This window comes from Serratia proteamaculans, from assembly GCF_008830365.1.
Taxonomy (GTDB): Bacteria; Pseudomonadota; Gammaproteobacteria; order Enterobacterales; family Enterobacteriaceae; genus Serratia; species Serratia proteamaculans.
Map to the genome: position 1 here is coordinate 115,344 of NZ_WBKI01000005.1, position 115,343 is coordinate 230,686.

Consider the following 115,343-nt stretch of genomic DNA (forward strand, 5'->3'; position numbering starts at 1 on the left):
TTTGACATCGCAGAAAATGCCATTGGCAAAGGTGAATTCGGTCGGGTCGAAGTCACCTTGCGAAGACAGTTTGCTGGCGACTTTCTTGCCGAGATACTTTTCGGTCAATGGGCGGGAAATGCCATCGGTACCATTCGCACAAACATAACGGTCGCACAACACGCCTGATGCCGGTGACTTGAGGGATGAGTTTTGCTTCGCCTGTGCAGGCATCACGGATGCGGCAAGCAGCAGGGTCAGTGAGAACGAAAGTGCTATTTTATTCAATGAGTCAGCCTCGTTTAATGGCAGAGCGCCCGTTATTTGGAGCACTATACTGCCATGAAAAACAGGCCTTTGACGATGTGCAATTTTAAGCAATCTTCGCAATGCCCCCCGGGTGATGTATAGTCCGCGTTTTACGGGGACACCATGCCAACTCAATCATCCATTCGCCTGAATAAATACATTAGCGACAGCGGTATCTGTTCCCGCCGTCAGGCCGATCGCTATATCAAACTGGGTAAGGTTTTTATCAACGATAACCTGGCCGAGGTGGGTGCGCCGGTATTTATTGGGGATGTTGTGAGTGTTAACGGGCAACGGATAGAGCCGCGTAATGATGCAGATTTGGTGCTGATCGCGCTGAATAAGCCTGTGGGCATCATCACCAGCATGGGCAAACACGTGCCGAACAACATCGGTGATTTCGTTAACCACAGCCAGCGCACCTTCCCCGTCGGCCGCCTGGATAAAGATTCTCAGGGGCTGATTTTTCTGACCAACCGCGGTGAACTGGTCAATAAGATCCTGCGCGCCGGCAATAATCACCAAAAAGAGTACCTGGTCACCGTCGACAAACCGCTGACCGATGAGTTCATTCAGGGCATGGGGGCGGGCGTGCCGATATTAGGCAAAGTGACCCATAAATGTCAGGTGGAGCAAGAAGCTCCGCAGGTGTTTCGCATTACGCTGGTGCAGGGACTTAACCGCCAAATCCGCCGCATGTGTAAATACTTCGGTTATCAAGTCACCCGACTTGAGCGCGTGCGCATCATGAACATCAGTCTGGAAGGGTTAGCGCTGGGCGAATGGCGGGACTTGAGCGAGGATGAACGAACCGCGTTATTTAAACTGCTTGAGCACTCTTCGTCTGAGGACCCAGACCTGCCGCAAAGAATCGAGATACCGCCAGGCAACAATAATCTGTTGCCCAACGATACCCCGTTATAACAAAACCGAATTTATCAAGAAATCAGAATGACCATCGGATGTTGGCATTAACGGCATTAACCTGGGTATCAGAACCGTATTGCCCCTGATAGCCGAGATCCAGGCTAGTGGATCGCGACAGCTTCACGCTCACCCCAACGTCCGCCACCATCAGGTTGTCATCGACCGCGGTGCCCTGCGTGGTAAACGCATCGCTGCCGGCAAAGGCCATACGTGAAGAGGTGGTTTTATCACCGTAGGCATGTTGCCAACCCAATGAGCCGTAAAGACTGACGTTCTGCGGCAGTTCAACCGTACCGCGCACGCCCAACGTGGAATAGAAGGTATTCATCGTTTCATTGCGTACGCTAAGCGCTGCGGCACCGCCATTTTCCTGGAAATTATCGGTATGCAGGCGGATGTAGCTCAGATTGACAAAGGGCTCAACGTTCGCGTCCGTCTGCCCAAAACGGTAGCCCGCTTCGGTGAACGCCAGCAGCGAATCGGCATCATAGTCTGCCTTAAGCCGATCCGAGTAATTACCGAAATTAACGTTGCGCTCATTTTCCAACCGGTGCCAGGTGTAACCCAACGCGCCACGTAACGAGAAGGCGCCTTGCTGCCCTGCGGCATACAGACCGAGGTGATAATTATCGCTGTCGGACTTGGAGCGGCGGCTATCGACATCATAATCACCGCGGCTATAACCAAAATATCCCCCAACGCGAACACTGCTATCCGCTAATTTATGGTCTCCCCCCAGCAGGAAACCGCTGGTGTTGCCATCGAGTTTTCCGACGTTGTCGTTACCGCTGTTTCTTGCCCATGAGCCAAACGTCTGCCCCCACACGCCACTGTTTTCGGCCTGCGCCGGTTGAACCAGCGTCATCGCCAATGGCGGAATGGGCAACGTATCGTTATCAAAAGCGCGCAACATACGCTGATTGAGCACATTGAACAGCATGGTGCTGCCGGCAATCAGGTTAGATTGCATGGAGGGATAGACCTCACCAGAAAGCTGATTGAACGCCTCGCGTGCCTCCGGCGCACTCAATAACAACAGTGAGTTGTACAGGGCCAATGAAGGGCCGCCTTGCGCCAGAGTCGAGAGCGCACCCGCGGTATTCCATTGGTTGTCGGTTTGTGTCACCGTCTGGAAAATACCTGGTTTACCGCTGCCTTCTCCCGGATTCTCGCCGCCTGGGTTCTCACCACCCGGATTTTCACCGCCTGGGTTCTCACCACCCGGATTTTCGCCGCCCGGATTCTCACCACCCGGATTTTCACCGCCGCCTTTCTGCGCAATCGTCAAATCCACGGCGTTAGCATCGTGTTTAAGCGCAACATCCAGGAACGCAGATTTTGAGACCGCTTCGGCGAACTGCCCGTCAATTCCCCCTTCCGAGGTTAAAATACGATAGCTTTGGCCGGTCTGATAGCTGGTTTGCGGGTCCAGCGCAGTCACCTGTACCTTCGCTTGATCGCTGATGGTGGTTTTACCCGTAACCACCAGTTTGTCACTACTGCCATCACCGGCGATATCGACGTCGTAGAAAGATTCACCAATGAAATTCAGATAGCGTTTCAGCGTCAGAGTGCCAATATTTCCGTCGCCGGGTGAAATATGACCACCGGACTGAATCTCTGTCTGACCTAAAGTGCCATTGCCGCCCAGCGTGCCGCCGGATTTGATTGACGCAGCACTGCTGTAACCCAGACCATTGCTGACGTCAGAACCGGCTGTCGCATTAAGAATCAACGTACCGCCATTCTCGGCACTCAGGGTCTGCACGTCGAAAGGACTGTCTTCTGGCTGCGTATTAATATCGCTGTTAATGATGATTTTACCGCCACGGGCGGTTACGTTCGCCTTAAGCTGGGTAAGATCCCCGCTCAGCGTCGTCTGCCCAGCGGTGTTGATCACCTCACCTTCGCCAACCATCTTATTGCGGAAATCGTAGTTGTCGGAGGTATGGTTAAAGTACACATAGCTACCGAATAACCCACCGCGCAGATTGACCACCGTTTGGGCATCGAGAGTACCCGCGCCGCCCGCCGCACCGAGCGTGGGTTCAGTCAGGCCGGTACCGGTATCCATGTTGCCGCGGCTGCCGATGATTAGCGCGCCCCTGTTCGAACCGGAACCGGTATCGCCCAACCGCAGCTCGTTAGCCCCGGCGGAGAATGTTCCGCCGTCCACCACCGATAACACGCCGTTGCCATAATCTCCCACGTTGACGCTGCCGGCACTGGTAAAGCGCGAACCTTCACCAGCGATATAAAGCTCGGCAGTTTTGCGCGAGCCAGAAACGCCGGCAATTTCCGCGCTGCCGACGTTAACCACGCCGCCATTGAGCACGTCCACATCGCCGTTGGCCGTGAGCATTTGGCTGATGTTCCACTGCGAGTTTTTACCCGTCACCGTGGCTTTGGGATTCAGCTTGTCGGCCTCATCAGGCTTGAATCCGCTGTCTATTCTGGCGGCGGCCGTGGTTGTCACCACCCCACCATCTTCAATCAACAAGGTGGAACGCGCACCCTGCCCAAAACCGATGCCAAGCCTGTCGCTGGTAACCCTGGAACCGGCACCTTTAACATTCAAATGGCTGTCGTAACCTCCGGTAGTGCCGACGATAATTTCTTTCGCACTGGCCAGCCCGCCATCTTCAACCCGCAATGTCCCCTGGCCGAGGTTTAAACTGCCACGCAGAACATTTTGATCGTTTATGGCACTCAATACCGCATTAGGTCCTCTGACCGTGACCAGGCTTTCATAAATTTTGCCATCTGAGCGGGTGCCGATATTGATGTTATAGCCGCCGACCTGGCCATTATCTATCAACAGGTTTCCACTTTGATTGCGACCGACGTAAACATTCCCGCTGTAGGCTAACGGTTCTGTCACTTTGGATTCACCATCGAATATAACATCGGCGGCCCGAGCCATATCGGCAGACCCCATCAATAGCAATGGCGCGGAAAAAAGTGCGAGGTAAATTTTGGAAAGCGGTTTTCTTACCGCTAAATGATGCGATATTTTATCTTTCATGTTTTCTCTCCGGCCTAATTAACTTAGTGCCATCAAAATTATTATTTATATGAAAAATTCAATGTATTAGAGGGTATAGAGTGCGTAATGCCGCAAACACAAACTGATTGCCATCGAGACGCAAGCTTATTGCCCCCCAGCGCTAACGCCTCGATGCCAAACTTATTGGGCTTGCGGATCAATACTGATTTCCCCCTCGGCTCACGCCCACAGGAGATTATTTATGCGTGACAACCGGGGTACAGCTCGGGGCGGTCAGCGATGGCGCAGATCCTAAAAACCCTGGCATCATCATCGAAGAGCAGTCGAAAATTCGCCCTTTTTCAGTGGTGGCGCGGTAAGTGAGTTTTTGTCCACCCAGTGCGTCGGGCTGGGCGCCGTTAACATTGGTCACGGTAATTTCGTCTGATGAGCCCAGACCCAGCATTTTAGCCGTTTCCGCCTGCAGCAAAGGTATTGCCTGATCGGTTTTCAACGTTGAACAACCGGCGACCAGTAAAGTAACGGCCAGAGCGATAAATGGTTTCTTCATAAATTATCCTTTTCAACCAAACAGATCCAAATGCTGAATGGCTCTATGTTTTACCTTATCCAAATCCCCGCATAATATATTTCTCTTTCCTAAACGAAAAAACCCTCCTAAAGTAGGGAGGGTGGATAATAAAAGATTACCGGAACCATCCGATACGTTTATACGAAGGAGATAGCTTTGGGACAGGAGTATGCACTGGTCGTTGATGACCATCCTTTGGTGGCAAGCGGCATCGCCAATTTTCTTAATACGCATTGCCGATTTAAACATGTCCACATGGCGACCAACGAAGAACATTGCTATCGCCACATTATGCTAAATGGCCCTCCTCGTTTAATGGTCATAGATTTTTGGCTATCCAATGGCACGGCTCTTAAATTACTCAAAGAGGTGAATGAACGTTATGCGCAAATTCGCTTACTGGTGGTCAGTGGCGACGACAACAATGAAATATGGCAAAAGGTTCGAGCAGCCGGTGGTCACGGCTTCGTGCTTAAAAATGAATCTCCTGAATTATTTGCCAAAGCCGTAGCCACACTCACAGAAAATCGACTATGGTTTCCTCAGGATAATGCGATGGGTGTAACTCCCGTCCAAAACCATTTGCAACATTTAAATTTAACACCGCGACAGGTTGAAGTGCTTGCCATGATGCTGCGTGGTTTTCCTAATAAAAGAATAGCCTCGCAACTTTCAATTTCAGAACCCACAGTTAAAGAGCACATCAGTAATATTCTGAAAAAAATAGGTGTGAATAGTCGGGTGGAAGCAATCACTCTGCTCCACGGCAGATCGGGGCCATTACAATGAAGTTACTTCAATCTTTACAAGATGATGGTATTTCTCCCCGTGCGCAAATCCGTCTGTTGGACAATACATTTATACGTTTGGTATTTAGCTTCAGCGCAGTGCCCTTTGTTGGTATTCCTTTCGCTATTTGGATTTATTTACTGGGGGAAAACTTATGGCCGATTACCCTCTGGATAGTCTTATATTTATTCTGCGCCGTCGCCATCAGGTTATGGCATCACAGCTATAAGAAAGAAACAATAAAAAAAGATGCAGACGTTATTCTTCGCCGCTGGCTACCCCATATCAATAAAGTTGCCTTCGTTCATGGGTTGGGTATTTCTTCGTTATATATAATCACGCCACAGATAAACAATTTTGACTTTTTCTTATTATTGAACATCAGTATCGCGGCTATCGTTGCGGCCAACGCAACACATTTAACGCCAGTCATTAGCACCTTTACCCTGTTTTTCTTTTCCTGCTGGAGCATACTGAATATTGGCATCATCTGGCGATTAAACGATGTCATGCTTATTGTGCTGATGCTTAACCTGCTTTATGGGTTCGCCATCTACCGCCACGCATTGAGTTCCCATAAATTCTTTATCCAGCAAGCCCGCCTCGAAGAGGAAAGCTCCCGTCTTGCGGAGCAATTCAGGCAGGCCAAAGAGGAAGCAGAGCAGGCATTATTGGATAAAAACCAATTTCTTACTACCGCCAGTCATGATTTGCGGCAACCGGTGCACGCCATGGGTTTTTTGATCGAAGCCATCATCCATAAAAACCGCGATGTCACGCTCATCCCCCAGCTATTGGATCTGCAGCAAAGCGTAAGATCCGTGCATCTTATGTTTAATTCCTTACTTGATCTCAGCAAGATTGAATCCGGCAACGTCAGCACGGCAACGACCCATGTGGACATTGGAATGTTGCTCGACTCGGTGATGACCCTGTTTCGCGAAGAGGCGAACAGCCGGGCATTATCATTACGGGCATGGCGGCCCAAGCGCCGAGTTTATGTGATGGGCGATCAATTACTCATCAGGCAATCACTGATTAACCTGATACAAAATGCACTGCGTTATACGCAAAAAGGGGGCGCGCTGATAGCCATTCGCCCTCAGGGAGCGGAATGCTTAATTGAAGTTTGGGACACCGGCGTTGGCATCGCTGACGAAGAGAAAGGCAAAGTTTTTTCCCCCTATTATCGCCCTGAGCTGGCGTGGAAAATCGATAGTGCCGGCCACGGATTAGGGCTGGCGGTAGTGGCACGCTGCGCCAAACTGATGAAGGTGAAATACGGCATGCAATCCGTTGAAGGCAAGGGTTCCCGTTTCTGGATGCGCTTTGCCCTTTACAACGGCGAATGCGAGCTACCAGAAAGCGCAAACAGTTACTCAAATACCCTCACTCCCATCCGCTATGCACCGCTGTACGGTTCCTGCCTGGTGGTGGACGATGACCCACTGGTGACTTCCGCCTGGTCGAGTTTGATGAGCACCTGGGGCCTTACAGTACGCTGTGCGGCCTGCGCAGAGGAGGCATTTGCGATTATCGATGAAGGCTTCAGCCCCTTTGCCGTACTCTGCGATCAACGGCTCCGCTCTGGCGAAAGCGGGTTCGATATATTGAAAGCGCTGTTTGAACGCCTGCCGGATACCAGCGGTGCCATGGTCAGCGGGGAATTTAACTCACCCACTTTGCAAGAGGCCGAGCAGGAAGGTTATCTGGTACTGCGAAAACCGCTGGAACCCGCGAAACTCTATGCATTGCTGTCGCAATGGGCAGCCGCCAGTTAGCCGGTAGGCTTTATACCGGTAAACCCATGCCGGAATTTCGTTTCCACATGGGTCCGATTTCAGGAGTGGCATTCCTTTAGATCTCGAGGCCGCGCAGCAGACCCTCAAGGTTGCGCTCGCCAACCCGGGTCTGAGCACCTGCCTTAAGCCCACCCCGAATGAGTTTTTCTGCTGCGGGCCGTGCGAACAGCCCAGCCCAGGCATCGTGCTCACGATAAAAGCCTTCTCGCAGATCTGGTGCAGGCATCGCCTGTTTGGCAGCAGCAATAACGCCCTCGGGCAATGCCGCAATGTTGCGAGCCAACCGATCGACGAAATCATCGAGTTCGGCAGCAGGTAATGCGCGATTGATCCATCCGTAACGTTCCGCCGTAGCGGCGTCGATCAAATCAGCCCCCAGGATCACTTCAAGCGCACGACCGCGCGTCATCCGGCTGGCCAGATACTGGGTAGCGCCACCGCCGGGCGTGATACCCATTAAGGCCTCACACTGGGCAAGCCCCGCCAGGCCTTCTGCGGCAAATGCCATGTCGGCCGCCGCAACAAACTCGGCACCCCCGCCGCGTGCCAGCCCGGCAAGCTTGACGATCGTGACCTGCGGCTGCTCCCGCAGAAGCTCACCGAATGCCTGGAACGGATTAAGGTCTTCAGGAGCATGGCGTGCAAGCTCATCGAAAGCGTGCGGCTCATCGATTAAGGTCATGTCGACATGAGCAATAAAAAATTCGGGATTCGCGCTCTGGAATACCAACACTCGCGTGTTCAGATCGTCACGAACAGCAACAAGAAAGCGGCTGATCTCCGACATCAAAGACACATCAAGCACGTTGACCGGAGGATTGTCGATCGTGATCGTCGATACGCCATGGTCATGGGAAATACTCAGCCTGCCGAAATCTGTATCTGTCATGTCAATTTCCTGGGTGGTGGGGAAGAAAGTGGCACCGGGTTTGGGTGCTGTTCACCGAATGGTATACTTTGCATACCTAGGGTCAATTACGCACTTTAAGCATCCCAGGGATGCTGGAGGATACCTATGAACGAGACAGATCCTATCTACCGGGCCGACTGCCCAAGCCGAATCATTCTCGACCAGATCGCGGATAAATGGTCGATGATGGTGCTGGAAGTGCTGCGTGAGCCACGGCGCTTCAATGCAATCAAGCGTCGCCTCGATGGCGTCACTCAACGCGTACTGACCCAGACACTGCGCAAGCTTGAACGCAACGGCATGGTAAAACGCAGGGTGTTGGATGGGCGAGTGCTCGGCGTCGAATATTCACTGACGCCGCTCGGCCAATCGTTACAGGAGCCGTTTGCAATCCTGTTTAATTGGACGCTGGGGAATATGGAGACGATACAGGACTGCCAGAGAAAATATGATGAACAAAGCCAACAGGATGAAAATTGAGGTTGGCAGCCTCAATTCCCTGTGCGATTAATGGCCGCGTACATCCAATAATCTCGGGCCTGCCCGCGCACGCGGCGGTATTGCCTGATTAAGCCTTCGCGCTGCATGCCCACCCGCTCCAGGACGGCAATGGACAATATGTTGCTATCAAGAACCGTAGCCTGAACACGCTGAAGGCCCAGAACGGTGTGCGCCCAATGAATAACGGCACGCGTCGCCTCCGTCGCCAAGCCCCGGCCACAGTGGCTCGGGTCAAGATCGTAGGCAATTTCAGCCCGGCCATGATCGCGGGATATTTCGTTCAACCCCACCGTGCCGAGCAAACTGTCACTCGGATCCACAATGGCCCAACGAAGCGAGTCTTTGCCTTCGGCATAGTCAGCAACCAGCTTTTCGAGGTTGCTCGGGCCGACATCCCCCCAACTGGTATGTTCAATGACGCCAGGTTTACTCAAATATGCCGACCACGCATCAACATCATCTGGTCCCAGCGGCCTTAAAGACGCGTAAAGCTCGTCGGGTAGCGGTATTCGTATTGGCAATGTCGTCATAGCACCTCCGTCAAACCAGTCACTGATGCAAAGATATAAGGTACTGTGGTTTAGATGCGTTGTGAACTTACGCCAGGTAATTCCATAAAATACTTTTACTTCATAAAAATCCCGCAGTTACGCGGGATTAGATGTGATTGCTGTTATTTAGCGCCAGCCTAGACCGGCCACTAAATCATTCCCACTCGATTATCAATCGACCGTATTAATCCATTAAAATATGGGTATAAATGCAATCACTCCAGCTCAATACCATGATAAGTACCATGCTTCGATTTCCACCGACCTGCCGGTAAATGGAGCAAGAGAAAGTACTAGCCATCAGCCCGCGACTGACTGCGTAAAGACTCGACTGCAGCCTCAAGTAGTTTTTCGTCAGGCATAAGCATACCCCACTCCCTCCAGAAGTCTCGCGTCGCGCTATCAGGCTTCACTTGAGGTTGATCCAGTTTGATCCGCGTCGGGAGAAGTACAGCATCACCCAGCAGGAGGGCTTCGCCCGTGTCGAGCAGAGGAAGCATAGCCGTCAAGCCAACTAGAGAATCTGGCATAAGCCTCTTGATGACATTCTGATCGCTGTCGTTCGTCAACCTGAGAGCTAGGAAATTATTGCACTGAGACAGAATCGTGCGACTGACATCAGATGGCCTCTGGCTCACTACAAGTAAAGAGAAGCCATACTTCCGACCTTCCTTAGCGATGCGCTCAAATGACCATAGAGCCTGTCGTTGAACGGCGTCAGCGTCATCCTTAACTGGTAGATAGAGGTGCGCCTCATCACAAAGCAATGTGATCGGTGTGCGGGCATCCGCGCTCATCCAAAACTGGACGTCATAAAGCAGACGGGCAAGTGTCCCGGTGACAACCGGAAGCACATCAGCCGGTACCTCGGAGAAATCAATGATCTTAATGCCGTTATTTGAGTCGGCACGAAGCAATTTCACGATCTGCTTGGCGAGCCATCCGTAATCCAACGACTCCGGTGGAGGCGAAAACATAAAACCGTATCGGCGATCATCAAGCTTTGCCTCGAGCCGGGAGATGAAACGCGTCAGTTTATCTTCCCATTCGCCTTTTACAGCGGCACCTTTAGCCCCAACCCCTTTCGCCGTATTGTCGACCTTCAAACGAGCGACTAAGTCCTCTACGGCATAAGGGATCGGCGAATCGACGGTGAAGGTCTCTTTAACCTTGGCCTTACCCGAATCATCGAGGGTGATTCCCTTTAGTTCACGCACGTGGCGGGTAAAGCGAGAAGCTTGGTTGGGAGCATTCTGATCACTACGGTCCAAAACCATCGACAGCATTTCGTCGCGGTTTAGCAGCCAGTATGGGAGGAACAACGCATCATCCTTAGGCGTAGCTAAGTCACTAGGTCCCGCGATGCGAAACCGCTGTGCAAATCCGCCTTTGCTTTTATCCGCAAGCGGCTGGTATTCGCCATGCATGTCGAACACGACTATGTTGGGAAACTTGAGTTTGGCTGCCCTCTCAAGAATAAGCGCAACTGCCCAACTCTTGCCCGACCCGGTACTGCCGAGAATTGCAGCATGTCGTTGAAAAAATTTGTCACCGCTTGCGATCGCTTCAGCGCTCCGGTCGGCAACGAACGTACCGAGTTTCAAACGCTCGTCGTCCGAGAGACCTGCACCCAGGATGCCCATAAAACGTTGCAGATTGGCTCCTTCAATGACGAAGCATTCCCTATCAATTTGAGGGAAACTATCAGCTCCACGCTTAAAAGCATCGGGTTTATCGCCATCAACCGTCCGATAGGTGCCGATAACAAAAGCCTGCATGTGATCAGATGGCGAGACTGTCAGTGTTCCAAACTCACCATCTGCGGGATCAGGAAGCTCTTCGCGAAGGGAGCGTGTAACTCGGTCTGTCATTCCAATTAAGAATTCCGCTTGGGTCGCCCCCTTGATAGCGATAAGCTGGCCGATGCCTACACGTGTCAGCATCTCAGAATTCGTGACGTCGATAGCCACGCGGCTGGTATCAACACCAGCTACACGGCCAATTTGATCATTGTCTATAAACACGAGCGCCGGGCTTGTCATACTGATAAAACTCCCTTCACAAATCCATCGAGATCCCAGTAATCAACACCGGGGTAGAATATCTCTGCTCCACCAACGATGAAGCATGCACCTGAGCTTCCAGCCTCTTCGCAAAACTCAGCAGCTATCACGTTCTTATTCTTTACGGCTATCTCTCGTGCTTTAGGAGAGAGCGCGAAAGTTAAAATTACCGTTTTCACACCTGATTTGATACGGGGTGTAAGATGGGTTTCCAAATGATCATCATTGAAACCGTAACCGATAATGAGGAAGCGGCGTGCCTTGTCGATCGCGTCATTTGCCTTTTCTCGATGTTTGTCGAAAGGACTCTCATATCCGCTCCGGAATTTGTTCAATCCCGGGGTGATGATAAGGCGAGGAAGCGGCAATGCCCCAGCGTAGCGGACCGGATTGCCCTCACGATGATACCAATCAAGGCTGCCATGCGGCTTAAAGATGTTCGCCTTCTTCGCGAAATTGTAGCGCACGTTCTTACCCACCAATTTCACACTGCGGCAAAAACTCCAATAGCTATCCTGTGGCTCAAGCCGCGCTGCAAAATGGCCACAGAACATGGTGTCAACGCCTAAACCGGCTTCCTCACATGCGAGTTCGGCAAGACGATCATAGTTTGTCGTCACAATTGGTATGCCCGCATCTGGCTTTAGTAAATGCGGAATCAATTTGGTTAGTCGAAGCATCCTGGATTTATTAAAAACCTCTGAGATAATATCGGCTTCAGCGGTGGCAATGAACTCACCAGTGCTCTGCACAATGGCCGCTTCGAGGGATGGTGAGGGGGCATACTTCAGCAAAGCCGCCTCTAGACCATCTCTCTCAATAAGCGGGTAAATCTCTTCCCAAAGCTTATTGTCGTCAGGCGAAAGGCTAGCAGGAATATGGGTGACTAGGTGGTGCCCAAGTGCCCCCATCCCGGGCACGCCCTCTGCACAGGACAACCCAGAACCGATAATTAAAACGAGCCCATCTCCAAGGTGTTCTTGCAACAGTTTTTTTAACGCACTTAGTTCCACTAACTCCTACCTTCGTCGCTGCGCTTATGCAAAAGAAGATTGCTTCAACGCCTCCATAGACATCAACGAAATCATGCCCGCCAAATCTTCCAGCTCGGCACAATACCCATACTTCTAATTGCCGACACCAAACCGGCCGGTAATCATACTGGTGTAGCTTAACTTTCGCGGCTAGCCTGTTTGAGCCAATGTTCTAAGTCCGCGACTCGGTAAGAATGAAAATGGCTTCGCATTACGAACGCAAGTACGGAAACTGCCCCAACTACCGCTTGACCTTGCGGCCATTGTCGCGACTGGAACACTCTATCGAGTCCCACAATAAGCTGCACCTTGGTATACATCGCTTCGGCGTAGGGGAACTCAAGATCGGTATAGACATTGCTTCTACCATTGTGAATCTCAATGGTCAGGCCTTTTACTTCTGAGCTGGTGGCCGAGCCTGCCCTACACAAGTAGATATTTCCTGTCGTCACAAAGAGGTCAATTCCAAGGCTCGAAGGATGATGCCAATATTTACGCTTGAGCCGAAGCAATTACCAGATCCTGTGTTAGTAAGGTAAATTGCAGATCCAGCAACGCTTCTCCGCCTGCAGTCAGTTGCCCATGCAACAAAGCAACCCCCCCCTTAGCTATATCCATCCGTCCAGCAATACACTCTTCATTTAATTGTCGGAGCAACATTCGAACTGGCGTACCTTCTGCCACCTGTTCAAACTCCAGTAAGGCAGTCATCAGTGCTTTCTCATCCTCCTGACGTACAGACTGTTCCAGATGAGGGCGACTTTCTGTTCCAAGATTGAAATGGCGTAATCCGTCAAGTTCAGTGATAAGCGACAATGCAGGCTGTGCCGCCTGAACCAGCTTATCGTTAAGCCGATATAAATCTAATTCATCAAGCCAGTCATCAACCGCGTATGGGGATGCAAAAAGACTAAATGTCGCGCTGACGGTGAGCCGGGATACTACAATCCCTGCAATACGAGGAATAATCCAAAGACGGCGATGCTCACCAATTGCGCTCTGGACATGCGTTCCATTTTCTTCAAGCCATAGCAGCCAATCTTCTGGATATTCAAGTTCCACGATCGCCAGCACCTCTGATGTTGGCCACGGTAAAAGTTGCTCCCAGTCAGGGCGGGCATGGAGTTCAGTTTCAATCCCTAGATTTTTCAGCCTACCCTCTATCTCCAACAGATAGCCAGACATTAGCTTATTGAACTGACGCATTACCACTCTGACAGCGCTGCTCAATGCCCCTCCACGTAAAGCCGATTTAACCTCAGTTAGCCATAACAGCGTCGGTTTTATTCCCTGAGTACCTGCTTCTGCTGACAGAAGACACAGCGACGTGATCAGCTCCTTTAATCGCATAAAAGATTTTTCCGGGTACCCACCCACGAGATCCCAAGGATAATCCTTACCTCTCTCTATGTCTTTCAACAGATCTTTCAGCCACGCAATATAGGGTGCATATCCCTCAGGCAGAGATATAAATCGCAGGATCATATCCGCTGAACAACAAAATAATATGTTCTGAACAGGAGTGGCATGCAGTTCTGTATTTATCCCAATTAACTCCCCTCCTTTTGGTGGAGTAAGTTCCCGGGTGGCCTCATGCACGGCCCCAAGTTGTTCCAGAAGCTTAGATGAAGGAGCTTTGCTCCGTAAGATTCCGTCCAGAATCTTCTCGACTAACGGAACGAGTTTATTTAATAGTACGAGCGCCCTCTGTAAATAATCCGTATAGCTTTCTGTACCGACTAGCCCGGCAGCAGTCGTTATCCATCGTTTATTCCATTCAGGTAATGCTGATGGTGGCAGGTTTTCTCTTGAGATGCGCTTTGTTGCAACAGGATAATCAGGAATACCAGAGAGAAAACCACCCGCAGCAACAGCATCGACAGCAGCCACTACTGCTGTTGGGTCCAATCCAATCAGGATGGTGCAAAGTTGTACAACGTCTTTATGAATGTCTGTCTGGACCGAATGTGCGATATGGAAGATCGAACTTCGCAACAGCCGACCTTCTGGCGCCGCTTCAACACTGACTTTCCCAGCCCAAGGGATCTCAAATGGAATACGCGCAATTAATCGCTCTGGTGTATTACTACTTGCCCATGCCATAGCAATATCTGGATCGATAAGGCGGACCGCACTCAGTAGATCGGCAATTAGCATTAGGTCCAGCCCATCAAAGCAAGGTCTGATATCAGCAATAATCTGTTGAATATTTGCCGGGATATCTATACCCAATATAGCTCCCAAGAGTCCCCGAAGATTTGGAACCGCAGACGCAGAAATTATCTGCTTAACCGCAACTAATGAAAGCTGACTGAATAAAGCCAAACGGGGATCGTCAGTGGAGCGAGTTTGCAGCAACCGTATTGAATCTTTTATACGTTTTGGGAAAATATCAGAGGAAAGATCCGCATCAGCGACAGCGAACATAACAACACCAGTAACTTGAGTTGGTTCCAGCCCCAGAGCTCGCACTTCTGGGAGCCAGTCTCGTAAAGTCATCTCGATATGTGCCTGTCCTAGTCCTGAAAGCGCAGCAACTAATGTAGCAGGTTCGCACTCATGTTCGATTCGGGTCGCAATCGCCTTAATCAAAGCGTCTTTAGCTTCTGGATAATGGATGAGGACATAAACCGCCAGGATATCCAGATTCGCGTGGTGAACGACAAACACTGTTTCTGTAATGGTGTGCAAAAGTGTTGGTGGGGGATACTTATGGCAGAGACGGAGAATAGTCGCAGAACGTAACTGATGTAGCCCTCCCAACTGCCCATTCAGGGATTCGGAAATGAGATGCTCATCAATTAGCCGCCGTAGTGCTCTGGAAAGGTTGCTCTGAGGGAGGTCTAAAACTTCAGATAATCGGCCAATATCAACCATAGCCCCTGCCGCCCCAGCTAGTGCGGTAATGCGAAGAATAGCTAGTTCAGTATCCCTTGCCTCCCGAAGGCGACAATCTATCTGTTCCTCAAGAACAATTTCAAGCCGTTCGCCACGAGTAAGAATATGCGTATACTCAAGCAAAAGCCCATTACTTTGTGCCCAAGGCTCTCGCCAACCAGCCCATGTGGTTTGTCCCTGATGAGAAAGCTGTTGCCAAATTCGTTCAGCGACAGCTTCTTCCGCAGTTGGGCGAACCTCTCCGGCGAGAGACCGGGTTGTCAGCATGAAAACGTCTTCTTCTCTGATTGAACCGAGCAGAAGAATGCCGCTTCCGGCTCTTGCTTCACGTAGCAAGCCATCCCAAAGACCCGCTTTCCCTTTACCCACATCATCGAAAATAAAACCAACGGGCGCTGAAGAAGCAGCTCTCAATGAACGGGCAAAACGGATAAGTAAATGAGCGTCAAAACTGTCACCACGCGTAATTTCAAACCAACGCACTGTATGTCGGCTGATACGGGCTGTTTCCCACATGAGCGCTGATTTCCCAGTGCCCGACTGCCCAACGATCAGAGCGGCTCTTTGGGTTGCCAGTATAGCTAAAACAGCACTGCGCGCTTCAGGTCTTTCCACGACGAGGCCTGCTGCAAGATGGGCTGGTCGTGTATCCATTCCCAGATAAAATGCAGGTTCGTCTACAATAGTAAGAAAATCAACAGAATCGCAATATCCTTCACGAAGGGCCATTTCCATGCCTGCCACATCAAGAACAGGCTCCATTCGACGAAAAATCGCTTCGACATCAGATATAGCCAATCCTTCGTGCCTTCCGTTCTTAACCATCCCATTAGAATCTGCCAAACCACCAATGTGGTTTAGCAATTCGCCGTAGTAAACTTGTGCGGCCACTGGTACGCAGGGAAGTGTATCGCTGATAATTTCAATTGCTTGTTCCGCAGGTCCAGCAACAATCCAGATGTAGGTACGAGACGATAGTAATTTCCAGCGCGGGTCTACCCGCAGAGCGTCAACTAAACCCGGATGCTCAGTTAGGACATAATCTGTTTTTAGCCCCTGTGTCACAGAGCGTTCAAGGATCAGATTCAGATCTTTGTCAGGATCAGGATATGCTTCATACCGGTTCCAGAGCGCCCTTACAAAACCCACAACCTCACTAATCGGAAATGACCCCATGTGATCACGACGAGACTTAACTTGAACAAGTGAAGAAGCTGTGATGCCATGTAATTCGTAATCATCTCGTCCCTCAGGAATAACAAGACCATAGGGAAGATCCTGTCTCCAACAGCGTAACGCCAACCATACTCCTACCGCATCCTGATATCGAAACCCTCGTCCCGCGTGTGATCCAGCACCTGATTGATTACGTTTCTTGTTTTCCATGGCATTTTTTCTTCTAGATTCAGGAATTCCCATATGAGAGGTATGCCGTTATGAGGCCTTTTTCATTAAGAAATTCATGATAATAAGGACAGTTATTATACTTGCGAAATTTCCCTTCTGTTTGACCTACTTCCAATAATTAACACAACGTGATGTCTGTAATTTTCACTTCTAGCATTGAGCTGATTTTCAAACCAAATTTTTCACTCGTTAACAAAGATGTCAGCTAAAAGATGAGATAACACAATCAAAGATAAATACCCGCAGAAATTATAGCAGCTAAAATTATTGTTCTATCGCACAAGCAAGGCGCTTACTTATGTAACACAATTCTTATTTAATTTATTTAGCCACCCACTCATCAATGATATCTGCCCAGCCCTGCAGCATCGTAGCTCTTCGCTCTCGATATTCAGCCTTGTTGTAGACCGCCCGCCCTCACTCCCTTCTGTTCATGCGCGAGAAACTTATCGATCCAATCAGTGTTATAACTACGCCATAAAAAAATGATGCTTGACGATGCTGATACTTGCCAACCCTTACCAGATACGAAAACAAAAAAGCCCACAATTACGTGGGCTTAGATATTTTTATACCTGTCAGTGCCAGCACATGCCAGACGTCAAATCATTCCCACTCAATGGTAGCCGGTGGCTTGCCGCTGATGTCATAAACTACGCGGGAAATACCGTTCACTTCGTTGATGATACGGTTGGAGACGCGGCCGAGGAAATCATACGGCAGGTGCGCCCAATGCGCGGTCATAAAGTCGATGGTTTCCACAGCGCGCAGTGAAACAACCCAGTCGTATTTACGGCCATCGCCCATCACACCAACGGAACGTACCGGCAGGAATACGGTGAATGCCTGGCTGACCTTGTTGTACAGATCGGCCTTGTGCAGTTCTTCAATGAAGATGGCATCGGCGCGGCGCAGCAGGTCGCAATACTCTTTCTTCACTTCGCCTAATACGCGCACGCCCAGACCTGGCCCCGGGAACGGGTGGCGGAACAGCATGTCGTACGGCAGGCCCAGTTCCAGGCCAATTTTGCGCACTTCGTCTTTGAACAGCTCTTTCAGCGGTTCGACCAGGCCCAGCTTCATCTCTTTCGGCAGGCCACCCACGTTGTGGTGCGACTTGATCACGTGCGCTTTGCCGGTGGCAGAAGCGGCGGATTCGATCACGTCCGGGTAGATGGTGCCTTGCGCCAGCCATTTAACTTCAGATTGCTTGCAGGCTTCTTCGTCGAACAGCTCAACGAACACGCGACCAATGATCTTGCGCTTGGCTTCTGGCTCGTCAACACCGGCCAGTGCGCTCAGGAAGCGATCTTCTGCCGCCACGTGAACAATGTTCAGGCCGAAGTGGTCACCAAACATTTCCAGTACCTGTTCGGCTTCGTTCAGGCGCAGCAGGCCGTTGTCGACAAACACACAGGTCAGGCGTTTGCCGATGGCGCGGTGCAGCAACATAGCGGTAACGGAAGAGTCTACGCCGCCGGACAGGCCGAGGATCACGTGATCTTCGCCTACCTGCTGACGAATGCGCTCTACCGCATCTTCAATGATGGTGGCCGGGGTCCACAGGGCTTCACACTGGCAGATATCCAGCACGAAACGCTCCAGCATACGCTGGCCCTGACGGGTGTGGGTTACTTCCGGGTGGAACTGCACGCCGTAGAAGCGTTTTTCTTCGTTGGCCATAATGGCAAACGGGCAGGTATCGGTGCTGGCGACGGTCACGAAGTCAGCCGGGATAGCGGTCACTTTGTCGCCGTGGCTCATCCACACGTCCAGCAGCGGTTTGCCGGCCGGGCTCAGGGCGTCTTCGATGTCGCGCACCAATGCGCTTTCGGTGGTGATTTCCACCTGGGCATAACCGAACTCACGCTCGTTGGACCCTTCTACCTGGCCACCCAACTGCATCGCCATGGTCTGCATGCCGTAGCATACGCCCAGTACCGGGACACCGGCGGTGAACACGTATTCTGGCGCGCGCGGGCTATTGGCTTCGGTGGTGCTTTCCGGGCCGCCGGAAAGGATGATGCCGCTTGGATTGAATTCGCGGATTTGCTCTTCGCTAACGTCCCAGGCCCACAGCTCACAGTAAACGCCGATTTCGCGCACGCGGCGTGCTACCAGTTGAGTGTATTGCGAACCAAAATCCAGAATAAGGATGCGATGCTTATGGATATTTTTTGTCATGTGAGGCGAATTCCAGCAACAGAGAAAAAGAGCGAAAATAGTGTTTTCGGGGTGAAGCGTTACGCCCCACCCCGGCTTCTCACGCAGGAGAAGTTAAAGCATTAACCCATGCGATAGTTCGGTGACTCTTTGGTGATGGTCACGTCATGCACGTGGCTTTCCTGAATGCCGGCGCCGCTGATGCGCACAAATTCAGCCTTGGTGCGCAGCTCGTCGATGGTGCCGCAACCTGTCAGGCCCATGCAAGAGCGCAGACCGCCCATTTGCTGGTGAACAATGGCTTTCAGCATGCCTTTGTAAGCCACGCGGCCTTCGATACCTTCAGGCACCAGTTTGTCGGCGGCGTTATCGGTCTGGAAGTAACGGTCGGAAGAGCCTTTGGACATCGCGCCCAGTGAGCCCATACCGCGATAGGATTTGAACGAACGGCCCTGATACAGCTCGATTTCGCCCGGAGATTCTTCGGTACCCGCCAGCATGGAGCCGACCATCACACAGGATGCGCCAGCCGCGATAGCTTTGGCGATGTCACCGGAGAATCGGATGCCGCCGTCGGCGATAACCGGAATACCGGTGCCTTCCAACGCTTCAACCGCGTCGGCGATCGCGGTGATCTGCGGTACACCAACGCCGGTAACGATACGAGTGGTACAGATGGAGCCAGGGCCGATACCCACTTTCACTGCGCTAACACCGGCATCAGCCAGCGCTTTGGCGCCTGAAGCGGTCGCGACGTTGCCGCCAACGATCTGCAGGTCCGGGTATTTGGCGCGGGTTTCACGAATGCGCTGCAATACGCCTTCGGAATGGCCGTGGGAGGAGTCAATCAGCAGGACGTCAACGCCGGCAGCGACCAGCGCATCAACACGCTCTTCGTTACCTGCACCGGCGCCAACCGCAGCACCTACGCGCAGACGGCCATGCTCGTCTTTACAGGCGTTTGGCTTGCGTTCCGCTTTTTGGAAGTCTTTGACGGTGATCATGCCCAGCAGATGGAACTGGTCGTCTACCACCAGCGCTTTCTCTACGCGTTTTTCGTGCATTTTCTGCAGCACGACTTCACGCGCTTCACCTTCTTTCACCGTAACCAGGCGCTCTTTCGGCGTCATCACGGCGGTAACAGGCTGGTTCAGATCGGTAACGAAGCGAACGTCACGGCCGGTGATGATGCCGACCAGTTCGTTTTCTTCGGTCACTACCGGGTAGCCGGCAAAGCCGTTACGCGCGGTCAGTTCTTTCACTTCTTTCAGGGTGGTGGTCGGAGTCACGGCCTGTGGATCGGTGACCACGCCGCTTTCATGTTTTTTCACGCGGCGGACTTCTTCAGCCTGACGCTCGATGGACATGTTTTTGTGGATGAAGCCTAAACCGCCTTCCTGCGCCAGCGCGATAGCCAGATTGGCTTCGGTAACGGTGTCCATGGCTGCGGACAGCATAGGGATATTCAGGTGGATGGTTTTGGTCAATTGGGTGCCGAGCTCAGCGGTATTAGGCAGAACCGTAGAGTGAGCTGGAACCAGGAGAACGTCGTCGAATGTCAGTGCTTCTTTTGCGATGCGTAGCATGGGCAATATCTCACCAGAGTGGGCTGTGAAAAAGATAAAATATTGCCGCGGCATTATACAGAGCGTAATCGGTTGCCTCCAGTACTTTCGCACAAAAACTCTTGATTACCTTTTTCAGCCATGTAGTATCGACCAATTAAGTGCTTGTTTTGAAATTTGATCTGGGTCACATGTCGCTACCTGTTTCGCCGTCTATTTTTACCGTAAGCCGCCTGAATCAGACGGTTCGACAGCTGCTGGAAATGGAAATGGGCCAGATTTGGCTCTCCGCCGAGATTTCCAACTTCTCCCAACCCTCTTCCGGCCACTGGTATTTCACGCTGAAAGACGATCGTGCACAGGTGCGTTGCGCGATGTTCCGCAACACCAACCGCCGCACCACTTTCCGTCCGCAGAATGGCCAACAGGTACTGGTTCGCGCCAGCATTACGCTGTATGAGCCCCGCGGCGACTACCAACTGATTGCCGAAAGCATGCAGCCTGCCGGTGACGGTCTGTTGCAACAGCAGTTCGACCAGTTAAAACAACGCCTGAGCGCCGAAGGCCTATTCGACCAACAGTTCAAGCAACCCTTGCCCAGCCCGGCCAAACGCGTCGGGGTTATTACCTCCGCCAGCGGTGCGGCGCTGCACGATGTGCTGCAGGTACTACAACGACGTGATCCTTCACTGCCTATCGTTATCTATCCCACTTCGGTGCAGGGCGCAGAAGCGCCGTTGCAGATTGTGCGCGCCATCGAAACAGCTAACCGCCGGGACGAGTGTGACGTGCTGATCGTCGGCCGTGGCGGGGGCTCGCTGGAAGACCTGTGGAGCTTCAACGATGAACGCGTAGCGCGAGCGATATTCGCCAGCCGCATTCCGATCGTCAGCGCCGTCGGCCATGAAACCGACGTCACCATTGCCGATTTTGTCGCCGATCTGCGGGCGCCAACCCCTTCCGCCGCTGCCGAACTGGTCAGTCGCAATCAGTTGGAGCTGCTGCGTCAGTTGCAGTCCCAGCAACAGCGGATGGAAATGGCGATGGATTACTATCTGGCTCAGCGCCAGCAACAGTTCACCCGCATCAACCACCGTTTGCAGCAACAGCATCCGCACCTGCGCCTGGCGCGTCAGCAGACGCTGTTGTTCAAACTGCAACGGCGGTTGGAAGACGGCATGCAGAACCAACTGCGTGTGTCCTCACGCCGCAGCGAGCGGGCGCAACAGCGCTTGGCGCAGATGCAGCCGCAGCCACGCATTCATCGCTACCAGCAACGTGTGCAACAGCAGGAATACCGTTTGCAACAGGCGCTGGAACGTCAGCTCAACGCCTGGCGTCAGCGCTTCGGCGTCGCCTGTAGCCAGCTCGAGGCGGTCAGCCCGCTGGCAACGCTGGCGCGCGGCTACAGCGTGACGCAAACCCCTCGCGGCGAACTGCTGAAAACCACCAAGCAGGCTCAGGTGGGTGAAATGCTGAAAACCCGTCTGCAGGATGGCTGGGTGGAAAGCGAGGTGAAAACCATTACCCTGGCCAAAAAGCCGCGCAAAAAGCGCGCGGCTGAATAATTCCGCTTATTCCAGCGTAAAACTGCTGCCCGGCGCGCCGTTGATCCACAGCTCGCGCGTTTCTCCGGCAGGCAAGCTGAAGGTCAACGTTTGCCATGCCGGTTTAAAGCGGCCTTCGGTGGTAATGTTCAGCGTGATGCGCTGATTGTCACTGAGCATCTCCCAGCGCAGCCACAGCGCGTCGCCCTGCTGCCAGCCATAACTTTCCCCGTCGTCTTCAAATAACAGCCCAGAAGCGCTGCCACAGCCTTTTAGCGGATAGAGTTTAAGCTCGCGCCGATTGTCGGCCGCCGCATCAACATGAGCCAAACGGGATGACAGCGGCAACCCTGCACCAGCACGTACCAGTAACGGCAAGCGCTCCAGCGGGGCCTCCAGCACCACCGTCTGGCCACCGCTGAACCACTGGCCGCTGTAGAAGCAGTACCAGCCATCCCCGTTATCCGGCAGATACACCGGCCGCTGGCGCAGCCCCTGCTCCACCACGCTGGCCACCAGCAGATCGCGGCCAATCATAAAATCATCGGTTTCTTTCAGGGTGTGCTCGTCATGCTCATGGTCGAGGAAGGTCGGGCGCAGCATCGGCTCGTCGTCGGCACTGGCCTGCCACAGCAGGGTGTAAAAATACGGCATCAGCCGATAGCGCAGATTAATCGCCTCGCGTACCGCCGGGGTAGCGGCCGGATACATCCAGGGTTCGTTAACCGTAGCGTCGTCGTTCCAGGAGTGAATGGTGAAACGCGGATGCATCACGCCGTTTTGCACCCAACGCACCAGGAGTTCGGCGTCCGGCTTGTCACCGGAGAAACCGCCGACGTCATGCCCCAGGTTATACAGCCCCGACAGGCTCATGCCCAACCCCATACGGATGTTGTAGCGCAGGGTCTGCCAACTGGTGCGATTGTCGCCGCTCCAGGTCTGCACATAACGCTGCATACCGGCACACCCGGAGCGCGAAATCAGATAGGGCCGCAGCTCGGGAGCAAAGCGTTGCTGAGCCTCCATTGAAGCGCGCATCATCAGTAACGGCATCACCGGGCGGATATGCTTGATGGCGATAGGTGTGCCGAAACCGTGGCAACGTGCCTCCCCGTCCCATACTTCGTATTCGTTATTGTCATTCCAGGTGGAATCGATACCCATCTCTAGCAGTTGCTGCGTCACGCCCTGCTGCCACCAGCCGACAGCCGCCGGATTGGTGAAGTCGAGGTGCGAGCCTTCGTCGTCCCAAAAGCTGGAGCGCTCCGGTCGGTCGCTTTCAGAATCACGGATAAACAGCCCCTGATCCGCCGCCTGCTGATACTGCGGGTGATCCTGCAACAGACAGGGTTTGATGTTGGCCGCCAGCTTCAGTCCGGCGTCGTGAAACGCCTGGCTCAGTAGCTTGGGCTGCGGCACCTTGTCGTAATTCCAGTTGAACACATAGCGCTTGTTGGCAATCGAGGTGTAACCCGATGACAGTTGGAACGAGTCGCAGGGAATATCATGCTGGCGACAGAGCTGAATAAACTGCTGTAGCTGCTGCTGGGCGTCCGGCGCGTCGGTGTAATGCATGGTGGAACCGCTGTAGCCCAGGCTCCATTTCGGGCCGAAGTGGGTCTTGCCGGTCAGGCGCACGAACGCCTTAGTCACATCCAGCACCTTGGGGCCAAGGAACAGATAATAATCCAGATCCCCCGCCTCCGCCTGATAGCGGCGATAGGCCAGATGGTAGTTATCGATCTCATTGCCCAGATCCAGCCAGCAACTGCTCAGGTTGTCGTAAAACAGCCCGAAACTGGCCTCTTCACCGCGGGTGATGGTAAACGGAATATGTTTGTACAGCGGGTCGGTGCTGGCGGCGTTGTAGCCCATCGCGTCCAGATTACGCATTTCAAAGCGACGGCCACTGCGTTCCAAATCCCCGGCCTTCTCACCCAGGCCATAGTAACGCTCGGCAGTCTGGCGGCGCTGATAATGGGCCACGCCGTCACCGTGCGGATTAAGCAGGTAAGCGCTGGTGGGCCGATCGGCTGCCAGTGGACGCCATTCCCCGGCGGCGTTGCAGTGCTCCCACTCCAGCCACAGCGGCTGATGCACGGTCACGCGCAGCGCAGGCGTCGCCACCACCAGCCGATCGCCATGTTGCTGCAGCTGATAGCCCGGCAGGCCGAACCCGGCCGCGCTCAGCCGATCACGTCCTTCCCAGGGCACGTCACTTTCCGGCGCAATGCTCCAGGTGCGATCCAACGCCAACTCGCCGTTGCGTTTGATCAACACGCGGAACAGGTCGTTTTCCAGTACGTACAGGCAAAACAGGTGACGTTCGTCGACCAACAGTTCAATGCGATCGGCATACTGACCGGCCAACGTCCAATTTTTCAAGGTTTTCATAGGAATCCAACTTAACTATTAAGTGTTTTTTTACCGCCGCGTTCGGCGATCAAGGCAATCAGGAACAGGGCGCCGATCAGGTCGAAGAAGCCCATGGCGATAAACAACGGATTGAAACCGACGGTATCGGAGACCGCGCCGATCAGCAGCGTAAACAGGAAGCTGGCGATCCAGGCGCTGGAGCCGCGCATGCCGTTGACCGTCGCTACCTGGTTTTTATCGAACGATTCCACCACTAGCGCGCTGAGCATGCAGGAGATCACCTGATGGCCAAATCCGCCGATCGAGATCAGAGCGATCGCCAGGTAGGGATCTTTAGTGATCGCCACAAACGCCAGCGAGACCATCATGAATGCGCCGGTGACCGAACTGGCAACCACCGAGTTGACGCGGCTGCAGCCAAACCATTTGCGATACAGCGTGGTGAGATAGCCGCTGGCAACGCTGCCGATGTCCGCCGCCAAAAACGGCAGCCAGGCAAACATGGCGATGTGTTTTAAATCCATGCCGCGCTCGGTGGCCAGGTACAGCGGCACCCAGAAACTGAATACCGCCCAGGCCGGTTCGGCAAGAAATGCCGGAATGGCTATGCCATAAAACTTTTTATTGCGGCACAGGATCGCCAGCGACTTGAAGAAGGGCAGCCGGGGCAACTCGGGCTCGTTGTCTTCGCGGATCAAATCCAGCTCCTGCTGGCTCAGATTGGGGTGCTGCAGCGGCGAGTGGTAGAACCGCCACCACAGCACGACCCAGACCAGCGCCAGTGCGCCGGAGAACAGGAAAGCGCCCTGCCAGCCAAAGGAGACATGGGCGATGACAATGATCGGCGGTGCCAGCATGGCACCAATAGAAAACCCCACCCCCGCCCAGCCGGCAGCGATCGGCCGTTCCTTTTTCGGGAACCAGTCGGAAATGGCCTTGGCGTTGGCCGGTGTCGCCGCCGCTTCTGCCCCGCCCATGAAGAAGCGCAGGATCGCCAACTGCACCCAGGTGCCTGCCCCGGCGTGCATCATGCAGACTACCGCCCAGATGCTGGCGCAGATCAGGAACCCCATCTTCAGGCCGATCACGTCTATCAGCCAGCCACAGATCGGCTGAAACACCGTATAGGCCAGTTGAAACGACGCCACCACCCAGGAGTACTGTTCAGTAGTCATGTTCAGGCTGGTTTTCAGCTCCGGCGCCAGAATGCCCAGCGAATTACGAGTGATGTAGTTGACCGTCACGCCCAGTAAAAACAGCGCCAGCATCCACCAGCGCAGCGATTTAAATTTACGCCGGCCGCTGTCAACGACCGTCTGATTAATTTCAACACTCATCTGTCTTCTCTCCACGACAGCTGCCCGGTGACACAGCGCGCTTTTTGGTAGGGTACGTTTGGTTAGTGAAGGTATGGAACCCGTGAAATTGAGATGTGCTTCACACAAGCAGGCATATCACCTTCACAACCAACTGATTTATTTTCATTTTATTTATAATTCAGCCCACCAATTGGACTGATAAATCTATAAAATTGGCATACCAATTCAGACTATCCAGCCGGAAGCGTGAGCGAAACGTGGTTTTTTGCAAAAATTTTCATACGTAGGATAAAAGGTCGCCATAATGGCGACCAAAGCCTGACAGTACGCCGAAAAAATACCGTGAAAATATTTTCATTATCAAATTTGAAGGAGATCACAGAATGAACGGAAAGCTGAAAATACAGGAAATCGCCCGCCAAACCGGGCTGTCGATCAGCACCGTTTCACGTGTATTAGCAGGCAAGGCCAACACCAGCGCCGAGGCACGTCAGAAGGTGCTGACCTGCGCCCAACAAAAGGGGATCCTGCAGGGGATTTCCAGCGGCCGACTGATGTTGAACAACGTGATGGTCTTCGCCCCGCAACGGGCCTTTGACGTGCGCACCGATATCTTTTACTACAAGGTGATCCAGGGCATCACCGCTGCGCTGGCAGAGCACGAAGTACGTATTCGCTATTGCGGGCTTGAAGAATTACACAGCGATGGCGCGCTGTTTCTGGAAAAGATGAGCGATCCGCAGACCCAGGCGGCACTGATTATCGGCATCGATGACGAACATATTCACCAGTTAGCCGCCGACCTGAACAAACCCTGCGTACTGATTAACTGCAGCGACCGTCAGATGCGGCTCGATAGCGTGTCGCCCGACCATCAACTGATTGGCGAGTTCTCCGCCAACTATCTGTTCCAGCAGGGCCATAGCCATATTCTGAACCTGCAATGCCTGCGTCGGCACACCATGGAATTGCGGCTGGCAGGCATTAAACAAGCCTATGCGCGACACAATATCGCCTTTGATGAAGGTCGCCATCTGGTCACCACCTCCGGCTTCGGCAGCGAAGAGGCCGAACAGGCACTCACCACCTTTATCAATCGGGTCAGCCACCGCTCACAGTTGCCCACGGCCATTCTCGCCGGTGGCGACTATATGGCGGTCGGCGCGGTCAAGGCGCTCAACAAACTGCAGTTGAACGTGCCGGGCGATATCTCAGTGATGAGCACCGACGGTTTTAATCTGGCGGAAATTCATGACGTGCCGCTCACCTCGGTACATGTGCCGCGCGACGAACTGGGCTATGAGGCCATTCAACTATTGCAGCGCCGCATGCTGCGCGCCGATGCGCCCCCGTGCAACCTGCTGCTGCATGGCAAGCTGGCGGTTCGCACCTCGGTCAAACGCATCAGCTCCCATAAAACCAACCCGGCGGTCAGTACCCACGATCATCGTCTTTACGATGTCTGAGCTACACTTAGTGTCAAAATATTTATAGATACCCTATAGCTTGAAAGATGACGGGTAACTTTTTTGCCTAAGGAGAGCCACTATGCCGACCCTAACAGCACGATCGGTCATCCCCCCTTATATGCTGCGCCGGATCATTGAGCACGGCAGCCTGCCACAGCGCGACTGTGCGTTGCACACCCTGAATCATGTTCAGAGCCTGCTCGGTAACAAGCCACTGCGGGCTCCCGGGGCGAAAACCTCGACCGGTGGTGAAGTCATCCGCGATATTTTTGATGCCGAAAACGGCACTCAACTGCCCGGCAAACAGGTGCGTAATGAGGGCCAGGCCAGCAACCACGACGTGGCGGTGGATGAAGCCTATGACTATCTCGGCGTCACCTACGATTTCTTCTGGCAGGCGTTCAAACGCAACTCGCTGGACAACCTGGGCCTGCCGCTGACCGGCAGCGTGCATTACGGCAAGGAATACCAGAACGCCTTTTGGAATGGCCAGCAAATGGTCTTCGGCGACGGGGATGGCGAAATCTTTAACCGTTTTACCATCGCCATAGACGTAGTCGGCCATGAACTGGCGCACGGCGTTACCGAAAGCGAAGCCGGGTTAATTTACTTCCAGCAAGCCGGGGCGCTGAATGAATCGCTGTCTGACGTGTTTGGTTCTTTGGTCAAGCAGTTCCACCTTAAGCAAACTGCTGATAAAGCCGACTGGCTGATTGGCGAGGGACTGTTGGCGAAAGGCATCAACGGCAAGGGCCTGCGTTCGATGTCGGCTCCCGGCACCGCCTACGACGATCTGCTGCTGGGGAAAGATCCCCAGCCGGCCAGCATGAAAGACTACATTCAGACCAAAGAAGACAACGGCGGCGTCCACCTCAACTCCGGTATCCCCAATCGCGCCTTTTATCTGGCGGCCACTGCACTGGGCGGCTATGCCTGGGAGAAAGCCGGTTACATCTGGTACGACACCCTGTGTGATAAGGGACTGCCGCAGGACGCTGATTTCGTCACCTTTGCCCGTACCACGGTTAAGCATGCAGAACAGCGCTTCGACAGCAAGGTAGCGCAAAAGGTACAGCAGGCCTGGCATCAGGTGGGAGTGGAGTAATGAAACCTTTGCCGGTACTCAATCAGGACACGGTCATTGAGCTGGCACGTGAAGGCGGCTTCGCCTTTATTCCCAAACTGGCGGGCCAGCGGCGCATTGCGCTGGCCGACATTACGCCAGAGCAACGGCAGCGCCTGAACCAACTGTTGAACCAGACGCTGCCTTACGCCCAGGAAGAGGGTCAGCCGGACTCCCCCGGCTGCGGTGACCAACGCTATTTTCGCGTGCAGATCAGCTATTACAGCCAAAACCTGCGCAGTGAAATCGTGCTGTTGATCCCGGAAACCAGCGCTCCACAGGCGTTAGTCGACCTGTGGAAAACCGGCCAGGTAGATGAGTGAATACTTACAACGGCTGATAACTGAATATCACGCGCTTTTTGGAGATCAGCCCGTGGCCGTTCTGGCACAGGTAGTCCACCGCGCCGCAGGCCTTCAGCTCTTGCAACGGTTGCCCGCAATCCGGGCAGTGAGCCAACTGTTGATAATCGCTGTTACAGGCGGCGCAATGGTAGTGACCATTCACCCACGCCATCTTTTGATCGCATTGCGGACACTGCGCTTCCATAGTTTCTCCCAGGTTAAATCACGCCCCATGAGCGTAAGAAATAGATGCCTAACGCGGTAGTGAAAAATGAGCCGACGGTGGTGATGGCGATAATATTCGCCGCCAGCGTGGCGTTCCCTCCCATGGCGCGCGTCATCACATAGCTGCCAGACGCCGTTGGCGTAGCCGAGAACAGGAAGATAATCCCCAATGCCGCACCGTGAAAACCGCATAACCAGCCACCCAGCGTCATTATCACTGGCACGATAAACAACTTGGCCGAAGAGGACAGCGCCGCCACGTTGGACGAACGGAACATGGCGCGCAGATCCAAACTGGCGCCGGTGCACAGCAATGCCAGCGGTAGCGACAGTGCAGAGATGTAGCTGCCCGTCTGCCGGATCACCTGAGGTATTCCCAGACCGGTCTGCGCATAGACCAAGCCGCACACCAGACCAATAATCAGCGGATTGGTGACGATGCTGCGCAACAGCGACAGGCGGCTGATCCTCTTGCCCTGTCCCCCCTGCAGGCTACGCGTCAGGGTAATCACCGACAGCACGTTAAACAAGATCACCGTCACCGTCAGGTACAGCGACCCTAACGCCACGCCCTCACTGCCGTAAGCGGTCATGGCATAGGCCAGGCCGACAATGGCGGTATTGGCACGGAAGCCCCCCTGCACAAAGACACCGCGCTCACGTGGCTCTTTAACCAGCCAGATAGCCGCCACTTCCAGCAGCAGGAAGGTGACCACGGTGCCAATAGCGCCAAAGATTACCAGCGGCAGGTTGCCCAGCAACTGCGGGTGGTTGGTGGCGATGCTGAAGAACAACAAACAGGGCAGCGCCAGGTTAAACACCAGCTTGGTGGCGCCATCAATAAAACGGTCGTCCATCAAGCGCCAGTGGCGCAGCAATATGCCCAGCAACATCATTAACAGATTGGGGACGGTGACGTTGAATGCAAAACTCCAGGTTTCCCAGGACATGATGTTCCTTCAGGCTAACGACGGTAATAGTCAGATAATAAAACGATTTCGATCCAATAAAAAAGGGGCGCGGTAGTGATACCGCGCCCCTCATTCTTATGATTAGCCTTTCTTCAGGTGGCTCATCAGGCGTTTACGCTTGCGCATCTGGTTCGGCGTCAGCAGGTTGCGCTTGCCGGCGAACGGGTTCTCACCCTCTTTGAACTGGATGCGGATTGGCGTACCCATCACCTTCAGAGAACGACGGAAGTAGTTCATCAGGTAGCGTTTGTACGAATCGGACAGATCGGTCACCTGGTTGCCGTGGATCACCACAATCGGCGGGTTATACCCACCGGCGTGCGCATATTTCAGCTTCACGCGGCGGCCACGTACCAACGGCGGTTGGTGATCGTCGGCAGCCATCTGCATAATTTTGGTCAGCATTGAGGTGTTCACACGGCGGGTCGCACACTCGTAAGCTTCCAGTACCGACACGAACAAGTTGCCAACGCCGCTACCATGCAGGGCTGAGATAAAGTGAATACGGGCGAAATCGACAAAGCCCAGACGCAGATCGAGCATCTCTTTCACGTGATCGCGATCTTCCTCGCTCATGCCGTCCCACTTGTTGACCACAATCACCAGTGAGCGCCCACTATTGAGGATAAAGCCGAGCAGCGAGAGGTCCTGATCGGAAATGCCTTCGCGTGCATCCACTACCAGCAACACCACGTTAGCGTCTTCGATCGCCTGCAGGGTTTTGATTACCGAGAACTTCTCTACGGTTTCCGTCACCTTGCCGCGCTTACGCACCCCAGCGGTATCGATCAGCACATATTCGCGCTCGTCACGAACCATCGGGATATAAATGCTGTCACGGGTGGTGCCCGGCATGTCGTAAACCACAACACGATCTTCGCCGAGGATACGGTTAGTCAGTGTGGACTTACCTACGTTAGGACGACCGACGATAGCCAGCTTGATTGGCAGATCCTGCGGGTTGAAGTCGTCTTCCGGCTCTTCTTCTGCGCCTTCGAGGGTTTCACCCTCTTGCTCGGCCCAATAAGCGGCGTTAGCCTCTTCTTCGGTCAGCTCGACTTCTTCCGGCTTTTCACCAACAAACGGCACCAGCACGTGTTCGATCAACTGCGCCACGCCACGACCGTGGGAAGCAGCAATCGCATGCACGTCGCCCAGACCCAGCGAGTAGAAATCGGCGGTGGCCATGTCGGGATCCATACCGTCGGTTTTGTTGGCAACCAGGAAGGTGGCTTTCTGACGGTTGCGCAGATGCTGGGCAATACCCAGATCGGCTGGCATCAGACCGGCGCGAGCATCGACCATAAACAGCACGATGTCTGCTTCTTCGATCGCCAGCAGCGACTGACCGGCCATGCGGGTTTCAACGCCGTCTTCGGTGCCGTCAATGCCCCCGGTATCGACGATAATAAATTCATTACCCTCAACCTCAGCACGACCATACTTGCGGTCTCGCGTTAGCCCGGGGAAATCCGCCACCAGCGCATCGCGCGTATGGGTTAAACGGTTAAACAAGGTGGATTTACCCACATTCGGGCGCCCTACTAGCGCGACGACAGGTATCATTGTGAAGCCTCATTACTTAATAATCAAAGCGTTACTACACCATGGGTAGACACCAGGAGTGCAGCTTATAAAAATACGAAACGGCCCCTGAACACTCAGGAGCCGTTTTCCCCTTCATCTTTCGCGCCGCAGCGGCGTTGACTTCGTGCCCTCACCCCAGTCACTTAGTTCACTAAGCTCCTGGGGATTTGTGCACTTGTCGCCTGGCTGCCCCCCGAAATCCTTTGGGTACTGAATAGGTTGCGACGATCGGCGTTAGCGGGTGAAAGCGTAAACTTTTCCGCCCTTCGCCTGGATGACCAGCTTATCGCCAGCGACCATTGGCGCAGACAGGAAGCCGGAGCTATCCACTTCTTGCTGAGCAACAAAACGGCCGTCCGTGGTGTTGATCCAGTGCAGGTAACCTTCTGAGTCACCGGTCACCAGGAAACCATTGTACATTACCGGCGGGGTCAGGTTGCGGTGCAGCAGATCGCTCTGCGTCCATACGGTCACGCCACCTTCGGTGCTCAATGCCACCACGCGATCGTTCTGATCGATAAGGTAGATGCGGCCGGCATCAACGATAAAGTCGTTCACCGAGCCCAGTTCACGCTTCCACATGATCTGGCCGGAACGCAGATCCAACGCCGTCAGGTTGCCATTGTAACCTAATGCGTAGACAACGCCCTCAACAATCACCGGCGTAGTGTCGACATCGTTCAAACGATCGATTTCGGTCGCGCCGCTAGGCTGGGAAATACGTTGCTGCCAAATCAACTGACCTTGCTGCATCAGCACAGCATTTACGCGACCGTTATCACCGCCGACAATGGCTGCGCCAAAGGCAACGGCCGGTGCGGATTCACCGCGCAACGACAGTGAAGGCATGTCCAGGTTAACCGTCCACTTCACCGCGCCGTCAGATTCGTTCAGCGCCTGCAGCAGGCCGTTAGTGGTGTGGATCAGCACCATACCGTCGCTGATCACCGGACGTGAAATCGCTTCGCCGGCCACTTTGGTCTGCCATGCGACGGTACCGTCTGCAGTATTCAGCGCGTAAACCACCGCTTTCTCACTGCCAACGTAAGCCTTGTCACCCGCGACAGCCATACCACCCGACAGCAGTGCCGGCAGGTTGCTGGAGAAGAAGCCGGTTTTCTCAGAGAGATCAACCTTCCACTTTTCGTTACCGTTATCGGCATCCAGCGCTTTCACGATACCGTGACGATCGGCGGCATAAATCGTGTTGTCCTGGAAGGCGGGACGCAGGTGAGAATAGAACTCACCGACACCGTCACCTACCGAGGTACTCCACGCCTTGCTTGGCGTGAACTGATTTTCAACTTTCGGCAGCGGCGACATGGTAACCACGTCTTCTTCACTGTTGAACAGTGAGCAACCACTCAGCAAGGCAACGGAAACCAGTCCGACCAAGAGTGTTTTACGCAATTGCATGGGAATTCCCCTTAGCTGGACAAGTTATTCAATTTCATGCGCAGCAGAACCTGCAGCGCCTGAGAAGCGTTAGACTCAATGCCTTTACTGTAAGCCTCACGCGCACCTTTGGTGTCGCCTTTGGCCAACAGCACGTCGCCGCGCGTATCTTGCGCCATCGCCGCCCAGCCTTCGCCTTTCACGCCATCCAGCGTTTTCAGCGCGTCATCCAGCTTTTTCTCCTGCACCTGAACACGAGCCAGACGCAGGTTAATCATCGAAAGCAGGTTTTCATCTTTGGTCTGGCCCTGAGCCAGCACCAGTTGTTGGCTCGCTTTGGCAAACTCATTCTGCTCAACAAAATGCTTCGCCAGCTCCAGCGAGGCCATCACGCCGTAGCTGTTGCTGTTGGCCTGTGCAAACCTCTCTGCAGCGGCGACATCGTCCGGTTTACCGAGAGCCAGACGATCGCTGGCTTCCTGGTAAGATTGGGACGCAACCATCATGTTGGAGTTTTCGTGGCTCTGCCAGTAACGCCAGCCGACCAGGGCACCAATTCCGAGCACCACGCCCACTGCCAGCGCTTTGCCGTTTTCAGCAAAGAACCGACGCACGGCGTCGACTTGTTCGTTTTCAGTGGTATAGACTTCCACGGTGTCCTTCTCCTTAACCTAACATCGTTGCCAGACGCACTGCGACTTCGCTTTGCGCCAGCGTTTCTTGTTCACCACTGCGCAGGTCTTTGACCACGACCTGCTGGGCTGCGACTTCGTTCTCACCCAGGATCAAGGCGACGCGTGCGCCCCACTTATCCGCACGGGTGATCTGCTTCTTAAAGTTACCGCCGCCGTAGTTGGTCATCAGTTTGAGCTGTGGCGCCGCATCACGCACGCGCTCCGCCAACTGCATGGCCGCACTCTGAGTCCCGGCACCGGAGGAGATCACGTATACGTCAATGGTCGCAGCGGCTTTGAACTCTGGGTTAACGGCCTGAACCAGTAACACCAAGCGCTCCAGGCCCATGGCGAAACCGACTGCCGGCGTTGCACGCCCGCCCAGTTGCTCGACCAGACCGTCATAACGACCGCCGGCACACACCGTACCCTGAGCGCCCAGACTGGTGGTTACCCATTCGAATACCGTACGGTTGTAGTAGTCCAGACCGCGCACCAGGCGTTCATTGATGGTATATGGGATGCCTGCCTGCGCCAAAAGTTCACACAGACCTTCGAAGTGGGCTTTGGATTCTTCATCCAGATACTCGGACAACCGTGGCGCGTCGTTCAACAACGCCTGCACTTCCGGGTTTTTCGAGTCCAGTACGCGCAGCGGGTTGCTGTACATGCGGCGTTTGCAATCTTCGTCCAGCTTGTCTTGATGCTGCTCCAGGAATGCCACCAGCGCATCGCGGTAATTGGCGCGTGCTTCCAGTGAACCAATGGAGTTCAGCTCCAGCTTGACGTGCTCGGAGATCCCCAGCGCTTTCCACCAGCGGGCGCTCAGCAGGATCAGCTCGGCGTCGATATCCGGGCCTTGCAGGCCAAACACTTCGGCCCCCAGTTGATGGAACTGGCGATAGCGGCCTTTTTGCGGGCGCTCGTAGCGGAACATCGGACCGACGTACCACAGACGCTGCTCCTGATTGTACAGCAGACCATGTTCGATGCCGGCACGAACGCAGCCAGCCGTCCCTTCCGGACGCAGCGTCAGGCTTTCGCCATTGCGGTCGTCGAAGGTATACATCTCTTTTTCCACGACGTCGGTCACTTCGCCGATCGCGCGTTTGAATAACGGGGTCTGCTCTACAATCGGCAAGCGGATTTCGCTGTAACCGTAGCCGCTAAGCACCTGCTTGAGGATGCCTTCAATACGCTGCCATAATGCCGTTTCTTCCGGCAGGTAGTCGTTCATGCCGCGAATGGCTTGAATGTTCTTTGCCACGTGAGTTCTCTGTCCGTTGTCTATAAAAATGAACCCGATTATAGGGACTTTGCCGTCCCGTATTCAACGCGAATGCAGAGTTCTGCTCCCGGGTTCATAAACAAGCGGGCTAAAAAGCCCGCCGTATCGGTATAATGCTTATTTTTCCAGCAGGTTGACCGCGATGCGATTGCTTTCATCCATCATCGACGCCTTGGCGCGGATTTTGGCTTCCAGTTGGTCAATCATCTGCTCGTTGTCAAAACGTTCTCTCTGGCGCACGCCATCTTCGTAGAAACCGCTCTTTTTGTGGCCACCGGTCACGCCCAGCGTGGAAACCAGGGCTTCGCCCGGGCCATTGACCACACAGCCGATAATCGAAATGTCCATCGGCGTGATGATGTCTTCCAGACGCTGTTCCAGCGCGTTCACCGTACCGATAACGTCAAATTCCTGACGTGAACAGGTCGGGCACGCGATAAAGTTAATACCGCGGGCGCGGATGCGCAGCGATTTCAGAATGTCGAAACCGACCTTCACCTCTTCCACCGGATCGGCTGCCAACGAGATGCGCAGGGTATCGCCGATGCCTTCCGACAGCAGCAGTCCCAAACCAATCGCCGACTTCACTGAGCCACTGCGTGCGCCACCGGCTTCGGTGATGCCCAGATGCAACGGCTGATCGATACGTGCAGCCAGCAGACGATAGGATTGCACCGCCAGGAACACATCGGAGGCCTTAACGCTGACTTTAAACTGGTCGAAGTTGAGGCGATCGAGGATATCAACGTGGCGCATGGCAGATTCGAGCAGCGCTTCCGGCGTAGGTTCGCCGTATTTTTCCTGGATGTCTTTTTCCAGCGAACCGCCATTCACCCCGATACGGATTGGGATGTTTTTATCGCGTGCGCAGTCTACCACTGAACGGATACGCGACTCGTTACCGATATTGCCCGGGTTGATGCGCAAGCAATCTACGCCATATTCAGCAACCTGCAGCGCGATACGGTAATCGAAGTGGATATCGGCGACCAGCGGCACGTTGACCTGCTGCTTGATCAGCCTGAATGCCTCGGCGGCATCCATGGTGGGGACTGAAACGCGGACGATATCGACACCCACGCGCTCCAGTGCTTTGATCTGATTAACCGTGGCTTCAACATCAGTGGTACGGGTGTTAGTCATCGACTGCACGGCAATCGGCGCACCATCACCAATAGGCACATTGCCGACGTAAATTCGCGTTGATTTTCGACGGATGATGGGCGATTGGTTATGCATTACTTACTCTCCATTGTTGCCCTGACTCAACGACAATGGCCGCGCAATTACTGCGCGGCAACGGTCAGACGAGCAACACGGTTTGACTTAACAAACCGGCTTAAATCAACCGGCTTACCTTGATATTGAATCTGTACTGCTGCCGGTGCACCAATGGTCAGTTTGTACGGCGCGGTACCCGCCAGGCTCAGCTTGCCGCCGCTTTTCTGGCTGCCGCTGTACAACGTTTTACCGTTGGCATCACTCACCTGCAGCCAACAGTCGGCGGAGAACTCCATGACCAGCGCGTTAGGATCAACCGCCGTTGCAGCCACACCCGCGTCAGCGGTTGGCAACGGTGCGGCAGGTGCCACAGGCGTTGTCTCTGGCAGCGTTGTCTGGCTTGGTGAAACCACCGCAGGTTGCTGTGCGGTTGCACTGCCGGTAACGGCCGGAGTCTGCGACTGCAGTGGAGCAACGCCGGTATCAACCGGCGTTGCTCCATTGTCAGCCAAAGGTGCACTGTTGTCGGCATTGCTGTCGGTCAACGGCACAGATTGGCCTTCATTGTTATTCTGTGAAAGCTGGGCAGAGGATTGATCGGCCATAGTGGCGATTTCTTCCTGCTGGGCCTTGTGGTTTTGCCACCACCAGGCACCGGTCAGGCCAACCACCACGAAAACGATCAGCCAGGTGAAGCTCATCAGCCAGCCGTCGCGTTTTTTGCGGCGCTTGCCCAATGAGAAACTCTGCATGGGGGCAACTTTCGCCACCTTCAGCGGAGCCTGCTTGGCCAGCATCGGCAGCAGTTCATCCTCTGGTACACGCACCAGCTTGGCGTAGGAACGGATATAACCCCGCACGAAGGTTGAAGCCAAATCTGCGGACAGATTGTCTTCTTCGATATCGCGCACGGTAGACATTTTGAGGCACAGGCGTTCTGCAACGGCCTGTTGACTCAACCCGAGTTGTTCACGGGCTTGACGCAGACGCTCGCCTGTCGTCATTGATACGGTTTTATCTTGGGAGGCTTCAGTATTCATTAGCTAAGAACTGCTGGTACTGTTTGGATTGTGGAAAACTTCGCGATAACTGCTTGCCATAACGTTGCACGCTATCTTGGCGCCCGGCTAACGCGGCGAAACGAATCTGTAACCATAAGCTGTCGGCGCTAGCCGGCAGAACATGTTGATAACTATCGAGTAAAAGTTGCGACTGCGCGCGCTTCCCTTCTCCAAATTGCTTTTCTGCCTCCACTAACAGTGGAGTGCCTTTGTCCGGATCGATCTTCATCGCACGCGTTAACAAGGTACGTGCTTCATCGTTCTGTCCGGCCTTGAGAAAACAGTAACCTGCGTTTTCCAGGCTGTCGGCAACCTGACCGTAATCCGGTGCTACTGCCGCAGCGCTAAACTGCTGTTGTGCCGGTACATACTGCCCTAAACTGCAAAGAAACGCACCGTAATTATTCAGCACGGTGCCATTGCCAGGTGCAAGTTTGAGCGCTTGCTGATAACGCTGTTCGGCCGCGCTATTTTCACCCATCCGCTGCTCATAGAGTGCCATGCCCAATTGGGTACGGTAATCCTGTGGGGCAGCTTCCGCCGCCTTCTCCAGATTCTGTCGCGCGGCAGGTAAATCGCCCTGCTTCAGATATTCCAGACCCAGTTGCAAACGCGTTTGGCCCGCTTGTGACTGCGCGTCTTTTTCTTCCGGTGTTGAACCGGAACAGCCCGCCAGTAAACCGGCTGCCAGCAACATCCCCCACAGAGTCAGCTTCATGCCTGCATTCATTTCCTTGTCTGATGTCACCTTACAATCTGTTGATATAACAGATTGTAAGATAACGAAAAAATCATGCTATAGGGTTCAGACCGCACGTACGGAGATAGGTTCCCCGGCCATTTTCTTTTTCAGGGTACGCTTGGTACGGTCGATCACTTCACCCGCGAGTTGCCCGCAGGCGGCATCGATATCATCACCACGGGTTTTACGAACAATAGTCGTAAAGCCGTATTCCATCAACACTTTGGAAAAACGATCCACCCGGCTGTTGGAACTGCGGCCGTAAGGTGCCCCCGGGAACGGGTTCCATGGGATCAGGTTGATCTTGCATGGCGTATCTTTCAGGACTTCAGCCAACTGGTGCGCATCGTCGGTGCTGTCATTGATATGGTCCAGCATCACGTACTCGACCGTGACCCGCCCCTGGTTGGCATTGGATTTTGCCAGGTAGCGGCGCACCGCAGCCAGGAAGGTTTCGATGTTGTATTTACGGTTGATCGGCACGATATCATCACGGATCTTGTCGTTCGGCGCATGCAGCGAAATTGCCAGCGCAACGTCGATCATATCGCCCAACTTGTCCAGCGCCGGCACCACACCGGAGGTAGACAGGGTCACACGACGCTTGGACAGGCCAAAACCGAAGTCGTCCAGCATGATTTCCATCGCCGGTACCACATTGCTCAGGTTGAGCAGCGGCTCACCCATGCCCATCATCACCACGTTGGTGATCGGGCGTTCGCCGGTGACTTTCAGTGCACCGATGATTTTCGCCGCACGCCACACCTGGCCAATGATTTCCGACACGCGCAGGTTGCGGTTAAAGCCTTGCTGGGCGGTCGAACAGAATTTGCATTCCAGTGCACAACCCACCTGGGAAGAAACACACAGGGTCGCACGGTCGCCGTCCGGGATATACACGGTTTCGACCTGCTGATCGCCCACTTTGATCGCCCATTTAATGGTGCCATCGGCTGAGCGTTGTTCTTCCGCCACTTCTGGCGCACGGATCTCGGCGACGCTCTGCAATTTATTGCGCAGGACCTTGTTGATGTCGGTCATCTGCTCAAAATCATCGCAGCAATAGTGGTACATCCACTTCATCACCTGATCGGCACGGAAGGGTTTCTCGCCCATTTTGGCGAAGAACTCACGTAATTGCTGACGGTTTAAATCCAGCAGGTTAATTTTGGCCACAGCCGGTTGTTCCGCGTTAACGGATTGAGTAGTCAGCGAATTATTTTCAGACACGATGTGCTCGGACGTGATGGGTTCTAACATAATTGATCTCTGGCCTCGTTGTTACACGTTACGGCGCGAAAGAGTGGAAAGTAAGTGCGTCGTTCAACCCGCATCAATTGCGGTGACGGCGCTAAAAAGCGCGCCCCTGACAAGAAGCCTTATCAGGGGCGCGGCATTGTACAAATTTTAGTAGCAGCTTTCCACGTCTGAAAGGCATTCAGGGCATTTTTATTGTTTCAGCCGGTGAATGCCGTGTTCGGACGGGTATATTAACGTGAGCAGATTTCGCTTTCGTTAAAGAAATACGCGATTTCGCGCTGTGCAGATTCTACTGCATCAGAACCGTGAACGGCGTTGGCAGTGAAGCTGTCCGCGTAGTCAGCACGCAGGGTGCCGGCCAGTGCGTTATCTGGGTTGGTCGCGCCCATGATGTCACGGTTGCGCTGTACTGCGTTTTCCGCTTCCAGAACCTGAACCACGATCGGGCCAGAGGTCATGAACTCAACCAGGCCATCGAAGAATGGGCGGCCTTTGTGCTCAGCGTAGAAGCCTTCAGCTTGTTCGCGAGTCAGACGCAGCATTTTGGATGCGATGATTTTGAAACCGGCACGCTCAAAGCGAGCATAGATTGCGCCGATGTCGTTGTTAGCTACAGCGTTTGGTTTAATGATGGAAAAGGTACGTTCTACGGTCATGATGGCCTCTGTATAGCTTCCAAAACAGGCCGGTCTGTAAACAGGGTGCCGGCCTTCTCAAGTGGCGCAGATTATATGTGCGCCGGTAACGCTTGCCTACGGGAAAAACAACATTTCATTAAAAAATCATTATCTTTATTCTTCACTTTGCGGCCCAGAGCACAGGTTATGAAAACTTAACTTAATCGAGGCTAAATTCGCGCACGGCCACCTGACCGCTCTCATCCAGCACGCTGAGCTGATAGCGACCAGGTTGGGTCAGCGTCTGCAACAGCGACTCCCCTTCCCCCACCAGTTGGCCGTTGAGGAACCACCAGCGCTGTCCGCCGCCGCCCTGGGCGCTGACCCGCAAATCAAGCGCATTGTTGCCAGGCAGGCGACGCAGTATCGCGCCGTCACGCACGCCCAACATCAACAACGGCGGAGCTTCTTGTTGCTGCAACGGCGGGCACTGTGGATCGATAGCCGGCAAGCGCTGAGCACGGCGCTCCGCCGCAGGCAACCAGGGCTCCAGCGGCGTTGGCCACAGTGCCAGCCGACGCGGCGCCGCCCCCGGACAATCCGCCGCCACCCGCAATCCACGCGCGTTCAACCACGTCAGCGGTTGACTACCCAGCAGGCTTTCCTGGCCCGGCGCGGACAGCGTCGGCGGGATAGTCCCGTCGAGGATCCAGCTCAGACGCCGTTGGCGGCAATTGCTGTCCCCCGCCGGAAGCGGCTGACCGCCCGGCCAGCAAATCACTGCACGGCTGACGCCAGCGGGGCGCGGATCGGCCGGAATGCCTTCCCCACGCTGGCGTAAAGAGGTCAGCAACAGGTTGTTGACCTGATTCAGCAGAGGCACCGCCGTGGCGAAGCCGAACTGGCCGGCCACCGGCGTGCCGTCTGGTCGGCCCACCCAAATCCCCATCGTGTAGCGGGCATTAACGCCAATCGCCCAGGCGTCGCGGTAACCGTAACTGGTGCCCGTCTTCCACGCCAACGGCACGCTGGCGGGCAATGCATCATCCGGTAGCGGGCGCGCCTCTCCCGCCAATATTCGCCGCACAATCCAGGCGGCACCCGGCGACATGAACTGGCGATCGTAAATCCCTTGCTGAGGCGTAAAGCGCAGCGGTGCCACCCGGCCCTGACGAGCCAGCGCGCTGAATCCGGCCACCAACTGATCCAACCGGGCTCCGGCCCCGCCCAGGATCAGCGCCAGGCTGGGTTCGGCGTGCGCCGGCAGCCGCAGTTCAACCCCCACGTTACGGAGATTGGCGGCAAAGCGCTTCGGCCCGTAGGCCTCCAGCAACTGTACTGCCGGCAGGTTAAGCGAACGCGACAACGCTTCACTGGCGCTGACCGGGCCGTGGAAACCGGTATCGAAATTGCCGGGCCGATAATCCCCAAAACGGCGCGGTACGTCTTGCAACAGCGATTCGGCGTGGATCAGGCCATCGTCCAGCGCCAGCCCATACAAGAAGGGTTTTAGCGTCGAGCCCGGCGATCGCCAGGCGGCTACCATGTCGACATGGCCAAAACGGCTGTTATCGTTCAAATCCAACGATCCCAGATAGGCGCGTACCTTCATATTGGTGTGATCAACCACCAATACGCCAACCGAGGTTTTTTCCGGCAGTTGACTCTTCCAGCCGCGAGCCAGTTCTTCCAGCCGCCGCTGCAAGGTAGCGTCCAGCGTGGTGGTCACCACCTGGCTACGATTGCCCTGTGTCATGCGCCTTGCCAGTAACGGGGCCAACTGCGGTACCTGGCGCGGGGCCAACCACAACGCTTCCTGCCGGATTTCGGCCACCTGTGGTGCCGGCCAAACCTGATAATACGCCAGGCGTTCCAGCACCTTGTCACGCGCAGCCTGCGCCCGTTCCGGGTAGCGGTCCGGCCGCAAACGGCTGGGAGCCTGCGGCAACACGGCCAGCAACGCCGCCTCACCACGCGTCAGCGCAGAAGGCGGTTTGCCCAGATAAGTCCAGCTGGCCGCGCCAATCCCCTGTAGCGTGCCGCCGTAAGGTGCCCGGTTAAGGTAGATTTCAAGGATTTGATCCTTCGACAGATGCCATTCCAACTGGGCGGTACGCCACACCTGGCGCAATTTCCCCCCCAGCGTGCGGGGATGGGGATCTATCAGGCGCGCCACCTGCATCGACAGCGTGCTGCCGCCGGAAACAATCTGCCCGTTACGCAGGTCTTGCCAGGCGGCGCGGGCCAGCGACAATGGATTGATGCCGGGGTGCCGATAAAACCAACGGTCTTCATAGGTCAGCAGCGCCTGCAAATAATAGGGCGAGACCTGCTGCAGACTGACCGGATAGCGCCATACGCCGTCACTGTCCGCATAGCGCCACAGCGGGGTACCGTCTTCCGCCACCACCACGCGCGCCATCTCGGCATCTTTCAGCGGCAACGGCCACAGCCGGTCCGCCAACCACAGTAAAACGGGCGGCAGCAAAATAGCCAGCAGCCAGATGGCTGCCCGGCGACGTAAATGAGTAAGAAGTCGATTCATCAGGAAGGTATCACCCCTTTGCCCCGCCACCGGCTAAATCACCGGTGCGGGGCAAAGAGGATCATTTGGCGATTTCAAGCCGTTGCGGTGTCGCACCCAGCGCACGCCAGGCTGGCACATACATTGACTCAACCTGCGGCGCAGGCACCAAATAGGTACCCGGAGTGACTGCGCGCGCCAGATACAGCAGCGTGGTATGACGGTAGCCGTCGATATTCACCGCCGCCACGTAGCGATCGTCACGGAACTCCTGATGTTTGATGTCAGCCTGCTGCATGTCTTGCAGCAATTCGGTCACGCTACTGGCGCTTTCGCCCAGGCTGGCACTGCTGTCCCCCAGGTTCTGGTTTTCCAGCTCCAGCCCGGCCGGCAGCAGATCCACCACCAGCGCGTCCGGTACCTGATTGTCGGCCCAGACATCCAGGTGCACCAGGATCAGCTGGCCGCTTTTCAGTTGGGTCAGATCCACCGGCTTACCATCCAGCCCCAGGAATTCACGGCGGATGTTCAGCACGTTGCTCTGCGGCTGCGGTGCCTGTTGCGGATAGCCCACCAGATCAACCCGGCTGTACAGCGTGCCGCTGCCGGTATTGGTGAGCTGCAACCCAGCCGCCAACTGTTCAGCGGATAGGTTTTGCGTCAACGCCTGACTACCGGACAGCGTCTTGCCCTGCGCCGTTTGCGCCTGCCATGGTGTTTCAGCACTGCCGATCAGGTTACGCGCAGCCAGGAACAGGGCATTGCTCTCCTGCGTAGACAGATAACGTTCGCCGTTGAGACGCTCAGACAGCGTCAGCAAGCGCTGGTCACGCTCGGCCGGCAGCAGATTATTTTCGGTCAACAGCGCCAGGATCATCGCGTCATCACGCAGCGGGCTGCCGTAATCTTCCAGCCAGTAATCTTTGGCATTGCGCTGTGTCGTCAGCCCTTGCTCAATCGCCTGATTGGCACGCGGCATATCCCCCATCAACTTCAACGCCACCCCAAGCTGCACCAACGGCAAGCCTGAACGGGCATCGGCACGACGCTCAAACAGCTGTCGCAATGCCCCAAGCGGTGCCTGCTGCTGACGTGCCAGCACCAACCCTGCATAGGCCTGCACGGCAAAACGGGTGTGGTCCGGGTACTGGGTGGAGGCAACGTCGATCTGACTGCGATCCTGCAAATAACGCTGCAGACGGTTGTTGGCAGCCGTCAGGGCATCCGCCGGTACGCTGTAGTTCTGCTCACTGGCACGGAACAGGAAGTCCGTGGCATAGGCCGTTAACCAGAACTCTTCCTGACTGTCGCGATTCCACAAGCCAAAACCGCCGTTATAGCGCTGCATGCTGAGCAGGTGCTCAATGCCAACGTCGATACTGTTGCGGCGGCTTGCATCGCTGCCGGATTTGATCCCCAGCGCGCTAAGCTGCGCCCGGTTGGTGTACAGCGACGGGTAAAGCCCGCTGGTGGTCTGTTCCAGACAGCCGTAAGGATAGGCGTACAGCTCGCTGATATAGCGCGCCAGGTTGATTGGCGGACGGCTGGTCAACAGCAGTTGCCCTTCGGTCGTCGTCTGCACCAGCCCGGCGGCGGCATCTGCCGGCAAACCCCAGCTTTCACCGGCGTGGATCACGCTGGCAAACTGGCGGGTCTGCGCCGGATAAGCCGGTCGCACGCCAATCTTCCAACTGTTCTGATAGTCTTTGAGCGTTTCCCCCGGCAGCACCAGGCCGCTGACGGTCAGCGCAACTTCACCCTGACCAAAGCCCGCCAGCGCCTGCACCGGGATCTGCAGCATGGTGCGCTCGCCGTTGGCCAGGCTGACCTGTTGTTCAGCAGCGCCCTGCAGCGCCACTAACCCGCTGGAAGCCAGTTTCACCGTTAATGTCTGCGGCTGTCCCGACAGGTTGCTGACATCCAGCGCCAATTGGGTACTGTCGCCCCCAGCCAGGAAGCGCGGTGTCGCCAACTCCGCGACTACCGGTGCGGCAACAACGGTCTTGCCCTCCGCCTTGCCGAAGTCTTCATTACTCCACGCCTGCGCCATCAGTCGCAGTTCGCCGTTGAAGTCCGGAATGGCAATCTGAATTTCGCCTTCGCCATTGGCATCCAACTTAACCGGCTGCGCTTGCTGGGCCACAATAGTGACTGCGGTGATCGGTTTTTTACCGCCGCGCGACAAGGCATCTTCGTCATCGCCGTCACCGCCGTAACGCAGGTTAGCCAAACGTCCTTTGCCTTCAATCAATTGACCGTACACATCGTACTGATCGGCACTGTAGCGTTTGCGGCCAAAGAAGGCCTGATACGGATCCGGCGTTGCGTAGTCGGTGATATTGAGGATGCCGCTGTCCACCGCGGAAAGCAGCACGTTGATTTGCTGTGGCGGTTTACCACTGCTGTGGGCGGCCTTCACTTTCACCGTCAGCATTTGGTTCGGCCGCATACGCTGCGGCGCGTCCAGCGACAGTGCCAGTTTGCGCCCTTCATCCACCAGCGGCAGATGCAACAGCCCTACCGCCCGTTTCGGCGTCGACTGCTGTTGCTTATCTCCCGGCCGGATCACCAATGCGCTGAGGTACAGATCGTGGCGTTTCCACTCCTGATTGATCGGCACCTCGACATCAACGCCCTTGGCCGGCACGTCCAGTTCCTGCCACCACAGCGGGCCATCGCTGGACTCCACCAGCAGATAGCCCTTGCCGGCGGCCGGTGCTTCGATATGCAGTTTCACTTTTTCGCCCGGTTGGTAGGCCGGTTTGTCCAGCTTCAGCTTCACCTGGTCCGGACGCACGGCGCCGCTGCCATTGGTGTTGTCCTGCCAACTGTAACCCGCCCAGAAACGCAGGCTGCTGATCAGATTGCTCTGTGGATCCACCACCTCAATGCGGTATGCGCCCCACTCCACCGGGAAACTGACCTTGGCACTGCCGTCGGCGGCGATATCGATAGTCTGTTCCGCCAGTGGCAGATCTTTTTTGTCGTACAACGACTGCCAGCCTTCGCCTTCTGACCACTGCCAGTAGTAGTCGCGGCGCTCACGCACCAGACGGGCCTTCAGCCCGCTGACCGCCAATTTCTCACCGGCGGCATTGGCGTAGACAATATCAAACCCGGCCTGGGTGTTTTCATCCACCACCGGCTGGGCCTGATAACTGTCGCTGCGGTAATCATAAATCTGTTGTTTGCTGAACAATGGCCGAATGCCGGGCAGTGCATCGGCTGGCCAGATCGCCTGTTCGGCGCGGCGCGTCACCGGGCGGCCACCGGACTCCAGCAGGCTGGCCTGCAGAATGGCCTTCAACGGGGACTTCACTTCAGCCCAACTGCTGTCTACTGCCACCTGCGCCTTACCGGCGTTATCCAGTGCCTGATCGAATTCATCCATATTGCGCGACAGGCTTTCTTCCGTCACCGAACCGAACTCATAGCCCGGCAGGCTGCTGACCGCCTCACGCTGTGGTCGCAGGAACACCTGTCCCTGAAGACGGTTACCCGAGGCAGGAGCACCGTAGAGATAGCGACCGCTGACGTCGAACACCAGCTGTGCGTCAGGGCGCTGCGGGGTTTTCTCAGCGGTGATGTCGAGCGCCATACGTTCCGGTAAAAAGTCTTCGACCTTGAAGCTGTACAACCGTGGCTGGTTATCGCCCAGGTTGAAACGCAGTGACCAGTTACCGGTCGGCCCGCCTTCGGGAATGGAATACTGATATTGATACAGGCCGTCCTGTGGCTGCCAGACAAAGCTGCGCGCCACCTGATCGTCCGGCTTGACGATATCTACCTTCACCGGCTGGGCCGGTAACGGCTTGCCGTCGGCGTCACGCAGCAGACCGTTAACGATCAGCGTTTCGCCAGGACGGTACAAATCACGTGGGCCGAAGGCGAAAAATTGCTTGCTGTAGCCTTCCGGCCCGGCAATATCGAACTCAGCCAAATCCAGCGCCGGCGTCGCGAGGTCGATCATGCTGGTCTGACCCTGCTGGGTAGCCAGCAACAACCGTGCCTTGGCGCTTTTCGCTAACTGGGCATGGCCCTGCTTATCGGTGGTGCCCTGGGTCAGCGTTTGGCCTTTTTCATCCAGCAGGCGCAGTTCCACCGCGCCCAATGCCGCGCCGCCATCCAGCGCCTGGGTAAACACATCCAGACGATCGTGATAGCTGTGCAGTGAAACTCCGATATCACTGAGGGTGAACAGGGTCGCCGGGTTGGTGTAGCCGTAATGCCCGGCCTGTTGCATCACCGCCAGGTAAACCCCCGGCTGCTGCAGTGCCTCGATGCTACTCAACGGCAGCAGCAGGCGTTCGCGGGTATTGCGTTGCGGATTGAGATCAAAACGGCCGCTGTAGACCAGGTCGGCCATTTTCAGCAGTTCTTCCGATTCCCAACTGGAAAGCGAATTGCGGTACTCCCAGTTGGCCAGGAATGCCGGTAAGGCATCGATCTTCACCCGGAAGAAGTTAACGTCGACGTTATCGACGTTGAGCGCCATCACCGGTAACCCCTGCGCCAGCTTGGTTGGCAGCAGTGAGCCTTTGCCGGCAAAGCCGACGCTCGGTTTGATGTCGCGGGTGGTAATTGTCTGTTGTTGCTGTTTACCCAGTTCGGCACCGTTGACCGCTTTCAGGCCACTCTCAAGGGTCAGTACCACTTTGCGGTTAGGCTGCAGATGGCGTAACCGCAACTCCATCAAATTATCTGACAGCTCCCAGGCACCGTCGATTTTACCGCTGACGCTGTCGACCAGATGGGCTCGCGCGGCGAAATCCTGATTCGGATCCAGCGGCAAAGAAAACGTCAGCACCATGGCACTGGCGCCGTCGAGTTGCAGTTCGGCGGCATCAAGCAGCGTTAAGGGTTTCCCAGCGTCGCGTTTTGCCAACGCTGCCAGCGCGGCGGCATCCGGCCGCTTGGCCTGCGTGACGCTGCTGGCCTGAGCATCGGCTTGCGCCGCGGTTGAGGTTTGACCGTTGTCATCACAGGCAGCCAGCAGTAGCAGGCCCCCCACCAATACGATCCCCTGACAAAGCTTCTTGCCTGATGCAAATGCCCCTGAACGGCATGGTTTCATCGTTTAACTCCCTGGCAGCCTTTACGCAACGACACCCGTCGGCGCAATATCCGAATATGGATGAATGATAGCAGCGCTGTTAGCATCAGACCCAGCTCAATTTTTCCCCGTCAACAGAAAGGGCAACCGAAGCCTGAGCAGGAGATGATATGGCCACAATGAAAGATGTTGCCCGACGGGCCGGTGTATCGACGGCCACCGTCAGCCGGGTGATCAACAGTACCGCCTATGTTGAACCGGTCACCCGTGAACGTGTTGAAAAGGCCATGCGCGAGTTTAACTATCACCGCAATGCTGCCGCGCTGGCCCTGGCGAAAAGAAGCGGCAATATGCTGGGGTTATTGACCGGCAATCTTGACGATCCCTTTTTCTCGCGACTGGCGCGAGGCGTCGAAGATATCACGCGCAAAGGCGGCGTAAAATTGATGGTCTGCAGTGGCGGCCATCAGGCCGAACTGGAGAAAAATGGGCTCGATTTTCTGATCAACCAGGGCTGCGAAGCCATCGTGGCACACGTGACCCGGATGAGCGATGCCGACGTATTACGCTACGCCGCCCACACCCCGGCAATGGTGGTGATCAATCGCTATTTGCCCGCCATCGCCAATCGCTGCATTTGGCTGGATAACGTCAGCGCCTCTCAGGCCGCCACCCAGATGCTGATTCAACACGGGCACCGGAATATCGCCTGTATCACGACAGACTTGCCGATCGATGACAGAAAACAGCGTCTCGAAGGCTATCGCAGTGCCATGGCTCACGCCGGGATCTCGGTACCGGGTAGCTGGATCATCAGCGTCCCTTTCAATGAACAAGGGGGCGAATTAGCGGCAGAAAGGATCCTGGCCAGCGGCCACCATTTTACCGCCGCACTGACGTTCAATGACGTGATGGCTGCCGGTATGATGCGAACCTTTCGCCAACGTCAGATGAGCCTGCCGGAGGATATCTCGATTGTCGGGTTTGATGACGTGGCCCTGGCAAAATATCTCCATCCGGCATTAACCACCGTGCATTATCCGGTTGAGAAAATGGCAAGATGCGCGGCTAATTTGGCGCTACAGCTCAATTCTGCGGTTGCTGTGGCACCGCAGAATAATATGTTTTCCGCTGAATTGATCCTGCGAGACTCGGTCGCCTCCCTCGAGAAAAATACCTCAAATCAAGAAAACAAGGCCATAAAGTGAGAGGTACTTCACACAACAGCAGTCCATGAAACCGATTACATGGACAGTTGCCCGCGCTCACACCCCAATCAAAACGAATTCATTAGGCTTGCGTCACACCCTCATCCTTAACCGGAGTTGTTAATGAATAACAAAAAGAAACTCAACCTGGGGCTAGCGATGCTGCCCATTGTGGCGATGCTATTACTGCTGATCATCGGCTACGGCCAGCTTGGGCTGCGGATCGAGCCGTTGCTGCTGGTCTCAGCCGCCATTGCCGCCGCACTGGCCTGGTGGCAAGGTTACTGCTGGGAAGACATTATCGACTCGATCGTGGCCAAGCTGGCCAAAGCAATGCCGGTGATTATGATCCTGATCTGCGTCGGCGGGTTGATCGGCACCTGGATGTTCAGCGGTACCATTCCCTACATGGTGTACTGGGGCTTAAAACTGATCAGCCCGCAATATATCCTGATCGCCGCGTTTTTCATTACCAGCGTGATCTCCGTTTGTACCGGCACCTCCTGGGGCGCAGCCGGTACCGTCGGCGTGGCATTGATGGGCGTGGCCGCCGGGCTGGATGTCCCTTTGGCCGCCGCCGCCGGTGCCGTGGTTTCCGGGGCCTACTTTGGCGACAAAATCTCTCCGTTGTCTGACTCCACCAATTTCGCCGCCATCGTCGCGGATACCGACCTTTACAGCCATATCCAGCACCTGATGTACACGACATTACCAAGCTTCGTTTTAGCCGCGGTAGTGTATCTGATTGCCGGGCACACCAGCGCCGTCGGCAGCGTAGCTACGCCGGAAAAAGTCACCGAGATCGTGACCGCGCTGGAGGGGCTGTATCACTTTAACCTGCTGCTGATCCTGCCGCCGGTGTTGGTGCTTTGGGGTGCCGTCACTAAACGACCGGTGATCCCCGTGATGCTGGCGGCCTGTACTCTGGCCATCGCCATTGGGGTACTGATCCAGGGCTTTAACCTGCAGCAGGGTTTAAATGCGTTGATGGACGGTTTTAACCTTTCGATGTTTACCACTCAGGGGCACAGCATTACCGGCATCGTCGACGATGTTCCACGCCTGCTCAACCGCGGCGGCATGTTCTCGATGATGAGCACTATCCTGCTGGTGTTCTGCGCGTTTTCCTTTGCCGGGGCCTTAACGTTGACCGGCGCGCTGACCGTTATCATCAACCGACTGCTGAAAGTGGTTCATACCACCGGCCAGTTGATTGCCGCAACGGTCGCAACCACCATTCTGGTGACCGGCGCCACCAGCGACGGCAAGCTGGCGCTGTTGATCCCCGCAGAACTGTTTAAGGGCGCCTACCGCCGCATGGGATTAGACAATAAAAACCTGTCACGGACCGTGGAGGACGCGGGCACCGTCATAGAACCTTTAATTCCGTGGACCGCCGCAGGCATTTATATGGCAACCACCCTGGGTGTCAGCACGCTGGATTTATTGCCTTGGGCCATCCAATGCTACGCCGCCGTATTCTTCGCCCTGATTTATGGGTTTACCGGATTCGGGATTGCCAGAATACAGCCAGAAAACGATTTACAGCGTAAGGAAGCCTGACGTGAAACCAACCGATTTTAACCAGATAGTTAACCGCCACAACACCGGCTCGGTGAAATGGGACTTTATCGACCGCTATCTGCAACTCGATGAAACCGACCTTTTGCCGATGTGGGTCTCTGATTTTGACTTCCAGTGTCCAGAGGAAGTCCGGCAGGCACTGCATCAGCGGGTGGATCACGGCATATTTGGCTATAGCGAACGCGATGACTCATATTACCAGGCGGTAATAGAGTGGTTCTCAAGCAGGCATAATCTGCCTTTGCAGCGCGAGTGGTTCACGTCCATCGAAGGGGTGGTGCCCGGATTGGCGCTCCTGATCCAGTTGCTTAGCCAGCCTGGCGATCCGGTGGTGATCCAGGGGCCATACTATGGATCTTTCGCCAAGATCATCACCATGAATGGCCGAGAGGTCCTCGAAAATCCGCTGAAGGAAAGCCCACAAGGCTATCAATTCGATTTCGAGCATCTGGAGGCCTGTTTTGAGCAGCGGAAACCGCCATTGTTGTTGCTGTGTAACCCCCATAATCCAACCGGACGATGCTGGAGCCACAGCGAACTGACGCAGTTGATGGTGCTGTGCAGCCGCCATGACGTGACGGTGATTTCCGATGAAATCTGGGCCGACCTGACGCTACCCGGCGAAACCTTCACCTCGGTGCTGCACCTGGATGAAGCCTGGCATGACCACCTGATTTCAGCGACCTCTGCCAGCAAGAGCTTTGGCTTGTCGTCGCTGAGGATCTCAAATTTCCTGATCCCCAATGTTCGCACCCGCAATGCCTTTATCGAACGCCTTAATGCCCATGGGTTGGATGTCTTCAATGCGCTGTCGATGACTGCCGCAACGGCAGCTTATCAACAGGGGGAAGCCTGGCTTGATGATTTACAAGGTTATCTGGCCGACAACCGGCGTTGGTTTGAACAGGCATTAGCCTATGCCGCACCCTGGTGCAAAATAACCCGGGCCGAGGGCACCTATCTTGCCTGGCTGGATTGTCGCGCTTTAGGCCTGGATGATAACGCTTTACAGCAGGCGTTGATCCACCAGTCAAGGATTGCCGCCTCGATGGGCATCAGCTTTGGCGAGCAGGGAAAAGGCTTTATACGCATCAACCTTGGCTGCCCTCGTCAATATCTTGAACAGGCCATCGCGGGGCTCGCCCGGTTAAAACCCTGAGCAACAATCACCGGTATATGAAAGGCTCCTGTCGGGGTCTTTTTTTGAACGATATCTGGCGGGAATGGTTGAACGAATTTACCGCGGCCTGACGGTATAGCTTTGAAATTAAAGCTTCTGTTAGACTGCGGATGGGCGCTTGAAGCTTTCTGTTTCAGGCCCTGGGTGAGAAGCAGAAAGAAGAAAGCCCCAAACTGACTCTTAATCAGAATGAGGCTTCACCCTACTGCATCAACACCAGCATGGTAGCTCTTAACCGCAGAAATGCAACGGAGGGCTGACATGTCGCGAAAACTATTTTTACCAGGATTTACAGCAGATTGCGTAACATTTTTGGTCTTCACCCAACCTATACCCTATGAGTTTCAAGTTGCAGCCAGGCGCCCATTGTTGTATCCGGCCAGCCTTTCGAGGCTGGCCGCTCTCCTTAGCTTTGATACAGAGAACAGCAGCAAAAACAGGATTACTGGGTTTTATCCGTCGAAGGAATAATATTACGCAACCAACTGCCCCAGCGACGCTGGTAGAAGGGTTGGGTATGGGTGATCAAATAATGGCTGACGCCACGTTCCTCTTCCGATACCAGGCAAAAGTCCACCGGTTCATCATTAGGCGCGGTTTCGCTGGCCACGCTGCCCGCCTCGTTGATCAATGCCTCAATGTCGCCTTGCTCGCCATCCACTTCCAGCCCAACCAGCAGGTTAGGTTTTTCGTCGACCGCCTGATCGTGCATCAGAGCCAGAAATGCGCGACGCACCGGTTTGCGCTGACTGAACAGCGTGGTCAAGGCATCGACCATTGCCGACGGGTATTCTTCCGGCTGCCCCAGCAGGATCTGGGTATCCTTATCGATATAGCGTTCCGCCGGTTTGCTCACACCGCCGGTCGCCAACAACATTGCCACTTCTTCAGGATAAAACTCTTTGCCGTACTCGGCCTTCGGGTTGAGGAACAGATCCGCCCCCTGAGTAATCTCGAATAAGACGCGTGCCGGCATGGCAATGAACGGCTGTTCATCCTCAACGGCCTTTTGCAACGCTTCTACCGAGGTAAAGAATGGGATGATGCTGCCGCCGTCCTGCTTTTCCCAGTGCTGGATATTCACCGGTGTATCGGCGTTCAGCGTGATGTCACCGCCGAGTTGCACCTGCTCGCTGTCACCGAGGATCAACACCGTAGCGTCGAGCAGTTCACGGAAGAATGCCGGACGATGGGCCGGCTCCGTCACCGCCAGTTTCAACAGGCGTTCAAGTTCATTTTCGCCTGTGGCGACTTCGTGATGGTGAGAACTCATGGCAAACTCCAGCAATCAAATAACGGGGCCCAGCATGCTGGGCCCCGAGGGTAAACGACATTCTAGCGCCCACCAAGGTGGGCGTTCAATTATTTGGCTTTGCTCAGCAACAGGTTGGCCAGAGCACGTACGCCCAGACCGGTCGCGCCGGCAGCCCATTGATCCACGGCACCTTTACGGTAGGTGGCGGAACAGTCGATGTGCACCCAACCCTGCTGGTAGTTGGTCACAAAATGCGACAGGAATGCGGCCGCGGTGCTGGCACCCGCCGTGTAAGCCGGACCGGCTACGTTGTTCAGTTCGGCAAAGTTGGACGGCAGTTGGCTACGGTGGAATTCAGCCAGCGGCAGACGCCAGAATGGCTCTTGCTCCGCCTCCGCACTGGCCAGCAGCTCTTGCGCCAGGGCGTCATCGAAGCTGAACAGCGCATGGTAGTCGTTACCCACCGCCGTTTTCGCCGCACCGGTCAGGGTGGCGCAGTCGATAATCAACTGAGGGTTCTGCGCGGACGCATCGATCAGGCCATCGGCCAGCACCAGACGCCCTTCCGCATCGGTATTCATCACCTCAACGGTTTTGCCGTTGCGGTAACGGATGATGTCGCCCAATTTGAAAGCATTGCCGCTGACCATGTTGTCGGCACAGCACAGGTACAGTTTCACACGCTGCTTCAGACCGCGAGCTGCCGCCAGCGCCAGTGCGCCGGTAATGGTGGCTGCACCGCCCATATCCGCTTTCATGGAGTCCATAAAGGCGCTTTGTTTCAGGCTGTAGCCACCGGTATCAAAGGTGATACCTTTGCCCACCAGGCAGGCAAACACCGGCGCTTCCGGGTTGCCGGTCGGGTTGAAATCCAGTGCCAACAACACCGGCGAACGATCCGAGCCGCGCCCCACGGTATGAATACCCGCATAGTTTTGCTCACGCAGATCTTCACCCTTGGTAATGCGGTAGCTGACGGCTTCACAACCGACATCACACATCAGATCCACCGCGCGGGTAGCCAGTTGCTCCGGCCCCAACTCTTCCGCCGACATGTTGATGGTGTCACGCACCCAGTCAACAATCTTCAGGCGCTGTTCCAGCTCTTTGCTTTCCGCTTCCGGCAATTCTGCCCATTCGACGCTTCGCTTGCCCTTCGGCCCACGGAAACCCTGCCAGAACGCCCAGCAGTTTTCCAAATCCCAGCCATCGCCGGCCAGTTTGACGTTCTTGATGCCCTGACCGTCGATCTTACGGGCAGCACGTTGAATACCGCCCAGTTTGTCGTTGCCAGTCAGGTGGATAGTCATCCCTTCTGTACCTGTGCTCAGCAGCGCTTTCTCGCCCCAGCGAGCATCAGCAGGTTGGTTCGACAGCGTTACCAGCATGAATTCAGTTGTCATAGCCTTCTTACTCCGGATTATTCTTTTATTAATCGTGTCGGATACAAAATAAACGGGCCGCCAATGGCAGCCCGTTACGCTATTTACTCCGCTTCATCTAACCAGACCAGCAGGATCGCTTCCAGTATTTTTTCGTTGGAAGCCTGTGGATCGTCGTCAAAATCTTCCAGATCGCAAATCCACTGATGCAGGTCGGTAAAACGTACGGTTTTCGGATCGGTATCCGGATATTGGTCGTACAGGGCTTCGCCGATTTCACGGCTGTCGGTCCACTTCAGTCCCATTCCTATAATCCTCTTACCCTTCACGCGCATGGTTGACGGTATAACGCGGCATTTCAACCACCAAATCTTCGTCGGCCACCAGCGCCTGACAGCTCAGACGGCTTTCCGGCTCCAGACCCCAGGCCTTGTCCAGCATGTCGTCTTCCAGTTCGCTGCTCTCTTCAAGAGAGTCAAAACCTTCGCGTACGATGCAGTGACAAGTGGTGCAGGCGCAGGATTTCTCACAGGCATGCTCAATCTCGATACCATTGCGCAGCGCCACATTGAGGATTGACTCCCCGTGTTCAGCTTCCAGTACTGCCCCCTCCGGGCATAAATCTTGATGGGGCAGGAAAACAATTTTAGGCATGATTAAACCTCATCCACAGAATGGCCAGCCAGCGCACGGCGAATGGAAGCATCCATGCGGCGCGCGGCAAAGTCTTGCGTTTGTGCATCTAATGTTTTAATTGCGGCTTCAATGGCGGCAGGATCAGTGCCCTGCGTCGCCAGTTGTAAAGCTTCCACCGCCGCGGGGATCGCAGTACTTTCTGCTTCACTCAGCAATACTGCATCGCTGGCCAGTGCGCCCTGCAGGCTTTCCAGCACCCGTGACGCCTCAACCCTCTGTTCCGCCAGCATGCGTGCGCCAACATCGCTCTGCGCATTGGCCATCGAATCTTTGATCATGCCGGCGATTTCGGCGTCGGACAGACCGTACGACGGTTTAACCTGAATTGAAGCCTCTACGCCGGTGGATTTCTCCATCGCGGTGACACTCAACAGGCCATCGGCATCCACCTGGAAGGTAACGCGAATATGTGCGCCGCCGGCCGGCAGTGGCGGTAAGCCACGCAGCGAAAAACGTGCCAGCGAACGGCAATCCTGCACCAGCTCACGTTCACCCTGCAGCACATGGATCATCATCGCGCTTTGACCGTCTTTAAACGTAGTGAACTCCTGCGCACGCGCCACCGGAATGGTGGTGTTACGCGGGATCACTTTCTCTACCAGACCACCCATGGTTTCCAGACCGAGCGACAGTGGGATCACGTCCAGCAGCAGCATGTCACTGTCCGGCTTGTTACCCACCAAAATGTCAGCCTGGATCGCAGCACCGATAGCGACCACTTTGTCTGGATCGATCGAGGTCAACGGCGTGCGGCCGAAGAACGTACCGACCTGCTCACGCACCAAGGGCACGCGGGTGGAACCGCCAACCATGACCACTTCCAGCACTTCTTCAGCACTCACGCCAGCATCTTTCAGCGCACGGCGGCAAGCCATCAGAGTACGTTTCACCAGAGTCGCGATCAACGCATCAAACTGTGCGCGGGTCACTTCGCCCTGCCAGCCAGCAATCTCAACGACAGTGCTGTCGGCATCGCTCAGCGCAATTTTGGCCGCGATGGCCGCATCCAGCAGTTGGCGCTGTACGCCGTGATCGCTGCGGTCGGCCACACCGGCCTGCTCACGCAACCAGTCGGCCAGCAGATGGTCAAAGTCGTCGCCCCCCAACGCGGAATCCCCGCCGGTGGCCAACACTTCGAACACCCCACGGCTCAGCCGCAGAATGGAAATATCAAAGGTACCGCCGCCCAGATCGTACACCGCGATAATGCCTTCCTGCCCGGAATCCAGACCATAGGCAATCGCCGCCGCTGTCGGTTCGTTCAGCAGGCGTAGCACGTGCAGCCCGGCCAGACGTGCGGCGTCTTTGGTGCCCTGGCGTTGTGCATCATCAAAATAGGCCGGAACGGTGATCACCACACCGTCGAGTTCCCCTTCCAGCGCAGTTTTCGCCCGTTCGGCCAGTGCCCTGAGAATATCGGCGGAAACCCCTACCGGGTTAACAGCACCGGCGGCAGTGACGATCATCGGCAAGCCATTGTCACTGGCCTGGAACTGATACGGCAGGTTCGGGTAACGTTGTTGCACGTCGGCCAATGAACGGCCCATCATGCGTTTGATTGAGCTGATGGTATTGGCGGGATCCTGCGCTGCCTGCTGGCGCGCATCCCAACCGACACGCAAGGTGTCAGCCTGATAGTGCACCACCGAGGGCAGTAAATCGCGACCCTGGGCATCGGCCAGCGTTTCCGCCTGCCCACTGCGCACCGTGGCGACCAGAGAGTTGGTGGTGCCTAAATCAATACCGGCAGCCAGACGGCGCTGGTGCGGCGCAGCGCTGAGGCCGGGCTCACTAATTTGTAATAAGGCCATATTGAAGCTTCCACAATCAAAAATGTGTTACTCAAAACCCAGCAGTTTTTCTTCGAGTTGTTCAACCTGTTGCTGGAGTTTGTCCAAAAAGCGCAGCTTACGCACGGTGTCGGCGGCATCAACCCACTGTTGACTATCCAGCTGTTGCACCATCAGCGCGCTGCGCTGTTTGACCGTCTCGTTCACCCGCGCGCCAAAGCTGGCCAGCAGGGTTTCTGCATCCGCTTTGCGTTCAATGGCGTCGAGCTCTTCGCGCAGTTCCAGCTGTTCCATCAGGAACGCGGTATCACGCAGGGTATGCTGCTCGTTGCCCAAATCAAAGCCGTGCAAAGATAGCATATACTCTGCGCGTTTTAATGGGTGCTTCAGCGTTTGGTAGGCTTCATTGATAGTCGCAGCCTGTTGCAACGCCATCAGGCGTTCGCGTTCTGGCTGACTGGCAAAACGATCGGGATGGAATTGGCGCTGCAGATCCTGATAGCGAGATGCAAGCAGGCTGCCGTCCACGGGATAGCGAACTGGCAGCCCGAATAAAGTAAAGTAATCCATAGCGTGCTCTGGGCGTTATCGAATGAAGTTCCCCCGCGGCTGGCGGGGGAGCACGATGGACTGTCAGACGTTGAAACTTTCGCCGCAGCCGCACTCGCTTGAGACATTGGGGTTGTTGAACTTGAAGCCTTCGTTCAGGCCTTCCTTAACGAAATCAAGCTCGGTGCCGTCAAGGTAGACCAGGCTCTTGCCGTCAATGATCACCTTAACGCCTTTGTTTTCAAAAACGATGTCGTCATCGTTCATATCGTCAACAAATTCCAGCACGTACGCCATCCCGGAGCAGCCAGAGGTTCTCACCCCCAGACGCAGGCCAAGGCCTTTGCCGCGGTTATCCATAAATGCCTGAACACGCTGCGCAGCGCTGTCGCTCATGGTAATTGACATCACAACCTCACACTTCAAAGCCCAACCAAGGTCGGGCTAAATGACTCAGAAATAATTACTTGGCGCTATGTTTGCTCTTGTAGTCGGCAATCGCTGCTTTAATGGCGTCTTCGGCCAGGATAGAGCAGTGAATTTTTACCGGCGGTAATTCCAATTCTTCAGCGATCTGGGTGTTTTTGATCGCTTCGGCCTGATCAAGAGACTTGCCTTTCATCCATTCTGTCACCAGCGAGCTGGAGGCGATGGCGGAACCGCAGCCGTAAGTCTTGAAACGGGCGTCTTCAATGATACCTTCATTGTTGACTTTGATCTGCAGCTTCATCACGTCGCCACAGGCCGGTGCACCCACCATGCCGCTGCCAACGCTCGGATCTTCGTTGTCGAAAGAACCCACGTTACGCGGGTTTTCATAGTGATCGATTACTTTTTCGCTGTAAGCCATGACCTTGCTCCTGAATCCTGAGAATTAATGATGTGCCCATTCGATGCTGTTGATATCCACGCCCTGTTTGAACATGTCCCACAGTGGAGACAGGTCACGCAGACGGCCGATGGATTTACGCACCAGTTGAATGGTGTAATCGATCTCTTCTTCTGTGGTAAAACGCCCCAGAGAGAAACGGATCGAGCTATGCGCCAATTCATCAGTCATGCCCAACGCGCGCAGCACGTAAGATGGCTCAAGGCTGGCGGAGGTACAGGCTGAACCCGAGGATACGGCCAGGTCTTTCAGCGCCATAATCAACGATTCACCTTCAACATAGTTGAAGCTGACGTTCAGAATGTTAGGAACACCGTGCTCCAGATCGCCGTTCAGATACACTTCTTCCATATCTTTCACGCCGTTCCACAGACGATCACGCAGCGTGCGCAAGCGTGCCATTTCCGTCGCCATTTCTTCTTTGGCAATACGGTAGGCTTCGCCCATACCGGCGATCTGATGGACTGGCAGAGTACCGGAACGCATACCGCGCTCATGGCCACCGCCGTGGATCTGGGCTTCGATACGGATACGTGGCTTACGACGCACGTACAGTGCACCAATACCTTTCGGGCCATAAATTTTGTGGCCGGAGAACGACATCAGATCGACTTTCAGCTTGCTCAGGTCGATAGGCAGTTTGCCCACGCTCTGGGTCGCATCGACGTGATAAATGATACCGCGCGCACGACACATTTCGCCGATAGCTTCGATATCCTGCACCACGCCAATTTCGTTGTTCACGTGCATGATCGAAACCAGAATGGTGTCTTCACGCATCGCGGCTTCGAGGGCCTGCAGACTGATAATACCGTTGCTCTGCGGTGCCAGATAGGTCACTTCAAAGCCTTCACGCTCGAGCTGACGACAGGTGTCCAGCACGGCTTTGTGTTCGGTTTTGCTGGTGATGATGTGCTTGCCTTTCTTTTGATAGAAATTGGCAGCACCTTTGATCGCCAGGTTATCGGATTCGGTGGCTCCGGAAGTGAACACGATTTCGCGCGGGTCAGCGCCAACCAGTTCAGCAATTTGGTTACGGGCGATATCTACCGCTTCTTCCGCCTGCCACCCGAAACGGTGGGAACGGGAAGCCGGGTTACCAAAGGTCCCGTCCAGAGTCAAAAACTGCATCATTTTCTCAGCAACGCGCGGATCAACCGGCGTCGTTGCTGAGTAATCCAAATAAATCGGTAATTTCATTGCTCTTGTGCTCCGTACATCACTTCCAAAAACTAAAAAAATATCGCCAGCTGCTTATGCGCGCAGATTAACGTTGATAGTTTCTTGCTGACGACCGTTGGCCGTGCGACGGGTATCGTTGTTTTGACGGTCCGCCACCACCAGCACGTCCTGGTTGTTTACCAGTTCAGCCAGCGTAATGTTGTTCAGGAACCCGCTGATGCGCTCGCTCAGATCGCGCCACAGGGTATGAGTCAGACAGCGATCGCCACCCTGACAGCCTTCTTTACCCTGGCAACGGGTTGCATCTACCGACTCATCAACAGCCGTGATAACTGCACCTACGGCAATCTCACTTGCGTCTTTGCCCAGCAGATAACCACCGCCCGGCCCACGTACGCTGGCCACCAGGCCATTCTTACGCAGACGGGAGAATAATTGTTCCAGATAAGAGAGCGAAATACCCTGGCGTTCAGAAATATCCGCCAGAGGTACGGGCCCTTCCTGGGAGTGCAATGCCACATCAAGCATAGCGGTTACGGCATAACGGCCTTTGGATGTCAGTCTCATAGCTAAGTGGTTACCTGTTGGTCAAACATGGCCGAAAGTCTGACATTCCTGAGTAAATCAGTCAACTATTTAACCTAGTAATTCACTCAAGTATTAGCACATTTTGGACTAAGCCAGATAATATGCATATAAAATACACATTATAACCGTTAGATAACTAATACTATTACCGCCAGTCGTCATTCCACATCAAATTAATTACCTTGATGTTTATCCTGTTTCTCGATCGACGTCAGCATGCCGCGCAAGATATTCAGCTCTTGAGCTTCCGGCCGCGCGCGGGTGAACAAACGGCGTAAACGGCTCATCACCTGCCCCGGATGGGACGGACGAATGAAGCCACTATGCTGCAGCGTTTGTTCCAGATGTTGATAGAAACGTTCGAGGTCATCCACCAACGGATAAGGGGTTTCTTCCAGCTGCGGCGCCCCCACCTGTTGACGATCGAGGTAAGCCACACGCACTTCATACGCCAGGATCTGCACGGCCATCGCCAGATTCAGCGAGCTGTAATCCGGGTTGGCAGGAATGGCGACATGATAATGGCACTTTTGCAGCTCATCATTGGTCAGGCCGACACGTTCACGGCCGAACACCAGCGCGACCGGAGCATGTTCACCTTCGTGTACGGCGCGTATGCCGCATTCACGCGGTTCCAGCATCGGCCACGGCAAGGTGCGTGAACGCGCACTGGTACCCACGACCAGACTGCAGCCGGCAATGGCGTCATCCAGGGTGTCAACAATGGTGGCATTGCCGATCACGTCGCTGGCGCCTGCGGCCAAGGCAATCGCCTGAGAATCAGGTTTTATCAGCGGATTAACCAAATAAAGGTTGGTTAACCCCATGGTTTTCATGGCTCTGGCGGTCGAGCCCATGTTACCGGTATGAGAGGTTTCTACCAGAACAATGCGGATGTTATGCAGCATACAAACTCTGAGCGTAGCGGAAAATCACAGCAGCTTAACACAGCCGTAGGCATTTTGCCGAACACCTGCTATACTTCGCGCCGTTTCCTGTTCTTTAACATCCTAGTTGGAAGATACCCATGCATCCGATGCTGACGATCGCCGTGCGCGCTGCGCGCAAGGCCGGTAACCTGATTGCCAAAAACTACGAAACCCCGGACGCTGTAGAAGCGAGCCAGAAAGGGACCAATGACTTTGTCACTAACGTCGATCGCGATGCAGAGCATCTGATCATCGACGTCATTCGCAAGTCCTATCCGCAACATTCTATTGTTACCGAAGAACGCGGCGAATTAGTCGGCGAAGATAAAGATGTACAATGGGTGATCGATCCACTGGATGGCACATCAAACTTCATCAAACGTTTCCCACACTTCTCAGTTTCCATCGCCGTACGCATCAAAGGCCGTACTGAAGTGGCTGTGGTTTACGATCCAATGCGTAACGAACTGTTCACCGCGGCTCGCGGCCAGGGCGCACAGCTCAACGGTTATCGTCTGCGCGGCACCAATGCCAAAGACCTGGATGGCACCATCCTGGCAACCGGCTTCCCGTTCAAGGTGAAGCAGCACGCAACCCCTTACATCAACATCGTTGGCAAACTGTTCACTCAGTGTGCCGACTTCCGTCGCACCGGTTCTGCCGCGCTGGATCTGGCCTATGTGGCCGCCGGCCGCGTTGACGGTTTCTTCGAAATTGGCCTGAAGCCATGGGATTTTGCCGCGGGTGAACTGCTGGTGCGCGAATCTGGCGGCCTGGTGACCGACTTTGTTGGCGGCCACAACCACTTCAGCTCCGGCAACGTGGTAGCCGGTAACCCGCGCGTAGTGAAAGCCATGCTTTCCACCATGCGGGAAGAACTGAGCGAAGCGCTGAAGCGTTAATATCGCGAAGTGAATGAATAAAGAAAAAGCGCTGCAATATTTGCAGCGCTTTTTTTATGTCGGTCAGCGGGAGAAAGGCCGGATGCCACCGATAAACTCCGACTGGGCAGTGACATAAAGCAACACCCCGGCGAACAACAGTATCAGGCCACCGGCCAGCGCCAGCGAACCCCAGGCGACTGCGCTCCAGGCTGCGGGCGCGCGTGAACGGCTAAGACGCACCGCCAACCGGCGGCTGTAATGTACCAGCAGCGCCAGCAATGAAATGGTCAATGAGGTGCCCAGCGCCATGGCCAGCGCCGAGAAAACGCCCCAGATAAACACGCCAATCACCTTGGAAAACAGCAATACCAGTATTGCGCCTGAACACGGCCGCATCCCCATCGCCAGCACGATGGCAGTCTGCGTACGCCAGTCGCTTCCCGCCTGCAGTTCGCTGTCGCTCGGCATATGGCGGTGACCACAGCCGCAATGATCGCTGTGAACATGATCCGCCGGTAGCGGTTGCAGACTATTGATGCGCAGAGCCGGAGAGGGACGCATGGCTTCCACCGCGTGATACAAACGCTTCAGCGCTCGCCAGCTCAGCAACACCCCGAGCAACATCACCAGAATAAAACTGCCCTTCTCCATCCAGAAACTACTCTGATGCAGTTGCCGGGACGACAACTGCAGTACCACCAGCATCAGCGTCACCAGGACGATCGCCACCAAGCCCTGAACCAGTGAAGCGGCAAAGGTCAGTTTCAGGCTGCTTTTCAGCCGCGCCGGATGAGTGGCCAGATAAGTGGCGATCACTACTTTACCGTGGCCGGGACCGAGGGCATGCAACACGCCATAGCTCAGGCTGAACAGCATCAACGCCAGCCCGGCTTGCTGTGGCGCCGCTTTTACCTGCTGCAACAGGCCAGCCAACTGCTGGTGCAGACTTTTTTGCCACACCACGCTTTGCATCAACAACTGCGGCCAATAGTGCCACACCAACTGAGCGCCCAGCGCCAGCAACAACGCAAACAGCAACAACGGCCACAGGCTGAAAGCCCAGTGTCGCTTACGCGTGCCGCGTTGGATGAGGTTTATTGACATTGCAGGCTGACCCGCTGGGCAAACTGTTGTCCCAGCGCCATATCTTCGCCAGGTGAATCATTCTTATCGAGGGATAACGCATAGGCCTGCAGGGAGCTGTCTGGTTTTGGCGTCATCAGTTTGAACTTGCACTGCGCCGCCATATCCGGCGGCAAATGCAGTGCCGTTTTATCTTTATAAGTCATATCGACAAAATAGGTGGGATCGTAAGTTGAAATCTCAAACGGCTTGCCCGCTAGCGGCTGCGGCTCGGCCAGCGGCAGGACAAATTCCAGCACCGCCTGGTGCCCCAGGCGCGAAAGGTGATATTCCGTTGGCAGGTTCAGGTATTTCACCGGCTTGCCGTCGCGATAGACATCGGTGAAATAATGTTGCCCCAAGACATTGGCCATCACTTGTGCCGCCAGTTTTTTCCACACTTCCGAGTCGTTTTTGGCATTTTCCGCATCGTACAGCAGATCCGCCGAGGTGATTTCATCCATAACCCAAACCATTTTCAAGCCAACCAGCTGTTGATCCTTAGCCACAAAGGTGGTGTTCATATCAATAAAGCTGTGCGGGTGAGCGACAGCGCCGGTGCAGAATAGCGTTAAAAACCCGGCAAAAATAAAACGTAACTTCATCATAAAAAGATACTCATTATTGTTATAAAGTAACACAAGCCGTTCTTCAACCACCGCAATTCCGCCCAATAATTGTGACGAAAGTTGTAAGCCGAAGTAAAACCGGGTGCCGTTGCCACGCCGCGCAGCGCCATTTGCTATGCTTATTCATAATTTAAACGTGACCTGCCTGAAGGTGATATGAGCCTGGACACTGGCCCCGTGCCTGAGCTCTCCGGTCAACAACGACGCTGCCATCTGTTATTGATGCTGTATGCGCCGGTGCCCGCAGTACAACTGGAGACTATCAGCCAAATTAATGGCGTCGCCCCCCCCATCACCCGGCAAGATATAGCCGAGGTTGCCAGTGAAATCCAGCGTTTCCACCATCTGGAGATCGACGGCAACCCCGACGAAGGTTACCGGATCAGGGGCAGTGCGCTCAACCAACGCCTCTGCCTGCTCCACTGGTTGCGAAGAGCCTTGCGCTGCAGCCCGGAATTTATCGATCACCATTTTTCCCACTGGCTACAGCAGGCTCTGGGGCTGAGCACCGATCTGACCCCGCAGTTGGAGCAGTGTATCAGTGAGTGTGAAACGTTGATCGACCGCAGCTTTGATCGGCGCGATCGTCAGTTCCTGCAGCACTACCTGCGCTATTGCGCATGGGAAACCCAACGTCAGCGGCACCCGACATTCAGCCCCACCCAGCGCGACTGGCTGCATCAGAAACCGGAGCATCAGGCCGCCGGCTGGCTGCATCAAGCGCTGAATCAGCTTTTTGTCCTGCCCCCCGAGGCCAGCGAAAGCGACTTTCTGGTGTTAATGTTCACCATGCTGAAAAACCACAGCTACCACAGCAACGACTCAGCGGAAGATCTGCGATTGATGGCGGCGATTGAAAATATGGTTGAACGCTTCCAACAGATTTCCGGCATGACCTTCAGCAGTAAAGAGGATTTGATCAGTCAACTGTTTGCCCACCTGGCACCGGCGGTAGAACGCTGTCGTTTTGAGATCGGCATCGATAACTCGCTGCTGGAAGAAGTGCAGCGCAAATATCCACGCCTGATGCGCACCGCTCAGGAGGCACTGGCACCGCTCGAACAGGAGTACAGCATTCATTTCTCCAGCGAGGAAGCTGGACTGGTTGCCATCAGTTTCGGTGCCTGGTTGATGCAGGGCAATGCGTTGCAGGAAAAGCAGGTGTTATTGCTGACGCTGGACAACCCCAAATTGGAAGAGGAAGTGGAATATCAGATCCGTGAATTAACGCTACTGCCGTTGAACATCAAATATTTGCCGCTGCGCGACTATCTGCACTCCGGTGCACCGCAAGGTGTCACATTGGTGATCACCCCTTATGCCACGGAGCGCGCTGAACCGCAACCGCCGCTGATTTATACCGAATTGCCGTTAGAGCGCCAGCAGCGCAAAGCCATCCGTGCGCTGCTGGAAACCTCTTAACGACTGTCGCTGACTGCAGCCGCCGGCGGGCGGATAAACAGCGCCGGCACCACCACTGCCGCCATCACCCAGAACACCCCACCCTGCAGATGCTCGAACAGGAAGCCGGCGATCACCGTCATAATCGCAATGCCACCGCCCATCGCCAGCGCCGAGTAGACCGCCTGCAGTCGGATCACTTCCGGCCCCTTGCGCGCGGCGATAAAGCGCATCGCTGCCAGATGGCAAACGGTAAAGGTGCCACAGTGCAGAATTTGGATCACCAGCAACCACCCCAGTTCGGTACTACTGGCCATCAGGCCCCAGCGCAGGATCCCGCAGCAGGCGGAGAGCAGCAGCAGATTGCGTGCATTCCAGCGACGGAACAGGAAATTGCTGCTGGCGAAAATAATCACTTCCGCCACCACGCCCAGCGACCACAAGTAGCCAATAGTCGAAGCCGAATAGCCCGCCTCCTGCCAATAGATAGAACCGAAACTGTAATAACCGGCATGTGCGCCCTGCAACAGGGTTACGCACAACAGGAAGCGCCAGACTGGCCCTTCCTTAAGCATCTCCCACAGTGAACGATCGGCCTCGCTATGGGTCCGCGCCTCGCCCTGTGGCATCACGCTCGGTTTCAGCATCATGCCCAACAGCATTGCCAGTATGCTGATGATCAGGCTGTAGAGAATGGCGTTATGGCCCCAGACGGAAACCATTTGCCCGGTCAGCGCCGAACCAATCACAAACGCCAGCGAGCCCCATAGCCTGACCCGGCCGTAATCCAGGGTAATTTGTTTTTGCCAGGTGCCGGCCAGCGCATCGGTCAGCGGTACCAGCGGCGAAAAGAACAGGTTGAAACCGGCGATCACCAACATCAACCAGCCCCAGCCGTTGCCAAAGCAGAACCCAATGGCAAAAGCCAGCGTCAGTAACGCCAACAGGCGTAATGCCGTCACCAGATGAGAGGGATCTTTTACCCGAGGGGCAATCAACAAACTACCGAGGAAACGCGCAACCAGACCGGCGCCGAGCAGAATACCGATGGTTTCAGGCGGTATGCCTTCACCTTTTAACCAAACGCCCCAAAAAGGTAAGAAGATGCCGTAAGAAAAGAAATAGGTGAAATAACTGAGAGCTAGCCAACGCGTAGATTGCAGAACCATGATCCCTCCGGTGTGAGAGCGATACTTTGACAGAGGTCACATTGGCTAGCAATGTTCATTCACCTTCAAAGGGATAGAGTGCAATGCAGTTCACAGTTTATGCCCGGAATCAGGGCGCAACTTGCAGCGCCCCTACGACGGAGGGTCGGCTATTTACCCTAATAAATGGTCCGGACCGAACCCAAAGGGGAAAAGCTCCTAGATGTCGCTCTTGGTCATCAATGCCGCACCCACGGTAAAACTAGAATAAGAGGCAAAGGAAAACGCCCTGGCCCGGGAGGCCGCAGCAATCATTTCTTGTATCTTGGCTTTATCATCCATTTCAATTTCTCCTTTTGATTGAATTCATTAAATTGCACCAGAAGGCGGTATAATTTTCCCACTGCATAAATTGCGGTCCGCCCCAATGTGGGGAACAGTCACTGGAAAAGCAGGCAACATGCCCCTTCTGATACTTACCAACCACCAGCAAGGGGTCACCGTTAATCTCGGCTAATGTTTCGCTGCCAGGTTTGGCAATAAATTTTTTATATCCCAGCAAAATCGGCCATTCAATCATTAATACTCCCCCCCATAGCGACGTAGTCTTTTATCAGTGACAGGGCATTGGCCATCACCTCTATTCTATAAAAGGTTTTATTTTGCAATAAGAAGGTATTACTGCCGATATCGCTAATCACGACAGCATCATAAATTAGCCGTTCGTCCAACGTTTGCGGAAAGGCGGTTTGCACGGTATGCGCCGGAATATAATCGATAGTCATCCCCGCGCCGCGTAAACAGGACAACAGATACTCCGCGCCCTCTTCATATTTACTCGATGTAAAGCTGTCAAAGCCTTTAGAGTGGATCATGTGGATATGCCATGACTCACCAGCAATGCCATTACCGTCACTAACAGACACGGAGAACAAAATGAATAACCTGCGTCATACGACACTCCATATTATAATAATTGTATTTTATTAATGCATGCCATGAGAGTAAATAACAATCATATAGACGCACATCACATAACACGCCCTAAATACAAGACAATGCAATTAATTAAAAGGCGACAAATATCAAAACCTGTTGTTATTAAATATATTAATAATTAATATTAATGGCGAAAACATATATACGACGTTGGATCTATCACCGTCGACAGAAGGTAAAAAAAAACCGGCCACCTAAGTGACCGGCATGACGCCTGAGCGTTTTTTAGCGAGAAAGCGGAATTATGCGTAAACCGGCAGGCGGGCGCAGATATCCAGTACTTTCTTCTTAGTGCGTTCGATGGTGGCTTCATCGTTGATGTTGTCCAACACATCGCAGATCCAGCCGGCCAGTTCACGCACATCAGCTTCTTTAAAGCCGCGGCGAGTCACAGCCGGAGTACCGATACGCACACCGGAGGTGACGAACGGGCTCTTGGGATCGTTTGGCACGCTGTTTTTGTTCACAGTGATGTTGGCACGGCCCAGGGCTGCGTCAGCTTCTTTACCGGTCAGGTTCTTGTCAACCAGGTCCAGCAGGAACAGGTGGTTATGAGTGCCACCGGAAACCACTTTGTAGCCGCGTTGCAGAACCACTTCCACCATAGCTTTGGCATTATCGGCCACTTGCTGCTGGTAAATCTTGAACTCAGGCTCCATCGCTTCTTTCAGCGCCACCGCTTTACCGGCGATCACGTGCATCAGCGGGCCGCCCTGACCACCAGGGAACACGGCGGAGTTCAGCTTCTTATACAGGTCTTCATCACCGCCTTTCGCCAGGATCAGGCCGCCGCGCGGACCCGCCAGGGTTTTGTGGGTGGTGGTGGTCACGATATGCGCGTGAGGGACCGGGTTCGGATAAACGCCGGCGGCAATCAGGCCCGCAACGTGCGCCATGTCAACGAACAGGTAGGCACCGATGCTGTCGGCGATTTCACGCATTTTTGCCCAATCAACGATACCGGAGAAGGCAGAGAAGCCGCCGATGATCATTTTTGGTTTATGAGTCTGTGCCTGTTTAGCCAGATCTTCGTAGTCGATTTGACCTTTTTCGTCGATGCCGTAAGGCACCACGTTATACAGTTTGCCTGACAGGTTAACCGGAGAACCGTGGGTCAGGTGGCCACCGTGAGCCAGGTTCATCCCCAGAATGGTATCGCCCGGCTGCAGCAGCGCGGTATAAACGGCGAAGTTCGCCTGGGAACCGGAGTGTGGCTGAACGTTGGCGTAATCAGCACCGAACAGCTCTTTGGCACGGTCGATAGCCAGTTGCTCAACGATATCCACATATTCGCAGCCGCCGTAATAACGCTTGCCCGGATAACCTTCAGCGTATTTGTTGGTCAACTGGGAACCCTGAGCCTGCATTACGCGCGGGCTGGTGTAGTTCTCAGATGCAATCAGCTCAATGTGCTCTTCCTGACGCACCACTTCTTGCTCCATTGCACGCCATAGTTCGGCATCGTAATCAGCAATGTTCATTTCACGCTTTAACATCCGGCTTCTCCTGACTTAAATCGGCTAACTAAAAAATCACCAAATAACTACCCGGTTGGGTTCTGGCCCACAGTGTAAACTGTTTCGCCCCACTGAGGATAGGCCTTGACAGAGGTTTTTACGCAAACGATTGGCATTAGGCGCAGCAAGGCTTTGATCCGATAAACTACTCTATTCGACAACGGACTTTTACTCATACTGAGCATGCGGTTTTTTCATGTTCTGTGAGCAAGATCGTCGCTTAACGACCCCGCAACAAAAACAGGGGTATTTACAGCCAAGGCAGAAACCGTTAGGATGCGTTAAAACTTAAAGATGCATTTGAAATGCATCATTTGAATATTCCAATAATGATCGACCAAGGAGCGCTACCATGCTGGATAGCCAAACCATCGCCACCGTAAAATCTACCATTCCCCTGCTGGCCGCTACCGGGCCGAAACTGACTGCCCATTTCTACGATCGCATGTTCGAGCACAATCCTGAGTTAAAAGATGTGTTCAATATGAACAACCAGCGCAATGGCGATCAGCGTCAGGCGCTGTTCGATGCGATCTGTGCCTATGCCGCGAATATCGAAAATCTGGCGGCATTGCTGCCGGCGGTAGAACGTATTGCTCAGAAGCACACCAGCCTGAATATTCGGCCGGACCAATACCAAATTGTTGGCGGTCATTTACTGGCAACCCTGGATGAAATGTTCAGCCCAGGCCAGGAAGTGCTGGATGCCTGGGGTAAAGCTTATGGCGTGTTGGCGGATGTGTTTATCCAGCGCGAAGGCCAGATTTACCAGGCCAGTGAAACGGCTGACGGTGGCTGGCGTGACCTGCGCGCATTCCGCATCGTCAAAAAACAGCCACAGAGCGAGGTGATTTGCAGCTTCGTGTTGGCGCCGGTTGACGGTGGCAAGATAATCGACTTCAAACCGGGTCAATACCTGGCGGTCTACATCAAGCACGACAGCATGGAAAACCAGGAAATTCGCCAATACTCACTGACCACCTCACCGAATGGCGAATACTATCGCATTGCGGTAAAACGTGAAGATCAGGGTAAGGTATCGAACTTCCTGCATCAGCAAGCCAAAGAAGGCGACGTAATTTATCTCGCTCCGCCGCACGGGGATTTCTTCCTCGAAGCACAGCCGGAAACTCCGGTGGCGTTGATCTCCGCCGGTGTCGGCCAAACGCCGATGCTCGGCATGCTCAATACCCTGCACGATAACCAGCACCCTGCGGACGTACACTGGTTGCACGCAGCGGAAAACGGCAGCGTTCACGCCTTTGCCGATGAAGTGGCAAACATCGCCGACCGCATGCCAAACCTGAGCCGCCACGTCTGGTACAACCAACCGGGCGTCAATGATGTGGAAGGCCGTGACTACCAGAGCCGTGGCCTGATGAACCTCAGTGCCCTGCGCGAAACGCTCAGCACGCCGCAGATGCATTACTACTTCTGTGGGCCGGTGCCGTTTATGCAACATGTGGGCAAGCAGTTGCTGGAGATGGGTGTAGAAGCCGAACGCATCCACTACGAATGCTTCGGCCCGCATAAAGTTCTGTAATTAAAAGGGGCGCGACCTGTTGTCGTACCCTCAGATGGCTGATAATGCTCGTTATTAGGAAGAGCGTGCCAAAAGGGTCGTAGCGGCTTGCCCGCCGACCAATTTGCCGGGAGCATATTGGAACGACTTCCAGTCGGCCCGAGGGTGGGACACAAGGATGTGTCCCATAACGGCCCCCTCGGTGCGCTAATCCCGAGTATCTCTATCTAACAAACAGCTCAACCCGCGCCCTTCTGTTATTTCTCCGCCAGCTTACGTGTCTCTTGAACCTGCTGCGCCGTAACCGGTGCCGCCTGGTTGCCCCAGCTTCCCCGTAAATAACTCATCAGATCGGCGGCCTGTTGATCGTTCAACGTCCAGGCGTAACCCGGCATAGCGATCGCCGTGGCATGTTGGGTGATTGGCGTATGCGCTCCTTCCAGCACCACGCGCAGCGCGGTTAGCGGATTCTCCGCTGTGACCGTTGCGTTACCCGCCAGTGCCGGGATGGTGTTGTCGCTGCCCTCGCCCTTATTGCCATGGCAGGTTGAGCAATACATGGCATAGGTGGCTTGCCCTGCCTGCGAATTGCCAGTCGTCATTGCCACGGCTTTCTCCACCTGCGGTTTTTCCGCCGCCAGACTGTGCAGATAGGTCGCAATGGCTTTCAGATCACCATCGGCCAGATATTGCGTACTGTGGCTAACCACCTCACCCATCGGCCCTGCGACCGCCGCATGTTGGCTACGTCCGGTTTTCAGCAAGTCCACGACCTCGTCCTGTTTCAGCCCGCGTAACCCGGAAGCGTACCAACCATCCAGCTCGGCGCCACTCAGGAAGGCCGGCTCTTTGCTATCCAATCCTTTCTCCTGCATCGCCCAACCGCGCGGCGTATGGCAACTGCCACAGTGCCCCGCCCCTTGCACCAAATAAGCTCCGCGATTCCATTCAGCACTCTGACCCGCGTCCGGCTGGTAAGGCGTATCCTCATGGAACAGCTGGTTCCATATTGCCAACGGCCAACGCATCGACAGTGGCCAACTGATATCACTGGCACGGTTAGCCTTGTTCTGCGCCGGGACTTCCTTCATCAGGTAGTCGTACAGCGCGCGCATATCTTCCGCATTCATTTTGGCGTAAGAGGTGTACGGCATCGCCGGATACAGCCGATGGCCATCTTTGGCGATCCCCTGGCGCATCGCACGGTCAAACTCGTCAAAGGAATAAGCTCCGATACCCTGCTGCTTATCCGGCGTAATATTGGTAGCGTAAATATTGCCCAGCGGGGTCGGAAACTTCATGCCACCGGCAAACAGAGCGCCGCCCGGAGCGGTATGGCAGGCGGTGCAGTCACCGGCCTTGGCCACGTATTCCCCGGCCGACATCGCCTGGGCCGAACCGCCCGCCGCCAGTAAGGTCAGTAAATACAGTGAACGCATGCTCATGCTCCCTCCTTGGCGGCAACATGGCCGAATGCCAGCTCATTTACCGCTCGCCATGCCTGGTCGATCGCCGAATTGGCGTACGGGCTCCAGTCTGAATCCGAGTTGGCAATCACAATTTTGCCGATAGGCTGGCGTGCCGTCTCTATGATTTTTTTTGCCTCGTCCTCATCGTCAAACAGCCCGTTGAGGAAGTAAGAATAGCCGTGCGACCAGCGGTTAACGGTAATCGCCTCGATATCACGCTGATGATCGAAACCGGCAGAGCCGAGCATGCCCTGCAGTTGTTCGCGGATCATCTGCTCATGCACTTCAAACGGCGTCCCCAACAGCAAGGCGCGACCTTTTCGCGACTGTTCGCGCGGGCTCAGCCCACTGCCCGCCAGCGTCGGTACATACACCATGTGCAGGCCAATCGGTTGGTTCGGATCCCGCGGGTGCTGATAGCCGCCCATGCTCACCGGATAATCCAGCTTCACGCGGCAATAAGGCGCCGTCGGCGAGTAAACTTCATGCACGCCCAGTTTGATAAACGACTGCCAGTTGCGGATCACCACTTTGCTGTACACCAGCGGCGACTTGACGTTCTGCTTCAGCGCCTGTTGCTGCTCAGCTGACATTTCCGGCACCAGATACGGGATCATCATGTTGTACCCGGCCATCACTACCTGCCCGGCGCGCACCTTGGTCATCTTCTCGCCGGTCATATAGGTCACTTCGACCTTGTCGCCGACGTTGGCCGCGTGCAGCCCGGTGCTGTTCAACCGCAGTTTTACCGGTGACTCAGCTCGGTCGAGCTGGCTGTAGTCAAACTTCGCCAACACGATGTCATTCATGTCTTTGCCAACCGGTGAGACTGCCGGGATCAAATGACGCACCATTAAGCGCGTCAGCGTGGCGTTGCCGTCCGGGAAGTGGAACACGTAAGGATCGTCGAGATCCGCCTGCGACTCTTCATCCAGCGGCGGCAGGTTCATGCCGTTCAGGCCGGGAAGATCGCAGATACGCGCATCGCTGCAAGAGGTGGCGTCGATACCCACCGCCTGGAAATCACTGGTGGTTTGTTGAAAATAGCGGATCGCCATTTCGCTCAGGCCAACCTTGTCACGCAGGAATTCGGTATAACTGTGCTTGTCGAGCCATTCGCTTTTTTGTTCCTGGTCCATCTCCGGCAGATAATCTTTATCCACGGTGTGCAGCACAATCAGCGCCTGACGATCGCTTTCCGGCAGAGGGAAATCACCGATAAAGGCTTCGTAGGAACGGCCGTTGAGGCGGTCATGGGGGATATCATCCGCCACCATGCGACCCGGATCCCCGCTCACCACTTTGTCGACGCCGAAGTTTTTGCGATCGAAATAGACGCCACGGCTCAGGTTCAGATCTGGGTAGAAGGTTTTATCGAAAGCCTTTTCCAGGTTGTCGATGCTGACGCCCAGCTTTTGTAGCAGTCCCATCGCCACCGGGCTGAAGTTGGAACGCGGCGACTGCAGCGACTCGCTGCCACCGTAGCCGAGGATGGTGCCGTTCTCGCTGCTGAACTCATTGCGCTTGGCGTGACCACCGAAGTCGTCGTGGTTATCAATCAGCAAAATACGCTGCTGCGGCCCCTTCATTTGCTGCCAGAAACAGGCGGCCGCCAGCCCGCTAATACCGGCACCGACCACCACCAAATCGAACTCTTCCGTGGCTGGGATGCTGGCAAAATCGAAGGCCTTGCCGTCACGTCCCAGTTGATGCGCATGCTCAAACGAACCGGGATGGTTGCCCCGCAGCCCGGTCAGCGTCGGTGGGTAATAGAGGGTTTGATTGGCGGTTTGCGGCGATGCCCGCAGGATCTGCATCGGCGTTAACCCGGCGGCGATGGTGATCGCTACCCCATTAAGAAAATCGCGTCTGGTGATGCTCATAATTGGCTTCCTGTGAGTTTGATGACAAATTGGTCTTTGAACCCGAGATACCCGGGCCTAGCGCACCGAGGGGCGCTCCGGCGGGCAAGCCGCTACGACCCCTTCGGCACGCTCTCCCTAATAACGGGCTTTGTCAGCAGTCTGTTTTTATTATCATCAGACCGGGGGGCCGGTCTGAAAGCCGCGTTATTTTGCAGATAAAACCTGATAAATCAATGTTTAAACATCACGTGGCGGATAGCGGTGTAATCTTCCAGGCCGTACATCGACATATCCTTGCCGTAACCGGACAGCTTTTGGCCACCGTGCGGCATCTCACTCACCAACATGAAATGGGTATTCACCCAGGTACAACCATACTGCAAACGGGCGCTCAGGCGGTGTGCCCGGCCCACGTCGCGCGTCCACAGGGAAGACGCCAGCCCGTAGTCAGACTCGTTGGCCCAGGCCAGTACCTGTGCTTCGTCGTCGAACGGCGTGACGGTCACCACCGGGCCGAACACTTCACGCTGGACGATTTCATCTTCCTGCCGAGCCCCCGCCAACAGCGTCGGCTGGAAATAGTACCCAGGGCCGTTAACCCTTTCACCACCGGTCACCACCTGCACATGCGGCAAAGCCTTGGCCCGTTCAACAAAACCCACCACCCGCTCCAGATGCTGAGCGGTTATCAATGGGCCCAGTTCGCTACTTTGGTCTTCCGGCGGGCCAATCTTCAGGCTGCCGATAGCCTCCCCCAACGCCTTCACCAACTGCGGATAGATCCCCTTCTGCGCATAAATGCGGCAGGCGGCGGTACAGTCCTGACCGGCGTTGTAGAAACCAAAGCTGCGGATCCCCTCCACCACCTGCTGCAGGTCGGCGTCGTCAAACACCAACACCGGTGCCTTGCCCCCCAGCTCCATATGGGTGCGCTTAATACCGGATGCGGTATGGCCAATGATGTGTTCGCCGGTGGCGATTGAGCCGGTCAGCGACACCATGCGCACTTTGTTATGGCCGGTCAGCCTGTCACCGACGCTGGCACCACGACCAAACAGGACGTTGAGCACGCCCGGCGGGAACAGCCCGGCGGCCAGTTCAGCCAGCTTGAAGGTGGTCAACGGGGTTTGTTCCGACGGCTTAAGCACCACGCAGTTACCTGCCGCCAGCGCCGGAGCCAGCTTCCACGCCGCCATCATCAGCGGGTAGTTCCAGGGGGCGATCGAGGCGACTACACCCAGCGGATCGCGGCGGATCATCGACGTGTGTCCGGCCAGATACTCACCGGCCGCCAGCCCGCTCAGGCAACGACTGGCCCCGGCGAAAAAGCGGAAGACATCAGCCACACCCGGCAGTTCGTCATTCAGTACGCAGTGGTAGGGTTTACCACAGTTGATCGATTCAAGGCGGGCCAGGGTTTCCGCATGGCTGTCGATCAGATCCGCCAGCTTCAGCAGGTGTTCAGCACGTTCTTTCGGCGTGGTCTGCCCCCAGTGTACAAATGCGGCGTCGGCCGCCAGCACGGCCTGATCGACCTGCTCTGCACTGGCTTCAGCCACCTGTACCACCACCTCTCCGGTTGCCGGGTTATACACCGGCAACAACGCGCCCTGGCCGGTAACCAGTTGGCCGTTAATCAACAGTTGGCTTTGCATATAGAAGAAACCCTCAGTTATTTATTTTTAGCGACACGATCCCTTTCCCCAATGGATTTCAAGTTGCAGCTAGGCGGCAAGAGCGTAAATCCCCCGGAGCTTATACAAAATAAGTGACTGGGGTTTACACTCGCAGCCAACAACGCTGCAGCTTGAAAGACGAAGGGGAAAGTTATTTGCCGCTGCCGGCGACGCTTTCGCCGCCCTTGGTCAGGTAATAGGCCCCCAAAATCGGGAACATGGTCAACAACATCACCGACAGTGCCACCACGTTGGTGATGGGCACATCGCGTGGGCGGCCAAGCTGGTTCAGCAGCCACAGCGGCAACGTGCGCTCATGTCCGGCGGTAAAGGTGGTGACGATGATTTCATCAAACGACAGCGCGAATGCCAGCATGCCACCGGCCAGCAACGCCGAACCCAGATTGGGTAGCATCACGTAGCGGAAGGTTTGCCAGCCGTCGGCGCCGAGATCCATTGACGCCTCGATCAGGCTATGGGACGTCCGGCGGAAACGAGCGATGACGTTGTTGAACACGATCACCACGCAGAAGGTGGCATGGCCAATCACGATGGTCAGCACCCCCGGTTCGATATTCAGTGCCTTGAACGCCGCCAGCAGCGCCAGACCGGTAACAATGCCCGGTAGCGCGATCGGTAACAGCAGCAACAGTGAAATGCTGTCTTTACCGAAGAAATCACGCCGGTACAGCGCCGCCGCTGCCAGGGTGCCCAGTACCAGCGCTACCGCCGTCGCCAGCGCGGCAATTTGTGCAGAAAGCAGCATCGCATCGATAATGTCCTGCCGACCGGCAGCAACGCTAAACCAATGCAGCGTGAAGCCCTTCGGTGGGAAGCTGAACGCCGCGTCCTCGGTGTTGAAGGCATAGATGGCGATAATCGCCAGCGGGAAATGCAGGAAAATCAGACCGCCCCAGGCGGCCAGTTTCAGCCCTAATGGCGCGCGCTCAGAGTGCATCGAAGGCCCCCAGACGTTTCACAATGGACAGATAAATCGCGATCAACACAATCGGCACCAGGGTAAAGGCTGCTGCCATCGGCATATTGCCGATCGCCCCTTGCTGGGCGTACACCATGCTGCCGATGAAATACCCCGGCGGCCCCACCAGCTGCGGCACAATAAAGTCCCCCAGCGTCAGCGAGAAGGTGAAGATCGACCCGGCGGCAATGCCTGGCACCGCCAGCGGCAGGATCACGTAACGGAAAGTCTGCGACGGGCGTGCACCCAGATCCGCCGAAGCGTGCAGCAACGAAGGTGGCAGACGTTCCAGCGCCGCCTGGATCGGCAGGATCATAAACGGCAGCCAGATATAGACAAACACCAGAAAACGCCCCAGCCCGGATGTCGACAGGGTATTGCCGCCGACGCCCGGTACGGTCAGGATCGCTGCCAGTACCGGCTCCAACCCCAGATGCTGCAGGAACCACTGCGCCACGCCATCCTTTGCCAGCAGCAGCGTCCAGGCATAGGCCTTGACGATATAGCTGGCCCACATCGGCATCATCACCGCGATATAAAAGAACGCCTTGACGCGGCCACTGGTGTAACGCGCCATGTAATAGGCAATCGGGAACGCCAGCACCGCACTGGCCAATGACACCAGCACCGCCATCGTCAGCGTGCGCAGAATGATGTCGTAGTTGGCCGGGTTAAACAGCGCCCGCAGATTATCGAAGGTCAGATCCGGCGTCACCGTCATGGTGAAATCGTCGAAGGTATAGAACCCCTGCCACAACAGCGTCAATAATGAGCCGAGGTACACCGCACCGAACCACAGCAACGGCGGCACCAGTAACAGCAGCAGGTACAGCGTCGGCCGGCGGTAGAGAAAGGTCGACAGGGCGCGCAAGGTACCGCGGCGCGGCGCGGAATAGTCGATGCTCATCTCCATCTCACCTCTCCTCCAGCAGCGGTACCATCGCCTCACGCGACCAGCAGGCGGTGACCGGCTGACCGATCACATGCTGCTGTCCGGCGGCGTGCCACTGAGGATTCGCCTCGCTGACCAGCAGTTTTTCACCGCTGCTCAGCGCAATTTCATAACGCGTCGCCGCGCCCTGATAATGGATCTCTTGCAGCGTGCCCTGCACCTGAACTTCGCCCTGTACGGCACCGGTCATATCCACCAGGCGAATATGCTCGGGGCGGATCGAGAAAGTGGCGGTCTGGCCGAGCAAGCGCTGCGCCAGTTCGCTGCGCACCACGTTGGAAGTCCCGACAAATTCGGCGACAAACGGCGTCTTCGGCCGCATATACAGTTCACGTGGCGCGTCCACCTGCTCGATACGCCCGTTATTGAACACCGCCACCCGATCCGACATCGACAGCGCTTCGCTCTGGTCGTGGGTGACGAAAATAAAGGTGATCCCCAATTGGCGCTGCAGCTTTTTCAGTTCGCCCTGCATCTGTTCACGCAGCTTGAGATCCAGCGCGCCAAGGGGTTCATCCAGCAACAGCACCCGTGGTCGGTTAACCAGCGCGCGGGCCAGTGCCACACGCTGCCGCTGACCACCGGAAAGGTGCGCCGGTTTGCGTTCGGCGACGAACCCCAACGCCACACTGTCCAGCGCTTCCTGTGCGCGCGCCAACCTTTCACGCTTGGCGACGCCTTTCACCATCAATCCGTAGGCCACGTTTTCCAGCACCGACATGTGCGGGAACAGCGCATAATCCTGGAAGACGGTATTCACGTCACGCTGATACGGCGGCAGATTGGCCGCTTCCTGGCCGTGAATACGGATCGAACCGGCGCTGAGTTGTTCAAAGCCGGCGATCAGTCGCAGGCAGGTGGTTTTGCCCGAACCGGAAGGCCCGAGCATGGAGAAGAATTCCCCATCTTGTATTTCGATAGAAACCCGGTCCACGGCACGAACGTCGCCGAAGCTCCGCGAAACATCGATAAATTGTACGGCAATGGTCATGATCTGCGCTCCTGATAGGCATTCATCGGGCGTAGCAGGCTACGCCCTCCGCGGGTTACCGACCGCCCATGATGGCGATATAGTCCTGAGTCCAGCGGCTGTACGGCACGAACTTGCCGCCCTGCGCCTGCGGCGTTTTCCAGAAGGCAATCTTGTCGAACTGGTTGAAGCCGTTGGTTTCACAACCCTTGTCGCCCAGCAGCGTACTGGCCTTGCAGCCTGCCGGAGAAGCCGGTACCGAACCAAACCAGGCGGCAACGTCGCCCTGCACTTTTGGCTCCAGCGACCAGTTCATCCACAGATAAGCACAGTTCGGGTGTTTGGCGTCAGCGTGCAGCATGGTGGTGTCCGCCCAGCCGGTAACGCCCTCTTTCGGGAACACGGTGCCAATCGGCTGGCCTTCTCCTTTCAGGGCATTGGCCTGATACGGCCAAGCGCTGGAGGCCACGACACCTTCGTTTTTGAAATCACTCATCTGTACCGAGGTGTCATGCCAGTAGCGGTGAATCAACGCATGCTGGGTGCGCAATATCTTCAATGCCGCCTGATATTGCTCTTCGTTCAACTGGTACGGATCGCTGATACCAAGCTGCGGCTGCGTAGCCTTCAGGAACAGCGCCGCATCGGCGATGTAAATCGGCCCGTCATAAGCCTGTACCCGGCCCTGATTGGTCTTGCCGTCAGGCAGGTTCTGTTGCTGGAACACCACCGCCCAACTGTCTGGCGGCGTCGGGAAGGTTTTGGTGTTGTACATCAGCAGGTTTGGCCCCCACTGATAGGGTGTGCCGTAGGTTTTGCCGTCTACGGTGTACCAGGCCCCGTTCAGCAGGCGCGGGTCGATGTTTTTCCAGTTGGGGATCAGCGCAGGGTTGATCGGCTGCACCCGCTTACCGAAGATCAGGCGTAACGAGGCGTCGCCGGAAGCGGTGACCAGGTCATATCCGCCCTTGGCCATCAGGCTGACCATTTCATCGGAGGTAGCGGCGGTTTTCACATTCACCGCACAGCTAGTTTGTTTTTCAAACTGGCTGACCCAGTCATAGTTTTTATCGGACTGACCGCGTTCGATATAGCCGGGCCAGGCGATGATATCCAGTCGCCCTTCGCCTTTACCCAGCGCCTGCGGCAAGTCGGCCGCCTGGGCCAGGCCACAAAGCACGGTGAAACAGAGTGCGGAAACTGTGGTGGTGACTGCGGTAGTTTTTCCCATCGTAATTACCCCTGTGTTGCGTATCTGTGTGCGGCAGGGAACGGCTGCCGCCCTGGTTTTATTAGAAGGCGGCTTTAAACTTCGCCATGACGTGTCTGACCACGCTGTAGTCTTGCAGTGAATCACTGGAAAGATCTTTGCCGTAGCCGGAGCGTTTCAGGCCCCCGTGCGGCATCTCACTCGCCAGGGTGAAATGGGTATTGATCCAGGTGCTGCCGTATTGCAGATGCGCGGCAATATGCAGCGCCCGATCGATATTCTGCGTCCAGACCGACGAGGCCAGGCCGTATTCAGAATCGTTTGCCCAGTTGACCGCCTGCTCCAGATATTCGAAGCGGGTGACGCTCACCACCGGGCCGAACACCTCGCGCTGGACGATTTCGTCGCTTTGCAGGCAGCCGGCCAGCAGCGTGGGTTGGTAGTAGAAGCCAGGGCCGGAATGCGCGGCAGCGCCGGTGATCAGTTCAATATGTGGCTGGCTGAGCGCCCGCTCGACAAAGCTGGCGACGCGATCGCGTTGGCGGCTGCTGATCAGCGGGCCGATTTCGTTGTCTTCATCGCGTTTGCGGGCAAAACGCAGGCTGGCAACCGCCTCGCCCAGCGCCTCCACCAGCTTGGGATAGATCCCCGCCTGCGCGTAGATGCGGCAGGCGGCGGTGCAGTCTTGTCCGGCGTTGTAGTAGCCATAGGTGCGGATGCTGTTGACCACTTCATCTAGGTCGGCGTCGTCGCAAACAATCACCGGAGCCTTACCGCCCAGCTCGAGGTGGGTACGTTTGACGCTTTTCGCCGCGGCCTGCAAAATTTTTTGCCCGGTGACGATGTCGCCGGTGACCGATACCAGCCGCACCTGAGGATGACCGACCAGATGGCTGCCGACCCCTTCCCCGCCGCCGTAAATGATATTCAGCACGCCCGGTGGCAGGATGTCCTGCAACGCAGGCACCAGCGCCAGAATGGTCAGCGGAGTATGTTCGGAAGGTTTGAATACCACGGTGTTACCCGCCGCCAGCGCCGGCGCGATCTTCCACGCCGCCATCATCAGTGGGTAGTTCCACGGCGCAATCGAGGCCACCACGCCGATCGGGTCGCGGCGGATCATCGAAGTGTGTCCTTCAATATATTCACCGGCCAGTTGTCCCTGCTGGGTGCGCACCGCGCCGGCAAAGAACCGGAACACATCGACGGCAGCCGGCAGATCGTCATTGAGCGCCTGATGCAACGGCTTGCCGCAGTTGAGCGCCTCCAGACCGGCCAGACGCCCGGCCTGCCGTTCGATGGCGTCGGCAATGCGCAGCAGAATAGCAGCACGGTAGGCCGGCGTGGTGCGCGACCAGTGGCCGAAAGCCTGCTGTGCCGCTTTGACCGCACTGCCAACCTGTGCCGATGAGGCTTCGGTGATGGAAACCAGCGTTTCGCCATTGGCGGGATTAACGATGCACTCTTGCTGGCCTTCGCCTTCGACCGACTGACCGTTAATGAATTGCTGACAGGATAAACCTGAAAGGAGGTGCACATCTGCCATCGCGTATCGCCTCTAAGTGACCAAAACGTTAACTAAATGTGAATAAGTTAGTTTTGATCAGACTAAGCGAGCCTCAAGCAGCCAACAAATTCTAAATACTGAACGCCGCGTTCGATTAAATCGAATGCTTCAACCCAGCGGCATGCATATTGCCGTTCTCACGCGCAATGGTAAGGAACGGCGTGACCAGCTCCGGCCGCGCACTGCCACGTCGCCAGGCCAGACCGATGTCCAGCGGCTCCAGCAGATCCACCAGCTTGCGTGCCTCAATCATGTTGCCTTCCAGCGACCAGGCGCGGTAGGCCATGTCCGGCAGGATCGAAACGCCCATGCCTGCCGCTACCAGGCTACGCACCGCCTCCGTCGATGCGGTTTTCATGGCAATCTCCGGTTTTACACCGGCGCGTGCCCAGATGCGCCGCGCATGGACGTCCATTTCATCGGCGTTAAGCTGGATCAACGGCAGTTTCGCCACGTCCGTCAGGCCGATGCTTTCATGATCAAGCAACGGATGCAGCGGCGGCAGCCACAGGCGATAAGGCGAATGCATCAGCACTTCGGTCTGCAGCGCATCGCGGTCTTCGATATTCGACAGGATCAGCACGCCGATATCTATCTCTCCACTCACCAGCAGATGCTCAATATACGGGCGTTCGTCTTCGATCACCTGAAGGGTAACGTTGGGGTAAGCCGATTTAAACCGCTTCAACAGCTCGACCAAAAAGTACCCGGCCACCAGGCTGGTCACGCCGATGGTCAGCTTGCCGGTCAGGCTTTCGGTCCCCAGTTGCAGGCTGCGCTTGGCGTTATCCACCGTCGCGAGGATCAGATAAGACTGGCGCAGAAACTGGTGGCCCTGGTGCGTCAGGTTCATACCCTTGGCGTGGCGATCAAACAGTCGCACGCCGATGTCGGTTTCCAACTGCTGAATGGCCAGCGTCAGCGAGGATTGGGAGACAAACACCGCCTGCGCGGCGGCGGAGATCGAACCGGTTTCCGCCACGGCAATAAAATGGCGGATTTGGCGCAGCGTCATCATAGGTAACAACCTTAATTAAAACAGTTGGGTTGAGTGTAGATGCCGTGCGAAAAGCGATCGGAAAAACCATCCAAAACGCGACAGCCTTCGCTTTTTTAGAATGCTAACCACAGGAATGACTGAGACTGGAGAATAAAACCGCGGGTTCAAGGGGGAATGGCAGAAACAACAAGGGCGCAGTATGAACTGCGCCCTCAAACAACTAACAAATAAAATCTATTATTAGGGAGAGCGCCCCTCGGTGCGCTAGGCCCGGGTATCTCAATAAATTAGATCGCTTCTTCGTCCTGCTCGCCGGTACGGATGCGCACGACTCGCGCCACGTCGAAGACAAAGATTTTGCCGTCGCCGATTTTACCGGTTTGTGCAGTCTGCATAATGGTCTCTACGCAGGTATCGACGATATCGTCGGCCACCACGATCTCAATTTTCACCTTCGGCAGAAAATCGACCATGTACTCCGCGCCACGGTACAGCTCGGTGTGGCCCTTCTGGCGGCCAAAGCCTTTCACTTCGGTAACGGTCATCCCGGTAATGCCAACCTCAGCCAGCGCTTCACGAACATCATCCAGTTTGAACGGCTTGATAATAGCGTCGATCTTTTTCATCTTGTTTCCTTTACCAATTTTTGCGGCCAAAGCCGGATGTGATTGGGTAGCGGCGGTCTTTGCCGAAATTGCGAGCGGTGATGCGCGGCCCAACGGCGGCCTGACGCCGTTTGTATTCGTTGATATCCACCAGGCGAATAACTTTGCGCACGATCGCCTCGTCGAAACCTTCAGCCACCAGATCAGCGACCGACTTATCGCGCTCGACATAACCTTCCAGAATCGCATCCAGAATGTCGTACGGCGGTAGGCTGTCCTGATCGAGCTGATCCGGTGCCAGCTCGGCGGACGGCGGACGATCGATAACCCGCTGCGGGATCACGTATGAGACGGTATTGCGGTATTCGGACAGCTTGAACACCAGCGTTTTCGGTACGTCCTTCAGCACGTCGAAGCCACCCGCCATATCACCATACAGCGTGGCGTAGCCTACGGCCATCTCGCTTTTGTTGCCGGTGGTCAACACGATGCTGCGGCGTTTGTTGGACAGCGCCATCAACACCACGCCACGGCAGCGTGCCTGCAGGTTTTCTTCGGTGGTGTCGCGTTCGGTACCGGCAAACATTGGCGTCAGCTGGCCCATAAAGGCATCGAACATAGGTTCAATGGAGACGATGTCGAACTCAATGCCGAGGATTTCCGCTTCTTCCTTCGCATCGGCGATACTGATATCCGCGGTGTAACGGAACGGCATCATCAGCGCCTGCACTTTGTCTTTGCCCAATGCATCGACGGCAATCGCCAACGTCAGCGCCGAATCGATACCGCCGGACAGCCCCAACACCGCGCCCTTAAAGCCGTTTTTGGTCACGTAATCACGCACCGCCAACACCAGGGCTTCGTACACCTGTGCCAACTGCGGCAGCTCGGCGGCCGGAGCGGTCATCGGCACCACCTCCAGCTCATTGAGCTCAAGCAGGGTCACCTGCTCGGCAAACGCCGTCAGGCGGTGGGTCATGTTGCCAGCTGCGTCGAATACCTTCGAGCAGCCGTCGAAAATCAGTTCATCCTGCCCACCGATCTGATTCAGATACACCAGCGGCAGATGAGTACGCTGGCAATGACCGGCCATCAGCGTCTTGCGGATATACGGCTTTTCACGGTTGTACGGCGAGGCATTGATCGACAAAATCATTTCGGCACCGGCCGCCTTGGCGGCATCCACCGGTTCCGGGAACCACAAATCTTCGCAAATCAGCAGGCCCAATTGATAGCCTTTCAGCTCTACCACACAGGTTTCGTTACCGGCCTCGAAGTAGCGTTTTTCATCGAAAACGCCGTAGTTCGGCAACTGCTGCTTGAAGTAACGCGTCAGCAACTGCCCTTCGGAGAACAGCGACAGCGCATTATACAGCTTGTCGCCTTCGCGCCACGGGTGGCCAACCAGAATGGCAACCTCGGCGGATGCCTGCTGCAAACGGTGCAACTGCACGTCACAACGCTGATAAAAATCGTTGCGGTACAGCAGGTCTTCCGGCGGATAGCCGGAGAGCGCCAACTCGGTGAACATGACCAGATCGGCTCCCGCCTTCTGCTGCTCTTGCACGGTTTGCAACATGCGTTCGGTGTTGCCTTCAATGTCACCGACCAGCAGATTTAGCTGGGCCAGTGCGATGGAAAGTGATCTGCTCATTGTTTAGGATCCCGCTTAATACGTTCCATGGTGCTCTGTGTTGGGCCATGCCGCAAACAAGAGAACGGAGTGTAAATCATTCCGCCGCGTTTGTTGAGAACCTGCGCGCGCAGGCTGCGGCGGAAAACATCATTCTTTAAAATCGTTGGCGTCCAGTTCATGGCGCGACAGCAATTTATAAAACTCGGTACGGTTGCGCCCCGCCATGCGCGCGGCCTGGGTCACGTTACCCTTGGTGATTTGCAACAGCTTGCGCAGATAGTGCAATTCAAACTGATTGCGCGCCTCGACAAAGGTCGGCAAGGCGGTATTTTCGCCTTCCAGCGCCTGCTCAACCAGCGCTTCACTGATCACCGGCGCAGAGGTCAAGGCCACACACTGTTCGATCACGTTCACCAGTTGGCGCACGTTGCCCGGCCAGGTGGCGGTCATCAGGCGTTTCATGGCATCCGTTGAGAAACTGCGGACAAACGGCTTATGGCGCTTGGCGGATTCACGCAACAAATGATTGGCCAGCAACGGGATATCCTCGGCCCGCTCATTCAACGCCGGGATCTTCAGGTTCACCACGTTCAGGCGGTAGTACAAATCCTCGCGGAATTCGTTTTTCGCCATCGCCTTTTGCAGATCGCGGTGAGTGGCGGAAATAATGCGGACGTCAATGTCCAGATCGCGGTTGCTGCCCAGCGGGCGCACCTTGCGCTCCTGCAAAACTCGCAACAACTTAACCTGCAGTGAAAGCGGCATATCGCCGATCTCGTCGAGGAACAGCGTGCCGCCTGCCGCCGCCTGGAACAACCCCTCGCGGCTGCTGACCGCGCCGGTAAAGGCCCCTTTGGCATGGCCAAACAGTTCGGACTCCAGCAACTGCTCCGGTAACGCGCCGCAGTTAATGGCGATAAAGGCCTTCTTGCCACGCGGGCTGGCGCCGTGGATAGCCTGTGCCAGCACCTCTTTACCAGTGCCGCTGTGGCCGTTAATCAATACGCTGACGTCCGACTGCGCCACCATTTTTGCCTGCTCCAGCAGGCGCAGCATAATCGGGCTGCGGGTGACAATGTCTTCACGCCAGCTGTCATCACCGGCCGGCAGTGACAACGACAGCGCATCGTCAATGGCTTTGTACAGCGCATCGCGATCCACCGGTTTGGTCAGGAAGCTAAATACCCCTTGCTGGGTAGCCGCCACCGCGTCCGGGATCGAGCCATGGGCGGTCAGGATGATCACCGGCATGCCCGGCTGATGCTTTTGGATCTCGACAAACAGCGCCATGCCGTCCATTTCATCCATCCGCAGGTCGCTGATCACCAGATCAATCTTCTCACGCCCTAACAGGCGCAGCGCTTCCTGGCCGCTTTCGGCGGTAGTGACATGGAAACCTTCGCTGGTCAGGCGCATCCCCAGCAGCTTGAGCAGGCTGGGATCGTCGTCAACCAATAACAAATTGGCCGGTTTGCGTGCGGTCATTGCGCGTGAGACTCCTTGTTAGCGGGGGGCGGCGCGTAAGTGTCTTCCGGCTCCACCGGCAGGGCGGTGCCCTTCTCCGGTTCAGCGTCCGACTCTTCGGCCTTGGCCGGCGCGACTTTCTTACCCGTGGCGTCGGTTTTTTGCTGTGTCCCGCTGTTGTCCGGGATGTCACTCTGCAACTGCTTGCGTGAAGAGAGCTGACGTTCGATATCGGTCAGGTTTTCCAGCTTGCGTGAAGTATCCTGCAGCTGCGCCTGTAGACGCACCTGGCTCTGACGCAGCGTATCGATCTGGCTGTCGGAGCTTTCCTGCAGGTGCTGATAGCGTGCCTTTTCATCAAACAGGGTGATCTGCAGCACCTGCTGTTGACGCCACAGCTGCAACAGCGGGCGCAGGGAACTTGGGAACTCCATGCGATAACTGTTCAGGCGATCGATCATCTGGCGGCGTTCGCCCGAGGTCGGCTCGGCGCTGCCCAACAGAATGCTTTGCTTGAAAATACCGTCCCAACTGTTGCCGGGCAAAGTTTTCGCCAGCGCACGCGCCTGGGTTGAACCGATACGATCGGCGCAGTCCATGGCGCGCAGCCAGTAAAGTGAGTTATTCAACGCGTCTTTTTCGTCGAGCGGCCACAGGGTGTCGCACGCTGCGATGCGGTAATCCACCACTTTGGTGTCCGGGATCGCTTCCTGCTGCGGCTGATTCAGGCCACCGCTGACCGCACGATCGACGCAGCCCGCTAGCAGAAACGGCATAAAAAGAACGCTGCCTAAAAAGGATAATCGACGCTTGCCGAGCGGCGTGCCCTGTGTGGCACGCGGTGAACGTTCGGTCTGCGAGAGACGAAGGCGTTTAGACCATGTGTACATTATTATTCATTCTCGGCGGTTAATGGCAATTCAATACGGAAGCAGACGTCTGCGCCGGCGACTTCAACCAACTGCAGTTCGCCACGCATGCGGCGGATACAATCCTGCGCGATGCTCAACCCCAGACCGCTTCCTTTTACTGCCCCTTTTCGCTGGTGACTCCCCTGGAAAAAAGGCTCAAAAATCATGGTTTTCTCGGCTTCGGGGATCGGCGTGCCGCTGTTAGCGACATCAATCTGCACCCTTTGCCCAACCTGACGGCTGCGGATCCAAATGTTACCGGATTCCTTGCCGTAGTGCACCGCATTGGAGTAGAGATTATCCAGCACGCGCATTAATAGCGTAGGCTCAGCCCAGCAGATTTCCGCATCCAGTTGGATCTCGGTGCCGATCATTTTTGCCCGCGCCGGCAAACTGTGCGCAGCCACCACCATTTCGACCATCCCTTCCAGCTCGACATTCTCATGTTCTGCCGGACCATCGGCCAGTTTGCGGTTGTAATCCAGCAGTTGTTCAATCAGTTGCTGCAGGTGGCGACTGCTGCCGTCGAGAATGGCCACCACCTCTTTTTGATCTGAGGTCAGCGGACCGGCCACTTCGTCCGCCAGCAGTTCGGTGCCCTCACGCATGCTGGCCAACGGCGTCTTCAACTCATGCGAGATATGGCGCAGGAACTCATGCCGCTGCGACTCCAGCCACGCCAAACGTTCACTCAACCAGATAATGCGCTGTGCCAACGAACGCAGTTCACGCGGCCCTTTAAATAAGGCGGTACTGCCCAACGCCCGCCCTTCCCCCAGACGGTTGATCATTCGCTCGACCGCTTTTACCGGGCCGATAATCATCCGGGTAAACAGCACCACCAGCATTACGCTGACCAGGAACAGCATCAGCGCCTGCCAACCGAAGAACTGGCCGCGCTCGGCGATCGCCTGCTGCAACTGCTGGCCGCGAGAGAACACCACGGCGCGCGTGGCCTGTACCATCTCGGCATTGGAGCGCGAGAAAGACTCCAGCAGCGTCGAAGCCTGCGAGTCCGGGCCGCTGTTCTGGCATTTAATCGCCGCCAGTTGGGTTAGCAGGTCGCGCAAGGTTTGATAATAGCGTTCATCCGGCAGGATCGGCGCGTGGGCATCGAGCATCTGCGAATACTGTTTGCGCTGATTCTGATATAGCCGAGCCAGGGTAGGATCGACCAGCACGCAGTACTGGCGATAGCTGCGTTCCATTTCCAACGCCACGCTGGTCATCGCCTCACTACGTCGCGCATCCACCAGCGTGGTGCGGTTGATGTCCGCCGCCTGAGCGCTGAGATGATCCAGGCTCTGGTAAGCCTGATAGGCCAGAACCAGCAGTGGCAACAACACCAACAAGAACGCCATCAGCACCAGTTGGCGCAGTGAGCGGGGAAATAAACGCCATCTTTTCAACGAAATCATCTCATTGTCTCTAGTCTGCTCCGATGCTAACCGAGTCGCCGATGAGAGGAAAGCCCGGCGTTCAGCGGAGCGTCCGGAAAATACAGGTCAGCGAGCCATAAGTAGGAGTTTGTGTTTGAAACTATCGATAACGGATGAAGATAGAGGTAGGCATAACGTTAAGGTTTGACGCTGGGGCAGGGCTGCCCCATCGCAAGAAAGTGTGGATGCCCTTGAATCTCGTCCCCAGGGTGATGTAGCACAAGGCTGGCATCGAACAGGACGAATAACATCCGTAAGTATCCGAGATTGATGAACATTCATCACAGTTGGATACAGGCGGTGCCTCACTCCACGTGTCGCCCGATGCTTGATAAAGCGCTTGCGCGTCTGTTATCGGTTTGGTTGGACGATAGGCACCATTTCTTTGGCATCATTCGGAGGCTTATGAGGCAACTGTTCCGTCTAAATACGGGGCCGTCATAAAAAGTTGAATGAGCAACTGGGAAGAATAATGCACTTAGCGTGCCAACTTTTCAAGTTATTTTTAATTCACTGATATATATGGATAAAAATTTAATTCTTTGTCAAAAACCGCTAATTAACGCCACATCGGGTGAAGAAAAAAACGTCATCCTGTCGTCAAAAACCGACAACTTAAGCCAGTTAATTTTTAACCATTATAAATCAATTAGTTAAATGTCTCTTATTAGAGACAGAGAAAGTGACCTCTGTCGCAAAATGCAGACAATCGCCAGCGCGCAGAACAATAAAAAGGGGCGCAATCTCTTGCGCCCCTCGGGCTAGAGCTAAATGCTCGCTTAACCCAGCTGTTTACGGGCGTTGCGGAACATGCGCATCCACGGGCTGTCTTCGCCCCACTCTTCCGGATGCCACGAGTTGCTGACGGTGCGGAATACCCGCTCTGGATGCGGCATCATCACCGTTGCGCGGCCATTGGTACTGGTCACTGCGGTGATCCCGTTCGGCGACCCGTTCGGGTTCGCCGGGTAGGTTTCCGTTATCTGTCCGGCATTATCGACAAAGCGTAATGCCACCAGGTTATGGTGTTCCAGCGCTGCCAGATGCGCAGCATCACGGACTTCGACGTGCCCTTCACCGTGCGATACGGCTATCGGCATGCGTGAGCCCGCCATGCCCTGCATGAACAGCGACGGGCTGGCCGCCACTTCCACCAGGCTGAAACGCGCTTCAAAACGGTCTGACAGGTTGCGTACGAAGCGCGGCCAGTGTTCAGCACCCGGGATCAGGTCGCGCAGGTTCGACATCATCTGACAGCCATTACACACGCCCAACGCCAGGGTTTGCGGACGGTGGAAGAAGGACTCAAACTCGTCACGAACGCGATCGTTGAACAGAATCGACTTCGCCCAACCTTCACCGGCGCCCAGTACGTCACCGTATGAGAAGCCCCCGCAGGCCACCAGCGTATGGAAGTCCTGCAGGTCACGACGGCCTTCCAGCAAATCGCTCATGTGAACGTCTACCGCATCAAAACCGGCGCGATGGAATGCCGCAGCCATCTCAACGTGAGAGTTAACCCCCTGCTCACGCAGCACCGCCACTTTAGGGCGCGCGCCCTTGGCAATGTACGGCGCAGCAACGTCTTCTTCCGGTGCGAAGCTCAGTTTGACGTTCAGGCCAGGATCGCGTTCATCCTGCTTGGCCTGGTGCTCCTGATCGGCACATTCCGGGTTATCACGCAGACGCTGCATCTGCCAGGTAGTTTCCGCCCACCAGGTACGCAGCGTGGCACGGCTTTCGCTGTACACCGCTTTATCGCCCTGAGTAATCACAAAGCGATCCCCGGCCTGCACGCTGCCGATGTGGTGAACATTGTCCTTCAGGCCGTGCAGAGCAAACACCTGCTGCACCGCTACAAGCTGGTCAGCCGTGACCTGGATCACCGCGCCCAACTCTTCGTTGAACAGCGCAGCCAGTGCGTCGTCGCCCAGCCCTTTGATATCCACCTGCACACCGCAGTGACCGGCAAACGCCATTTCCGCCAGCGTGACCAGCAGGCCGCCATCAGAACGGTCGTGGTATGCCAGCAACGCACGATCGGCCACCAACTGCTGCATGGCATTGAAGAAGCCCGCCAGTTGCTCAACATTACGCACGTCGGCCGGTTTGTCGCCCAGTTGACGATAAACCTGCGCCAGCGCAGTGGCACCCAGCGCGTTATGGCCGTTACCCAGATCTATCAGCAGCAGCGCGCTGTCACCTTTATCGGTGCGCAACTGTGGCGTCACCGTGTGGCGTACGTCTTCTACGCGAGCAAAGCCGGTGATCACCAGTGACAACGGCGAGGTCATTTCGCGCTGTTCGTTACCTTCCTGCCAGCGGGTTTTCATCGACATCGAGTCTTTGCCCACCGGAATCGTGATGCCCAGAGCAGGACAAAGCTCTTCGCCCACCGCTTTCACCGCTTCATACAGGCCGGCATCTTCACCCGGGTGACCGGCTGCCGCCATCCAGTTAGCAGAAAGCTTCACACGCTTGAGTGAACCGATCTCGGTTGCCGCCAGGTTAGTCAAGGCTTCTCCGACCGCCAGGCGGCCAGAAGCGGCGAAGTCCAGCAGCGCCACCGGCGCACGTTCGCCGATCGACATCGCTTCACCGTAGTAACTGTCCAGGCTGGCGGTAGTGACCGCACAGTCGGCCACCGGGATCTGCCACGGCCCCACCATCTGATCGCGCGCCACCATACCAGTCACGGTACGGTCGCCAATGGTGATCAGGAAGGTTTTCTCTGCGACGGCCGGCAGGTGCAGAACACGGTTGACCGCATCGGTCAGGGTGATCTCGTCGCGCTGTAGCGGCTGGCCTTTGGCCTGCAGACGGGTCACGTCACGCGTCATCTTCGGCGTTTTGCCCAACAGCACGTCCAGCGGCATGTCGATCGGTTGGTTGTCGAAATGGCTGTCGTTAAGCGTCAGATGCTGCTCTTCGGTAGCTTCACCGATCACCGCATAAGGTGCGCGCTCACGGCGGCAAATCTCGTCAAACTGCGCCATCTGCGCCGGGGCAATCGCCATCACATAACGTTCCTGCGATTCGTTACACCAGACTTCCAGCGGGCTCATGCCCGGCTCGTCGTTCAGGATATCGCGCAGTTCGAAACGACCACCACGGCCGCCATCGCTGACCAGTTCAGGCATGGCGTTGGACAAGCCGCCGGCACCGACATCGTGGATAAACAGAATCGGGTTTTGCTCGCCCAACTGCCAGCAACGGTCGATCACTTCCTGGCAACGACGTTCCATTTCCGGGTTGTCGCGCTGTACCGAGGCGAAATCCAGATCGGCGTCGGACTGGCCAGAGGCCATAGAAGATGCCGCACCGCCGCCCAGGCCGATATTCATCGCCGGACCGCCCAGCACCACCAGTTTGGCACCGACGGTAATTTCTGCTTTTTGTACGTGGTCGGCACGGATGTTACCGATACCGCCCGCCAGCATGATCGGCTTGTGGTAACCACGCAGTTCCACGCCGTTATGGCTGTTGACCTGCTCTTCATAGGTACGGAAGTAACCCACCAGCGCCGGACGGCCGAATTCGTTGTTAAATGCCGCGCCGCCTAATGGGCCATCGGTCATGATGTCCAGTGCGGTAACGATGCGGTCCGGTTTGCCGAAGTCCTGCTCCCATGGCTGTTCAAAGCCGGGAATACGCAGGTTGGAAACCGAGAAGCCCACCAGACCGGCTTTGGGTTTGGCACCGCGACCGGTAGCGCCTTCATCACGGATCTCACCGCCGGAGCCGGTAGCAGCACCCGGCCATGGGGAGATCGCCGTTGGGTGGTTATGGGTTTCCACCTTCATCAGGATATGGGCTTCTTCCTGATGATAATCATACTGACCATTTTCCGGCGCGGCGAAGAAACGGCCGACCTGCGAGCCCTCCATCACGGCCGCATTGTCTTTATAAGCCGACAGCACGTAATCCGGCGTCTGCTCGAAGGTGTTTTTGATCATTTTGAACAGCGACTTCGGCTGCTGTTCACCGTCGATGATCCAGTCGGCGTTGAAAATCTTATGACGGCAGTGCTCAGAGTTGGCCTGCGCGAACATATAGAGTTCGATATCCGTCGGGTTGCGCCCCAGACCAGTAAAGGCATTCAGCAGATAGTCGATTTCGTCCTCGGCCAGCGCCAGACCCAGCTTGAGGTTGGCCTGCTCCAGCGCGCTGCGCCCTTCCCCCAGCATGTCGACCGCCTGGTAAGGTGCCGGCTGATGCTGAGCGAACAATTGTTCGGCCTGTTGCAGACTGCTGAAGACGGTTTCCATCATGCGGTCGTGCAGCAGTACGGCAAGCTGTTGCCATTGTGCTTCGGTCAGCGCCTCAGCCTTGACGTAGAACGCCAGACCGCGCTCCAGCCGCAGCACCTGCTTCAAACCGCAGTTATGGGCAATATCGCTGGCTTTGGAAGACCACGGAGAAATGGTACCCGGACGCGGCGTCACCAACAGCAGGCGGCCTTCAGGGGCATGTTCGGCGAGAGAGGGGCCGTACTTGAGCAAGCGAGCGAGCTTGGCGTGCTCTTCGGTATTTAACGGTGCGCTAACATCAGCAAAGTGGACGTACTCGGCGTAGATATCACTGACCGGGAGTTGAGCGTCCTGGCAGCGGGACAGCAGTTTGGTAACACGAAAAGCCGACAAAGCGGGCGAACCACGCAGTATTTCCATAATCAAAGTTCTCTCGTCTTCGAAGCAACTGACTTCAGCACTTCATTGGGCGCAACAGGGGGAAAACGCGCGCCATTATAGAGAATCTACGCCGCCGACGAAACCGTTTGCGTAGCTATTATTAATAAAAGCTGTCTGCGTCGTCGAATTGTCATAACGTGTCAATAAAGTTGCACGCTGGCGTTTTGTTGCGCAAAATGCCCCGGCACTGTTGATTTAACCATAAGAAAAGACTGGTAAGCCGTCGGCAGTGCATGTGTGCCACCACTGGATAACTATTTGAAACGCCTTAAAATAAACTACATTCTAATCGGTGTTGTTACCTTGCTTCTGGCGCTCGCCCTGTGGCCCAATATTACCTGGCGCGGCGGTCAGGGCGGGCAACTCGAAGAGATCAAATCCCGCGGAGAGTTGCGTATCAGTACGCTAAACTCGCCGTTAACCTATTTCACCACCAAGCAGGGGCCGAGTGGCCTCGACTATGAGCTGGCAAAACGCTTCGCCAACTATCTGGGGGTGAAACTGGTGGTGATCCCGCACAACAACATTAATGACCTGTTTGACGATCTGGACGATGACGACGCCGACCTGTTGGCCGCCGGGCTGATCTACAATCAGGATCGGCTCAGCCGTGCGCGCACCGGCCCGGCTTATTATTCCGTTTCCCAACAGCTGGTCTATCGCCTGGGTACCGCACGACCGAAAACCTTTGCCGACATTAAAGGCAAACTGGCTGTCGCCTCCGGTTCTGCACACGTCAGCACCCTGAAACAGCTTAAGCAAAGTAAATTCCCGGATCTCAGTTGGGAAGCCTCCAGCGATCTCACCTCCAAAGAGCTGTTGGAGCAGGTGGCCGACGGCAAGCTGGATTACACCCTCGGCGATTCTGTCACCATCGCGCTGTTGCAACGCATCCACCCGCAATTGGCAGTGGCGTTCGACGTCACCGATGAAGAACCGGTCACCTGGTATCTCAAACGTGGTAGTGACGACAGCCTGTATGCGGCGATGCTGGACTTCTACAGCCAGATGGTTGATGACGGCACGCTGGCACGGCTGGAAGAGAAGTACCTTGGCCACGTCGGCAGTTTCGATTACGTCGACACCAAGACTTTCTTGTCCGCCATCGATTCAGTCCTGCCGACCTTCCGTTCTCTGTTTGAAAAGTACGCCAGTGAGATAGACTGGAAGCTGCTGGCGGCCATTGCCTATCAGGAATCACACTGGAACCCGCAGGCAACCTCACCAACCGGCGTACGCGGCCTGATGATGTTGACGCGAGCCACCGCCGACGGACTGGGGGTTAACGATCGTCTCGACCCCGAGGAAAGCATTCAGGGCGGTGCCCTCTACCTGCAAAGGTTGATGGCCAAGGTGCCCGACAGCGTGCCGGAAGATGAACGTATCTGGTTCTCACTGGCGGCCTACAACATGGGCTGGGGCCATATGCTCGATGCCCGTAAGCTGACCAAAATGCAAAAAGGCAATCCGGACAGTTGGGTCGACGTCAAACAGCGCCTGCCGATGCTCAGCCAGAAACGCTACTACCCGCAATTAACCTACGGCTATGCACGCGGGCGCGAAGCCTATAACTACGTGGAAAACATCCGCCGCTATCAGGTTAGCCTGGTCGGTTATTTGCAAGAAAAGGAGAGGAAGGCGGCGCAGGAAGCGGCCGAGCAGGCGGAACTGGGGAAAGGCTATCCCGCAGTGACGCCGGAGTTGGCACTGAACTTCTGATTATTCAGGGCTGTTATCCATATCGCTGCGCTGCGCCTGCTTCAGCGCCTTTTTCTGCTCACGACGCAGGCGGAAAAAGTTGCTCAGCGTGGCGGCACACTCCTCGGCCAGTACGCCGGACAGGATCTCCACCTGATGATTCATCCCCGGATGGCGCAAAATATCCACTAGCGATCCTGCCGCACCGGTTTTGACATCGGCCGCGCCGTACACTAACCGACGAATACGGCTGTGCACCATCGCGCCGGCACACATCACGCAGGGCTCCAGAGTCACATATAAAGTTGCGTTCAGCAGACGGTAGTTCTGTAACACCGTCCCGCCTTGTCGCAACGCCATGATCTCCGCATGCGCCGTCGGATCGTGGCGACCAATCGGGCGGTTCCAGCCTTCGCCAATCACCTGATTATCCAGCACCAGCAACGCGCCTACCGGCACCTCGCCCTCTTCCTGCGCACGCAGGGCCAGCCGCAATGCCTGACGCATCCAGTACTCATCATTATATTCAGTCATTGCATCATTCCTCGTGCACTTTGCGGCGGGCATTATACACAGTACCCCCCTTTTGTCGCAGCCACTCGACTATACTGGCCGAATAACAGTGTTTTTCAGGGACAGGAAACATGAAATTCAGCAAAAAGAATGCCGTTGTGGTGCGTAAAGCGCTGGACGGTTGGGTGGGTGAAGGCGCACTGACCCCGCAACAACAGCACCAACTGCTGCAACATGTCGAAGTACAGCCCTTCGACTGGCGAAGACTGGCGCGTTATGCGTTTCTCGCCGCGTTGGCTTCGCTGGTGATTGCCATCAGCAGCCTGTTCGCCGACAGCGAGCTGCTTTACCGGCTGGGTGAACTGTTCCGCTTCGATGCACCGGTACGCATGACAATGGCAGCCGTGGTGGCCGCCCTTGCTTATGTCTGGGCGCTGCGCCGTCGCCGCCGTCATCCGGGAAAACGCTATGGCAATGAAGCGGCGCTGTTTGTTGCCGTGCTGTTTACCGCCTGCGCCCTGTGGCAGATGGGCGTCTGGCTCGATAACGGCAGCGGTCGGGTTTCCCTGCTGCTGATGTTTGCCGCCCTGTTGTATGCTGTGATTGGCTGGCTCAGCCGCTCCGGGTTGGTGTGGTGGTTTGCCTTGCTGTCACTCGGCAACGCCTTCGGTGCCGAAACCGGCTATATGTCCGGCTGGGGAGCTTATTGGCTGGGCATGAGCTTCCCAATGCGCTTTATCGCCTTCGGAGCAGTATTGATCGCCGCGGCATTGCTGTTGCGGCCCCTGCTCGCCAGTCGCGGGCTGGAGCGAGTTTCGCTGGCGATGGGTTTACTGTATCTGTTTATTGCCCTGTGGTTGCTGTCGATCTTTGGTAACTATGGCGACCTCGACAGTTGGTACAACGCGCGTCAGATTGAACTGTTCCACTGGAGCCTGTTGTTCGGTCTGGTCGCCATCGGCTGCATTTGGCTGGGGCTAAAACGTGACGACGGCATGCTGCGCGGGTTCGGCCTGACTTTCCTAGGCATTAACCTCTATACCCGCTTTTTCGAGTTTTTCTGGGGCACGATGCCAAAGGCGATTTTCTTTGTGCTGCTCGGCCTGAGCCTGTGGGCGTTAGGCCACTACGCAGAAAAGATATGGCAACTGGGCCGCAAACCGCACGACCTGACCGATGATTAACATCCGGCCACGTCTGCAGCGCAGCGAACAGCAGGGTGGTTTAAAAGACAACGGGTATACCGCGAAATTGCGATAGATCATAAACACTTAATAATTAGCGTAGTAATGTTTAAGGCAAGCAATAAAGCTTTTATCAAGGAGTGACTTATGGCTGCCTCAACTTTCTTTATCCCTTCCGTCAATATGATTGGTTCCGGCTGTCTGGACGAAGCGGCAAACACCATGAAACAACAGGGATTGCGCCACGCATTGATCGTGACCGACAAAGTGTTGAATAACATTGGTGTGGTTGCCCAGGTTCAACGGTTGCTCGCCGCACAACAGATCGAAAGCTGCGTTTATGACGGTACTCACCCTAATCCAACCACGCTGAACGTAAAACAGGGCCTGGCCCTGCTGCAAGAACACCACTGCGATTGCGTAGTTTCTCTTGGTGGCGGCTCGCCACACGACTGTGCCAAAGGCATCGCGCTGGTCGCGACCAATGGCGGAGAGATCAAGGATTATGAAGGTGTCGATCGCTCCGCCAAACCGCAGTTGCCGATGATTGCCATCAACACCACCGCCGGCACCGCGTCTGAAATGACCCGTTTTTGCATCATTACCGATGAAGCACGCCACATCAAAATGGCGATTGTCGATAAGCACGTCACCCCAATCCTGTCGGTCAACGACCCGCACCTGATGGCCGGTATGCCAAAAGGACTGACCGCCGCCACCGGGATGGATGCATTAACCCACGCGATTGAGGCCTATGTTTCCAGCGCCGCCAACCCGATTACCGATGCCTGTGCGCTGAAAGCCGTCACCATGATTGCCGAATCGCTGCGCGACGCGGTCGCCGACGGCGGCAATATGCAGGCACGTGAAAATATGGCTTACGCCCAGTTCCTGGCCGGAATGGCCTTCAACAACGCTTCTCTCGGTTATGTGCACGCCATGGCGCACCAACTCGGCGGTTTCTACGATCTGCCGCATGGGGTGTGTAACGCGGTGCTGCTGCCCCATGTGCAGGAGTTCAACGCCCGGGTTTGCGCGCCACGGTTGAAAGACATCGCCGTCGCCATGGGGCTTGATGTGAAGCACCTTAACGACCCACAGGGCGCTGCTGCCTGTATCGCCGCCATTCGTTTGCTGGCAAAAGACGTCGGCATCCCGGCTGGGCTGCTCGATTTAAAAGTGAAAGAACAGGATTTCGATACGCTGGCGGCCAATGCTTTGAAAGATGCATGCGGTTTCACCAACCCGATACAAGCCACCCACGAACAGATTGTCGCCATCTTCCGCGCGGCAATGTAATCCATCAAAAACCGCAAAGGGCGGATATTCCGCCCTTTGTTGTTATTCCAGCTGTTGCAGCTCACCCAGCTTGCTGACCCGCCAACGGTGCTCGCAGAAATACAGCAAAGGGTTATCCTGCTTGCTGTCGCTGTAGCCGCTGTATAGCTTGAGCGGCGCGCCGAGACGCTGCTCCAACTGAGTCACCTTCTGTACGCCCAGGCAACGCAGAGCCAGTACCCAACCACCGTAACGCCGTAAAATACGGCTGCCCACCAAATGTACCTGCGGCAGAAAAGCAGAATCCTGATACACCTGCTCCACCAGTCGCTCCGGCGAACCCGTGATCAGCCATACCTGCGCATCATGCACTTCGAGGTACTGGCGCAGACGCATTTGCACCACCGGGAAAGCGGTCACCTTATCGCGAAAATAACTGACAAAGCGCTGTTCCAATGCCTTTAAACGGGCCTCTGAGCGACCAAAGGTAATTGACCACAACAGCACGCTCATCGGCCAGCGGGCGGCGCGCCCCATCACCAGCAGTGTCAGCCCGACAACCGGCAACAACGGCACTACCAGCAACAAATTCAATGGCAGATGGCGTAACAAAAAACGCAAGAAACTGCCAAACATGTCTTCCTGATGCAGCGTGCCGTCCAGATCAAAGAACACCACACGGCGGCCCTCCTCGGCCTGCTGGTTCTGTTTCTCGCTCAAGCGCTACTCCTCAGGATCGTTGAATCCCATTATCCAGGTGAAAATAAATCCAGCAGCAATGGTAATCACCAGACCAGCCAGATACAACATCACCTTACCCGAGACAATGGTTAACGCCAAAGGTAAACCCGAGATGCCGAAGGTGATCACCGTCGCCACCTTCCAGTAACTGATCAGCGCACCACCCACTGCTCCGCCGAGACAGGCGGCGATAAAGGGCCTCCCCAGTGGCAAAGTCACACCAAAAATCAAAGGTTCGCCAATGCCAAGAATGCCGACCGGCAGCGCCCCTTTGATCACCTTTTTCAGGCGGGCATTACGGGTTTTCATTAATACTGCCAGCGCGGCTCCGACCTGGCCGACCCCTGCCATGGCCAAAATCGGCAACAGAGGATTAGAACCGTGAGCCTGTACCAGTTCGACGTGGATCGGCACCAGCCCCTGATGTAAACCGGACAGGACCAGCGGCAGGAAAAGCCCGGACAGTACCGCGCCCACCAGCAAGCCACCTTTATCGATCGCCAAATTGGCGCCGTGGGCGATAGCGTCCGAAATATAGCCGCCCAGCGGCTGCAGGATCACAATTGCCAACGATGCGGTGACCAGCGTGGTGATCAGCGGGTTAAGGATTAACTCAATAGACTCCGGTAGCCAATTACGCAGGCGCTTTTCCACCCAGCACATCAAAGCCACCACCAGCAGTACCGCGATGACCCCGCCACGGCCAGGCTGCAACGCCTCACCGAACAGAGTGATCTGCGCCAACGCCGGGCTGGAGAGAATACCGGCCATGACGCCGCCCATCGCCTGTGAACCGCCAAACACCCTGGCGGCATTAACCCCCACCAGAATATTCATGATGGCAAACACTGCGCTACCGAAAATCGCCAACAGCCCCAGCACGTTGGGGTAATTCACTGCCAGCTCACCGGCAATATCCGGCCGTTTCAGCAGGTTAATGATGCCGGTAATCAAACCGGAAGCGATGAACGCCGGGATCAACGGAATAAAGACATCGGCCAGTTTTTTCAGCGCGCCGCTCATTGGCGCGGCATACTTTTGCTTGGCCTGAGCCTTGTTGCGGGCAACAGGATCCCCGACTGCCACCGCCGCCGGTGCGCCGGTGAGCAGTGAACGCATGGCATCCACCACCTTGGCGGCGGCCCCCGGACCAACGATGAACTGGTGCTGATCGCCCTGTTTGATATAGCCTTTAACGCCCGATAACTGTTTGAGCGCCGCTAAATCAAGGCGTTGCTCGTCGCTAACTTCGACGCGCACCCTTGTCATGCAGTTCTCCAGACGGAGGATATTCCCCTCGCCGCCAATGCCCGCCAGAATCTGTGTCGCCAGTGCCGTTGTCTTGTCCATCGCCCGCCCCAGGAGTGGTTTAGCGCGTCAATGCCGCGCGCAAATAGCCGTCGTGCTGCTGTAAGCGCTGCTGCGCCTCTTCAGCATCAATGCCGGCCAGAATCATCAGGATTGCCGGTTTGACTTCAAAACCGGTTTGCGTCAGCGCCGCTTCGGCCTGACTGCGCTCGGCACCGGTGGCTTCCACCACGATGCGGCAGGCGCGATCCACCAGTTTTACGTTGGTGGCCTTCACGTCCACCATCAGGTTTTCATAGACTTTACCCAGTTTGACCATCGCCCCGGTCGACAGCATATTCAGCACCAGTTTCTGTGCGGTGCCGGACTTCAAACGCGTCGAACCGGTCAGGGCTTCCGGCCCCACCACCGGTGAAATCGCCACCTGCGCCTCATGGGCGATTGGCGAATCCGGGTTACAGGAAATCGCCGCCGTCGCGCAGCCCAGCTGTCGTGCATAGCGCAGTGCACCAATCACATAAGGTGTCCGCCCCGATGCTGCCAGCCCTACCACCATATCCGTGGCGGTCAAATCCAGCGCAACGAGGTCAGCCTCGCCCAGTGCCGCATCATCCTCCGCACCTTCCACCGCTTTGAGCAACGCGCCCGGGCCACCGGCAATCAGCCCGATCACCATGCCATGCGGCACGCCGAAGGTCGGCGGACATTCGGAGGCATCCAGCACCCCAAGGCGGCCGCTGGTGCCGGCCCCCAGATAAATCAATCGCCCACCGGCCTTCAACGCCGCGGCCGCCAGATCCACCGCTTGTGCGATGGCCGGCAAAACTTTTTCAATCGCCTCCGGTACTTTGCGGTCTTCCTGGTTAAAACAGCTCACCATCTCCAGCGTCGACATCTCGTCCAGCCCCATGGTGGCTGGGTTGCGGGTTTCGGATACTAATGCGCCTAAGTTCATCTCTTCACCTTTGAATTTTTAATTCACAAACTTAAATCATTATTTGAATATTTTATTCAACAAAGCGAGCGCTTTTTGCTATTTTAAAGACTCGCTCACAAAAAATTTTCACTGCGCGTTTTCGCTATCGACGTGGCAGAATGGCGTCTGGTTTTCAGGGAAATATCAATGAGTACCCTTCTTCGTATTCGCCAGATGTATCCAACGCTGGCTCAAAATGACCGCAAACTGGCGGACTTTCTGCTGCATAACGCCGAGCAGGCGCGCCATCTCAGCTCACAAAAGCTGGCCCAACTGGCTGGGATCAGTCAGTCGAGCGTGGTGAAGTTTGCTCAGAAGATGGGCTATAAAGGCTTCCCGGCGCTAAAACTGGCGCTGAGTGAAACCCTGGCACAACCGCAAACAGAACCCGCGGTGACGGTGCACAACCAGATCCTCAGCAGTGACGCCCTGAAAACCGTCGGAGAAAAACTGTTGGTAGAGAAGCAGGCAGCACTGCGCGCCACGCTGGACATCAACAGTGAGGAACGTCTGCATCAGGCGCTGGAAATGTTACGTCAGGCGCGAAGGGTTATTCTGCTGGGAATTGGCGCTTCCGGCCTGGTCGCCAAGGACTTCTCCTACAAACTGATGAAAATTGGCGTGATGGCGGTGGCCGAGCAAGATATGCACGTCCAGTTGGCAACGGTTCAGGCGCTGGATAAGCGGGATTTGCTGTTGGCAATTTCGTTCAGCGGTGAGCGGCGGGAAATCAACCTGGCAGCGGAAGAAGCCCGCCTGGCCGGCGCTAAAGTGCTGGCGCTCACCAGCTTCTCGCCGAACGGTCTGCAACAACGCGCCGACCACTGTTTGTATACCATTGCCGAAGAACCCAATACCCGCAGCGCCGCTATTTCTTCCAGCACCGCTCAATATGCCCTCACCGACCTGCTGTTTATGGCCTTAATCCAGCACGATCTTGATCATGCCCGCAACCGAATAAAACATAGCGAACAATTAGTGAAAAAACTCGTCTGAGTCGTATAATGCCCAGGCCACAAATACCAGGATATAAAAAGCATATCTAAAAATAGAGTGTGTGGTGTTTATTGTTTAAATTCCGCCCGTAATTTGAACAGCTATGGACAGCAATATATTGATAATAGAGTTTATGAAAACACATACAACTATTTTAAATAGAACCCACATACTCGCAACATCCCCCGTGGCCCGCAACTTTTTGCTCTTCGTTGTCGCTTCATTGATATTAATAAAAGCGATGGGGTATGGCGGCACCAAAGGGGCTGATATCCTGTTTATTTCCCTTAGCCTGTTATTATTATCTGCCATCCCCCTCACGCGATATTTTCTGGTTATCCCCTACATTATATTCTGTGCCATTTATGCCCCTGTAGGGATGATCTACGGCCCACCTTCAGTCTCCGTGGTGTCGGCCCTGTTTCAAACCAACATGGCGGAAGCCATCGAGTTTCTGCGCGCCATACCTGCAGGCTGCTATTTGTTACCTTGCGCCACACTGCTCACATTGTTTATTCTTGCTCGCTATAGCTGGCAGCGGCCACTATCGACTAAAAAGATAGTGCCATTTTTGGTGATTTTTATCGTTTTGCTGTTCGCCAGAATACTCAGTGGAGGAATGGGAAACCTTAAATTAGTGGATTTCTTTTCCTCGCTAATTTCTTCATACCAGAACTACAACCAAAAAATGGCAGAAATTGATGTCAGTACGCTTTCACAACCCAGTTGGCTCCTTAATGGCGTTAATAGTAACAAGGCTAACTATGTCATTGTGGTTGGCGAAAGCATGCGCAGGGACTATATGTCATTATTTGGTTATCCGACGCCGACGACCCCTTTTCTGGATCACGTGAACGGGACCTTTTACAGTAATTATATTTCCACCGCGCCGAACACCTTCGAATCTCTGCCAAGAACCCTGGCATTGAGCGACGGAAAAACACATCATATTGCGGATAATATTATCACCCTGGCAAAAGCCGCAGGACTGCATACCTATTGGTTTTCCAACCAAGGTTTGATTGGCCAATTTGATACGCCGATCTCCAAAATAGCCATGTTTAGTGATGAGCATCAGTTCCTGAAAAAAGGAGATTACCAATCACGCAATACCGATGACGATGAACTGCTGCCGCTGTTGCAAACGGCACTGGCCCATAATGGCGTGGGGAACCTGTATGTTCTGCATATTATGGGATCTCACCCGGACTTTTGCGAACGCCTCGGTGGTGAGCCGCCGATTTTCACCAGCGATAACGCTGAGCTCGCTTGTTACCTTTCAACCTACCGCAAAACGGACCGTTTCATCGAGCATGCTTATCAAATGCTGCAGGCGACTCACTCTCCGTTTAAATTATTCTATTTCTCTGACCACGGTCTTTCCCACCGTGAGATTGACGGCAAACTTTACCTGCGCCATGGCGGTGGTACCCGGCAGAATTATGAAGTTCCGCTGCTGGTGCTTTCTGATTCAGACCGGCAACGGACCCTTATTGAGGATCCTTACAGCGCCTTTGACTTTATCAGTCTGTTTGCCCAACAAGCTGGGATTACCATTGCCCAGCCACAATTGTCTTCAGCGGTAACGGCACAAGGCAAGAGGCATGTCTTCAATGGTCAGGAAATGGTTGATTTTGATCAGTTGGCCAACGACCCGCCAGCGTTACTATGACACCCCGGTTAACCGTATTTGCCGCTACAGGTGGAAAAATGCCCAGGAAAATGGGTTTTATGATAGATTGCGCGCCTGTTCGTGTGCACCGATTAAAAGATAACTGATATGGCACTGCTGATTACCAAAAAATGCATCAACTGCGATATGTGCGAGCCGGAATGCCCTAATCAGGCCATTTCGATGGGCGATGATATCTACCAGATAGATACCGAACGCTGCACCGAATGCGTTGGCCATTACGATATTCCCACCTGTCAGCAGGTGTGCCCAATCGATAACACCATTGTGGTTGACCCGCAGCACAACGAAACCAACGAGCAGCTGTGGGATAAGTTTGTGGTATTGCATCACGCCGACCGACTCTGACCGCTGCTGTCAGATCAACAAGGGCGCCAACAGGCGCCCTTTGGTTTTACAGCCGAATAAGACTATTACCCTTCGATAATCACCGTAGCACAGGCATAGCGGCGTTCATCGGCCAGCGAAACGTGAATGGAGGTCACCCCCATTTCCTGCGCCAGTTCGGCGGCACGTGCATGCAGACGAATATTCGGCTTGCCGAGCCCGTCGTTGAACACTTCAAACTGATTAAACGCCAGACCGTTGCGAATACCGGTACCAAATGCCTTGGCAACCGCCTCTTTCACCGCAAAACGCTTGGCCAAAAAGCGCACCGGCTGCTGATGCTGCTGGTACAGCTGCCATTCGGCTTCGCTCAGTACGCGACGTGCCAGACGATCGCCACTGCGCTCCACGACCGCTTCTATGCGCGCCATTTCGACAATGTCGGTACCCAGCCCCAGCACTGCCATTAGCGACGCGCTTCGCGCATCAGCAATTTCATGTCAGTCACCGCTGCCGGTAACCCACACATCACCGCCTGGCCGATAATAGCGTGGCCGATATTCAACTCATGCATTTCAGGCAGGGCAGCGATCGGCTGAACGTTATGGTAAGTCAGGCCATGGCCGGCGTTGACCTTCAGGCCTTTCTCAGCGGCGTAGGTCGCGGCAACTGCAATACGGCGCAGCTCGGCTTTTACTGCCAGTTCGCCTTCGGCTTCTGCATAGGCGCCGGTATGAATCTCAATATAGGGTGCTCCTACAGCGACCGCCGCATCGATTTGGCGGTGATCCGGATCGATAAACAGCGAAACCAGAATGCCGGCCTTTGCCAGTTGCTCAACCGCGACGGCCATTTTGTCTTGTTGCCCGGCAACGTCCAGTCCACCTTCGGTGGTCACTTCTTCGCGTTTTTCCGGCACCAGACAACAAAAATGCGGCTTTAACTCTATGGCGATATCCAGCATCTCATCGGTCACGGCCATTTCCAGATTCATTCGGGTCTGAATAGTCTGGCGCAAAATGCGAACATCGCGATCGGTGATATGACGGCGGTCTTCGCGCAGGTGTACGGTGATCCCGTCGGCACCGGCTTGCTCGGCAATAAATGCCGCCTGTACCGGATCCGGGTATTGGGTTCCGCGCGCGTTACGTAACGTGGCGATGTGATCGATATTGACGCCCAGCAGCAAATCAGCCATGACAACCCTCTAAAAAACGATTTTCAGTGGCCGTAGTTTACACGCGGGGACAGTGGTGCAAAAGGGGAAAAGGTCAGGCGTCGTCGACCGGCGAATCCGGCTGTTTGCGGACAAACTGACGAAACAGCTCGCGGCTCTTCAGCGGTTTACCGCCCAGGTAAGGTTTGAGCGCCATGCGGGTGAAACGTTTGGCTGCGCGTAAGGTGTGCACATCGGGAAACTGGCGCTCCGCCAATGCACGCAACTCACGGCCGGTAAAGCTGTAATGATCAACCACCAGGCTGGCGATAAAGCCTTTTTCCTCGCGGTAGCGATAGGTCATGCCGTCATCTACCGGCAGGCCGCTGCCGGCGCAGTGCAGGAAATCCAGGCCGTAGCCCAGATGATTCAGCAAGGCCAATTCGAACTGACGCAACGCCTGCTCCGGCGAAACATCTTCTGCCGCCAGCGCCTGCAAACATTGCAGATAATCGAAGAATAATACCGAATAGTTGGCCTCCTGCTCCAGCACCCGTGACAGCAGTTCATTCACGTACAGGCCGCTGTACAACATCATGCCGCTGAGGGGTAAACCAAGGGAGACCGCTTCGGCGTTGCGCAGCGTTTTGACTTCGCCACGACCGCCCCAGCGCACCAGCAGGGGAGTAAAGGGTTGCAGGCAACCCTTTAGATTGGAACGGCGACTGCGCGCGCCTTTTGCCAGCAAACGCACTCGCCCATGACCTTCGGTAAACATATCCAGCATCAGGCTGGTTTCACTGTACGGTCGTCCGTGCAGGACGAAAGCGCGCTCCCAGCCGTCCATTGGATAGTTTATTTCAGGTCGTCGGTATAGCCCAGGCTACGCAACGCACGTTCGTCGTCCGCCCAGCCCGATTTCACTTTCACCCACAGTTCCAGATGCACTTTGGTTTCAAACATCTGTTCCATATCCTGACGGGCTTCGATACCGATGGTTTTGATCTTCGCGCCCTTGTTGCCAATGACCATTTTCTTCTGGCCTTCGCGCTCAACCAGGATCAGTCCGTGCACGTTGTAACCACCGCGCTCGTTCGGAACAAATTGTTCGATCTCAACCGTCACCGAGTAAGGCAACTCTTCACCCAGGAAACGCATCAGCTTTTCACGGATAATTTCCGACGCCATAAAGCGCTGGGAACGGTCGGTGATGTAATCGTCCGGGAAGTGGTGTTCAGCTTCCGGTAGCACCTTGCGCGCGATAGCCGCGATAGTGTCCACGTTCATGCCTTTTTCGGCAGAAATTGGCACTACGTCGAGGAAATTCATCTGCTGGCTGAGGAACGCAATGTGCGGCAACAGCTTGGATTTGTCGGTAACGTTGTCGACCTTGTTGATCGCCAACAAGACAGGACTTTTCAGGCTGCGCAGCTTGTTGACCACCATTTCATCATCGGCAGTCCAGTTAGTGCCTTCTACCACGAAGATCACCAGCTCGACGTCGCCGATTGAGCTGCTGGCCGCACGGTTCATCAAACGGTTGATGGCGCGCTTTTCTTCGATATGCAGACCCGGGGTGTCGACGTAGATGGCCTGATAGGCGCCATCGGTATCGATACCCATAATGCGGTGACGGGTCGTCTGTGGTTTACGCGAGGTGATGGAGACTTTTTGCCCCAACAGTTGGTTCAGCAACGTGGATTTGCCCACGTTGGGGCGACCGACTATCGCAATAAAACCACAGTATTGTTTTTCTTCGCTCATTCAAGCTCCAGCTTTATTAACGCTTGTTCCGCTGCCGCTTGTTCGGCTTTACGGCGGCTTGAGCCGGTTCCCACTACGGGTTCGCTCAAACCACTCACCTGACAGTGGATAGTAAACTCCTGATCGTGCGCCTCACCGCGAACCTGCACCACCAGATAAGAAGGTAACGGCAGATGACGACCCTGTAAAAACTCCTGCAAACGGGTTTTTGGGTCTTTCTGCTTATCACCGGGGCTGATTTCGTCCAACCGACTGCGATACCAGTCCAAAATCAGTCGTTCAACAGTTTGGATGTCGCTATCCAGGAAAACGCCGCCAATTAAGGCTTCCACCGTATCCGCCAGGATTGATTCGCGGCGGAATCCACCACTTTTCAGCTCACCCGGGCCGAGACGCAGACATTCGCCCAGATCGAACTCACGTCCCATCTCCGCCAGCGTATTACCGCGCACCAGCGTGGCGCGCATACGGCTCATATCGCCCTCGTCTACGCGAGGGAAACGCTGGAACAGCGCATTGGCGATGACAAAACTGAGAATGGAGTCACCCAGAAACTCAAGACGTTCATTGTGTTTACTGCTGGCGCTACGGTGAGTTAACGCTTGCAGTAAGAGCTCCTGCTGTTGAAAAGTGTAGCCCAGCTTCCGCTGCAGCCTATTTATTACGATGGGATTCATGAGTTACCAATAGATCAAGAATGCGTCAAAAACTTGCAGCATACGGAACAGGCCTGCTTCGCTGAAAGCCAATCCAAAGCTGTTTCGTTTGCAGTGGCCCCCAACAGGGAGCCAACTTTTTATCGCTCGAGCCGGTATTCTACAACGAGTGGAAATATAATGCTGCGTTAATAGACGCCGGATTAATGAATTCCACCGATGCGGCTAAATCTTACGCCGGTAGGCCATTCGCCTTCCTGCTTTTCAAAACTCATCCAGATAGCCGTGGCCTTACCAACCAGATTTTTCTCTGGTACGAAGCCCCAATAACGGCTGTCGGCGCTGTTGTCGCGGTTATCACCCATCATGAAGTAATGACCCGCCGGCACAACCCACTCCGCCAACTGTTTACCCGGCTGCTGGTAATAAGCGCCCACCTGATCCTGCGTGCCCGGCACGGTCAGAATATGGTGAGAAACATTACCCAGACTTTCCTGGCGTTCACGCAGACGGATGCCCCCCTGCGGCACGTTTTCGCTCAGCGGGATTTGGTAGAAACCGTTGCTGGCTTCGCCCATGCCGCTGCGGCTGAACAACTGGACAAAGTCGCTTGGCTGCGCATCGTTGTAAGTCACGGCCAATGCGGTATCGCATGACTGCCCGCTGTTACACGAAGGCTGAACCGTCACACGCTTATTGATTGGATCGTAACTCACACGGTCGCCCGGCAGGCCCACCACACGCTTGATATAATCCAGTTTCGGATCCAGCGGATATTTAAATACCGCAATATCACCGCGTTTCGGATGACCGGTTTCAATTAGCGTGGTCTGGGTAATAGGATCTTTAATGCCGTAGGCATATTTCTCCACCAGAATAAAATCACCAATCAACAACGTCGGCATCATAGAACCGGACGGGATCTGGAAAGGTTCGTAAATAAACGAACGCACCACAAAAACCAGCAACAATACCGGGAAAACCGACGCACCGGTTTCAATCCAACCCGGTTGTTTCGCCACTTTTGCCAGCGTTTTATCGTCTACTGCGCCCGCAGTCTGTGCATTCACCGCCGCAATCTTGGCTTGGCGGGCCGGCGCCCATCTGAAGCGCTCAAAGGCCCAGATGATCCCGGTAACCAATGTGGCCAGTGCCAGGATCAGGGCAAACATATTCGCCATGCAAACTCCCTAGTTACGCGACTCTATCGCTGTTACTTACTTGTCCTTGCCAACGTGCAGAATGGCCAGGAACGCTTCTTGCGGCAACTCTACGTTACCGACCTGCTTCATGCGTTTCTTACCGTCTTTCTGTTTCTGCAGCAGCTTCTTCTTACGGCTGACGTCACCGCCGTAGCATTTAGCCAGAACGTTTTTACGCAGCTGTTTCACCGTCGCACGCGCGATGATATGGGTTCCGATAGCGGCCTGAATGGCAATATCGAACTGCTGACGTGGGATCAGCTCTTTCATCTTCTCTACCAGCTCACGGCCACGGTACTGCGAGTTGTCGCGGTGAGTGATCAGCGCCAGCGCATCCACGCGCTCGTTGTTGATCAGCACGTCGACACGCACCATGTCAGAGGTCTGGAAGCGTTTGAAGTTGTAATCCAGTGAAGCGTAACCACGCGAGGTGGATTTCAGACGGTCGAAGAAGTCGAGCACCACTTCCGCCATCGGGATTTCGTAGGTCAGCGCAACCTGGTTACCGTGGTAAACCATGTTGGTCTGCACACCACGTTTCTCGATACACAGGGTGATCACGTTACCCAGGAACTCCTGCGGCATCAGCATGTGACATTCGGCGATCGGCTCACGCAGCTCTTCGATGTTATTCAGTGGCGGCAGCTTGGATGGGCTATCAACGTAGATAGTCTCTTTGCTGGTGGTTTCCACTTCATACACTACCGTTGGCGCGGTGGTGATCAATTCCAGATCGTATTCACGCTCCAGACGCTCCTGAATGATCTCCATGTGCAGCAGGCCGAGGAAGCCACAGCGGAAGCCGAAGCCCAGCGCGGTGGAGCTCTCTGGCTCGTAGAACAGGGAGGCGTCGTTCAGGCTCAGTTTGCCCAGGGCATCGCGGAAGGATTCATAGTCGTCGGAGCTGATCGGGAACAGGCCAGCATAAACCTGCGGCTTGACTTTTTTGAAGCCCGGCAAGGCTTTGTCTGCCGGTTGACGAGCCAGTGTCAGGGTATCGCCCACCGGTGCGCCAAGGATGTCTTTAATTGCACAGACCAACCAGCCTACTTCACCACAGTTCAACACGTCGCGATCGACTCGTTTCGGGGTAAAGATGCCCAGGCGATCGGCATTATAGGTTTGGCCGGTGCTCATCACCTTGATCTTGTCGCCCTTGCGCATGGTGCCGTTCTTAACGCGCACCAGGGAAACAACACCCAGGTAGTTATCGAACCAGGAGTCGATGATCAGTGCCTGCAGTGGCGCTTCCGGATCGCCTGCCGGGCTCGGAATATCACGCACCAGGCGTTCGAGCACTTCTGGCACGCCGACGCCAGTTTTGGCCGAGCAACGCACCGCATCGGTAGCGTCGATGCCAACGATATCTTCAATTTCCTGCGCAGCGCGATCGGGATCGGCAGCCGGCAAGTCAATTTTGTTCAGCACCGGCACCACTTCCAGATTCATATCCAGTGCGGTGTAGCAGTTAGCCAGCGTCTGGGCTTCTACGCCCTGCCCGGCATCAACCACCAGCAGTGCGCCTTCACAGGCGGCCAGTGAACGGGAAACTTCGTAGGAGAAGTCAACGTGTCCAGGCGTGTCGATAAAGTTGAGCTGGTAGGTTTGGCCATCCTGCGCCTTATAATCCAGCGTCACGCTTTGCGCTTTAATGGTGATGCCACGCTCGCGCTCAAGATCCATAGAATCGAGCACCTGCGCGGCCATTTCACGTTCGGACAAGCCACCGCAAATTTGGATAATACGGTCGGACAGCGTCGACTTACCGTGGTCAATGTGGGCAATAATGGAGAAATTTCGTATATGCTTCATTATAAAAGTTTTTCTGCCTTGGTATTTCTGAATTACTCGCCTATAGAAACCCGCATGGACCTAAAGCGACAGTGAATGGGTTCGGCCGTCTTGCGCCTGAATCGCTGCATTCTACATGCCACAACACTGAAAACCTAGCGATCGGTGCAGTGAAGGCATTCTATTATGTACACTTTAATGTTACAGGGCGCTCCGGGTTATGAAAGCAGATGTTAACAAAGCCCAACGCAGTCAAAACGGTCAGTTATGATAACCTTTCCTTCTCCTATCCCCTCACCTGTCGCCTGCGGGATAGGGCATTAATACATAACCGCCAATAACGCAATAAACCCCCTCCTAATTCTGGATAAAATAATATCCGGATCAACATCTTAGAATTGCACTTCACTCCCCAGGCTTTAGGAAAAACCCGATATACGCTGACCGGTTGCTTCTATAGAAATGTGGGTGAACACCGCGATAAAACATAATTCAGGGCACTACATCGGCATGCCCACCGGGGTTCATCAGCCTATCTCTGCGTATTGATTGGAAGGTGCATAATGATCGATAAAGGGCCAATGCTGAGCCGGCACGACTTTTCAAAGGTCAATTGGGGCATTCTGGCAGCGGCGGCGCTGTTGTTAACTCTCGGTGCGGCACTGCTGTTACTGCCACTACTGAGCAACATGGATGAAAATGAGGTACTGACCTTACTGCAAACCGGCGCAGCAACTATTGTACTCGGCTGCACTTTGCTGGCGCTGCGCCATTGTCTGCGGCCAACGTTGACCTATCGCCTGTACGAGCACGGTGTTCGGGTGATTAACCCGCATAGTCATAAAGAACGATTTATCCCCTTTGAAAAAATCGGTGATATTTATCGTTTTCGCGGTGGGCGTCTGTTTGGCGGGGTATTCGATGTGATGGCTTTCCGCACCTCGGCTGAACAGCCCTGGTGCCCGGTATTCAGCAATGTTTCCCACTCCTGGCGGCTGGCAGATACCATTATCGCTCAGCAGATCCAACAGCGTGGGCCGCAAGCCTTGAATGCGCTGTATCAGGGGGAAATGCTGTCGTTTCACTACCTCAGCTGCGGCGCTCGCTGGCTGAATCAATTACTGCCTGGACAGCGGAAACGACCGTCAACCCAAACACTGAGTCTGAGCTCAACGGCACTGATCACAGCACAGGGATCTATCCCGATTGAGCAGATCCGCGAACTGGAAAATAATCCGCAGCGCGGCACCATTCGCCTGCTGGATAATCAGGGCAATGCGTTATTTACCATCGGATATTTTTCGCTGCTCAGCGCCGATCTTTTTATCGCGCTGCTGGAACATATGATCTACACCCGCATCACCGCCTACCATAACCCGGCGATGACGCGGCAGCAGTTTTAAAGCTGAGGTGAGTTTTCCGTCTGCAGGCGCATGGCCCCAGGCGGTAAACCAATTTGCAAAACGATGGGTTGGTAATTCGCCCGTTCACCGAGGCGATGTGCCAGACTGCGTGCCAGCATAAAGGCCGCAACCCCGCCAAGCAGTGCGCCCAGCGCGGCAGATGCATCGGTGCCCAGCCAGTATTGCAACAGGCTGCCCCCCAGCATCATGCCCAGCAGCGGCGTCAGATAAACCAGCATTGCTGAACGCAACAGGCTGCCTTCAGCAATGCCCACCTCAACCCGCTGGCCCGGCTCGAGCGGCTGCTCAATACGCACCTGCAGTTGGTGTTCGGTTTCCGGCACCAGCTCATTCAACGCGCGCGCGCCACAGCCAGAACGGGCCGTACAACTGCCACATCCTGCTTTCGGCTCACAGCGCAGCAGCGCAACACCTTGTTGCCACGAAACAACCGTAGCCCACTCTTTCATCATTGTGGTGGCACCTTGAAGGAAATGCTGTCAGCAATTCGTTTAGCCGTCGCCGGCGGCAATTCGCCAACGATAGTGATCTCATTGCCGTTACGGACTTCGGTCTGGATAGTGCGACGCCCCTGACGATAATACTGCTGACCGACACCGCTGCCCGCAGGGCTGACGTTAACCGAGAAGCTGAACAAACCATCGCTGTAGAGCCGTGATTCAACAGGTTCAGTCACGTTCGGCAATTTGCGGCGGTTACGTGCAATTTCATCCACCCCAGCCGGTAACCAGCCCGTGCTCCAGCTCAACTTGATTTTATCCACTGCAGGAAGCGACAACAACGGTGGCAGGCTAGCCTTGATCAGCCCCTCCATTGCACTTTGCACCTGCGGCCCGACCACAAACGAAATCACCCGGTATTGCTCCAGCGTTTCGCCGTCGCGGTCGATCAAATCCACCCTCAGCGGCAGCTTGGTGGCTTCATCCATCCAGACAATATAGCTATAGCGTGAACCATCGCGAGCCACCACGCGGATCACTTCGCAGGGACGATCGGAAATGCGGGTGCTGCCGACGGAGATGAAATCGTAATATTTCGCCAGGCGGTCAAAATCAGCATAAACAATGGCCGGCAACGCATCGACGATGTGATCGCCAGACAGCGTGAAGGGCTCCAGGCCGGGTTCGAAATAGCTGATCCCCCCGCCGCGCTGCAGTACTTCACGGCGTGGGCCGTCCATATGCAGTAATTGGCCGAGCGGCTGCTGGTCGATCATCGCGTGGCGGTAGCGCAGCGATTCGATCCCCTGCTTGCTGATGCTGATATAGGCGAGTTCATAATTGAGCGAACGGCTGGCACTACTCATCTGTTGTAACAACGCCCCGGACGCAGAGGGCTGCGCCGGGGCGATGTTTGAGTAGAACAGGCTGCCCGTCAATAGACAGACGGAGAACCAAAGTTGCTTCATTACTGCTGTTGCATTCCTAAAGACTGAGTTCCGGGTACCTGAACGGCAGCCTGTTGTGGGGTGCTTTGCTCAAGCTGCAGCCGATCAGAATGCAAACGACGTTGCAACTCATAATCTTGCAGCATAGCGTTAATGCGTTTGCGTTGTTCCTGCACCTGCTGCTGTTGACCGCTGCCGGTGGAGAAACTGTCTGCCGGCACGCCAAGGCTAACCGGTGACGCCTGCCCCATGATCGGCAGGGTATTGAATGCCGGTGATTCAGCAGCGCCAGATTGTGCAGCCGGTTGATTGTATTGTTGGACGCCTACAATCACCGCCAGCGACACGCATGCCGCCATACCAATCTGTGTGATCTGGCTAGCCCAAGGGCGAACTTTGTGCCAGAACGGCATTTTCTGCCAGGTGTGCGGTTGCGGCTGAGATTCTGGAACTGCAGAAGGAACCAGACGTGCAGGTTCTTTCTCAAGTGCAGCAGCAACACGATCTGCGATATCGAGATGCATGACTTGTCCGATATCACCCCGTAGTGTGTCACGTATCAGGTGATAGCTCTGCCAGCTTTGTTGAAGCGCCCTGTCTTTAGACAATGAACTCAGTAGCTCGCTGTCGAGCGATTCTCCATCCATCAGAGCGGAAAGCTTTTCTTTCTGCATGCCTAAGTACCCTTCCTGTGTTCGCCATTGCTAACGTTGAATCAGCGGTTGAACTTTATTATCGATAGCCTCCCTGGCGCGGAAAATACGCGAACGTACGGTTCCGACCGGGCAATCCATGATGGCAGCTATTTCTTCGTAGCTTAGACCATCCAACTCCCGCAGGGTAATCGCCATGCGAAGATCCTCAGGGAGAGACTCAATGGTACGGAAAACTATCTGTCTCAGTTCTTCTGACAACATTAAGTTCTCAGGGTTCGAAATTTCTTTCAGTGCGCCCGCACTTTCGTAATTTTCGGCATCGTTGGCATCCACATCGCTGGATGGCGGACGACGGCCCTGAGCCACCAAATAATTTTTTGCCGTATTCACAGCAATTCGATACAACCAGGTATAAAAAGCGCTATCCCCACGGAATGATTCCAGTGCGCGATAGGCTTTAATAAACGACTCCTGTACCACATCCGGCACATCGCCCTGCGGTACATACCGAGAAACGAGACTCGCCACTTTATGCTGGTAACGAATCACCAGTAAGTTAAACGATTTCTGATCGCCCTTTTGGACCCGCTCAACCAGAACTTGATCCGTTAACTGCTCGCTCATCCGAGGTAAACTCTCCCCAAATCCGTCTCCACGCGTAAAATTGTACTGCCAGCCATACATTATTTTCCTGAGCAAGCACTCGCTTGGAGTTCATACAGAACACGAAGTTCCGTATTGCCATTGTTTTTTATGTTGATGTCACCCATCCGTGGCTTTTGCCCGGACAATTAGGCTAACATGAATTTCACTCTTCTTCTGCACACATCATACGCTATGCAACCATCATCTGAACATGTTAGCGATGTACTGATCGTCGGCAGCGGTGCTGCCGGCCTGTCACTGGCGTTGCGCCTGGCGCAGCATTGCAAGGTTACCGTACTCAGCAAGGGGCCACTCAACGAAGGCGCCACCTTTTATGCCCAAGGCGGGATCGCCGCGGTTTTCGATGAAACGGACAGCATTGCCTCACACGTTGATGACACTTTGATTGCCGGAGCCGGCCTGTGTGACAAAGACGCCGTTGAGTTTATCGCCGGCAATGCTCGCCACTGCGTGCAGTGGTTGATCGATCAGGGAGTCTTGTTCGACACCGAGGTCAACGCTCAGGGCGAGGCACATTACCACCTGACGCGGGAAGGCGGGCACAGCCATCGCCGTATCCTGCATGCGGCCGATGCTACTGGCAAAGAAGTAGAGACCACCCTGGTTGGGAAAGCAAGCAACCACCCGAATATTTGCGTGATGGAACGCCGTAATGCGGTCGATCTAATCACCTCAAACAAAATTGGCCTGCCGGGCACCCGTCGTGTCGTCGGCGCCTATGTCTGGAACCGCGAACGGGAGCAGGTAGAAACTTACCGCGCCAAAACGGTCGTGCTGGCGACAGGTGGTGCGGCCAAGGTGTATCAATACACCACCAACCCGGATATCTCTTCCGGAGACGGCATCGCCATGGCCTGGCGCGCCGGTTGCCGGGTCGCCAACCTTGAATTCAACCAGTTCCACCCGACCTGCCTGTTCCACCCGCAGGCACGTAACTTCCTGCTGACCGAAGCGTTACGCGGTGAAGGGGCTTATCTGAAGCGCCCGGACGGCAGCCGCTTTATGCCCGATTTTGACCCACGCGGCGAACTGGCACCGCGAGACGTCGTGGCACGCGCCATCGACCATGAAATGAAGCGTCTGGGTGCGGACTGCATGTATCTGGACATCAGCCATAAGCCAGCCGAATTCATTACCCAGCATTTCCCGATGATCCATGAAAAACTGCTGACGCTGGGCTTTGACCTGACAAGCCAGCCGATCCCTATCGTCCCCGCAGCGCACTATACCTGTGGCGGCGTGATGGTCGATCAGCACGGCCGCACCGATCTCGACGGGCTGTACGCCATTGGCGAGGTTAGCTACACCGGCCTGCACGGGGCCAACCGCATGGCGTCAAACTCACTGCTGGAATGCCTGGTTTATGGCTGGTCGGCGGCAGAAGACATCATGACGCGTCTGCCGTTTATCAAGCTGGCCAAACAGCTACCGCAGTGGGATGAAAGCCGGGTGGACGACGCCGATGAGCGAGTGGTGATCCAGCACAACTGGCATGAGTTGCGGCTGTTTATGTGGGACTACGTAGGGATCGTGCGCACCACCAAACGACTGGAGCGCGCGCTGCGCCGCATCAATACGTTACAGGCAGAAATTGACGAGTACTACGCCAACTTCCGCATCTCCAACAACCTGCTGGAACTGCGTAATTTGGTGCAGGTGGCAGAGTTAATCGTCCGCAGCGCCATGGAGCGTAAAGAAAGCCGCGGGTTGCACTACACGCTGGATTACCCGGATCTACTGCCGGAAGCGCTGCCGACCATCCTGCAA

93 protein-coding genes and 2 pseudogenes (2 of these 95 cut by a window edge) are annotated in these 115,343 nt (G+C 55.4%); 22 read left to right on the plus strand and 73 right to left on the minus strand.

All coding sequences use genetic code 11. The annotated features are described in order from the left end of the window. On the minus strand, window positions 1–213 hold the 5' portion of the coding sequence (locus F8R23_RS18005; RefSeq protein ID WP_129936436.1) for a YcgJ family protein. Its footprint begins 96 nt before the window's first position; only the first 213 of its 309 coding nucleotides appear in the window; its start codon is at window positions 211–213; its stop codon lies beyond the left edge, outside the window. A 198-nt stretch (window positions 214–411) separates the two neighbouring features. Between F8R23_RS18005 and rluF the strand changes: the two genes are divergently transcribed. After that, window positions 412–1,212 carry a 23S rRNA pseudouridine(2604) synthase RluF gene (gene rluF / locus F8R23_RS18010; RefSeq protein WP_151415867.1) on the plus strand — a complete coding sequence of 267 codons (801 nt, stop codon included), beginning with the start codon at window positions 412–414 and terminating at the stop codon, window positions 1,210–1,212. 22 nt (window positions 1,213–1,234) lie between these two features. Here rluF and F8R23_RS18015 read toward each other — a convergent pair whose 3' ends face one another. Both F8R23_RS18015 and F8R23_RS18020 read right to left on the minus strand, forming a co-directional pair. Beyond that, a complete protein-coding gene (locus F8R23_RS18015; protein WP_151415868.1) occupies window positions 1,235–4,240 on the minus strand; it encodes an autotransporter outer membrane beta-barrel domain-containing protein in 3,006 nt (1,001 codons plus the stop codon). Between the two features lie 217 nt (window positions 4,241–4,457). After that, the gene (locus tag F8R23_RS18020; RefSeq protein ID WP_012146296.1) at window positions 4,458–4,772 is read right to left on the minus strand and encodes a lipoprotein; all 315 of its coding nucleotides are present in this window, start codon (window positions 4,770–4,772) and stop codon (window positions 4,458–4,460) included. A gap of 177 nt (window positions 4,773–4,949) precedes the next feature. Between F8R23_RS18020 and F8R23_RS18025 the strand changes: the two genes are divergently transcribed. Both F8R23_RS18025 and F8R23_RS18030 read left to right on the plus strand, forming a co-directional pair. Further along, the gene (locus tag F8R23_RS18025) at window positions 4,950–5,582 is read left to right on the plus strand and encodes a response regulator transcription factor (protein ID WP_129937385.1); all 633 of its coding nucleotides are present in this window, start codon (window positions 4,950–4,952) and stop codon (window positions 5,580–5,582) included. Further along, on the plus strand, window positions 5,579–7,363 hold the full coding sequence (locus F8R23_RS18030) for a hybrid sensor histidine kinase/response regulator (RefSeq protein ID WP_129937386.1): 1,785 nt from the start codon (window positions 5,579–5,581) through the stop codon (window positions 7,361–7,363). Before F8R23_RS18025 ends, F8R23_RS18030 begins: the two co-directional genes overlap by 4 nt. Before the next feature lie 76 nt (window positions 7,364–7,439). Here the strand turns inward: F8R23_RS18030 and F8R23_RS18035 are convergent, their stop codons facing one another. Further along, complete coding sequence (locus F8R23_RS18035; RefSeq protein ID WP_151415869.1) at window positions 7,440–8,273, minus strand: enoyl-CoA hydratase/isomerase family protein; 834 nt, start codon at window positions 8,271–8,273, stop codon at window positions 7,440–7,442. A 126-nt stretch (window positions 8,274–8,399) separates the two neighbouring features. Here F8R23_RS18035 and F8R23_RS18040 point away from each other — a divergent pair, with 126 nt between their 5' ends. Beyond that, a complete protein-coding gene (locus F8R23_RS18040) occupies window positions 8,400–8,774 on the plus strand; it encodes a winged helix-turn-helix transcriptional regulator (RefSeq protein ID WP_129937388.1) in 375 nt (124 codons plus the stop codon). Between the two features lie 11 nt (window positions 8,775–8,785). Here F8R23_RS18040 and F8R23_RS18045 read toward each other — a convergent pair whose 3' ends face one another. The 7 genes and pseudogenes from F8R23_RS18045 to guaB form a co-directional block, all read right to left on the minus strand. Further along, entirely contained in the window at window positions 8,786–9,325 is a 540-nt protein-coding gene (locus F8R23_RS18045; RefSeq protein WP_151415870.1) for a GNAT family N-acetyltransferase, read from the minus strand. Window positions 9,326–9,639: 314 nt separating this feature from the next. After that, entirely contained in the window at window positions 9,640–11,388 is a 1,749-nt protein-coding gene (locus F8R23_RS18050; protein WP_151415871.1) for an ATP-binding protein, read from the minus strand. Beyond that, window positions 11,385–12,422, minus strand: a complete 1,038-nt coding sequence (locus F8R23_RS18055; protein ID WP_151415872.1) for an SIR2 family protein — start codon at window positions 12,420–12,422, stop codon at window positions 11,385–11,387. The genes F8R23_RS18050 and F8R23_RS18055 overlap by 4 nt, the downstream gene beginning before the upstream one ends. A gap of 513 nt (window positions 12,423–12,935) precedes the next feature. After that, window positions 12,936–16,727 carry a hypothetical protein gene (locus F8R23_RS18060; RefSeq protein WP_151415873.1) on the minus strand — a complete coding sequence of 1,264 codons (3,792 nt, stop codon included), beginning with the start codon at window positions 16,725–16,727 and terminating at the stop codon, window positions 12,936–12,938. Window positions 16,728–17,069: 342 nt separating this feature from the next. Beyond that, window positions 17,070–17,217, minus strand: a pseudogene (locus F8R23_RS18065) (tyrosine-type recombinase/integrase); the annotation flags it as partial. Between the two features lie 137 nt (window positions 17,218–17,354). Next, window positions 17,355–18,932: a glutamine-hydrolyzing GMP synthase gene (gene guaA, locus F8R23_RS18070; protein ID WP_012146303.1), complete on the minus strand. Its 1,578-nt coding sequence runs from the start codon at window positions 18,930–18,932 to the stop codon at window positions 17,355–17,357. Window positions 18,933–19,033: 101 nt separating this feature from the next. Beyond that, window positions 19,034–20,497, minus strand: a complete 1,464-nt coding sequence (guaB, locus tag F8R23_RS18075) for an IMP dehydrogenase (RefSeq protein WP_012146304.1) — start codon at window positions 20,495–20,497, stop codon at window positions 19,034–19,036. Between the two features lie 170 nt (window positions 20,498–20,667). Here guaB and xseA point away from each other — a divergent pair, with 170 nt between their 5' ends. Beyond that, window positions 20,668–22,044 (plus strand): exodeoxyribonuclease VII large subunit, encoded by a 1,377-nt coding sequence (gene xseA, locus F8R23_RS18085; protein ID WP_129937391.1) that lies wholly within the window; start codon window positions 20,668–20,670, stop codon window positions 22,042–22,044. 6 nt (window positions 22,045–22,050) lie between these two features. Here the strand turns inward: xseA and F8R23_RS18090 are convergent, their stop codons facing one another. Both F8R23_RS18090 and F8R23_RS18095 read right to left on the minus strand, forming a co-directional pair. Further along, complete coding sequence (locus F8R23_RS18090; protein WP_151415874.1) at window positions 22,051–24,417, minus strand: glycoside hydrolase family 31 protein; 2,367 nt, start codon at window positions 24,415–24,417, stop codon at window positions 22,051–22,053. 11 nt (window positions 24,418–24,428) lie between these two features. Then, window positions 24,429–25,736, minus strand: coding sequence for an MFS transporter (locus F8R23_RS18095; protein WP_112348626.1), 1,308 nt, complete (start codon window positions 25,734–25,736; stop codon window positions 24,429–24,431). A 365-nt stretch (window positions 25,737–26,101) separates the two neighbouring features. Between F8R23_RS18095 and F8R23_RS18100 the strand changes: the two genes are divergently transcribed. The 3 genes from F8R23_RS18100 (at window position 26,102) to F8R23_RS18110 (ending at window position 28,633) form a co-directional block, all read left to right on the plus strand. Next, complete coding sequence (locus F8R23_RS18100; RefSeq protein WP_112348625.1) at window positions 26,102–27,184, plus strand: LacI family DNA-binding transcriptional regulator; 1,083 nt, start codon at window positions 26,102–26,104, stop codon at window positions 27,182–27,184. 82 nt (window positions 27,185–27,266) lie between these two features. After that, the gene (locus F8R23_RS18105; protein WP_129937393.1) at window positions 27,267–28,292 is read left to right on the plus strand and encodes a M4 family metallopeptidase; all 1,026 of its coding nucleotides are present in this window, start codon (window positions 27,267–27,269) and stop codon (window positions 28,290–28,292) included. Next, entirely contained in the window at window positions 28,292–28,633 is a 342-nt protein-coding gene (locus tag F8R23_RS18110) for a protealysin inhibitor emfourin (protein ID WP_129937394.1), read from the plus strand. The genes F8R23_RS18105 and F8R23_RS18110 overlap by 1 nt, the downstream gene beginning before the upstream one ends. 4 nt (window positions 28,634–28,637) lie before the next feature. On the opposite strand, the gene F8R23_RS18115 is transcribed toward F8R23_RS18110, so the two are convergent. From F8R23_RS18115 to F8R23_RS18175, 13 genes are all read right to left on the minus strand, one after another. Next, window positions 28,638–28,859 carry a zinc ribbon domain-containing protein gene (locus F8R23_RS18115; RefSeq protein WP_129937395.1) on the minus strand — a complete coding sequence of 74 codons (222 nt, stop codon included), beginning with the start codon at window positions 28,857–28,859 and terminating at the stop codon, window positions 28,638–28,640. A 13-nt stretch (window positions 28,860–28,872) separates the two neighbouring features. Further along, window positions 28,873–29,829, minus strand: a complete 957-nt coding sequence (locus F8R23_RS18120) for an AEC family transporter (RefSeq protein ID WP_129938975.1) — start codon at window positions 29,827–29,829, stop codon at window positions 28,873–28,875. Between the two features lie 102 nt (window positions 29,830–29,931). Next, window positions 29,932–31,416, minus strand: coding sequence for a ribosome biogenesis GTPase Der (der, locus tag F8R23_RS18125; protein WP_151415875.1), 1,485 nt, complete (start codon window positions 31,414–31,416; stop codon window positions 29,932–29,934). Window positions 31,417–31,671: 255 nt separating this feature from the next. Beyond that, a complete protein-coding gene (gene bamB, locus F8R23_RS18130) occupies window positions 31,672–32,853 on the minus strand; it encodes an outer membrane protein assembly factor BamB (protein WP_112348621.1) in 1,182 nt (393 codons plus the stop codon). 11 nt (window positions 32,854–32,864) lie between these two features. After that, entirely contained in the window at window positions 32,865–33,485 is a 621-nt protein-coding gene (locus F8R23_RS18135; protein ID WP_151415876.1) for a YfgM family protein, read from the minus strand. 13 nt (window positions 33,486–33,498) lie between these two features. Continuing rightward, complete coding sequence (gene hisS / locus F8R23_RS18140; protein ID WP_129937399.1) at window positions 33,499–34,773, minus strand: histidine--tRNA ligase; 1,275 nt, start codon at window positions 34,771–34,773, stop codon at window positions 33,499–33,501. Between the two features lie 138 nt (window positions 34,774–34,911). Continuing rightward, window positions 34,912–36,033, minus strand: a complete 1,122-nt coding sequence (gene ispG / locus F8R23_RS18145; RefSeq protein WP_112348619.1) for a flavodoxin-dependent (E)-4-hydroxy-3-methylbut-2-enyl-diphosphate synthase — start codon at window positions 36,031–36,033, stop codon at window positions 34,912–34,914. A 47-nt stretch (window positions 36,034–36,080) separates the two neighbouring features. Then, a complete protein-coding gene (gene rodZ, locus F8R23_RS18150) occupies window positions 36,081–37,055 on the minus strand; it encodes a cytoskeleton protein RodZ (protein ID WP_151415877.1) in 975 nt (324 codons plus the stop codon). Continuing rightward, window positions 37,045–37,794 carry a type IV pilus biogenesis/stability protein PilW gene (gene pilW / locus F8R23_RS18155; RefSeq protein WP_112348617.1) on the minus strand — a complete coding sequence of 250 codons (750 nt, stop codon included), beginning with the start codon at window positions 37,792–37,794 and terminating at the stop codon, window positions 37,045–37,047. The genes rodZ and pilW overlap by 11 nt, the downstream gene beginning before the upstream one ends. 87 nt (window positions 37,795–37,881) lie before the next feature. Beyond that, the gene (gene rlmN, locus F8R23_RS18160; protein WP_129937401.1) at window positions 37,882–39,078 is read right to left on the minus strand and encodes a dual-specificity RNA methyltransferase RlmN; all 1,197 of its coding nucleotides are present in this window, start codon (window positions 39,076–39,078) and stop codon (window positions 37,882–37,884) included. A gap of 230 nt (window positions 39,079–39,308) precedes the next feature. Beyond that, on the minus strand, window positions 39,309–39,734 hold the full coding sequence (gene ndk / locus F8R23_RS18165) for a nucleoside-diphosphate kinase (RefSeq protein ID WP_012146321.1): 426 nt from the start codon (window positions 39,732–39,734) through the stop codon (window positions 39,309–39,311). A gap of 181 nt (window positions 39,735–39,915) precedes the next feature. Next, complete coding sequence (pbpC, locus tag F8R23_RS18170; protein ID WP_151415878.1) at window positions 39,916–42,240, minus strand: peptidoglycan glycosyltransferase PbpC; 2,325 nt, start codon at window positions 42,238–42,240, stop codon at window positions 39,916–39,918. Between the two features lie 61 nt (window positions 42,241–42,301). Then, window positions 42,302–47,293 carry an alpha-2-macroglobulin family protein gene (locus F8R23_RS18175; protein ID WP_151415879.1) on the minus strand — a complete coding sequence of 1,664 codons (4,992 nt, stop codon included), beginning with the start codon at window positions 47,291–47,293 and terminating at the stop codon, window positions 42,302–42,304. Between the two features lie 149 nt (window positions 47,294–47,442). On the opposite strand from F8R23_RS18175, the gene F8R23_RS18180 reads away from it, so the two are divergent. The 3 genes from F8R23_RS18180 to F8R23_RS18190 all read left to right on the plus strand — a co-directional run bounded on the left by F8R23_RS18180 (window position 47,443) and on the right by F8R23_RS18190 (window position 51,223). Further along, on the plus strand, window positions 47,443–48,480 hold the full coding sequence (locus tag F8R23_RS18180) for a LacI family DNA-binding transcriptional regulator (RefSeq protein WP_129937404.1): 1,038 nt from the start codon (window positions 47,443–47,445) through the stop codon (window positions 48,478–48,480). 123 nt (window positions 48,481–48,603) lie between these two features. Next, on the plus strand, window positions 48,604–50,043 hold the full coding sequence (gene nhaC / locus F8R23_RS18185; RefSeq protein WP_151415880.1) for a Na+/H+ antiporter NhaC: 1,440 nt from the start codon (window positions 48,604–48,606) through the stop codon (window positions 50,041–50,043). Between the two features lies 1 nt (window position 50,044). After that, window positions 50,045–51,223, plus strand: a complete 1,179-nt coding sequence (locus tag F8R23_RS18190) for a MalY/PatB family protein (RefSeq protein WP_129938971.1) — start codon at window positions 50,045–50,047, stop codon at window positions 51,221–51,223. Between the two features lie 463 nt (window positions 51,224–51,686). On the opposite strand, the gene sseB is transcribed toward F8R23_RS18190, so the two are convergent. From sseB to trmJ, 11 genes are all read right to left on the minus strand, one after another. Then, complete coding sequence (sseB, locus tag F8R23_RS18195) at window positions 51,687–52,517, minus strand: enhanced serine sensitivity protein SseB (protein WP_099062672.1); 831 nt, start codon at window positions 52,515–52,517, stop codon at window positions 51,687–51,689. 89 nt (window positions 52,518–52,606) lie between these two features. Continuing rightward, entirely contained in the window at window positions 52,607–53,902 is a 1,296-nt protein-coding gene (pepB, locus tag F8R23_RS18200) for an aminopeptidase PepB (protein ID WP_170287996.1), read from the minus strand. A gap of 83 nt (window positions 53,903–53,985) precedes the next feature. Next, window positions 53,986–54,186 carry a Fe-S cluster assembly protein IscX gene (gene iscX, locus F8R23_RS18205; RefSeq protein WP_112348610.1) on the minus strand — a complete coding sequence of 67 codons (201 nt, stop codon included), beginning with the start codon at window positions 54,184–54,186 and terminating at the stop codon, window positions 53,986–53,988. A gap of 13 nt (window positions 54,187–54,199) precedes the next feature. Beyond that, the gene (fdx, locus tag F8R23_RS18210; protein WP_085118276.1) at window positions 54,200–54,535 is read right to left on the minus strand and encodes an ISC system 2Fe-2S type ferredoxin; all 336 of its coding nucleotides are present in this window, start codon (window positions 54,533–54,535) and stop codon (window positions 54,200–54,202) included. Between the two features lie 2 nt (window positions 54,536–54,537). Continuing rightward, the gene (gene hscA, locus F8R23_RS18215; protein ID WP_129937406.1) at window positions 54,538–56,388 is read right to left on the minus strand and encodes a Fe-S protein assembly chaperone HscA; all 1,851 of its coding nucleotides are present in this window, start codon (window positions 56,386–56,388) and stop codon (window positions 54,538–54,540) included. 27 nt (window positions 56,389–56,415) lie between these two features. Then, window positions 56,416–56,937 carry a co-chaperone HscB gene (gene hscB / locus F8R23_RS18220; RefSeq protein WP_085118280.1) on the minus strand — a complete coding sequence of 174 codons (522 nt, stop codon included), beginning with the start codon at window positions 56,935–56,937 and terminating at the stop codon, window positions 56,416–56,418. A 63-nt stretch (window positions 56,938–57,000) separates the two neighbouring features. Further along, a complete protein-coding gene (iscA, locus tag F8R23_RS18225; protein ID WP_085118282.1) occupies window positions 57,001–57,324 on the minus strand; it encodes an iron-sulfur cluster assembly protein IscA in 324 nt (107 codons plus the stop codon). Between the two features lie 55 nt (window positions 57,325–57,379). Then, window positions 57,380–57,766, minus strand: coding sequence for a Fe-S cluster assembly scaffold IscU (gene iscU / locus F8R23_RS18230; protein WP_012146333.1), 387 nt, complete (start codon window positions 57,764–57,766; stop codon window positions 57,380–57,382). A 24-nt stretch (window positions 57,767–57,790) separates the two neighbouring features. Continuing rightward, complete coding sequence (locus F8R23_RS18235; protein ID WP_085118284.1) at window positions 57,791–59,005, minus strand: IscS subfamily cysteine desulfurase; 1,215 nt, start codon at window positions 59,003–59,005, stop codon at window positions 57,791–57,793. A gap of 54 nt (window positions 59,006–59,059) precedes the next feature. Continuing rightward, a complete protein-coding gene (gene iscR, locus F8R23_RS18240) occupies window positions 59,060–59,554 on the minus strand; it encodes a Fe-S cluster assembly transcriptional regulator IscR (RefSeq protein WP_085118285.1) in 495 nt (164 codons plus the stop codon). Between the two features lie 194 nt (window positions 59,555–59,748). Further along, a complete protein-coding gene (gene trmJ / locus F8R23_RS18245; protein ID WP_085118287.1) occupies window positions 59,749–60,483 on the minus strand; it encodes a tRNA (cytosine(32)/uridine(32)-2'-O)-methyltransferase TrmJ in 735 nt (244 codons plus the stop codon). 119 nt (window positions 60,484–60,602) lie between these two features. Between trmJ and suhB the strand changes: the two genes are divergently transcribed. Further along, window positions 60,603–61,406, plus strand: a complete 804-nt coding sequence (gene suhB / locus F8R23_RS18250; protein WP_085118289.1) for an inositol-1-monophosphatase — start codon at window positions 60,603–60,605, stop codon at window positions 61,404–61,406. Window positions 61,407–61,469: 63 nt separating this feature from the next. On the opposite strand, the gene F8R23_RS18255 is transcribed toward suhB, so the two are convergent. Beyond that, window positions 61,470–62,492, minus strand: a complete 1,023-nt coding sequence (locus tag F8R23_RS18255) for a nickel/cobalt transporter (RefSeq protein ID WP_151415881.1) — start codon at window positions 62,490–62,492, stop codon at window positions 61,470–61,472. Then, the gene (locus tag F8R23_RS18260; RefSeq protein ID WP_232811023.1) at window positions 62,483–63,118 is read right to left on the minus strand and encodes a DUF1007 family protein; all 636 of its coding nucleotides are present in this window, start codon (window positions 63,116–63,118) and stop codon (window positions 62,483–62,485) included. The genes F8R23_RS18255 and F8R23_RS18260 overlap by 10 nt, the downstream gene beginning before the upstream one ends. Before the next feature lie 177 nt (window positions 63,119–63,295). On the opposite strand from F8R23_RS18260, the gene csiE reads away from it, so the two are divergent. After that, window positions 63,296–64,561, plus strand: a complete 1,266-nt coding sequence (gene csiE, locus F8R23_RS18265) for a stationary phase inducible protein CsiE (RefSeq protein ID WP_129937409.1) — start codon at window positions 63,296–63,298, stop codon at window positions 64,559–64,561. On the opposite strand, the gene F8R23_RS18270 is transcribed toward csiE, so the two are convergent. The 4 genes and pseudogenes from F8R23_RS18270 to glyA form a co-directional block, all read right to left on the minus strand. Beyond that, entirely contained in the window at window positions 64,558–65,709 is a 1,152-nt protein-coding gene (locus tag F8R23_RS18270) for a 3-phenylpropionate MFS transporter (RefSeq protein WP_112348605.1), read from the minus strand. The two genes, csiE and F8R23_RS18270, sit on opposite strands and share 4 nt — an antisense overlap. A 198-nt stretch (window positions 65,710–65,907) precedes the next feature. Then, window positions 65,908–66,030: a hypothetical protein gene (locus F8R23_RS24380; RefSeq protein ID WP_261103975.1), complete on the minus strand. Its 123-nt coding sequence runs from the start codon at window positions 66,028–66,030 to the stop codon at window positions 65,908–65,910. A 1-nt stretch (window position 66,031) separates the two neighbouring features. Further along, window positions 66,032–66,563, minus strand: a pseudogene (locus F8R23_RS18275) (glutamine amidotransferase). A gap of 366 nt (window positions 66,564–66,929) precedes the next feature. Next, entirely contained in the window at window positions 66,930–68,183 is a 1,254-nt protein-coding gene (glyA, locus tag F8R23_RS18280; protein WP_099062681.1) for a serine hydroxymethyltransferase, read from the minus strand. Between the two features lie 373 nt (window positions 68,184–68,556). On the opposite strand from glyA, the gene hmpA reads away from it, so the two are divergent. Next, window positions 68,557–69,747 (plus strand): NO-inducible flavohemoprotein, encoded by a 1,191-nt coding sequence (gene hmpA, locus F8R23_RS18285; protein ID WP_151415882.1) that lies wholly within the window; start codon window positions 68,557–68,559, stop codon window positions 69,745–69,747. A 236-nt stretch (window positions 69,748–69,983) separates the two neighbouring features. Here hmpA and F8R23_RS18295 read toward each other — a convergent pair whose 3' ends face one another. The 15 genes from F8R23_RS18295 to purL all read right to left on the minus strand — a co-directional run bounded on the left by F8R23_RS18295 (window position 69,984) and on the right by purL (window position 92,139). Further along, window positions 69,984–71,171: a cytochrome c gene (locus F8R23_RS18295; RefSeq protein WP_129937411.1), complete on the minus strand. Its 1,188-nt coding sequence runs from the start codon at window positions 71,169–71,171 to the stop codon at window positions 69,984–69,986. Continuing rightward, window positions 71,168–73,078: an NAD(P)-binding protein gene (locus F8R23_RS18300; RefSeq protein WP_151415883.1), complete on the minus strand. Its 1,911-nt coding sequence runs from the start codon at window positions 73,076–73,078 to the stop codon at window positions 71,168–71,170. Before F8R23_RS18300 ends, F8R23_RS18295 begins: the two co-directional genes overlap by 4 nt. A gap of 212 nt (window positions 73,079–73,290) precedes the next feature. After that, entirely contained in the window at window positions 73,291–74,715 is a 1,425-nt protein-coding gene (gene patD / locus F8R23_RS18310) for an aminobutyraldehyde dehydrogenase (RefSeq protein WP_112348601.1), read from the minus strand. A gap of 172 nt (window positions 74,716–74,887) precedes the next feature. After that, window positions 74,888–75,694 carry an ABC transporter permease gene (locus F8R23_RS18315; protein ID WP_085118310.1) on the minus strand — a complete coding sequence of 269 codons (807 nt, stop codon included), beginning with the start codon at window positions 75,692–75,694 and terminating at the stop codon, window positions 74,888–74,890. Next, a complete protein-coding gene (locus F8R23_RS18320) occupies window positions 75,684–76,622 on the minus strand; it encodes an ABC transporter permease (protein WP_390900950.1) in 939 nt (312 codons plus the stop codon). The genes F8R23_RS18315 and F8R23_RS18320 overlap by 11 nt, the downstream gene beginning before the upstream one ends. Before the next feature lie 7 nt (window positions 76,623–76,629). Beyond that, complete coding sequence (locus tag F8R23_RS18325) at window positions 76,630–77,658, minus strand: ABC transporter ATP-binding protein (protein ID WP_129937415.1); 1,029 nt, start codon at window positions 77,656–77,658, stop codon at window positions 76,630–76,632. A 55-nt stretch (window positions 77,659–77,713) separates the two neighbouring features. Next, entirely contained in the window at window positions 77,714–78,868 is a 1,155-nt protein-coding gene (gene ydcS, locus F8R23_RS18330) for a putative ABC transporter substrate-binding protein YdcS (RefSeq protein WP_085118314.1), read from the minus strand. A gap of 61 nt (window positions 78,869–78,929) precedes the next feature. Beyond that, a complete protein-coding gene (locus tag F8R23_RS18335; RefSeq protein WP_129937416.1) occupies window positions 78,930–80,393 on the minus strand; it encodes a gamma-aminobutyraldehyde dehydrogenase in 1,464 nt (487 codons plus the stop codon). Window positions 80,394–80,508: 115 nt separating this feature from the next. Then, the gene (locus F8R23_RS18340) at window positions 80,509–81,432 is read right to left on the minus strand and encodes a LysR substrate-binding domain-containing protein (RefSeq protein ID WP_112348596.1); all 924 of its coding nucleotides are present in this window, start codon (window positions 81,430–81,432) and stop codon (window positions 80,509–80,511) included. A 269-nt stretch (window positions 81,433–81,701) separates the two neighbouring features. Beyond that, window positions 81,702–82,040 carry a nitrogen regulatory protein P-II gene (glnB, locus tag F8R23_RS18345; RefSeq protein WP_004847623.1) on the minus strand — a complete coding sequence of 113 codons (339 nt, stop codon included), beginning with the start codon at window positions 82,038–82,040 and terminating at the stop codon, window positions 81,702–81,704. A gap of 10 nt (window positions 82,041–82,050) precedes the next feature. After that, entirely contained in the window at window positions 82,051–83,673 is a 1,623-nt protein-coding gene (locus tag F8R23_RS18350; RefSeq protein WP_129937417.1) for an NAD+ synthase, read from the minus strand. Between the two features lie 129 nt (window positions 83,674–83,802). Beyond that, the gene (gene glrR / locus F8R23_RS18355; protein ID WP_099062688.1) at window positions 83,803–85,140 is read right to left on the minus strand and encodes a two-component system response regulator GlrR; all 1,338 of its coding nucleotides are present in this window, start codon (window positions 85,138–85,140) and stop codon (window positions 83,803–83,805) included. Continuing rightward, window positions 85,137–86,009 carry a two-component system QseEF-associated lipoprotein QseG gene (gene qseG, locus F8R23_RS18360; RefSeq protein WP_112348594.1) on the minus strand — a complete coding sequence of 291 codons (873 nt, stop codon included), beginning with the start codon at window positions 86,007–86,009 and terminating at the stop codon, window positions 85,137–85,139. Before qseG ends, glrR begins: the two co-directional genes overlap by 4 nt. 2 nt (window positions 86,010–86,011) lie before the next feature. After that, window positions 86,012–87,448 carry a sensor histidine kinase gene (locus F8R23_RS18365; protein WP_099062690.1) on the minus strand — a complete coding sequence of 479 codons (1,437 nt, stop codon included), beginning with the start codon at window positions 87,446–87,448 and terminating at the stop codon, window positions 86,012–86,014. A gap of 800 nt (window positions 87,449–88,248) precedes the next feature. Further along, complete coding sequence (gene purL, locus F8R23_RS18370; protein ID WP_129938965.1) at window positions 88,249–92,139, minus strand: phosphoribosylformylglycinamidine synthase; 3,891 nt, start codon at window positions 92,137–92,139, stop codon at window positions 88,249–88,251. 279 nt (window positions 92,140–92,418) lie between these two features. On the opposite strand from purL, the gene mltF reads away from it, so the two are divergent. After that, window positions 92,419–93,879 carry a membrane-bound lytic murein transglycosylase MltF gene (gene mltF / locus F8R23_RS18375; protein ID WP_112348997.1) on the plus strand — a complete coding sequence of 487 codons (1,461 nt, stop codon included), beginning with the start codon at window positions 92,419–92,421 and terminating at the stop codon, window positions 93,877–93,879. On the opposite strand, the gene tadA is transcribed toward mltF, so the two are convergent. Further along, on the minus strand, window positions 93,880–94,392 hold the full coding sequence (tadA, locus tag F8R23_RS18380) for a tRNA adenosine(34) deaminase TadA (RefSeq protein ID WP_112348591.1): 513 nt from the start codon (window positions 94,390–94,392) through the stop codon (window positions 93,880–93,882). 110 nt (window positions 94,393–94,502) lie between these two features. Between tadA and F8R23_RS18385 the strand changes: the two genes are divergently transcribed. Next, window positions 94,503–95,555: a DUF2157 domain-containing protein gene (locus F8R23_RS18385; protein WP_129937419.1), complete on the plus strand. Its 1,053-nt coding sequence runs from the start codon at window positions 94,503–94,505 to the stop codon at window positions 95,553–95,555. Between the two features lie 147 nt (window positions 95,556–95,702). After that, entirely contained in the window at window positions 95,703–96,854 is a 1,152-nt protein-coding gene (gene yiaY / locus F8R23_RS18390; protein ID WP_129937420.1) for an L-threonine dehydrogenase, read from the plus strand. Between the two features lie 42 nt (window positions 96,855–96,896). On the opposite strand, the gene yfhb is transcribed toward yiaY, so the two are convergent. From yfhb to murQ, 3 genes are read right to left on the minus strand one after another with little or no spacing between them, the layout of a single operon-like run. Continuing rightward, the gene (gene yfhb / locus F8R23_RS18395; protein ID WP_099062695.1) at window positions 96,897–97,553 is read right to left on the minus strand and encodes a phosphatidylglycerophosphatase C; all 657 of its coding nucleotides are present in this window, start codon (window positions 97,551–97,553) and stop codon (window positions 96,897–96,899) included. A gap of 3 nt (window positions 97,554–97,556) precedes the next feature. Continuing rightward, a complete protein-coding gene (locus F8R23_RS18400) occupies window positions 97,557–98,924 on the minus strand; it encodes a PTS transporter subunit EIIC (RefSeq protein WP_129937421.1) in 1,368 nt (455 codons plus the stop codon). A gap of 19 nt (window positions 98,925–98,943) precedes the next feature. Further along, the gene (gene murQ, locus F8R23_RS18405; RefSeq protein ID WP_129937422.1) at window positions 98,944–99,837 is read right to left on the minus strand and encodes an N-acetylmuramic acid 6-phosphate etherase; all 894 of its coding nucleotides are present in this window, start codon (window positions 99,835–99,837) and stop codon (window positions 98,944–98,946) included. A gap of 168 nt (window positions 99,838–100,005) precedes the next feature. On the opposite strand from murQ, the gene F8R23_RS18410 reads away from it, so the two are divergent. From F8R23_RS18410 to F8R23_RS18420, 3 genes are all read left to right on the plus strand, one after another. After that, on the plus strand, window positions 100,006–100,854 hold the full coding sequence (locus tag F8R23_RS18410; protein ID WP_099062698.1) for a MurR/RpiR family transcriptional regulator: 849 nt from the start codon (window positions 100,006–100,008) through the stop codon (window positions 100,852–100,854). Between the two features lie 133 nt (window positions 100,855–100,987). After that, the gene (locus F8R23_RS18415) at window positions 100,988–102,526 is read left to right on the plus strand and encodes a phosphoethanolamine transferase family protein (RefSeq protein ID WP_151415884.1); all 1,539 of its coding nucleotides are present in this window, start codon (window positions 100,988–100,990) and stop codon (window positions 102,524–102,526) included. Window positions 102,527–102,634: 108 nt separating this feature from the next. Continuing rightward, a complete protein-coding gene (locus F8R23_RS18420) occupies window positions 102,635–102,895 on the plus strand; it encodes a YfhL family 4Fe-4S dicluster ferredoxin (RefSeq protein ID WP_129938963.1) in 261 nt (86 codons plus the stop codon). Window positions 102,896–102,960: 65 nt separating this feature from the next. On the opposite strand, the gene acpS is transcribed toward F8R23_RS18420, so the two are convergent. From acpS to lepA, 7 genes are all read right to left on the minus strand, one after another. After that, window positions 102,961–103,341, minus strand: coding sequence for a holo-ACP synthase (gene acpS, locus F8R23_RS18425; RefSeq protein ID WP_099062701.1), 381 nt, complete (start codon window positions 103,339–103,341; stop codon window positions 102,961–102,963). Continuing rightward, complete coding sequence (pdxJ, locus tag F8R23_RS18430) at window positions 103,341–104,072, minus strand: pyridoxine 5'-phosphate synthase (RefSeq protein ID WP_012146372.1); 732 nt, start codon at window positions 104,070–104,072, stop codon at window positions 103,341–103,343. Before pdxJ ends, acpS begins: the two co-directional genes overlap by 1 nt. Window positions 104,073–104,145: 73 nt before the next feature. Beyond that, a complete protein-coding gene (gene recO, locus F8R23_RS18435) occupies window positions 104,146–104,877 on the minus strand; it encodes a DNA repair protein RecO (protein ID WP_099062702.1) in 732 nt (243 codons plus the stop codon). A gap of 8 nt (window positions 104,878–104,885) precedes the next feature. After that, window positions 104,886–105,794: a GTPase Era gene (era, locus tag F8R23_RS18440; protein ID WP_112348586.1), complete on the minus strand. Its 909-nt coding sequence runs from the start codon at window positions 105,792–105,794 to the stop codon at window positions 104,886–104,888. Next, on the minus strand, window positions 105,791–106,471 hold the full coding sequence (gene rnc, locus F8R23_RS18445) for a ribonuclease III (protein WP_012146375.1): 681 nt from the start codon (window positions 106,469–106,471) through the stop codon (window positions 105,791–105,793). The genes era and rnc overlap by 4 nt, the downstream gene beginning before the upstream one ends. A gap of 182 nt (window positions 106,472–106,653) precedes the next feature. Continuing rightward, window positions 106,654–107,631, minus strand: a complete 978-nt coding sequence (lepB, locus tag F8R23_RS18450; RefSeq protein ID WP_112348585.1) for a signal peptidase I — start codon at window positions 107,629–107,631, stop codon at window positions 106,654–106,656. A gap of 36 nt (window positions 107,632–107,667) precedes the next feature. Next, window positions 107,668–109,464 carry a translation elongation factor 4 gene (gene lepA / locus F8R23_RS18455; RefSeq protein ID WP_112348584.1) on the minus strand — a complete coding sequence of 599 codons (1,797 nt, stop codon included), beginning with the start codon at window positions 109,462–109,464 and terminating at the stop codon, window positions 107,668–107,670. A gap of 542 nt (window positions 109,465–110,006) precedes the next feature. Between lepA and F8R23_RS18460 the strand changes: the two genes are divergently transcribed. Next, on the plus strand, window positions 110,007–110,846 hold the full coding sequence (locus tag F8R23_RS18460; RefSeq protein ID WP_112348583.1) for a hypothetical protein: 840 nt from the start codon (window positions 110,007–110,009) through the stop codon (window positions 110,844–110,846). Here the strand turns inward: F8R23_RS18460 and rseC are convergent. The 4 genes from rseC to rpoE are packed head-to-tail and all read right to left on the minus strand — an operon-like array spanning window position 110,843 to window position 113,534. Further along, window positions 110,843–111,319, minus strand: a complete 477-nt coding sequence (gene rseC / locus F8R23_RS18465; protein ID WP_129938961.1) for a SoxR-reducing system protein RseC — start codon at window positions 111,317–111,319, stop codon at window positions 110,843–110,845. The two genes, F8R23_RS18460 and rseC, sit on opposite strands and share 4 nt — an antisense overlap. Continuing rightward, window positions 111,316–112,275: a sigma-E factor regulatory protein RseB gene (gene rseB / locus F8R23_RS18470; RefSeq protein ID WP_129937426.1), complete on the minus strand. Its 960-nt coding sequence runs from the start codon at window positions 112,273–112,275 to the stop codon at window positions 111,316–111,318. Before rseB ends, rseC begins: the two co-directional genes overlap by 4 nt. After that, window positions 112,275–112,928, minus strand: coding sequence for an anti-sigma-E factor RseA (gene rseA / locus F8R23_RS18475; RefSeq protein WP_112348580.1), 654 nt, complete (start codon window positions 112,926–112,928; stop codon window positions 112,275–112,277). The genes rseB and rseA overlap by 1 nt, the downstream gene beginning before the upstream one ends. A gap of 30 nt (window positions 112,929–112,958) precedes the next feature. Continuing rightward, window positions 112,959–113,534: an RNA polymerase sigma factor RpoE gene (rpoE, locus tag F8R23_RS18480; protein ID WP_012146382.1), complete on the minus strand. Its 576-nt coding sequence runs from the start codon at window positions 113,532–113,534 to the stop codon at window positions 112,959–112,961. Between the two features lie 213 nt (window positions 113,535–113,747). Between rpoE and nadB the strand changes: the two genes are divergently transcribed. Beyond that, window positions 113,748–115,343, plus strand: partial view of an L-aspartate oxidase gene (gene nadB / locus F8R23_RS18485; RefSeq protein WP_170925066.1) — the 5' portion only. 6 nt of this gene lie beyond the right edge of the window; only the first 1,596 of its 1,602 coding nucleotides appear in the window; it begins with the start codon at window positions 113,748–113,750; its stop codon lies beyond the right edge, outside the window.

Excerpts from the sequence above, each read along its gene's own strand:
- rluF (WP_151415867.1), top strand. The coding sequence starts at position 412 with ATGCCAACTCAATCATCCATTCGCCTGAATAAATACATTAGCGACAGC.
- F8R23_RS18015 (WP_151415868.1), bottom strand. The coding sequence starts at position 4,240 with ATGAAAGATAAAATATCGCATCATTTAGCGGTAAGAAAACCGCTTTCC.
- F8R23_RS18020 (WP_012146296.1), bottom strand. The coding sequence starts at position 4,772 with ATGAAGAAACCATTTATCGCTCTGGCCGTTACTTTACTGGTCGCCGGT.
- F8R23_RS18030 (WP_129937386.1), top strand. The coding sequence starts at position 5,579 with ATGAAGTTACTTCAATCTTTACAAGATGATGGTATTTCTCCCCGTGCG.
- F8R23_RS18035 (WP_151415869.1), bottom strand. The coding sequence starts at position 8,273 with ATGACAGATACAGATTTCGGCAGGCTGAGTATTTCCCATGACCATGGC.
- F8R23_RS18040 (WP_129937388.1), top strand. The coding sequence starts at position 8,400 with ATGAACGAGACAGATCCTATCTACCGGGCCGACTGCCCAAGCCGAATC.
- F8R23_RS18045 (WP_151415870.1), bottom strand. The coding sequence starts at position 9,325 with ATGACGACATTGCCAATACGAATACCGCTACCCGACGAGCTTTACGCG.
- F8R23_RS18050 (WP_151415871.1), bottom strand. The coding sequence starts at position 11,388 with ATGACAAGCCCGGCGCTCGTGTTTATAGACAATGATCAAATTGGCCGT.
- F8R23_RS18060 (WP_151415873.1), bottom strand. The coding sequence starts at position 16,727 with ATGGAAAACAAGAAACGTAATCAATCAGGTGCTGGATCACACGCGGGA.
- guaA (WP_012146303.1), bottom strand. The coding sequence starts at position 18,932 with ATGACAAAAAATATCCATAAGCATCGCATCCTTATTCTGGATTTTGGT.
- guaB (WP_012146304.1), bottom strand. The coding sequence starts at position 20,497 with ATGCTACGCATCGCAAAAGAAGCACTGACATTCGACGACGTTCTCCTG.
- xseA (WP_129937391.1), top strand. The coding sequence starts at position 20,668 with ATGTCGCTACCTGTTTCGCCGTCTATTTTTACCGTAAGCCGCCTGAAT.
- F8R23_RS18090 (WP_151415874.1), bottom strand. The coding sequence starts at position 24,417 with ATGAAAACCTTGAAAAATTGGACGTTGGCCGGTCAGTATGCCGATCGC.
- F8R23_RS18095 (WP_112348626.1), bottom strand. The coding sequence starts at position 25,736 with ATGAGTGTTGAAATTAATCAGACGGTCGTTGACAGCGGCCGGCGTAAA.
- F8R23_RS18100 (WP_112348625.1), top strand. The coding sequence starts at position 26,102 with ATGAACGGAAAGCTGAAAATACAGGAAATCGCCCGCCAAACCGGGCTG.
- F8R23_RS18105 (WP_129937393.1), top strand. The coding sequence starts at position 27,267 with ATGCCGACCCTAACAGCACGATCGGTCATCCCCCCTTATATGCTGCGC.
- F8R23_RS18110 (WP_129937394.1), top strand. The coding sequence starts at position 28,292 with ATGAAACCTTTGCCGGTACTCAATCAGGACACGGTCATTGAGCTGGCA.
- F8R23_RS18115 (WP_129937395.1), bottom strand. The coding sequence starts at position 28,859 with ATGGAAGCGCAGTGTCCGCAATGCGATCAAAAGATGGCGTGGGTGAAT.
- F8R23_RS18120 (WP_129938975.1), bottom strand. The coding sequence starts at position 29,829 with ATGTCCTGGGAAACCTGGAGTTTTGCATTCAACGTCACCGTCCCCAAT.
- der (WP_151415875.1), bottom strand. The coding sequence starts at position 31,416 with ATGATACCTGTCGTCGCGCTAGTAGGGCGCCCGAATGTGGGTAAATCC.
- bamB (WP_112348621.1), bottom strand. The coding sequence starts at position 32,853 with ATGCAATTGCGTAAAACACTCTTGGTCGGACTGGTTTCCGTTGCCTTG.
- ispG (WP_112348619.1), bottom strand. The coding sequence starts at position 36,033 with ATGCATAACCAATCGCCCATCATCCGTCGAAAATCAACGCGAATTTAC.
- rodZ (WP_151415877.1), bottom strand. The coding sequence starts at position 37,055 with ATGAATACTGAAGCCTCCCAAGATAAAACCGTATCAATGACGACAGGC.
- pilW (WP_112348617.1), bottom strand. The coding sequence starts at position 37,794 with ATGAAGCTGACTCTGTGGGGGATGTTGCTGGCAGCCGGTTTACTGGCG.
- rlmN (WP_129937401.1), bottom strand. The coding sequence starts at position 39,078 with ATGTTAGAACCCATCACGTCCGAGCACATCGTGTCTGAAAATAATTCG.
- ndk (WP_012146321.1), bottom strand. The coding sequence starts at position 39,734 with ATGACCGTAGAACGTACCTTTTCCATCATTAAACCAAACGCTGTAGCT.
- pbpC (WP_151415878.1), bottom strand. The coding sequence starts at position 42,240 with ATGAATCGACTTCTTACTCATTTACGTCGCCGGGCAGCCATCTGGCTG.
- F8R23_RS18175 (WP_151415879.1), bottom strand. The coding sequence starts at position 47,293 with ATGAAACCATGCCGTTCAGGGGCATTTGCATCAGGCAAGAAGCTTTGT.
- F8R23_RS18180 (WP_129937404.1), top strand. The coding sequence starts at position 47,443 with ATGGCCACAATGAAAGATGTTGCCCGACGGGCCGGTGTATCGACGGCC.
- nhaC (WP_151415880.1), top strand. The coding sequence starts at position 48,604 with ATGAATAACAAAAAGAAACTCAACCTGGGGCTAGCGATGCTGCCCATT.
- sseB (WP_099062672.1), bottom strand. The coding sequence starts at position 52,517 with ATGAGTTCTCACCATCACGAAGTCGCCACAGGCGAAAATGAACTTGAA.
- pepB (WP_170287996.1), bottom strand. The coding sequence starts at position 53,902 with ATGACAACTGAATTCATGCTGGTAACGCTGTCGAACCAACCTGCTGAT.
- iscX (WP_112348610.1), bottom strand. The coding sequence starts at position 54,186 with ATGGGACTGAAGTGGACCGACAGCCGTGAAATCGGCGAAGCCCTGTAC.
- fdx (WP_085118276.1), bottom strand. The coding sequence starts at position 54,535 with ATGCCTAAAATTGTTTTCCTGCCCCATCAAGATTTATGCCCGGAGGGG.
- hscA (WP_129937406.1), bottom strand. The coding sequence starts at position 56,388 with ATGGCCTTATTACAAATTAGTGAGCCCGGCCTCAGCGCTGCGCCGCAC.
- hscB (WP_085118280.1), bottom strand. The coding sequence starts at position 56,937 with ATGGATTACTTTACTTTATTCGGGCTGCCAGTTCGCTATCCCGTGGAC.
- iscA (WP_085118282.1), bottom strand. The coding sequence starts at position 57,324 with ATGTCAATTACCATGAGCGACAGCGCTGCGCAGCGTGTTCAGGCATTT.
- iscU (WP_012146333.1), bottom strand. The coding sequence starts at position 57,766 with ATGGCTTACAGCGAAAAAGTAATCGATCACTATGAAAACCCGCGTAAC.
- F8R23_RS18235 (WP_085118284.1), bottom strand. The coding sequence starts at position 59,005 with ATGAAATTACCGATTTATTTGGATTACTCAGCAACGACGCCGGTTGAT.
- iscR (WP_085118285.1), bottom strand. The coding sequence starts at position 59,554 with ATGAGACTGACATCCAAAGGCCGTTATGCCGTAACCGCTATGCTTGAT.
- trmJ (WP_085118287.1), bottom strand. The coding sequence starts at position 60,483 with ATGCTGCATAACATCCGCATTGTTCTGGTAGAAACCTCTCATACCGGT.
- suhB (WP_085118289.1), top strand. The coding sequence starts at position 60,603 with ATGCATCCGATGCTGACGATCGCCGTGCGCGCTGCGCGCAAGGCCGGT.
- F8R23_RS18255 (WP_151415881.1), bottom strand. The coding sequence starts at position 62,492 with ATGTCAATAAACCTCATCCAACGCGGCACGCGTAAGCGACACTGGGCT.
- F8R23_RS18260 (WP_232811023.1), bottom strand. The coding sequence starts at position 63,118 with ATGATGAAGTTACGTTTTATTTTTGCCGGGTTTTTAACGCTATTCTGC.
- csiE (WP_129937409.1), top strand. The coding sequence starts at position 63,296 with ATGAGCCTGGACACTGGCCCCGTGCCTGAGCTCTCCGGTCAACAACGA.
- F8R23_RS18270 (WP_112348605.1), bottom strand. The coding sequence starts at position 65,709 with ATGGTTCTGCAATCTACGCGTTGGCTAGCTCTCAGTTATTTCACCTAT.
- F8R23_RS24380 (WP_261103975.1), bottom strand. The coding sequence starts at position 66,030 with ATGGATGATAAAGCCAAGATACAAGAAATGATTGCTGCGGCCTCCCGG.
- glyA (WP_099062681.1), bottom strand. The coding sequence starts at position 68,183 with ATGTTAAAGCGTGAAATGAACATTGCTGATTACGATGCCGAACTATGG.
- hmpA (WP_151415882.1), top strand. The coding sequence starts at position 68,557 with ATGCTGGATAGCCAAACCATCGCCACCGTAAAATCTACCATTCCCCTG.
- F8R23_RS18295 (WP_129937411.1), bottom strand. The coding sequence starts at position 71,171 with ATGAGCATGCGTTCACTGTATTTACTGACCTTACTGGCGGCGGGCGGT.
- F8R23_RS18300 (WP_151415883.1), bottom strand. The coding sequence starts at position 73,078 with ATGAGCATCACCAGACGCGATTTTCTTAATGGGGTAGCGATCACCATC.
- patD (WP_112348601.1), bottom strand. The coding sequence starts at position 74,715 with ATGCAAAGCCAACTGTTGATTAACGGCCAACTGGTTACCGGCCAGGGC.
- F8R23_RS18315 (WP_085118310.1), bottom strand. The coding sequence starts at position 75,694 with ATGCACTCTGAGCGCGCGCCATTAGGGCTGAAACTGGCCGCCTGGGGC.
- F8R23_RS18320 (WP_390900950.1), bottom strand. The coding sequence starts at position 76,622 with ATGAGCATCGACTATTCCGCGCCGCGCCGCGGTACCTTGCGCGCCCTG.
- F8R23_RS18325 (WP_129937415.1), bottom strand. The coding sequence starts at position 77,658 with ATGACCATTGCCGTACAATTTATCGATGTTTCGCGGAGCTTCGGCGAC.
- ydcS (WP_085118314.1), bottom strand. The coding sequence starts at position 78,868 with ATGGGAAAAACTACCGCAGTCACCACCACAGTTTCCGCACTCTGTTTC.
- F8R23_RS18335 (WP_129937416.1), bottom strand. The coding sequence starts at position 80,393 with ATGGCAGATGTGCACCTCCTTTCAGGTTTATCCTGTCAGCAATTCATT.
- F8R23_RS18340 (WP_112348596.1), bottom strand. The coding sequence starts at position 81,432 with ATGATGACGCTGCGCCAAATCCGCCATTTTATTGCCGTGGCGGAAACC.
- glnB (WP_004847623.1), bottom strand. The coding sequence starts at position 82,040 with ATGAAAAAGATCGACGCTATTATCAAGCCGTTCAAACTGGATGATGTT.
- F8R23_RS18350 (WP_129937417.1), bottom strand. The coding sequence starts at position 83,673 with ATGAGCAGATCACTTTCCATCGCACTGGCCCAGCTAAATCTGCTGGTC.
- glrR (WP_099062688.1), bottom strand. The coding sequence starts at position 85,140 with ATGACCGCACGCAAACCGGCCAATTTGTTATTGGTTGACGACGATCCC.
- qseG (WP_112348594.1), bottom strand. The coding sequence starts at position 86,009 with ATGTACACATGGTCTAAACGCCTTCGTCTCTCGCAGACCGAACGTTCA.
- F8R23_RS18365 (WP_099062690.1), bottom strand. The coding sequence starts at position 87,448 with ATGATTTCGTTGAAAAGATGGCGTTTATTTCCCCGCTCACTGCGCCAA.
- purL (WP_129938965.1), bottom strand. The coding sequence starts at position 92,139 with ATGGAAATACTGCGTGGTTCGCCCGCTTTGTCGGCTTTTCGTGTTACC.
- tadA (WP_112348591.1), bottom strand. The coding sequence starts at position 94,392 with ATGACTGAATATAATGATGAGTACTGGATGCGTCAGGCATTGCGGCTG.
- F8R23_RS18385 (WP_129937419.1), top strand. The coding sequence starts at position 94,503 with ATGAAATTCAGCAAAAAGAATGCCGTTGTGGTGCGTAAAGCGCTGGAC.
- yiaY (WP_129937420.1), top strand. The coding sequence starts at position 95,703 with ATGGCTGCCTCAACTTTCTTTATCCCTTCCGTCAATATGATTGGTTCC.
- F8R23_RS18400 (WP_129937421.1), bottom strand. The coding sequence starts at position 98,924 with ATGGACAAGACAACGGCACTGGCGACACAGATTCTGGCGGGCATTGGC.
- murQ (WP_129937422.1), bottom strand. The coding sequence starts at position 99,837 with ATGAACTTAGGCGCATTAGTATCCGAAACCCGCAACCCAGCCACCATG.
- F8R23_RS18410 (WP_099062698.1), top strand. The coding sequence starts at position 100,006 with ATGAGTACCCTTCTTCGTATTCGCCAGATGTATCCAACGCTGGCTCAA.
- F8R23_RS18415 (WP_151415884.1), top strand. The coding sequence starts at position 100,988 with ATGAAAACACATACAACTATTTTAAATAGAACCCACATACTCGCAACA.
- F8R23_RS18420 (WP_129938963.1), top strand. The coding sequence starts at position 102,635 with ATGGCACTGCTGATTACCAAAAAATGCATCAACTGCGATATGTGCGAG.
- acpS (WP_099062701.1), bottom strand. The coding sequence starts at position 103,341 with ATGGCAGTGCTGGGGCTGGGTACCGACATTGTCGAAATGGCGCGCATA.
- pdxJ (WP_012146372.1), bottom strand. The coding sequence starts at position 104,072 with ATGGCTGATTTGCTGCTGGGCGTCAATATCGATCACATCGCCACGTTA.
- recO (WP_099062702.1), bottom strand. The coding sequence starts at position 104,877 with ATGGACGGCTGGGAGCGCGCTTTCGTCCTGCACGGACGACCGTACAGT.
- era (WP_112348586.1), bottom strand. The coding sequence starts at position 105,794 with ATGAGCGAAGAAAAACAATACTGTGGTTTTATTGCGATAGTCGGTCGC.
- rnc (WP_012146375.1), bottom strand. The coding sequence starts at position 106,471 with ATGAATCCCATCGTAATAAATAGGCTGCAGCGGAAGCTGGGCTACACT.
- lepB (WP_112348585.1), bottom strand. The coding sequence starts at position 107,631 with ATGGCGAATATGTTTGCCCTGATCCTGGCACTGGCCACATTGGTTACC.
- lepA (WP_112348584.1), bottom strand. The coding sequence starts at position 109,464 with ATGAAGCATATACGAAATTTCTCCATTATTGCCCACATTGACCACGGT.
- F8R23_RS18460 (WP_112348583.1), top strand. The coding sequence starts at position 110,007 with ATGATCGATAAAGGGCCAATGCTGAGCCGGCACGACTTTTCAAAGGTC.
- rseC (WP_129938961.1), bottom strand. The coding sequence starts at position 111,319 with ATGATGAAAGAGTGGGCTACGGTTGTTTCGTGGCAACAAGGTGTTGCG.
- rseB (WP_129937426.1), bottom strand. The coding sequence starts at position 112,275 with ATGAAGCAACTTTGGTTCTCCGTCTGTCTATTGACGGGCAGCCTGTTC.
- rseA (WP_112348580.1), bottom strand. The coding sequence starts at position 112,928 with ATGCAGAAAGAAAAGCTTTCCGCTCTGATGGATGGAGAATCGCTCGAC.
- rpoE (WP_012146382.1), bottom strand. The coding sequence starts at position 113,534 with ATGAGCGAGCAGTTAACGGATCAAGTTCTGGTTGAGCGGGTCCAAAAG.